The following is a 115,343-nucleotide window of genomic DNA, read 5'->3' as shown; positions in this document are numbered from 1 at the left end:
AACACTAACAAGCAGTAAATTTGCGCCAATTAACTTTGATATTAGTAAAGAAGTAAAAGAGCGCTTATTAAGTGGCTTAGATTTTATCGGTGTAACCGAAACGCTAAACCCACAAATTGATGCGTTTGAAAAACAACTAGCGACTGAGCGTTCTTGGCAGTAATTTCTTAACCTGTAATTAAGAATCACGTATTAAAAAGCACGGCAATTGCCGTGCTTTTTTATGGGTAAATATTAGATGTGGTAGCTAAAGGTTAATGCCTAAAGTCAGCCATTAACGCCGGTATGCCAGGTAACATGCCTACAATTGCCATTACGGTGGTAAGTAACACAAACATAATAAGTGGAATCACCCAGCGGCTCATTTTAGTTAATTCTGCGCTGCGCTCTTTACAACCAATTAGCCCTAAGTTATCAAGTAACATAGTAAGCGACCAACCAAAAGCCGGATTAACCAAGGTTGAAGCAAATACCACAATAGCGGCTGATTGCGTTGTTTTACCTTCGCGTGTCATTTCCATGCCAGCCTCAAGTAGCGGGATAAACACGCCCACAATAAGCGCAACACAAAGCACAGGCTGCCAAATTGCTAAATCCATAGGGTAACCCCATAAACCAGCAATAATACAAAATAATGCAGTTAAAATAGCGCCAGCAGGAATAGGGCGCTTAGCAATAGCGGCAGGCACAATATAAGTACCCCAAGACGAGGCAAAGTTAGCACCACCGGCAAGTGAGCCAAACGTTTGTCTAACCGATGCACTTAGCATGGTGTCGTCGATATTCATTTGCACTTTTTCGGTGCGTTGTGGATAGCTTATTTTTTGAAATACTTGATGGCCTAAAAAATCAGGTGACCACATAGCAACGGCGAGCACTGCAAATGGGAGTACAACAACAAAGCTTTCAAGCGTTGGTAGGCCAAGCATCCAACCTGTGTTTTCGCCCCACCAGTATGCTGGGTTCATATTTGGTAAACCCGGTGCAGTATGAAACTCAAACGGTGCACCTAAAGCAAAGGCAACCACACCACCAATAAGGCAGCTCAATGGCACCGCTAACCAGCGCTTTTTAAAGTGCTCTAAAAGTGCATACAATAAAATGGTGGCTAAAATAACAATAAATGCAATGTGTGCCATATCAATGGCTTCAGCCCAAGCAAACAGCTTTTTAACTTGCGAAATAGTGCCAATAAAGCCCAAATAAATAAGTAGTCCGCCACACACTCCTTTACTGGTTAGGCGCGCGAGCATACTTCCTCCCTTGGTTATGGCTAAAATAAAACCAAAGGCACCAATGAGTAAGCCAAACGCCATAGGATGGCCGCCAGCTGCAACTACAATAGGAATTAATGGAATAAGTGGGCCGTGAGTGCCGGCTAAGTTGGCTGTTGGTAAAATAAAGCCTGAAAACAAAATGATAAAAATAGAAACAATGAGTAATTCGTAACGCACATTTTCTAAAACAAACGCATCGCCTAAACCAAGAGGTGCCGCGAAAGTTGCTGCAATAGCACCCACCATAACCACTTTACCAATAGTACCGGCCATTGCTGGAATGGTGTCTTCAAATTCAAATCGGTAATCTCTAAACGGTAAATTAGGGCGCCAACGTTTAGGCTGCATAATTTGTAATTCATGTTCGAGATACTCGTCGCGAGTATTAAACTCTGAGCTCGGTTTATGAAGCTGCTCGTAGCTTTGAGCATCCTTGTGCGTGTTTGATGGTACATCACCGGGCGGTGTAGTTTGCATGCGTTCTCCTGCAACATTGTTGCTTAGTCAAATAAATACGGCTTTTGTTAAAGCAAATGAATATTGAACATGCAGGGTAAATCAGCTTTTAGGCTGGGATGTATAGGCAAAAGGTCGTGCATGGTTGTTTTTAATACAGTTAATTTAAAAAACTGCTTTACGTTAAAAATTATAAAACTATACAAAATAATTTAAAGTTACTATAAATCAATGGCTTGTTTTTTATTTTAAGGAGTTTGATCACTGTTTATAGCGGGGAATAGTGTTAATGCAAGGTTATTATCCTTTAGTCTTAGTGGTTGTAAAAGCAGCTTTTATAGGATTGGTTCAGGTTGAGTGATATATAGCTCTATGGGATAAAGTTTTGATCCGGTAGATATAAAATTTATTCCACGATAAAGTGCGCCTCTATAGCTGGTACATTAAATTTAATTCAAGCAATTGATTTTAATATCAATTTAAAGTTGACAGTTTGCATGTTTGTGTGTTATTTGCAACGAGTGAGTTTAATCTATATAATAGTAACTATAAACAGATAGTTTTATCTTAATCAATAGATTCCATATAACTTTATTAACAAAGGAGGTGCATACTAAAAGTAACGCAGATAAACCCATTCGATTTTGAGCTAACCACCTACAAGCACAGCTACCTTCAAACTAAAATAAATAATACACATTAAGTTTAACCTTAATGTGGGTTTAGTTGTGCTTATAACAAAATAAGGAACCAGATAATGGAAAACAACAAGAATAATACTTATATTGACTGCACTATCATCACAATTAATACCCAGCAGAGTAAGCAAAAAACTAAACAAGAGAATTCTCATTGGAGCCTAAGTATTAATAATCTACTGAAATTTTTATTAGCTTTATGTTGTTTCTTTACAAAGCTAATATTTAGTTCATGGTTCGGTACTAGCATTTACCCAAGTATAGCTAAGTTATTAGTATGTAACTTTGTAGACAGTTATTTGTCAATTATTAAGTATTTACTCTTCCTTTTTATATAGTGGGTAGGCTATTAATTAGGAGTATATAGCTTGTTTTTGCAAAACTAGTTAAGGCCTCAATAAATACTGAGGCCTGTATTTATCAATTTTTTACCAAATCATTTCTACAAATTCAGGGTGGTCGATATACGGATTACGATTACCTTGAAACTCAAATGCGGCTTGGTTACGGTCTAATTCCATTTGACTCACAGGGTCACTGTTATGCCAGTTAAGCAGCATTGCTACAACCCAGCTTTCAAATACTTTATTGCTTGAGCCATTAAGTACCGCATTACTTGAAGTTGTTTTAGTTTGCCAAGAACCAATTATATTTTCGTAGCGCGTTGCCATGTAAAAATAAGCGCGAGCAAAGTCACCTTTAAATTCGTCAATTGGCTCAAATACAGTACCTGAGTAATTTAATGAACTTGCGGCAGAACCTAATTTACTTCCGTTAGTTGATGTAAATGAAGCGCTTGCTACTTCACCAAATGGGAAGTTACTACGTTTTGAGTTTACATAACCGTCGGTTGCGTAAATATGATGCACATCTGAGTTCATTGGCTCAATAGTGCCGCCAAACCAGCTTTTAGGGAATGAATGCTCACGGTTGTAACAGCCGCCTTCTCCACTATAGTTACCACATTGATCGCTCACAGCAGCATAATTGTAGCTATCTGAGCCGTTTGGTTTTTCGCTATACATATCTAAAATGCTGTTATCGTTTTCAAAGTATGTATCACGTGCTGATGAGTCGTAAAAATTCCAAATAGCCGAGTAACCCTGTGCATTATGATCTTTAATAATATTATAAAGCTCAGTTTTTAGTGCATAACCCGATAACCCTTGAGCAGTAACATAGTAGCCAGTGGGTGTTGGGTTGGTCCCGCCGCCATCACCAGAGCCACTACCTAAAGTAAATGCTGTGCTGTCTGTATTATTAAAACTTGCACCGCTAGCAAATGTGGTAGAGCCTTGCTTAAGTGCATAACTGCCATTACCTGTTGAACAACACATGCCATCGCCGTAGCTGTCGTTAATAACAAGTGTGTAAGTTCCATCAGTTAGGCATATTTGCTCATCATACTGAGTGTTTGATGCGTAACCACTGCCGTTAGCAACAGCACTACCTTGATTGTTATTAACGGCCCAGCTAGTTTCGCTACCGTAATTATCGGTACTAAGCGTTAAGATGAGGCTATTGTCAGTACAGCTTGTTGATGCGCTGCCATCAGCGTTTGGTAAAAAGTTATCTACGTATACGGTTTCGCTGCCATCAAATCCACTTACATCGTAAAACCTAAGGCCAACACTAATTGTTTTATTACTGCTTGCTGTATAGCTATGGCTAACTGTTTGCCATTGGTTAGTTTGTGCTTGATTTGAATAGCCTTGATAACCATCTACATACAAGCGAGCTTTAATTTTACCTTCGGTGTGGTAAACATCAGCCGAAAAGTTATAGGTTTTACCTGCTTTTACAGCAACTTGTTGTAGTAAATCAGTGTTACTTTGCGATCCTGTTGTTACATTGACAGCAGCAGAGCTACTACCACTTTTAACTGTACTGGTTGAGCGAGATAAAGCAATTCCGCTATCTATCGTAGTCCATGCATCAGGTGTATTACCTGACCATTGTTCAAATCCGCCATTAGCTACATTGGCCATTACAGGTAATGAGCCAAGTAACAATGCGGTACTAAGTAGTTTATTTTTATATTTCCCGTGTAACATAGTTGTTCCTATTTTTATTTTGAATGAGGAATATACCCTACATTAGTTAGGTTACAAAATTGTTAATTTAAAGCACTGTAAAAGGCAATAATCGCCCTTTAATCTGTTTTTGAAGGTGTTTTTATAAATTAATAACTAAATGGAATATCAAAGCAGATTCTATTCTTTTTTTATCTATGCAGAGCCCGTTATCCTACATACTTAGAAAACCTCAACAGATACGCTCTGGATGAGGTAAAACTCATTTTTAACAATACACAAAGTGTGTTGTGTTTAATTTTCAGGGTTATGGGGAATCGATTCATGTTGTTAGGTCAACTAAATGCTGCGGCAAGCCCGCTATCGCAAGATCAAGTACAAAAGCTGCAAGGTTTAGTGGCTGAACTTAATCCAATTCAACAAGCGTGGGTGAGTGGTTACTTAGCTGCAAATGCTAATTCGGCTGCGTTAGGTGCACCTACGGCAGGCGTACCGGCTGCGGGTGATGCAGCAGCGCTAACTATTTTATATGGTTCGCAAACAGGTAACGCAAAAGGTGTAGCTACCAAAATGAAAGAGCAGGCTGAGTCGCGAGGCTTAGCAGTTAAGCTTGTTAGCATGTCAGATTACAAACCAACAGCCCTGAAAAAAGAAAAGTTTTTAACTATCGTTGTATCTACTTACGGCGAAGGTGAGCCACCTGAAGACGCAGAAACACTTCACGAATTTTTAGCCACTAAAAAAGCGCCAAAACTAGACGATGTAAAAATAGCGGTTATTGGCTTAGGTGATTCTAGCTATGAGTTTTTCTGCCAAACAGCAAAAGATTTTGAAGAGCGTTTAAATAAACTCGGTGCGCAAACCATATATCAACGTGCTGATTTAGATGTAGATTACGAAGATGAAGCTGCAACATGGATTGCCGGTGCAGTTGATGCATTCGAACCTGATTTAAAAGCGCAGCAAGAAGCCGCTGGTGGTCAAGTTGTATCAATGCCATTTGGCGCACCAACGACCGCTTCAAGCCAATACACAAAGCAAAATCCATTTGAAGCAGAGCTATTAACAGTTCAAAAAATTACCGGTCGCGACTCAACTAAAGATGTACGCCACGTTGAAATTTCGCTTGAAGGTTCAGACATTACTTACACACCTGGTGATTCATTAGGTGTGTACTTTTTAAATGATGATGTATTAGTTGATGAAGTACTTACACTTACTCAAATAGATGCAACAAGCATTGTAAAAGTAGGTGATGAAGAGCTAAGCGTACGTGATGCACTTATTGAAAAACTAGAGCTGACTCAGTCATACCCAGGTTTTGTAGAAAAATACGCAATAGCAACTGGTACGCCTGAATTATTAAAGCTTGTAGAAGATAAAGCTGCAATGCGTGCGTATATTGAACCTCGTCAAATATTTGATGTGATTCGCCAAAACCCTGCAAACATTGATGCGCAAACATTAGTAGATTGCCTACGTAAACTACAAGCTCGTTTGTACTCAATTGCATCTAGCCAAGCTGAGGTTGAAGACGAAGTGCATTTAACACTAGGTCTAGTGCAGTTTGATACATTTGATAGCGAGCATTTAGGTGGTTGTACGGGTTACTTAACTCGTCGTGCAGAAGAAGGTTGTAAAGTTAAAGTATTTAGCGAACACAACGACAATTTCCGCCTACCCACTAACGATGATACACCTGTGATTATGGTTGGTCCTGGTACGGGTATTGCGCCGTTCCGTGCATTTTTACAAGAACGTGATTCGCGTGAAGCGCAAGGCAAAAACTGGTTGTTTTTTGGTAACCCACATTTCACTCAAGACTTTTTATACCAAGTAGAAATACAGGGTTATTTAAAATCGGGTTTACTTAACAAAGTAGATGTTGCATTTAGCCGTGACCAAGCAGAAAAAGTATATGTGCAAGATAAGTTACGCAGTAACAGTAAAGACGTGTTTGAATGGTTAGAAGCTGGCGCTCACTTTTATATTTGTGGCGATGCAAATCGCATGGCAAAAGATGTACACAACGCCTTGCTTGATATTGTTAAAGAAAACACAGGCAAGAGCAATGAAGACGCAGAGCAATATTTAAAAGATTTGCGTAGCGCAAACCGCTATCAGAAAGACGTGTATTAATCACGTTTCTTATTTTATTTAGCAGCTAGCAGCCGTCACTGTAACAAATTTAGGATTTAAAATGAGCGAACAAGATAAAAACGTAAAACTTTCTGATAACGAACGTTTGAAAAGAGAAAGTAACTTTTTACGTGGCACCATAGAAAAAGATTTAACAGACGAAATTACCGGTGGCTTTACAGCCGATAACTTTCAGCTAATTCGTTTTCATGGCATGTATCAACAAGATGACCGCGATATACGTGGAGAGCGCGCTAAGCAAAAGCTAGAGCCGCTGCATAATGTGATGTTACGTGCACGTATGCCTGGCGGTATTATTAAGCCAGAGCAGTGGTTAGCAATCGACAAGTTTGCAGATGACAAAACAAGCTACGGCAGCATTCGTTTAACAACGCGTCAAACGTTTCAGTTTCATGGAGTGTTAAAGCCTAATATTAAAGGCATGCACCAAATGCTTGATAGCGTAGGTATAGACTCTATTGCTACAGCGGGTGACGTTAACCGTAATGTACTTTGTACCACTAATCCCGTTGAGTCTGAGTTACACCAAGAAGCTTACGACTGGGCTGCAAAAATTTCTGAACATTTATTACCAAAAACGAAAGCGTATGCCGAAATTTGGTTAAATGGCGAAAAAGCAGAAACCACAGAAGAGCCAATTTTAGGATCTAACTACTTACCGCGTAAGTTTAAAACCACGGTGACTATTCCACCTAACAACGAAGTTGATGTGCACGCTAACGATTTAAACTTTGTGGCAATTGCTGATAACGGCAAACTTGTTGGTTTTAACGTATTAGTGGGCGGTGGCCTTGCCATGACGCACGGCGATACAGCAACTTATCCGCGTAAGGCTGATGACTTTGGCTTTATTACGTTAGAAGATACCTTAAAAATTGCAGAGCATGTTGTATCTGTGCAGCGCGATTGGGGTAATCGTTCAAACCGTAAAAATGCAAAAACTAAATACACATTAGACCGTGTAGGCGTTGATGTATTTAAAGCAGAAGTTGAAAAGCGCTCAGGCGTTACGTTTGCACCAAGCCGTCCGTTTGAGTTTACTCATCGTGGCGACCGCATTGGTTGGGTTGAAGGCATTGATGGTAAGCACCACTTAACGCTATTTATTCAAAGTGGTCGTATTTTAGACTACCCAGGCAAGCCGCTTAAAACAGGTTGTCGTAAAATCGCAGAAGTTCACCAAGGTGACATGCGTATGACGGCAAACCAAAACTTAATTATTGCTGGCGTACCTGCAGATCAAAAAGCCGTGATTGAAGAGATTGCACGTAGCCATGGCCTGATTGACGACACAGATTCGCAGCAGCGTAAAAATTCTATGGCGTGTGTTTCACTGCCAACGTGCCCACTTGCAATGGCCGAAGCAGAGCGTTACTTACCAAGCCTAGTAGAAAAAACTGAAGCATTACTTGCTAAGCACGGTATACCCGATGACAGCATTATTATGCGCGTTGTAGGTTGCCCTAACGGCTGTGGCCGCGCAATGCTTGCAGAAGCTGGTTTAGTGGGTAAAGGCCCAGGTAAATACAACGTTTACTTAGGTGGTAATTTAGAAGGTACACGTATTCCTAAATTGTACCTTGAGAACGTAGGCGAAGACGTTTACCTAGACGCATTCGATAAGCTCATTGGCCAATGGGCAAGTGAGCGCAATGACGGTGAGTGTTTTGGTGACTTTGTTATACGCAAAGGCATTGTTGCTGAAGTAAAAGTATCAGTAACCGATTTTCACGCTTAATTAAATACCAGCGCTTTGGCGCTGGTGAGGTTTGGAATTTACCATGAGTGAATTTAAAAACATTTTACAGCTAGATAAACAAAGCCAAACGGCTATGTTAGCTGATGCTAATGGTTTACTAGCGAATATGAGCGCAGAACAGCGTGTTGCATGGGCGCTTGATAACTTGCCTAATACGGCTTTTTTATCATCTAGCTTTGGTATTCAAGCGGCAGTAATGCTGCATTTAATGACCTCACAACGTCCAGATATTCCCGTTGTATTAACCGATACAGGCTATTTGTTTCCTGAAACGTATCAGTTTATTGAGCAAATGAGTGAGCGTTTATCACTTAACTTAAAGGTGTATAGAGCGCCGCTTAGCCCAGCATGGCAAGAGGCTAAATTTGGTAAACTATGGGAGAAAGGCGAAGACGGCATTAAGCAATATAATCAGCTTAATAAAGTAGAGCCGATGACCCGTGCGTTAAAAGAAATAGAAGCGGGCACGTGGTTTAGTGGTTTGCGTCGCGATCAATCATCTACACGTGCTGATAAACAGTTTGTAGAAATTAGCCGTGGTACCGTTAAAGTGTACCCGATTATTGAATGGTCTAACCGCGACGTGTATCAGTATCTTACCAAGCACGATTTACCTTACCACCCATTATGGGAGCAAGGTTATGTGTCTATGGGAGACGTACATACAACACGTAAGTTAGAACCAGGAATGACAGAGGAAGAAACTCGCTTTTTTGGTTTAAACCGAGAATGCGGACTACACATGGATGGTGACGGTATTTAACGCGACTACGGTGTAGTTAAATTGCAAATAAAAACGCAGCTTCGGCTGCGTTTTTATTTTTTATTAGGGTACAAAAAATTGCCTAATTAAGTATTTTTTATTAGACTCAAGGCAATAAAGGATTAATTAAAGCAGGAACGCTATGAAATACTTTACCTACTTAGCTATATCAATCATGGCTATTGCAGTCATTTCTTTGTTTTATCTAAAAAAGCCTGACGGTCAAACATGGCTTTCTGCATCATCAATTAGCAGTGAATCTCAGCAAATTAAAGAAAAAATGGTTGCTCTTTCAAGCAATACTTTGGACCAAGCAGTGCAGGGCGTTAAGCAAGCAGGCGATAAAATTGCGAGCAGTATTTCTGATGAACCAATGCCTGAAAGTACTACCTCAAGCAGCAAAATTTTTAAGTGGCAAGACGAAACAGGCCAATGGCACTTTTCTGATACACCTAACCCGCATGTAAAAAGTATTGAAGTAAAACTCGATCCTAAAGATATTACTGTTATTGCTGCAGAAGACACGTCTATTTTAAATACCTCTCCAAGTACAAATACAATGTCGGCTGCACCAGAGGGGATCAGTATTTTGAACCCAGACTCTGTTAAAAAGCTATTTAATGATGCCGAAAATGTAAAAGACAAACTAGAAAAACGTAATAAAGAAATTAATAATTTAAGTGCACTTTAATTATTTAGAGTGCGTGCTTTTATGGTTTTTTAAATAACGTTTTTCGGCTTCCATCAATAATACGGTTAAATATATTTTAGTGGGAAGCGACAGCAGTACACCTACAGCAATGCATGCCGCGGCTATAATTATTCCTTTAATACCATGATTAACAGTGAAGTAACTCGACACAATTAAAGTGTGGCCAGTCACGATAAGGCACAACCCAAGCACTATTGATGTTTTAAGCAGCCTAATTATAATTGTTTGCGACATAGTTACCTCACTAATAGTCGCTATAGTGTAGGCACGCTTTAAATGCTTAGCATTGATTTAAGACAACAAACAGCACACATAAAAAAGCCCAGCTTAGTAGCTGGGCTTTTAAATGCACTAATTACAGCGCGTATTAATCAAGCATATTACGCAGTACATATTGTAAAATACCGCCGTGTTTGTAGTAATCCCACTCTTTAGGGGTATCAATACGTACATCAGCACTCAAGGTTACTTTTTTACCTTCGGCATTGGTTGCAATAACGGTTACTTCATCGGTTTTATCGTACAAGCCATCAATATCAAATTGTTCTTGCCCTGTTAACCCGTGTGACTCGTAGCTTTCACCTTCTTTAAATTGCAGCGGTAATACACCCATGCCAATTAAGTTAGAACGGTGAATACGCTCATAGCTTTGTGCTACAACGGCTTTTACACCAAGTAATAGTGAGCCTTTAGCCGCCCAGTCACGAGATGAACCTGTACCGTACTCTTTACCCGCTAAAATAATAAGTGGAGTATTATTTTTTTGATACTCCATAGCAGCATCGTAAATGCTTGCTAAATCGTTTTCTGGTTGCGTACGTGTTACGCCGCCTTCAGTACCTGGGGCAAGTAAGTTTTTAAGGCGAACATTGGCAAACGTTCCGCGCATCATTACTTCGTGATTACCACGGCGTGAGCCATACGAGTTAAACTGCGATTTTTCTACACCTTTCTCTTGCAAGTATAAACCTGCTGGCGCTTCTGCTTTAATAGCACCCGCTGGAGAAATATGGTCAGTGGTTACTGAATCCCCAAGCTTAGCTAAACAACGTGCACCTTCAATAGTAGGGATGCCCGGTGGTTCTACTTTCATACCATCAAAAAATGGTGCTTTTTTAATGTAGGTAGAAGCATCGTTCCAATCGTAAAGTTTGCCATCCGGTATTTTAATTTGCTGCCAGCGGCTATCGCCTTCGTAAACGTTAGCGTAGCTTTTTTCAAACATTTCTTTAGTTACTGTTTCTTTAACTAGGTCACTAACTTCTTTAACACTTGGCCAAATGTTTTTAAGGTAAATATCGTTACCGTTAGCATCTTGCGCAAGGGGTTCGTTGTATACGTCAATATCTGTTCTGCCGGCAATGGCGTAAGCAACAACAAGCGGAGGAGACGCTAAAAAGTTCATTTTAACATCTTGGTGAATACGCCCTTCAAAGTTACGGTTACCCGATAAAATAGAACTAACCACTAATTTGTGCTTTTGAATGGCATCTGATATTTCAGTTGGAAGTGGGCCTGAGTTACCAATACAAGTTGTACAACCGTAGCCAACAAGGTTAAAACCTAAGCTTTCTAGGTCATCCATCAAACCTGCTTTTTCTAGGTAATCAGTAACTACTTTAGAGCCTGGCGCAAGTGATGTTTTAACCCAAGGTTTTACATTAATGCCTAACTGTTTTGCTTTTTTAGCGACTAAGCCTGCGGCTAAAATAACACTAGGGTTAGAAGTATTAGTACAGCTGGTAATTGCAGCAATTACACATGCGCCATCGTTTAGCTCAAACTCTTGGCCTTTAAATTTAACCTTAGCGGCACCCATAAACTGCGCTTCGTCTACTGGCTCATCTGGATTTGTTGCTGGGCCTTCACTTTCAATACGAGCTTGTTCTTCATCGCTTTTATCGCGACGAGCCATACGCTCATCCTGAAAGCCTTTTAAATGATCGCCAATAACTTTGCCAGCTTCGTTTAGGGCAATTCTATCTTGTGGACGTTTAGGGCCTGCAAGGCTTGGTACAACATCGTCTAATTTAAGCTCGAGTGTATCGGTATAGTTAGCTTCGTCGCCATCGTTACGCCATAGGCCTTGATGCTTAGCATAATCTTCAATCAGTTTTAGGTGGTTTTCGTCGCGGTTTGTTAAGCGAAGGTAGTTAATGGTTTCATCATCAATCGGAAAAATACCACATGTAGCACCGTACTCTGGTGCCATATTAGCAATGGTAGCTCTGTCTGCAAGTGGTAAGTCAGCAAGGCCGTCACCATAAAACTCTACAAATTTACCCACTACGCCGTGGTTACGCAGTATTTCGGTTACTGTTAACACTAAATCGGTTGCGGTCGTACCTTCAGGCAAACGGCCGCTTAGCTTCATACCTACTACTTGTGGAATGAGTAAGCTAATTGGCTGACCAAGCATGGCTGCTTCAGCTTCAATACCGCCTACACCCCAACCAAGCACACCTAAGCCATTAATCATGGTGGTGTGAGAGTCAGTCCCTACAAGCGTATCTGGGTAAGCGAATTTTTTGCCGTCGCGCTCTTCATTAAAAACAACGCGCGCTAAGTATTCTAGGTTTACTTGGTGAACAATACCGGTTGCTGGTGGCACTACTTTTAAATTATCAAAAGCGGTTTGTCCCCAACGCAAAAATTCGTAACGCTCTTTATTTCGGTCGTATTCAAGTTTTGCATTTAAATCAAATGCACCATCATTGCCGTAACCATCTACTTGTACCGAATGGTCAATAACAAGTTCAGCAGGCGATAACGGGTTTATTTTTGCAGGATCACCACCTAGTTTTTCCATTGCGTCACGCATCGCGGCTAAATCAACAATAGCGGGTACGCCGGTAAAGTCTTGCATAACTACGCGAGCGGGGGTAAAGGCAACTTCAGATGCAGGTTTTGCTTGAGGGTCCCAATTAAGGAGGGCTTGAATGTCTTGTTCTTTAATATTTGCGCCGTCTTCGTTACGAAGAAGGTTTTCAAGTAATACTTTTAAGGAGAAGGGCAATCGTTTCGCTTTGTCGCCAAGTCCTTTTAGAGAATGAATATGATATTGCTCACCATTTATTGTGAGCTGATGTTGGGTATCGAAACTATTATTCATTATTTGCCCCTTTATGAATTAGAAAAATATTTTGAAGAGTGACCTCTGTAGTGCTTGAGTTGCAAAGTGCATACCAGTGTAAAAAATCGTGTTTAGAGAACGAATTTTATACAGTTAATATAGTAGAGATGATGCTGAAAAGTTTAATTTCAAGAGATGATTTGAAAGAGGTAGGGTCAAAAGTTATTTCGACCCTTATTAATTACTGTAACCAACCTTGTTGCTTACCTTTAATACTCAAACAAAGTAAAGCGATGGCAATAATGATTACAAAAACAGGCATAAATACAGCACTTGTACCAAGTAGCTCAATACTGTTTATGACCACAAAATTATAATATTGCTGAATTAAAATAGCGCCGAGCGATAGCGCAAAAGTAGGTGTTGCCAGCGCGTTTTTAGCAAGTAAAAACAGACAACCAAAAGTGCTTCCAAATACAGCTATAGCAAATGCAATGGTTGACCAAATAGGAACGTTAGAGTAGGCAGCTTGTTGATCTAGCGGAAGTTTACCTATCATTTCTGGTGTCATCATCATGTGCATAGCAAATGCAATAACGCCAAGTAAGTTCCATACGAGTGCCGCCCATACAACGGGCTTAAACCAATTTTTAGGTGTTTTAACAGACATTTTATAACCTTGTTTTTATTATTATTAACTAGGTTATTAAAGAGTAAAAAGGCCAACTATACAAGTTGACCTTTTTATATAAAAAGAGGGTTTTTAAATGCTTAACCAAATGAAATAGGTCGACGACCTGTTTTATCATCTACTTTTGGCTTTTTAGTTCGTTTGCGCTTAGCTTTAGCTGGCTGATTTGTTGGTTGTGGTGCAGCTTGCTTTGACTCTGTTTGAGTGTGTACCGCAGGTTTTTCTGCAGGTACAGCATCTTCACTTAACGCAAGTTGAAAAAACTCACCATCGAATTCTAGTACATCGCCACTGTATAATTTTTTCCGCTTTATTGTACAAATTTCATGGTTAACACCCACATAGCCTTCAGTAATTAGGTTTTTAGCTTGGCCGCCACCTTCAACTAAGTTTAGTACTTTTAATAATTTACAAAGCTCAATCGGCTCTTCTTCTAACTCTATTTCTATATATTCTTCGTTCATATTTGCTCTCGGTGGGGTAACGCACAGGCTTTAGTATAAAGGCTTACAGCGACTTTTGCACCAAAGCAAGTAACTTTAGATAGCGGTAATACACAATTAGTTATGAAAGTTTTTAGGTATTTTATCTGTCTTTAAAAAAACTGAAGCAATTAAAAGTTAAGCTTCGTTGCAATCTTTTTTACGTATGGCTCGCTAATTGCTAAAACTCTGGCGGATTAATCAATGTGTGATGAATACATATAAAACGGAGTAGAAAATGGGCGTAAGATTAGCAATGAAAAAAGAGCTAATGGGCTTAGATAATTCAGATATGTTGACCGCAGATGATGTTAGGTCACATCTTACTAATCAAGTAAAAGAGCAAAAGGAAAATGCTGAACGTGGTTTTTCTGTGATTTCAAAATTTAACGATCACCATAGCCGCTTAGTGAGTGGCGATATGAAAAAAAAATCGGTACTTGAATTTCAACGCCATCGCTTATTTAAAGAAGTTTTATACACTCGTAAAAGTGTTGATGCGTGGTTAAATAGCCAAACAAATTAAATTGCTATAAATAGTTACCTTTAATAGACTACGATTGTAATCAAAAGAGGGTAACTATGAAAAATGGAATTTTAATATATGTGTTGGCATTACTATTAGCTGCGTGCCAACAACCTACCGTGTATGTATTTAGTGAAAACTTGCAAGATGAACAGCGCGATCAGCTCGATGCTGCGCTAAAAGCACAATCGCTCCCTTATGAATATGTACCGCTGGCAATCCCATCAGAGTTTGGTGAGGCTACATTACTCTTATCAAGTGACAAAATTTACCCAAAAGAGACTGAGCAGTTAGCTACTATTATGCAGGGGCTAGGTTACGAGCCACAAGTTAGCTATACAACGCGTTCAAATCATTTTTATGGTGATGGCAATATAGGCTTTTATCTAAAAAATGCAGTGGCGGGTACAACCTTTGTTATGCCTAAAAAGTTACGAACAACTCAATGCAGCGAAGACAAGTACAATGATTTACTCGTCACATTTACAGATAAATATGCTGACTTTACCTTACCCAGTGGCGCTGTTGTAAGATTAGGTTGGGAGTTTTTATACGGTTACGTTGTCATTTATTACAAAAATTATTCGCAAACATACAGTCACTCGCAACCACTTGTAAATACGCCTTTTGGCGCCAAACCATCCGATACTTACAGGTTTACAGCTCATGTTAATAACCCCAGCTGGCTTGATTGCTCACTACAAATTGTTTATATGGACTGAGTGATAGAGTTAACCGTGGGTTTCTATATGCTCGCTAAGTTTTGCAATACGCAGACTCATACCTTCTATAATTCGGTCTTTAATTTTTTCACGGATAACGTTAGGTAAACGAGTGAGTGCTTCAGGGGTAATGGCAAGGACTATACTGTCGGTTTTAGCGCGTGCGCTAGTGCTACGCTCTCGGTTATTTATAAAAGCGCCTTCACCTATAAATTCACCAGGTACTATCGTTCCAAGTTCTAGCAAATGATTATGTTTAAATACTAACAACGCACCGCTAAGTACAATATATAAGCGCTTGTCGTTATCGTATTGCTTAAATAAAAACTGATGCTGGCTTACTAAATATAACAGGCCGAACGACTCCAATAAGACTTGGCGCTCGCTGAGCGTAAATTCTTTAAAAAAGTGCAGCCTGTTTATAATTTCCATTTGTTTGAATAATGGAATATGTTCGATTAGCTTCATCAATAACCAAATGTGTTAAAAACGTTTAATTAGCTAATATTGCGCTCTTTTAATTTTCGGGTCAACGTGTTGCGTCCCCAACCAATTTTTATAGCGGCATCTTGCTTATGGCCAGAGCAATTAGCGAGAGCTGTTTTTATTAAGCGGGTTTCTAGCTGAGCTTGAATGTCAGGCCAAATATTTTCTTTACCTTGTTTAAGTTCTTGATTAAGCCATTGCTGAAACGCATCTAACCAATCACCTTCTTCTTGAGCTGGTGTGGCATCAAGAATTTCAGGCGGTAAGTCTTGCTCGCTCACAAGCTCACCCGGTGCCATAACTGTCAGCCAGCGACATGTGTTTTCTAATTGGCGCACATTGCCTGGCCAATTAAATAAACGTAACTGCTCAGTTGCTTTAGGGCTCAGTACTTTGCTTTCTACCTGCAGCTCTTTAGCGCTTTTATGTAAAAAGTGTTGCGACAAGCTTTCTATATCTTCAGTACGTTCTCGAAGAGCAGGTAAACGTAGGCGCACAACATTAAGACGATGAAATAAATCATCCCTAAATTTGCCCTGCTTAACTAAATCTTCAAGGTTTTGATGCGTAGCCGCAATAATACGTACGTCTACTTTTATACTTTGATGACCACCAACGCGATAAAATTCACCATCGGCGAGTACGCGCAATAAACGTGTTTGCACATCAAGTGGCATATCACCAATTTCATCTAAAAACAGTGTGCCACCATTGGCTTGCTCAAAACGGCCTTTACGTACGCTGTCAGCACCGGTAAATGCGCCTTTTTCGTGGCCAAATAACTCTGACTCAACAAGCTCTTTTGGAATGGCTGCCATGTTAAGTGCAATAAATTGATTTTCTTTACGTGGGCTATGATTGTGCAGCGCACTGGCGACAAGTTCTTTACCTGTTCCAGATTCGCCATTTATTAATACGCTCATGCTAGAGGCCGATAGCTTACCTATCGCTCTAAATACTTCTTGCATGGCGGGTGCTTCACCAATTATATGCGCACTTTTTGGTGGAGCTTGCTTACGCTTAGTTTTTTTAGTGGAATTTGCTCTGCATGCGCTTTCGACTAGTGCTACCGCTTCGTTTAAATCAAACGGCTTAGCTAGGTATTCAAAAGCACCTTTTTGAAATGCATTAACGGCAGAGTCTAAATCTGAATGCGCGGTCATTATAATAACGGGCAATCCAGGGTTTTGCTCTGCAATAAGTTCAAGCAACGCCATACCATCCATACCTGGCATTCGTACGTCCGAAACTAAAACAGTAGGTTGGCTAAACTTCAATGCGCTTAATACATCTTGCGCGTTAGAAAAGCTTTCTGCGTTAAACCCTGCACGGGTTAGTGCTTTTTCGAGTACAAATCGAATAGAAGCATCATCATCTACAAGCCAAACTGTTTTCATGCAAACTCCAAACATTAATCTGCAAAGGGCAGATAGATATTAAATTCAGTATGTCCAGGCCAGCTATCACATTCTATATAGCCATCATGTTGATCAATCAGTGTTTGCGCTATTGAAAGGCCCAACCCAGAGCCACCTTCTTTATTGGTGATCATAGGGTAGAACAGTGTTTCGCGTACACTGGGATCAATACCTGGTCCGTTATCAGATATTTGGATCAACAAGGCTTTTTTAGGTGCTTTACCCGGGCGACGATGCTGATGATTTATGCGGGTTTTTATTGTTATTTCACCGCCATCTATAAGCGCCTGTTGGGCATTTCGAACAATGTTTAATACCACTTGCTGAATTTTGCCTTGATCAATGTATACATCAGGAATACTCGGGTCGTAATCTTTAACTAAGCTAATGTTAGAACAATTATCTAACGTACTTAGCCTTGCAACTGATTCAAGTGATTGATGTATATTGCCATACGATTTTTGAGGAAGTTGATTGGGCCCCAAAAGCCTATCTACTAGCTCGCGTAATCGGTCGGCTTGCTCAATGATGAGCTCAGCACATTGATCTCTTTCTTGTTGATCAACCTCATACTGCAATAACTGCGCCGCTCCGCGAATTCCACCTAAAGGATTTTTAATTTCGTGAGCTAACCCTCTAATTAGGTTTCGGGCAGCTTGATATTGATGCATTTGATTAGACGCTTGGTCGTGCTTAATTTCGTCATCGGTTTGGCGCCACTCAAATAAAATATAAAGCGAGCCATTAAACTTAATTTGTCGTGTACTTACGGCTACTTTTGCATGGCGAGAATCGCTAAAAACCACGTCAGCTCTATGCTGCTGGCAATCTACGCCTTCAACTAGTGAGTATTGTTCTATACGCTGTAAATCGATTGAATGGTAGTTAAAAAGGCTATCAAACGGTTGATCTAATAGGCGCTTATTACCAAGGCCAAGCAGCTCGCTGGTACTGGTATTGGCATATACAACGGTGAAGTTTTTATCAAGTAACATGATAGCGGTTGTTTGATTTTGCCAAATGGCATCGAGTAGCTCAGGGCTAAAGTTTTTATTATTAATCATAGCTGCACCATTTTAGTGCGTGGATGTTTGCAAGCAAGTTATATGGTTAAATACACTGCTGCACGTTTAGTAATGACCCAATTTAGTTACCTAGGTTTAGCCCTTTTCGGTGCATAAAAAATATGCAGGGTTCGCTTGTAGCAATAACTTGGTTTTTACTATTAAAAAGCTTTAATTGTAGTGTGTGCTGACCACGTTCTACATCTCTAATTGCAAAGGTTGAGCTGTCACTGGCTGGGCCGTGTGCTTTACCATCAATAAAAAGTTGTATAGTAAAACCAGTTTCAAAGCGTGGTTTTATTCGGCTAGTTACATAAACAGTGCCGGTATTTTCACGAATAGTCTGGTTATGATCAGGTGAGGAAATAGCAATACTAAAGGCCGCTTGTTGAGGCTGAGGTTGCTCGTCAAAAATGTCAGTATTTGTTGCAGGCATATTAAGATCTTGGCTGGTGAGCTTTACCTCTTGGGCCCCTTTATGAGGGGTGTCTGAGAACACTAATACGCCATTTTTATCTTTCCAAGCGTATATTTTTGTTTCACCGGAATAACCATAATTACTTAATCCTAAAGTAATTAATAGTAATAAAATCTTGTTATTCACTCTGCAGCCCTGCATTTTTATCGGTAACTTAACTTTAGTGGAGATTGACTAATTTTACCATTAAAAAAGCCCGCAAAGCGGGCTTGAGAACACACATATTTTTTACAGCTTAATTAACAGCTGTAGTACATTTCAAACTCAACTGGGTGAGTTGTCATGTTAAGCTTTTCAACTTCTTGAGACTTAAGTGAGATGTAAGCATCGATTAAGTCATCAGTGAAAACGCCACCTTGAGTTAAGAATTCACGGTCTGCGCTAAGTGCAGATAGTGCTTCGTCAAGTGATGCTGCAACAGTTGGAATTTCTGCTGCTTCTTCAGCTGGTAAGTCGTATAAATCTTTATCCATAGCATCGCCAGGATGGATCTTGTTTTTGATACCATCAAGGCCAGCCATAAGCATTGCTGAGAAAGCAAGGTATGGGTTAGCAGTTGGATCCGGGAAGCGTACTTCAATACGACGACCTTTTTCAGATGGAACCACTGGGATACGGATTGATGCAGAACGGTTACGTGCAGAGTATGCAAGCATAACTGGTGCTTCAAAACCTGGTACTAAACGTTTGTACGAGTTAGTAGAGGCATTTGCGAAAGCGTTAATTGCTTTAGCATGCTTGATGATGCCGCCAATGTAGTAAAGTGCATCTTCAGAAAGACCGCCGTACTTATCGCCAGCAAAAAGGTTAACACCGTCTTTAGCTAAAGACTGGTGACAATGCATACCAGAACCGTTATCACCAACAACTGGCTTAGGCATAAACGTTGCTGTTTTACCGTATAAGTGAGCCATGTTATGGATAACATATTTCATTTCTTGAATTTCATCCGCTTTTAATACCATTGTATTAAAGCGAGTAGCGATTTCGTTTTGACCTGCTGTTGCTACTTCGTGGTGATGTGCTTCTACTACTTGGCCCATTTCTTCTAGAACTAGACACGTAGCTGAACGCCAATCTTGGAAGTCATCAACTGGAGCAACTGGGAAGTAACCGCCTTTAACACCTGGACGGTGACCAGTGTTGCCATCTGCATATTCTTTATCTGAGTTCCAAGCAGCTTGCTTAGAATCAATTTTGTACATAGAACCAGACATATCTGATTTGTATTTAACATCGTCAAATACGAAAAATTCTGGCTCAGGGCCAAATAAAACAGTGTCTGCAATGCCTGTAGAACGCATGTAATCTTCAGCACGCTTAGCAACAGAACGCGGGTCGCGCTCATAGCCTTGTAGTGTAGAAGGCTCTACTACGTCACAACGTAAAATTAATGTCGCTTCTTCAGTGAAAGGGTCTAGTTTGATTGACTCAGGAACTGGCATTAATACCATGTCTGATTCGTTTATGCCTTTCCAGCCTGCAATTGAAGAACCGTCGAACATTTTACCGTCTTCGAAAAAATCTTCATCAACTTGGTGATGAGGAATCGATACATGTTGCTCTTTACCCTTAGTGTCAGTAAAGCGTAAATCAATGAACTTGACGTCATTTTCTTTAATAAAATCTAAAACCGATTGTGACATGTGTCCTCCAACTATTGGGTTTTGTTATTGCTGCATAATTGCTTTGGTATTTACTAAGCTGATTTTGTGCCATTATTGTAACTGGCTGTTTATAAATTAAAAAAATATCATTGCATCAAAATGGAATATACAAACGCACCATGTTGGTGCGTAAGTATTCCATTTTAGTGCAAAATTTACAGAGCGTAATTTGTTGTTAATTTAATCAGCTGAAATTAGCATAACCTAAATGCAAAAGAGTAACAAAAAGATCGGAAAAATAGCCAAAAAGACTGTTTTTCAAAAAAATATTGAAATTTAATTCATATAATTGTCATATATAAAACAGATACTTAGTAAAAGTATTGAGAAAGTTTTAAAATATGTATTGGATAAACTTTCATCCATGTCATTAATGAGGGATAATATGCGCCCTTTTAAATCCTATGCTGGGACATCTCGCGAAAGCGTGGATGAGTGCGTAGATCTTGCAGGATCATTGAGAATTTAATTTCTCTGAGTAAATATATGAGCATCGAAAAGTTAAGAAATATAGCGATTATCGCGCACGTTGACCACGGTAAAACAACTCTGGTTGACAAACTACTTGAGCAATCAGGTACATTAGAAACACGCGGCGGTAACGAAGAGCGCGTGATGGACTCAAACGACATTGAGAAAGAACGTGGTATTACCATTTTGGCTAAAAACACAGCCATCTCTTGGAACGACTACCATATCAATATCGTAGATACTCCGGGACACGCCGATTTCGGTGGTGAAGTTGAACGCGTACTTTCGATGGCTGACTCAGTATTATTACTTGTTGATGCTCAAGAAGGTCCAATGCCACAAACGCGTTTCGTTACGCAAAAGGCATTCGCGCAAGGCTTAAAGCCAATCGTAGTTATCAATAAAATTGATAAGCCAGGTTCACGTCCTGATTGGGTTATGGATCAAATCTTTGATTTATTCGACAACCTTGGCGCAACTGACGAACAGTTAGATTTTAAAGTAATCTACGCTTCAGCTATCAACGGCTGGGCAACACTAGATTTAGACGAGCCATCAGACAACATGGAACCTATGTTCAAGATGATCGTTGACGAAGTATCACCACCGGATGCAGATCCTGAAGGTGACTTCCAAATGCAAATTTCTCAACTAGATTACAACTCTTATGTTGGTGTAGTTGGTATTGGTCGTATTAAACGTGGTTCTGTTGCTCCTAACCAACAAGTTACTATTATCAGTGCTGATGGCACTACACGTAATGGTAAAATTGGCGCAGTACAAAGCTACCTAGGTCTTGAACGTATCGAAACTGATAGAGCTTACGCTGGTAACATCGTAACTGTAACAGGTATTGGTGAGCTTAAGATTTCTGATACAGTTTGTTTCCCAGGAAACGTTGAAGCATTACCACCTCTAAGTGTTGATGAGCCAACTGTAACAATGACATTCTCTGTAAATAACTCACCTTTCTGTGGTAAAGAAGGTAAGTTTGTAACGTCACGTAATATCCGTGAGCGTTTAGACAAAGAATTAGTACACAACGTAGCACTTCGCGTTGAAGATACTGGTAGCCCAGATAGCTTCCGTGTTTCTGGTCGTGGTGAATTACACCTAGGTATCTTAATCGAGAACATGCGTCGTGAAGGTTACGAGCTTTCAGTTTCTCGTCCAGAAGTTATCTTACGTACTGTAGATGGCGTTCTAGAAGAACCGTTTGAAACAGTAACTATTGACTGTCAAGACGAGCATCAGGGTTCTGTTATGGAACAAGTTGGCCTACGTAAAGGTGAACTTACTAACATGACTCCAGATGGCAAAGGCCGTATGCGTTTAGATTTCATGATCCCTAGCCGTGGTTTAATTGGTTTCCAAACTGATTTCATGACGCTTACTTCGGGTTCTGGTCTTATGTACCATACGTTCGATCATTACGGTCCTCACAAAGGTGGCGACATCGGTGTTCGTAAGAACGGCGTAATGATTGCAAACGCAACGGGTAAAGCACTTACTAACGCATTATTCAACTTACAAGAACGCGGCCGTTTATTCATCGGTCACGGTGTTGAAGTATACGAAGGTATGGTTATCGGTATTCATAACCGTGATAACGACCTTACAGTTAACGCCCTTAAAGGCAAGCAGTTAACTAACGTACGTGCATCTGGTACTGATGAAGCGCAAACGCTTTCTCCACACCTTAACTACTCACTTGAGCAAGCGCTTGAGTTCATCGATGATGACGAGCTAGTTGAAGTAACTCCACTAAACATTCGTATCCGTAAGCGTTACCTTACAGAAAACGAACGTAAACGTGCAGGTCGTGGACCTAAAGCATAATCTATTAATTTAGAATTGTGATTTTAAAAGCCGCTGTATTGCAAAATACAGCGGCTTTTTTGTGTTTGGTGAGTCTCCAAATACCAAAGTTAAGAGTTCCACTACTGGCGAGCAATCTCTAAGGCTATAGCATTGGTAAATTTATAATAGTAAAATTAATTTTTAGATATAGATGATAATATTGCTAGTAAAAGTAGGATACTTCAAAGCTAGAAAACTATATTCAGTTTGCTATGGGAGAGAGCGAATGGAAACGATTGAGGAAAAAGTTACTCGATTCAGAACATATAATAGGACCATGATTGCAGCTGCTTTTTCAAAACCAAATCGCCGGCATCAAGGTATTCCAGCTAAGCTATTATTATGCTCAGTCTTTGATTCTCTCTCGATTGCTGCTTTTCCAAATGAAAATAAAGTAGGTCATCGATATCGAAAAACAATATCAGAGCACTCTGGTTGGGAGCATAATAATAGAGTTAGCTTATTACAGCTCTGTAGTGTGTTAGAAAGTCACCCTCAATTACCAAGTTCATTTTTAACCCTTAATTCTTGGGCTAAATTAGAGAAAAAGAAAAGATTTTCTAATTCAAATAGCCTGCTATCAATTAGCAAAGGGTTAGAGTTAGATCCAACTTTTGAGGAACTTTTAGATAAATGGCCGAAACAAAAAAATAAGCCCCCAGAAACACTCGATAGATTATCACCAGAGAGTTTCACTCATAAGAATTTGCTCTACATGTATCGGAATAAACTTGCACACGAGTTTAGATTACTAGGCAATGGTGCTGAATCGCCTTTCAGAGTTGAATTTAAACCTTATTATCAAGAAGTATTAACTGTAACCGATTTGAGCTCTATGGGTGGATTAGTATCCACAAAGACATGGAGACTAGTCTACCCAATTGGCTTTTTTGTGAAAATGGCTAAGAATAGTCTCGAAAGCATATGCGTAGAGTACAACTCTAAAGGCATTAGCCCTTTCCTTAATTATAAAGAGAGCGATTTATGGTTAGAGTGATAGTTGCTTCAATATTCGAACCTTGTTTTCCGTTTAAGGTTATCAACTTCTTATTCAATAGGAATATATGAATATCTCTAAAAGCGTAGTGCCTCTTAACCTCTTTGTAAATCATTTACTTAAAGATCTTTTGTACAAGGAGAAGGAAATGAGAGGTAAAATAGGTGAGCTTAAAACCAGCATTATTGTATGTTTGTGTTGGTTTAAGGATGTTTAAAACAATCGATAATGCAAAGCTCCTGTGTTTGTTGGTAGGATATTTTTTCGTTGGGTTTCGCTGCGCTCAACCCAACCTACTTAATTTTTTATTGGTGGGGTGGCTTACTTTTTAGGGAGTAGGGTGATTTTGCCAAATACGTCTGCGTCTATAAATCCACGGTTTCTGTCACCATTTACTGGCTGTACTTTGTGTGAACCCATAAAGTGTTCGCGCACTTTGCTGCCATCGTTATCGCAATACGCTAACATAAAGCCAATGACTTGTTTTTCGCTCAGTGTAATTGGTGTATTTACAGCGCCTTCTTTGTAGTCGTTAGGGTAGAGCTTTATGGCTACTTCCCACGTGATGTTAAAAGGTGCAGTGGTGTTGCGCTTCCAGTTACTGACTAAGTGGTCGGTATACAAATGGGCTTTTTTATCAGGGCCGTAATCGGCGGCTTGGTTATCAAGGCCAATGTGATACGCCAAAGCAGTGTGATTAAATTGGTGGTTTCCGCCCGATGCATCGCTATCTATAAATACCTCAAGCGCATCGTCATCCCAATATTTATAGGTTGGATCGGCGTGTGTATCAATTAAAACATCATCCACAATATCGGCTTGTAGGTATAAATAGTTTTGATCCCACAGTAAACGATAACGCCCTTTAAAGTCAGCATCGTTTGATGGCAATGTGCCATCCATTAAATAAGGCATATCGTGCCAAGCGGCTTTATCCCACGCACTTTCTGATACGCCATCAATAGTAATTGGAGTTGATGTATGTTCAACATCAATAGCCATTGCAGGAGCGCTTAATAAAAAGCTTAAGGCGAGTGCTAATTTTTTCATTAATCTCTCAATTTTATTGTGTATTTATATTGGTGTAACACACATCCTAAAACAGTTGAGTAATTAGTTACAGTGAAATCCTTTCGCCTTCGTTTAAAATATACAGCGGTGTTTTAGCATCCATTTTTTTAACCATGTGTAATAAGCGCAGTAAGGCCGAGTGGCTAGTATGGTCGCCCATTTTCCAACTTGAGTTACCGTATCCCCACGGTATCATTACTTTGCAGTTAAGATCATTCGCGGCGTTTAGTGCGTCCTCTGGTGTGGTGTGAACGTAACGATAAAATTTACCACTTTCTTTACTGTAGTAAGAAGCGATTGGGATTAAGCACACATCTATATCGCCATATTTTTGCTGTATGTCTTTAAAGTGTTTTGAGTAGCCTGTATCGCCTGCAAAAAATAAGGTACTGCCGTTTTGTTCAAGCAGCCAGCCATTCCATAAGTCTTTATTATTATCTTCGTAAATAAAGGGCACTAATACGCGAGCGCTAAAATGATGAGCTGGCACGGCGTTAATAACTAAGTCGTCAATGTTGGTTGTTGAGTACCACGGCATTTCGGTAATGTTAAAACTGCCAGTAGGGAAGTTGTCGGCCATCCCGAGTGGTGTTAAATAACGAGGTTTATTGCCAATGCTTTGTATGTCGGCTTTATTAAAATGATCGTAATGAATATGCGAATACATTACCGCATCAATATTTTCCAGTTCTTGCTCACTAGGCCAAGCGCCTGCTTTACGATAAATACCACCGCCGAGTTTAAAGCCAAGTGCGACTGGAGAATCAAACTGATTTTTTACCGGATCAAACAGCACATTTTGACCATTTGGGGTGTTAATTACAAAACTAGCGTGGCCAAGCCAGCGTACGGTATAGCCGGTACTAAGTTGTGGTTTAGTTTGCTGGCCTTGGTACTGGCAGTTTTCGCTGCCGGTTTTGCATAGTAAGTCTGGGTGGGCTGGGTAGCAGTTTTTAGTACAGGTAGTGGGATATGTTTTTTCATCTGCGTATAAATTTTTATAACGACCGTTCTTATCATTAATAACAACAACTGAGTCAGAGCTGGTAATACGATTAATATTATTAGGTGCACCGCAGGCAGTTAGTATACATAAGAGTATTGTTGCGGTTAAAAAGCGTTTCATTGTAAATCCCTTTTAGCATGCCTTTAACATAAAAAAGCCTGCAATTAAGCAGGCTTGTTAAAGTAACAAATAATTAGCCAGCGCTATTCATTTGTTCAATAAATTTGTTTGAATCGGCAATCGATTTGTTCATGTCGTTCATCAACAATTGAATATCGCGCTTAAGGTTAGTGAATTCACCTTTAATAGCCGATACCGCTTGTGCATTTAAGTTATGCTTTAGGTATAAAACGTTATCATGAAGCGAGGTTAATACTGGCTCCATTTTACTCTCTGCGCTGCGCATTGAGCGTAATAGCTGATCAAATTGACGCTTAGTAGCGGCTAGCTTTTTGCTACTTTCACGCTTAAGTGATGCACTTTTATATTGCTCTAGCTCATCGGCCCATTCATCAAAAAGCGCCTCTGCTACGTCTTCTACTTTATTGATGTTAGTTGACACTTCGTTAGCGGCTTTTAAGCTCGACTCGTAGTCATCGTTTAATTGATTGTAGGTGTCTTGTAGTTCGCCACCATTAAAATCAATAAGTGTAGTTAAACGTTCAAGAGCCGATTTAAATTCTTCTTGCGACTCCTGCTGTGAATCTTTTGTTTCTTCTACGCGGTCAATAAGAATATCGCGTTTGTGAACACCCACTTTTTCCATCGCAGAATAATAAGCTGATTGGCAGCCAGTTAAAGTAAGTGTTACTACAAGCATTGAAACACTGAGTAATGTTTGTTTTTTCATTTGAATTCCTGTTTACGAGCGTTAGTGCTGTAAATTATGGCGCTGATTGTTATTATAATCAAAACTATATAAGCACAAGTCAATTGTATGAATGATAAGCTCTCACATTACAAACAGCAAGTTAAGTCCTTTATACGCCAGCAACCTGGTTGGTGGATGCAGTATTTTAATCGTTGTATAGACGATCAAATAACGGTTAATGCAGGTTACCTTGCTTACGTGACACTTCTTTCTTTAGTGCCATTAATTGCGGTGGGTGTTGCTATATTTTCAGCCTTTCCGGGCTTTGAATCTACTCGCATGGAAATTGAGAGCTTTTTGTTTACCAACTTTGTCCCTACCTCTACCGATGTTATTAGAGAGCATATTAGCTCCTTTGCGGGCAATGCCAACCAAATGACGGCGGTAGGTATTGGCTTTCTAGCTGCAATAGCCTTGCTGTTAATACGTAATGTAGATGCCACATTGAACCGAATTTGGCGCATAAAGAAAAAGCGCCCAATGATGATCTCATTTGCTGTGTACTGGATGGTTTTGAGCTTAGGGCCTATGTTGCTCGGTGCCAGTATTGGTGTTACCTCTTATATTGTATCTTTGGTGTCGTTTGCTGATCAGGGAATTCCGGGGTTTAGCGGGTTTTTGTTAAAGCTATTGCCGTATGGAATTTCGATGGTGGGCTTTATTATGCTCTACACCTTAGTGCCTAATACACGGGTGTCGTTTAGAGCGGCAATACCTGGCGCTTTTTTTGCGGCACTTTTATTTGAGCTGACCAAAAAAGGGTTTGCACTTTATATTAGTCATTTTCCGTCGTACGAAGTTATTTATGGCGCAGTAGCAACCATTCCTATTTTATTTGTATGGGTGTATTTGTCGTGGGTCGTTGTTTTGCTTGGCGCTGAATTTACTGCGTGCATTAGCCCAAATGATATTCCAGAAACACCAGAGCTTGAACTAGAAGATGATGAACCAGCAGTAAAGGACACAGTTTAAATGCAAGGTTTAATACAACGTGTAAAGCATGCCAAAGTAGAAATTAACAACCAAGTGGTAGGCGAAATTAGCCAAGGTATATTGTTGTTGCTGGGCGTTGAAAAACACGACGACAAACAAACGGCCGATAAGCTTTTACACAAGGTAAGTAATTATCGTATTTTTACTGACGAAAACGACAAAATGAACCTAAGCCTTAAAGATATTAAAGGTGAGTTACTTGTTGTTTCGCAATTTACGCTAGCGGCTGATACTAAAAAGGGTATGCGCCCTAGTTTTTCATCTGCGGCAACGCCAAGCCAAGCTAACGAGCTTTACGAATACTTTGTAGCTCAAGCTAAAGAGTTGGGGCTTACAATAGCCACAGGTGAGTTTGGTGCTGATATGCAAGTAAGCTTGTGTAACGATGGGCCCGTTACGTTTAACTTATCTGTTTAAGTTTTTGGTTACCACGACAATATGATTTACATAGCCCGTAATTTTTTGCGGGCTAACATTACAACCAAATACATCGAGTAATAGCTGCTGAAGTTGCTTTAATTGCGACTCATGCTGCGATAAAAAGTTAATAAATAGCACGCCGTTGTTATTTAAAGCCGAGTAGATTTTTTTATAAAATGCCTCTTCAAATAAAAATCGAGGCGCGTCTATTTGGCTAAATAAATCTAGAATAATCCAATCAATATTTTGCACACTTTCTAAAATCTGTTGCGCATCGGCGCACAGCAGTTGCTCATTCTTATTTGACGAAAAAAACTGGGTATAGCAATCAATAATATCGGCGTTTTTTTCAACCGATGTTATTTGTGCTTTAGGGTATTTGTGTTGTAAATAATTACGAATTGCACCGCCGCCAAGGCCGAGTTCTAACACTTTTTGTGGCGGCTTAAGAGCTTGCCAGTGCTTATCTAGGTACAATAAGTGTGGAAAAAGTAATAAATCCGGGTTATTTAAATCAATAACAGATTGAAGAGTGTCGTTAATAAGTAACCAGCGTAACTGCTCGTGCTCACGTACTTGAATGTGATCGCCACTGCATTTATGCCAATAGATTAACTGACCAATGCTGTGGCTATTTTCAATAAATTGATCGCTCAGCAAACCCGTCAGTGAATTTATATAATTGATTTTTTCAGTCATGTCCTCAGCATAAACTAGCAACGTTAAAGCGCAATGGCCTTTGTCATTATTTTTTTACGTTATTTTACAGCCATCACCAAAGTCGTATTTGCAGTTTTTTTAAGATGGAGTATGGTATTTGCCATAATAATGCCAATCAATTTAATTATTTTATTTTTTTAGCTTGGTAGATAACCAATACTATTAGTATAGCGCCGTAGCCTTTTTTTGACTTTTATTTACGGCTTATATAACAACAGGAGTATGTATGTTACAGGTAAGCACCCCACAAAGTAGCGAAGATTGGCAAGCGTATTACCAATTGCGTTGGCAGGTATTACGCGCGCCTTGGGGCGAGCCTCGTGGCTCTGAACAAGACGATATGGAACAAGACTCTGAGCACCGCTTTATAAAAAATAAAGAAGGCGAAGTACTAGGCGTAGCACGTTTGCACTTTAACAGTCATGAGCAAGCACAAGTGCGTTACATGGCCGTTGCTGAAGGGAATCGTAATCAACATATTGGTAGTCGTTTATTACATGAGCTTGAAAAAATAGCATGGACACAAAATGCTGATGAACTGGTTTTATTTGCTCGCGAACGTGCGCTTGAGTTTTATAAACGCCACGGTTACGAACTAAAAGAAAAAGCACATTTAGCGTATGGCGATGTACAGCATTTTAAAATGATAAAGCAAAAACCGTCTGAGCCAGGCTGGTTCCGTCATCCAAATTGGACGCAAGTACTACAAAATACGTGGCGTGAGTCTATTCCAATTAGTGACGCGATGGGTATTAAGGTAGAAAGCTATACCGATTGGCAATTTACAACCAGCGCCGACCTAGACGCTAACTTAAACCTACATAACACCATGTTTGCAGGCTCTATTTATAGCTTGGCCACGCTAACAGGTTGGGGCGCTACGTACTTAGCACTTAAAGAAGCTGGGCTTGAAGGTAATATTGTATTAGCCGATGCTAACATTAAGTACTTAAAACCGCTTACTACTGACCCACGTGGCTGTGTAGATTTGCAAGCCTGCAAAGGTAAGTTGAGCGATTTAGAAACCGAAGGTAAAGCAAGCTATGTTGTGCCTGTTACTATTTATGATGGTGACAATGTAGTTGCAGAGTTTGAAGGTGTGTTTGCGGTTAAAAAATAACTGTTTAATTTAATGCCGAAAAGCAAAAAGCCAAGCCGTGGAACAATCCACATAGCTTGGCTTTTTTGTGAGCTTGTTTTACAACAAGTCAGTTAATAATATACCTACACCAATACGTTCAATATCGGCGTTGTAGTCAATTAAGCTTTCGCCATAACCGTTAAAGTATTGTGCATAACCACGAACGCGACCCCATAAAGGAAATGACCAATCGAGTTGAATTGCCCCACGGTTATCTGAATTTAGATTATTACGTGTCATAAAGCTAAATTCGTGATCATGAAAACGATACGCACCGCTAAATTCAAAGTAACCCATGTATTTGTATATGTCTGGGTTGTCGTCGCCTTTGGCTTCTAAAATATCTTCTTTTTCGTCCTCGGCTATGCGGTACCAAGGTTTAAAGCTAAAAACGAACCCTTCATTTTCCCAAATAAAGTCTGCATAAATACGGTTCCACGAACGCGAATTTGGTTGGCTACGACCATTTGATTGGTGCGAAATACCCAAGGCAATGGCCATTTCGTCGCCCCATAATACATTTTCTGGGTCGAGGTAATTTATCCAAAATATTTCTGGCTCGTAATTGGTTTCACGAAACGGGGAAGAAATTTCAGAGTTATAAATCTGCCAATATGATTGCAGTGTAAAACCAAAGAATATAGCTTGGTCTTCATCAGAGAAGTCATCGTAAAGAGGCACTTTAATCGATAACTGGTATTTGGCTTCTAGGTTGTCTAGTGGTTCACCGTCGTTATCATCGGTTAGCGCATCAAAACCATCAAAAGGGCGATCGTTTGGATGTGATACGTACGAAAGTGGTAAAATATAGTTTCGCTTATGTGGCGTAATTACATTTCTATTTTTTTTACCTACTTCTTCACGAGCTTGGCGTTTATCAAGCGCGGTGAGTTGTTTGTTTTCTTCAAGGGCTGAACATTTTTTACGAAGATCGTCTAAAGTCTGTTTGCCGTCGCCGCCAATTACTTCATTTAAAATACATTGCTTTACAAGTTCAATGTCGTTGTCTTGCTCATTTGTAGTAACTTCTTCTTGTGCGAAGGTAGCTGTACTTATTAAGGCAGAAAGTGTGATCCAGTGGCGCCAGCTCATTGTAATTCCTTTGTGAGAATGGGTTGTTGTATGCGTTAATTTAATTATAACGTCTTTTTACATATGTAACGGTGAACTTTTACTGAATTTTTGTTCATAACAAAATACATACGAACATTAAGTAGATAAAGATCAGAAAAAAAGCGACCTAGGCCGCTTTTTTAATGCAAATTAACCATTTTAGTTAATTTATACCAATTTTATTAAAAACATGATCATTCTAGCGTATTAAATAACTCACTAACTACGTTAAAAATTATTTATATAGAACAACTATGTACCATAATTTTAGCCTTGTTATTAAGCTATTTTCTTATCGCTATAATAGATCACTAATTTAATGCAATTGGTATTACTCTCACGCAATGAGAAGGGTGAGCTAAAGCTCAAATATGTTAGTAAAAAACTTATAAAGTTCGGTGCCTTGGTTAACACTTGCCGACGCAAAGTGAAGAATGGCTATTGCATCACAATCGAGGGTAAGAGTTTGCAGTGGTTGCTCGCTTAAGTAGCGCTCCATTCGCAAAATATTGGCAATAGGCTCACCGGCTTTAATGTGCCCGCCAAGGGGAGCTATGTATTCAACCATGCCGCCAATAGGGGCGTAATAAGCAAAGTAGTCGTCTAAATTACATGCATAGCGAGTGATATTAGCCGGCGTATGCGGTGCGTTTTGTAATACGCCTTTGTGATTTAAGTAACTTAAAATGCTGTTTGCATCGTTTAGTGCTTCTTTTAAGTCTATTTTTTCTTGGCTACCTAGCTCTACAGTAAATGCTTCTACAGGTATTGATAATTCACGACCTTGCTCGCTAAGTGCATCACTTAAATGCCACCATGGGCAAAAGTTTGCTTCATCCATCGCACCGTCAAAATCACTAGGAATAAGCAATACATGTTCAATATTAAAGTAACGCGCGCTGTTAGTTGCATAAGTTGGGCAGTACAAGTGTTTGCTTGAAATAGGGCCTGTGTGTAAGTCGAGTACTATATCAGCCTGATGAGCGAGCTTTTGTAAGTTAAGCGCAATGCGTTTACCCGTATTAAGTAAATAAGCAGGGCCGTTAAGTTTGCTGTCTACTTCGTCAATAAGCGCCTGTTTAAAGCTACTTTTTAATGTAGCGTCGTCATACTGAGTATGATTTTGTGCAAACTGTGCCACTAAATTTTTATTGTAGTGATACATGCGATTCCAATTAGTACCCGTAATCGGATCGAATCGGCCAAGGGTAAACTCGCCAGATTTTTGATTACAACCAATTGGGTTTGCATAAGGCACTAATGTAATATCGCCATTAAGATTAAGGTGTTTTAATTGCTCAAGTAGCTGAAAAACAACTGCGTTACCTTGCACTTCAGCACCATGCATATTGGCCTGAACATAAACACTAGGCCCTGTACCATCACCTTTTAAACGATACACCGGAATTGTAAGCGGTAAGCCATTTGCAACTTCCCCTACTACAATGTTTTCTTGGCTGATGTGTGTTGTATTACTCATGCTTATTACCTTAAGTAGTGGCTGGCATTTTCGGCTTGGCGAACACAGGTAAGTTCACCGTTTTGCAATGTATACTCGCCGGCGAGCTCGTGGCATAAAAAATACGGCATACTTTCGGTAAAGCCGTAAGCACCGCATTGGCTAAACACTAGCCAGTCGTGCTCATTTAAATCGCTTGGCAGGTTATGCTCACCTAAGCAATCAAGCGCTGTACAAAGCGGGCCGTATAAAGTGACCGCTTGAGTTTTAGCACTGGATTCACGTAGTAATGCAGCAGGAAAATCTTGGCTGGTAACAGCAGGGCGTAATAAATGATTTATGCCACCGCTCAAAATAACCTGTTCTTGGTTATAGTTTTGTTTGCGCTCTACCACTGGGTTTGCGTAATGACCACATTCGCCTACGGCATAACGGCCAAGCTCCATCCATAACTCTTCTACACCCGCATCATGCTTTATTTTAGCGAGAGCAGCTATTAAGTCATCCCAATCAAGCGTTGCTTCATTTTGTGTATAAGGAATGCCTAAACCACCGCCTAAATCTAAAATTTTAAGGCTAATATTTAAATCGTTGGCAAGTTGGCTAAGGGGGGCAATCATTTGTGACCACAAGTCGCTTAGCTTTTGTGTGCTAAGCATGTTGCCCCACTGAAAAATATGCAAACCATCAAAACTAAGAGCTGAATAATCAGATATATTTAAAGCTTGCCACTCATTACAACCCAAACCAAACGGCGTAAGGCTGTCGCCGCCCAGTGGATTTTTTTCACCTTCAGGCCAGCGTAATTGCACTCGCAGTAACACTTGTAACTGCGTATTTTGCAGTTGCGCTTGTTGGTTTAACCAACGTACTTGATTGAGGCTTTCGGCTACGAATATACGTACTCCGCGCTCAATAAAGTGTTTAATTTGTTTAGGGCTTTTTGCAGGCCCTGTGTTGAGCACGCGCTGTGAGCTAATACCTTGTGCTAGCACTTGCTCAAGCTCACCTTTACTTGCTACGTCAAAATTAAAGCCAGCACTGTCTAAGCTTTGAATAATTTTAGACAGAGGATTTGCTTTTACCGCGTACCACAGTTTTACATCGGTTTGCGCAACTAAGCGTGCAAGATGCGCGTTTAGTTGATCTAGGTCGTAAACAAAAAAAGGTGTATCAAGCTGTTGTGTAATTGTATTTACAGCAGTTTTGATAGGCGTGCTCAAAAAGCTCATTATCGTAAAACCTCTTCAAGTAATAATGATGCATCGCTTTTCTCGTCGCGGTATTTAACAATTAACGCACACGACATGCTTAGGCCTTGCTCGCGCGCCCATTCGTTTGACGCAGGGCGAGAGCCTGGTATTACAATGGCATATTCAGGAATAGGCTCGCCTTTATCTAGTTGTCGCTCGTTTACGCAGTCGTATACCGGAATAGTTGCTGATAAACGCACGCCAGGGGCAAGTACTGCGCCTTTTTTAATGACTACGCCTTCAACAATAATACAGCCAGCGCCAATAAAGGCGTCGTCTTCTACAACTACTGGGCTTGCACCAATTGGCTCAAGTACACCACCAAGCTGCACTGCAGCACTTAAATGTACGTTTTTACCTACTTGTGCACACGAGCCAACTAATGCGTGGCTATCTACCATTGTGCCTTCGTCGATGTATGCACCAATGTTTACATACGCTGGTGGCATAATAATCGTGCCTTTAGCAACATAAGCACCACGGCGAACACTAGAGCCACCCGGCACCATACGTACGCCATCGTCAGTACTAAATTCTTGCGGAGCTAAGTTATGTTTATCAACAAAACCACCTGCAAACTCAGTATTAGTGCCATTTTTGAAGGCATCCAAAATGCCTTGTTTTACTTCTACGTTAGCTTGCCATTGGCCGCTTTCGTTTTGTGATGCTGCGCGTACTGCGCCCGATTCTAAATTATTTAATAGTTCTAACCAGCTCATTATAAAAACCTGTATTTAATGCCAAGATAAAATGGTGTTGTTTGCAGTTGTGATGCAATCGGTTTGAGTTAACTCAAGGTGTGTTAAAGGTGGACGAAGTTGCGGGCTGCTTAAGCGACCTTGCAAATGCATCAATACCTTTACGGGAATAGGGTTTGCAACAGCAAATAGGCTATTAATAGCGCTTGACCACTGGGCAAATAAATTAGGGTGTTGACCACTTAAGCTGCGTTTAACAAACTCGTGAGTTTGTGCGGGCCATGCATTTGCAGCTACCGACACTAAACCTTTTGCACCGGCTTGGGCAAAATATGGCATTAGCGCATCGTCGCCACTAAAAATAGCTAAATTAGGCGCTGCTTGGCGATAAGCTTCAAACTGAGCAATGCTGCCGCTCGCTTCTTTTAGTGCCCATAAATTTTTATTATTTTGTAAGTTTTGAATTGTTGCCGTTGGAATGCTAACAGCACTTCGACCCGGTACGTTATAAAGCATACACGGGTGAACACTTGCATTAAGTAGGCTTTCAAACCAATGAGTTTGACCTATAGCGCCAGGCTTTGCATAAAGCGGTGAGCCAAGTAAAAAGCTATGAATTGGGAGTGTATTACAGTAGTTAACCCACTCAATTTGTTGCTTTAAGTTACTACCGCCCACAGCAACCATGAGTGGTACTGCTGGTTTTAGTTGGCATACGTGTTCAACAATGGCTTGTTGCTCTTTTTGCGTGAGTGCTAAACCTTCGCCCGTACTGCCAAGTAGTAAAATACCGTTATGTGCCGCTTCTTGATCGCTAACCAGTTTAGTTAACGTGTTGTAGTCAACATCGCCGTGTTGATCAAATGGCGTTACGAGCGCGGTCCACAATGAGTAGTCGTTTAAATTGAAGTTGTTGATCATCTCTCACGAACTTATAATTTGTACCAACTTTATTAAAAACGTGATCATTTTAGCGATAACTAATTTAATGCAATTGGTATTATTCGAAGAGTTAAAAAGCTTTATGGAAGGAGCCGCATTAACGTCGTTCGAACTAATAATTCGAAGAGCGAATGGGCTTAAAATAATAGGGCGCACGGCCTTAATATTTAAGACCAGAAGCTCTCCACCAAACTAATAAGCTGCTTTTTATAAGCAGCTATTGGTGACAGTCGCTAGGGTTCAACCTAGTCGCCCGAAATAAACACCTCGCAAAAGTGGTTACTTCTCGGCGTTAATCCCCCTCACGTATGCTCACTGGAGTTTGCGCTCCTAACATACGCTACCTGAATAACGCACCTCTTCTAGCCCTTTACACCTGTTTGTAGAGTAAAAACTTACAAACCTGTGCAATTTAAATAGGGTAATTACGGCGATTAAAGCATTTTAGCCGTCTAGGTGTCAAGCGACTAAATGCATATTCATTCATCCATAATGGGAGTGGTTACGTATTGGGTGCTTTTCTCGTACACTAGCAATATAAGTAGTGAGGTATTTAATTAGTATGGAAAAATTTAGCGATATTTATAAGCGAGCGGTAGAGCGAAAAGGCTCCGAAAAAATGCTTAAGTTATTACTTGCAAAACCGCTATCTAAAAAACAACTAAGCACGTTAAGTGACGACGATTGGCTTGAGGAATTTACTCGAAAAGTATTTCAAAGCGGCTTTTATTGGTCAGTCATTAATAATAAGTGGCCAGGCTTTAGAGAGGTTTTTTGGGATTTTAGCGTTGATAAGTTATTAATGATGCCACCTGATATGCTGGAACAAAAAGCAACGGATGAGCGAATCGTTCGTAACTATAAAAAAGTAAAAACAATTACCGAAAATGCTTACATGATCCACGAAATAGCAGGGGAACATGGCAGTTTTAGCCAGTTTGTCGCTAATTGGCCAGCAGACGATATTATTGGTTTATGGGCGTATTTAAAAAAACATGGTTCGCGTTTAGGCGGAAATACAGGACCTTATGCGCTACGAGCACTTGGTAAAGATACCTTTTTACTATCACGCGATGTAGAGAATTACTTACGTGCTCATAAAATTATAGACGGCGGCTTACAAACTAAAAAATCACTGAGTGCTGCCCAAGCTTTTTTTAATGAAATGCAAAAGCAAAGCGGCTTAAGTATGCAAGAGTTAAGTTTAATTGTTGCTTATGGCGTTGGTGACAACCGTGTTGGTATAAGTCAGCAATAATAGGAATTACCATGAAATTAGTGCCAAGATACACAGACATTACGGAAAACTTTGCGATAGAAGATTTTCCTGCAAGTGTTGCCTCTCCTCAGTTATTGCTGTGGAACGAGAGCTTAGCAAAAGAGTTTAATATTAACGTTGCAGCTGATTTGCGTGCTAGCACTTTTAGCGGTAACGAAAAACAGGCGATTCCTGCAGTAGCACTTGGTTACTCTGGGCACCAATTTGGACATTTTTCACCACGTTTAGGCGATGGGCGAGCGCATTTGCTGGGCGCTATTAATGATGATAAAAACCAGTTGTGGGATATTCAATTAAAAGGCTCTGGTGCTACTCCTTACTCAAGAGGGGGAGATGGACGTTGTGCACTTGGTCCTGCTATTCGTGAATACGTAATGAGCGAGGCAATGCATGCACTAGGCATTAAAACCACACGCTGCTTAGCGGTTGTTGGTAGTGGCGAAACGGTTTATCGCAATCCGCCACAAGCAGGCGCTATAGTTACTCGTTTAGCAACGAGCCATATTCGTGTTGGCTCGTTTCAATATTTAGCGACGCAAGGCGATGTTGAAGGACTTAAAAATTTAGCCGATTTAGCTATAGAGCGACACTACCCAGAAATAACCGATACAGGATCGCAGCGTTATTTAGCATTTTTAGGCGCTGTGATTAAAAACCAAGTTAAGCTAGTTGTGAGCTGGATGCGTGTTGGCTTTATTCATGGAGTAATGAATACCGATAATACGCTAGTAAGTGGAGAAACCATTGATTACGGCCCGTGTGCCATGATGAATAGCTTTGACTTTGATACCGTATTTAGCTCTATCGACAAACAAGGTCGGTATGCATTTGGTAATCAACCTAATATAGCTAACTGGAACTGTGCTCGTTTAGCTGAGAGTTTAATACCACTTATTAGCGATGATGACGAGCAAGCGGTTTCATTAATGACGCCATTTATTAATAGTTTTGCTGAGCAGTTTAATACTGAATTTACGGCTATGTGGGCACAAAAACTGGGTTTAAATGAATCTTGTAATAGTAGCGGCGAGTTAATCGCAGAGTTGTTAACACTATTAAAAGATAACCAGCTCGACTACACCAATACTTTCGATGCGCTTACTGAATCCTTAAAAGAAGAAGTAGTAATACCAGAGTCGCTAATTGAATGGAGAGCTAAGTGGGTAAGCTTAACCGACGATAATAGTTATGAAGTAATGAGAGCTGCAAATCCTCGTGTAATACCGCGTAATCATGTGATCGAAGAAATAATTGCACAATATAATGCTACTGGGTCTAGTGAGTTGCTACAGCGCTTTATAAAAATAGCCAGTAACCCGTATTCTGACAGTGGAAAATTATCAGAATTTCAAGCTACGCCGATAAATGAGAATGATTACCAGACTTTTTGTGGTACTTAACTCTTAACTTTAAATATAACCACATGATTAAAAAGAGTCATTTTTTAATCAAACATGCGCATATATCTAGGGGAATGTTAATTCTGGTGGTATTATGCGCCGAATTAAAGCCAAGCAATGTTTCTTTGCATTTACATTTATAAGTGCATTTAATTTAATTGCTCTTACATTCCTTGCTAAGTACTAATTTACAAAAAACTACTATATTTATTTTTCAATAAAGTTTTAATTTCGCCTATAGTAAGTGGATGTGTGTTGTGACTGGGCATAGAAAAAAGTTATAAACTTTATTTTTCGTTAAGTATTGATTAACAAAGGCTCAGTTAGTCTATATAAAACTGATTGAGCTAGTATCGATTAGCTACAATTTAAAATTGTTCAAATGGGAAGAAAACAATGAAATTAAAATCACTTACAATTGCAATCGCGTTGGCTGCAACTAGCGCATCTACATTCGCTGCTGATAAAGAAGAAGGTTTCTACATTGGCGCATTTGGCGACTACTATGACGCATCTTGGAAAAACATGCGTGCTCAAGCTGGTCTTGACGTAAATGAATCAACTGGCTGGGGTGTTGAAGCCGGTTACCGTTTCAGTGATTACTGGAGCGCACGTCTTGAATATGCAGATATGGATTTTAATGCTTTTGATAAAGTTGCTGGCAACCGCAACAGTATTGATGGCGAGCGTTACGGTATTGATGCTCTTTACCATTTAAATGGTGGTCCTTTCTACGGTCTTTTCGGTATTAAAGAAATGGACGTAGTAGATGACAACACATTCTTAAATGCAGGTGTTGGTTACCAACATTTCATTACAGATGGCTTATTTGTAAATGCTGAAACAGCTGTATACCAAGGTCTTGACCGTGGTTACACAGATGTAGGCGCTAAAATTGGTATTAACTACTTATTTGGCCAAAATTCAGCTCCTGTAGAGCCAGTTAAACCAGCTCCAGAGCCTAAGGTAATTGAAGTAGCTGTAGCTCCTACAGATAGCGACAACGACAACATTCCTGATGCAGATGATAAGTGTGCTAACACGCCTATGACTGATGCAGTTGATGGCACTGGTTGTACTTTATATGAAGATAAAGAAGTAACTGTAAGCTTATTAGTGACTTTCCCTAACAATGCTTCAGCAGTATCTACTCAGTACTTAAACGATATTGAAAAAGTATCTGCATTCTTAAAAGAGTACCCAGATACAACAGTACTTTTAGAAGGTCACACTTCTTCTGTAGGTAAAGCAACTTACAACAAATGGTTATCTAAAAAACGTGCTGATGCAGTAGCTAAGCAATTAGTTTCTGATGGCATTGCTAAAGACCGTATTACTACAGTTGGTTTAGGTGAAGAGCGTCTTAAAAATGATGCAAACACTAAAGCTGCAAATGCAGAGAACCGTCGTGTAGAAGCGCATATCAAAACTATCAAAAACGTTAAAGTTTTACGTTAATTAAATAGTTTGTAATAAAAACCCAGCCAAGTGCTGGGTTTTTTTATGCCTGTAATAAATTAATATTGGTTAATGGTAATGATTCTTACTTAACAAGTATTCATGAAAATAGTTTTTACTACAACCACTATTCATAGTATTTATAATCGGTATAATCAGTTGCGTAACTGGATGGATTTTCATCTATCCATAAAAGCTTTATAATTACGCGTTAGAATACTATAAGTATTGGGTAACTTATTTGCGCTTGAAGCGCTACCGGATACTTTCACGTCACCAAGAGGGCAATATTGTGCTACAAGAATATCGTAAACACGTAGAAGAACGTGCCGCGTTAGGTATCGTACCAGCGCCATTAGATGCTCAGCAAACTGCTGATCTTATTGAATTAATCAAAACTCCACCTGCAGGTGAAGAAGAATTCATTTTAGATTTGTTCATTCAGCGTATACCAGCAGGTGTTGATGATGCTGCTTACATTAAAGCGGGCTTCTTAGCAGCTGTAGCTAAAGGTGAAACTAATTCTCCACTTGTTTCTAAAGAAAAAGCGGCAGAATTATTAGGTACAATGTTGGGCGGTTACAATATCGCACCAATGATTGACCTACTTGATGACGAAACACTTGCACCAATCGTAGTTAAAGGCCTTTCAAATACATTACTTATGTTTGATGCGTTCTACGATGTAGAAGAAAAAGCAAAAGCAGGTAATACATTCGCTAAGCAAATTATTGAGTCTTGGGCAAATGCAGAATGGTTTACTAATAAACCAGCTGTTGCTGAAAAGATTTCAGTTACTGTATTTAAAGTAACTGGCGAAACAAATACTGATGACTTGTCTCCTGCACCAGATGCATGGTCTCGTCCAGATATCCCACTTCATGCTTTAGCAATGCTAAAAATTGAACGCGATGGTATTACACCTGATAAAGCGGGCGAAGTAGGTCCAATTACTCAGATTGAAGAATTAAAAACTAAAGGTTTACCACTTGCTTACGTAGGTGATGTTGTTGGTACGGGTTCTTCTCGTAAGTCTGCAACTAACTCTGTACTTTGGTTTATGGGCGATGATATCCCGTTTGTACCAAACAAGCGTGTTGGCGGTGTATGTTTAGGTAATAAAATTGCTCCAATCTTCTTCAACACAATGGAAGATTCAGGCGCATTACCAATCGAATTAAATGTTGATGAACTCAACATGGGCGAGCAAATCGACATTTATCCGTACGAAGGTGTTGTTAAGCAACATGGTACTGATAAAGTGATTTCTACTTTTGAGCTTAAATCTGATGTGATTTTAGATGAAGTTCGTGCTGGTGGTCGTATTCCACTAATTATCGGTCGTGGTTTAACTGATAAAGCGCGTACATCTCTTGGCTTAGGTGCAACTGATACATTTAAAGTACCAACAGCAACAGAAGTTTCTGATAAAGGCTTCACACTAGCGCAAAAAATGGTTGGTAAAGCATGTAACGTTGCAGGTATTCGCCCAGGTCAGTACTGTGAGCCTAAAATGACAACTGTTGGTTCGCAAGATACAACAGGTCCTATGACACGTGATGAACTTAAAGATCTAGCATGTTTAGGTTTCTCTGCAGATTTAACAATGCAGTCATTCTGTCATACATCAGCTTATCCTAAGCCTATCGATGTAAGCACTCACCATACGCTTCCTGATTTCATCATGAACCGTGGCGGTGTTTCACTTCGTCCAGGTGATGGTATTATTCACTCGTGGTTAAACCGTATGTTATTACCAGATACCGTAGGTACTGGTGGTGATTCACATACACGTTTCCCATTAGGTATTTCATTCCCAGCAGGTTCGGGTGCAGTAGCATTCGCAGCAGCAACCGGTGTTATGCCACTTGATATGCCTGAATCTATTTTGGTTCGTTTTAAAGGCGAAATGCAACCAGGTATCACTCTACGTGACCTTGTTCATGCAATCCCTTACTACGGTATCAAACAAGGTTTATTAACAGTTGAGAAAAAAGGTAAAATTAACGAATTCTCTGGTCGCGTACTAGAAATTGAAGGCGTTGAGCACCTAACTGTTGAGCAAGCGTTTGAATTATCAGATGCATCTGCAGAGCGTTCGGCAGCAGGTTGTACTGTTAAGTTATCTAAAGAGTCTATCTCTGAATACCTTGAGTCAAACATTGTTATGCTTAAGTGGATGATTTCTGAAGGTTACGGCGATGTACGTACGATTGAACGTCGTATTACTGCAATGCAAGATTGGTTAGCTAACCCAGAACTAATGGAAGCTGACGCTGATGCAGAGTACAAGCATATCGTTGAAATTGATTTAGCTGAGATTAAAGAACCTGTTCTTTGTGCTCCAAATGACCCAGATGATGCGCGTCTTCTTTCTGATGTTGCTGGCGAGAAAATTGATGAAGTATTCATCGGTTCTTGTATGACTAACATTGGTCACTTCCGTGCTGCTGGTAAGTTGCTTGATGGCTTTAAAGGTCAACTTCCGACTCAGCTTTGGGTTGCTCCACCTACTAAGATGGACAAAGACCAACTTACAGAAGAAGGTTACTATGGTATTTTTGGTCGTGTTGGCGCACGTATCGAAACTCCAGGTTGTTCACTATGTATGGGTAACCAAGCACGTGTTGCAGATAAAGCAACAGTTGTGTCTACCTCTACACGTAACTTCCCTAACCGTTTAGGTAATGGCGCAAACGTATTCTTAGCATCATCTGAGCTTGCTGCAATTGCTGCAATCATAGGTAGACTACCTACAGCTGCTGAGTACCAAGAGTATGCTGCGAAGATCAATGCAACGGCGTCAGATACATACCGTTACTTGAACTTCCACCGTATGCCTGCTTACACTAAAAAAGCAGACAACGTGATTATTCAACAAGCTGTATAATTTTTAGAGTTTGTTTAAAAACCCGCTTAGGCGGGTTTTTTATTGGCTAAAATAAATATTAGATAGTTCATGCTTCTTTTTTTATATTATTGTATTAAATCTAGTCTTAAGTTGCTTTTAAAGTAAGTAATCGCGCAAAAATTCCTATCAAAATGCATTAAAATCCTCATCAATATTCTCATTATTTTAGGCGAGATTTTATGACAGCATTAAACAACCAGAATTTACTGCAACTACGTTTTGTTAACCAAGCAAATATTGATTTGGTTAAGCCTTCTTTTGATAACCTGCCTGCAAATCCTTATGCAGATGGCGCCTTTCGTAAACGTCGTTACTCAGTAGTTAAAATGCAAGATGGTGAAATAAAGCTACAGCAAGCCAAAGCATTTGTTCAAGACGATTCAATTAATACTTTTCAAGGTAATGTAGAGCGTACTTACGAAAACCTAGAGCAAAGTTTACTTGAGTCAGAGGGCATGAAAAGCATTGTAAATGAGTTTCGCCAACTTACCGGTATTGATGAGCAGCGTGATATTGAAATTCATCAGTTCCGTATGCTTGCTATTAACAGTGATACGCCAGCAGCGCCAGAAGGCGTACATCAAGATGGTTTTGATCATGTATGTATATGCGGCGTTTCTCACGAGAACTTAGAAGGCGGCGAGCTACTTGTATACGAAAACAAGCAAGCTGAGCCTTGTTTTAAAATGGAAATAAAAGACGGCATGTTTGCATTAATAAATGACCGTCAAGTGTGGCACAACGCAACACCTATGAACAAAATTGATGCTAGCAAACCAGGTTACCTGGATTGTTTTGTATTAACGTCTTAAGGAATAAGCATGAACATAACGCAATTACGTGAGCAGTTTCCTGCATTAATGCAAAACGTTGATGGTAAATCGCCCGTATTTTTAGACGGACCAGGTGGCTCGCAAGTGCCAACATCGGTGCTTAATGCGATGACAGCTTATTTAGGTCATTATAATTCGAACTTAGGTGGCGCGTTTTTTTCAAGTGATAAAACGGTTGAGTTGATGGCGAATGCGCGTCAAGCCGCCGCTGATTTACTTAATGCATCTAGCTCACAACAAATTGTGTTTGGTCCAAACATGACCAGCCTAACATTTAGCTTTAGCCGTGCAATTTCACGTGACTGGCAGGCTGGCGATGAAATAATTGTAACCAATGCCGATCACTTCTCAAACGTGTCGTCGTGGCAACAAGCAGCTGAAGATAAGGGCGTTAAAGTTAACACTGCACTTATTAACGAAGCTGATTGTAGCTTAGATATGGCGCAATTTGAGAGCTTATTAAACAGCAATACTAAGCTTGTAGCGGTAACTTACGCGTCAAATACCACAGGTTCAATTAACAATATCAAACGTATTGTAGAGCTTGCTCATGCTGTAGGCGCACTTGTTTATGTTGATGCCGTACATTACGCACCGCATGAACTTGTTGACGTGCAAGCGCTTGATTGCGACTTTTTAGCCTGCTCTGCATATAAGTTTTTTGGCCCGCATTTAGGCATGGTTTACGGTAAAAAAGAACATTTAGACGGGTTTACGCCTTATAAAGTAGAACCCGCTAAAGACGTAGCACCAGGTCGTTGGGAAACCGGCACACAAAGCTTTGAAGCTATGGCGGGCTTTATTGCTGCTGTTGATTACATTGCAGCAATTAGCGAACTTGACGATAGCCATTCACGCCGCGAAAAGTTAAGCATAGCTTTTGCTAAAACTAAACAACACGAAATGGCGCTTAGTGAGCACTTTTTAACGCGCTTGGTAAACTACCCACGCATTAAGTTGTTTGGTATTGATGACTTTGATCGCTTAAATGAGCGTACACCTACTTTTGCTTTAATTTTTGAAGGGCTTGAGCCACGCGCCGTTTCAGAATTTTTAGGTAAGCAGCATATTTGTGTGTGGGATGGTAATTTTTACGCGCAAGGTTTGTGCAAGCAATTAGATGTGCTTGATAAAGGCGGTGTAGTGCGCATTGGTTGTATGCACTACAACACGATTGAAGAGCTAGATCAGTTGTTTAATTTATTTGATGAACTGCTCGGTTAAATAATACTGATTTTGGTGCGCTAACTCTTTGGCGCACCATATATTTGTTCTGCACGATTAAACAACACCCACGATGTTAAAATATACTTATCGTTTGATACTGGCTTATTACCCCTGTGGGTATGTGTAAAGTAGCCAGGAGCTATTACCATAGTGCCTTTTTTAGGTGCTATTTTACGATTTTGATAGTAAAACTCCGTTTCACCGCCTTCATCAACATCGTTTAAATAAAACATAAATAACAACACGCGATGCAAAGCTTCATTGTGCTGTAGCTGCGGGTAAACTTCACTGTGCCAGTAAGGGTAGCCACCTTTGTTTACTTCATATTTTTGCGCTTGAATATTACCAAGTCTAAAAATTTGCTGAACTAGCAAAGGTAATTGCGGTTTACCCACTTCTTCAAAATTTTCTTGGGTTAAATCGACAACGTCGCCTGTTTTTGGGTGATAGACCTTTAAGCTAAATGCCCCAATCATCATAAAAATATGATCCTCAACATACTTAAAAACATGCTGTGCAGTCGTTTGTTGTATATGTTTTAATTGTTGTGCATATTCGGGGTGATTATTTAAGTGTAGGTCGTGACTGTCTTTTTTCTTTAAGTCGATACCGCCCGATGTTACCCCTTGTTTTACATGCGGGCTTTGCGCAAATATGGTAATAAATTGATCGCAAAATTCATCGCTTAATGCGTTATCAACAACGCGTATAAAGTCCGTCATGGTTTACCTTTATATAATTATTATTGGATTTTTATGTTTATTGAAAAAGTGATGCCGCGCTTTAGCGAAACAGATGCACTCGGACACATTAACAATACCGTACTCCCAGTATGGTTTGAAGTCGCACGTGGACCTATTTTTAAGTTTTTTACGCCAGATTTAAATCCACACGATTGGAAATTGATTATCGCCAAAGTTGAAGTGTCGTTTGTAGGCGAATTATTTTATGGCCATGAGGTAACAGTTAAAACGTCTGTAGAGCATATAGGCACTAGCTCTTTTACGCTGAGACAAGAAGCGTGGCAACACGATAAATGCTGCGCAATAGGTAAGGCCATTATGGTGAGGTACGACTTTATTGCTAAATCAAAGCAAGCACTTAGCATCGACGAAAAAGCAGCGCTTAACGAGCATATATGCCAAAGCAGTTAACCTTACGAGGCTTATATTTTACATAAGCCCATACTGAGCTGGATTATTGTAAATATATGATGGCAGCTGTGATTTTTGTCGAGAAATTTTAACGTATTTAGATTGAGTTACAGGCTTCAGTTATATACTATTTATATTATATATTGTTGCGCCGTTATAACAGGAAATGTTAATTCGGTAATTTGATTGGAGAATACGTGTGACATCTATTGCCAATAACCAACCTTTACAAGTTATTCAGCTCAGTGATGGTCAAAACTTAACAGCTGAAATTTTGCCATTTGGCGCAATCATAAAAAGCATTAAATTTAAAAAACAAGAAATGACGCTTAGCGTCGATGACCCTCAATACTATCTTGAAAACCCATTTTACTTAGGTGCAACAGTAGGTCGATACGCTAATCGCATTGCAGGGGGGCGTTTTAACTTATCTGGTATGCTGTATCAATTAGAAGCAAATAATGGCCCTAATAGCCTGCACGGCGGTGTTAAAGGCTTTAATAAAGTACTTTGGCAAGTAACTAAACAAAGTGAAAGTGAAGTGGAGCTTTATTATTGCTCACCCGATGGCGAACAAGGGTTCCCCGGTGAGTTGCAGGTTTGGCAAACGATTAGTGCTAAAAACGGCGAGCTTACTCTGAGCTTTAAAGCGATAACTAACAAAGAAACACTCGTTAATTTTACTAACCATTGTTATTTTAACCTTGATGGCAGCGAATCAATTAATGAACATTGTGTACAAATTAACACTAATCACTATCTTCCTATCGATAAAACCAGTATTCCACTCAATGAAGCCGCATTAGCTACAGGTACCTGCTTTGACTTTACTAAATCAGCTCAAATTGGTGAGGCATTAAGCGCCGCACATTCTCAGCTAGAAGCTGGCAATGGTTTTGATCACTGCTATATTTTTAATGATGACAGCAGTTTAAAAACGATGGCTACGTTAACTTCGCCACACACGAAGGTTAATTTAACACTTAAAAGTACGCAGCCAGGTATGCAGCTTTATACCGCTAACTTTGTAGGCGCGCCATTTAAAGCACGTCAAGCTTTGTGTTTTGAAGCGCAAAATTGGCCTGATGCGCCAAATAGAGAAAATTACCCTAAAGCTAATTTATTACCGGGAGAGGATTACGAACAGGTTATTATTTACTCTTTTTCTGAGTGAATACAGCATTGCAATGTTAATTTAAAGAAAATTAAAAGCAAAAATACAGTGATTAAATGATGCTCATAATTAAGGAAAAGGTTGCACTTTTTATCGGTTTAAAGTATTTATAATATAAATAGTATTTGAAACTATATACACTACCACAACGACACAACGACTACACACAATCAGGAGTTTTTAAAAAATGATAATTAACAATAAGTTATCGTTCAACAAGAAAACCGCGATCAGTATTGCTATTACTGGCATATTGGCAAGCGGAAACGTTGCAGCTCAAGGCGCTGAAGGCAATACGCCTACAGTAGTAAATGAAGATGTTGAAGTTATCGCAGTAACGGGTATCCGCAGCAGTTTACGTTCATCAATGTTAGATAAAAAAGCATCTAATGTTGTTACAGACGGGATTAAAGCAGAAGATCTTGGTAAATTTCCTGATTTAAACGTAGCAGAATCTCTGCAACGTATTACAGGTGTAGCAATTGACCGTAGTGGTGGTGAAGGCCAAGCGGTAACTATTCGTGGCTTTGGTCCACAATTTAATACTGTACTTGTTAATGGTCGTCAAATTGCGACAGACAGTGCAGGTCGTGAATTTAATTTTGATGTATTAGCAGCAGACCAAATCACCGGTGCTGATATTTATAAAAGTAATACAGCAACACTTCAAGAAGGCGGCATTGGTGGTACGGTTAACGTAACTACAGCACGTCCTTTTGACTTTGGTGGTTTACATATTTTAGGTTCAGTTAAAGGTATGTACGAAAGCCTTTCTGAAGAAGTATCTCCATCAACATCATTCTTAATAAGTAATACGTTTAACGATGATAAGTTAGGTGTGCTTTTTGCCATCACTAATCAACAACGTAAACTTCAAAATAACCAAATTTTAACGGCAGGTTGGCGCGGCGGCCAAACAATCTCTAATCCAACAGATGGTGTATTGTTTGAAAATGCCTACATTCCGCGTAACTGGGATCAAGTTGTTGATGAGCAAGACCGTGAACGTACAAACGCAAGTTTAGTATTGCAATACGCACCATCTGACGATGTTACGATTACTGTTGATGGTATGATTTCAAAATTTGAAGTTGATTCAACAGTACGCGATTTAGCCTCTTGGTTTGAACCAGACCGCGTAGGTAGCGCAACGATTGATCCAGAAACAGGCACTCTTTTAACTTTCTCTCAAGACGTTGGTTTGGGTGCGCCAAGTGGCGACCCTGCTAGTGACTTTGTATCACATACACGTAACTCACGTGATGTAACTAATAAAGCATTTGGTATTAACGTTGATTGGCAAGTAAATGATTCATTAAAAGCAAAATTTGATGTATCTCGTTCAACAGCCGAAAACGACCGTGCAGGTACTGACCGCTTTAACGTTGTCGGTATTATTAATAGTTATACTTTTGACGGTACAGGCAGTATTCCTACTGTACAGCATGATGGCTTTGAAAATGGTTCATTGCCAGATCCAAGCCTTGCCCGCCTTCACTATAACGAAGTGGGTCTACAGTTTACTGATGAAGATGAAATTACTGAAGTAAAAGCTGATTTTGAATACGTGCCAGATAAAGGCCCAGTAGATCGCATTAACTTTGGTGCTTATCGTCAAGAGCGTGAAAAATCAAGCTTCCAAGTTTATGGTACCCAATGTCAGTTCTGTGGTTACGGTACTGAAGCACCACTTGATGCAATTGATTTTGAAGCTTACCAAGCAAGCAACTACTTCCCAGGCTTAATCGATACATTCTACACCTACGACGGTGATAAAATGCTTGATTACCTAGCCGATCAAGGTTTCCCAGTAGAGCCAACACTACAAAATAACCGTTACACAATTAACGAAGATATCACTAGCTTATACATGGACTTTACGCTTGGTTTTGACCTAGCTGATATGCCAGTAACTGTTAATTTAGGTGCACGTTACTCAGAAACTGATATTGAAGTAGCGGCAGTACAAAGCTTTATTAGCGATGTAGTGCCAACAACTGATGCAACATTATTTGCTAACGTATTTGGCCCAGCAACGAACATTGAACAGGGCACTAGCTACTCAAACTTACTACCATCTTTGAATGTTAAGTTAGAGCTGCAAGACAATATGATTTTACGTTTTGCAACGTACGACAGTATTACTCGTCCAACGATGTCTCAATTATCTCCTGCTACTACATTTAACGAGCCACGCCGTCAAAACTTAACAGCAAATGGTGGTAACCCTGCACTTAAGCCATTCCAGTCAGAAAACTGGGATATTTCTTACGAGTGGTACTACAACGACGCTAACTTATTTAGCTTTGCAGTATTTAGTAAAGAAGTCGATGACTTTATTGTTACGCTAACAGGTGAAGAAACATTTGAAATGGCTGACCGCTCAGGTCCTGGTTTTGCGTGTACCACTTGTACAGGTCAAGCAGATGATGAGCTTAATGGTAGCTCAGAAATATACACAGTAACTCGCCCTCAAAATGGTGAGTCAGCTAAAGTAACTGGCTACGAAGTAGGTGTGACGCACATATTTGAAAATGGCTTTGGTATTATAGCCAATGCGACTGTCGTAGATAGTGACATTAGCGTAGGTGCAGACACCACACAAACATTTGCACTTGAAGGTTTAGGCGATTCACAAAACTTAATATTATTTTATGAGCAAGATAACTGGCAAGCACGTGTTGCATTTAACAACCGTGAAGGTTTTTTACGCTTAGTTGATAATGGTTTTAACGGTGAACCAGTGAACGTAGAAACTTACGGTCAGTGGGATATTAGTGCAAGCTACGATATTAACGAAAACTTCACTATTTTTGCTGAAGGCATCAACATCACTGAAGAAGAGTTAGTACAAACGGGTCGTTTTGCTAACCAAATCTATTCGGTTGAAGATAATGGCTCACGTTACGCGTTTGGTATTCGCGGATCGTTTTAATTAATGCTTGAGGCGAATTTCTCGCCTCTTGTTTCATTGCAGCACTTTGGTGCTAATACCAATTAGGTTGATTTAGCAGTAATGTATGTTAGTTAACCTAATTGGCTAAAATGAAACTACATTAAATCAAAATGCCCTAACGGGCATTTGTTGTATAAAACGTTATCAAAAATACTCAAAGAGTAGTCCATTATGAATAAAGCAATAAAAACAGTAGCGGTAGTTGGCGGTGGTACAGCAGGATGGCTGAGCGCTGCAATTATAGCTTCGTATCACCAAGGTCAAAATGGTGACGGCTTAAAAGTGATATTGGTTGAATCGTCAGACATTCCAACAATTGGCGTAGGTGAAGGTACCTGGCCCACGATGAAAAACACGCTTCAGCAAATTGGTTTACGTGAAGTTGACGTGTTTAAAGCCTGTAATGCCACTTTTAAACAAGGTGGAAAGTTTGTAAATTGGACTCATGGCAATAATGACTTTTACTACCATCCATTTACTGTACCGCTAGGCTACGGCCGTATAGATTTAGCCCCTTATTTAGATAATGTTGAAGACTTTGCACAGCAAACAAATTTTCAACATGATATTTGCGAAGCAAGCTTAGCCCCAAGAGGTATATCGCAAGGTGAATATCAAGGTAATTGTAATTACGCTTATCACTTAGATGCCGGCGCTTTTGCCGAAATGCTTAAACAGCATTGTAAAAGTAAGCTTGGTGTAGATCATATTATTGGTACTGTTGATCAGGTAAAGCTTGATGACGATGGTGCAATAAATGAGCTTACTCTAAAAGATCAAACCCGCACCATAAATGCCGACTTATACATAGACTGTACTGGCTTTTCATCATTGTTATTAGGCCAAGCGCTTAACGTACCGTTTAAAAAAATGGACCACGTGCTATTTAACGACAGCGCATTGGCTATGCAAGTTCCTTACGATGAAAACGATGAGTCTTTGGCGAGCCACACCATAGCAACAGCGCAAAACGCTGGATGGATTTGGGATATTGGTTTAACGCACCGCCGAGGTGTAGGGCATGTTTATTCAAGCAAATTTTTATCAGACGATGAAGCAGAGCAAAACCTAAGAGATTATTTAGGCGATGCAGCAAACGGTTTAACAGCCCGTAAAATTAGCTTTGAATCAGGATACCGTGAGAAGTTTTGGCATAAAAACTGTGTAGCAGTAGGGATGTCGGCAGGGTTTGTAGAGCCGCTTGAAGCTACCGCCATTATGCTTGTTGAAATTTCAGCACGCTTTGTAGCAGAGCACATGCCAGCAGATACCCAAGTAATGCCTATTGTAGCTAAGCGCTTTAATGAGCAGATGGATTATCGTTGGCAGCGTATTATCGACTTTTTAAAACTGCATTACATGCTAACCAAGCGCCCAGAACCTTACTGGCAAGCGCATATACAGCCTGATACTATTCCAGAAACCTTGCAAGAAGACTTACTTCTTTGGGGAAGCCGTGGCCCGCTTATTCAAGATTTTTATGGCGCATTAGAGTTATTTCCAGCCGCCAGCTATCAGTATGTTTTGTACGGTATGGGCTTTAAGCCTGACTTTACTAAACAAGCGTATTTGTATTCACAAGACGCGCAAGCTAAACAAATAATAGAACGTAACAGCCAGCTTACACAGCAGATGTTGCAAACTTTACCACCGCACCGTGCTTTTATAGAGCAGTGGTTAGCAGCTAACCCAGTTTAAGGATGTGTAACTATGGATATTAGTGAACTAGTAAACACCAAACACCAAACATTAAAAATTAACCCCAATGCCGCTGTTGAATACGCAAAAACACAGCATTTAGTTAATTTAAGAGCAAATGAAATAGCAAAAGCGGCCTGCGACTTACCTATTTTTTTAGCACGTAACGCACAAAATGGCAGCTACACAGTATCAGCGTTAACAAGCTTTAGTGCTGGGCAAAGTCTATTGGTAAATAACAACCAATGGCAGGCACTTTACACTCCGGTATGCATGCAAACCCAGCCGCTTTACTTAATGACTCGAGAAGCAAATAGTAGCGATTATTTTATTGCGATTGATGAGCAAAGCTCAGCAGTAAATACCGAGCAGGGTGAGTCACTATTTGATGCTAAAGGTAACCCAAGTTTATTTTTAAGTGCACAGCAAAAGTTGTTAGAAAGCGATTTAAAAAATGACTATCAAACGTATCAATTTACCCAAGAAGTTGCGCGTTTAGGGCTCATTAAAAACATAGATATTGTTTTGCAGTTTGAACAAGGCGAAACCCAAACCATCCAAGGTTTGAGCACCGTTGATGAAGACAAACTGCAAACATTAGATAGCAATACCATTGTAGAACTACAAAAACAGGGTTACTTAAGTGTGCTTAACAGCATGCTCATTTCACTGTTTCAGTTAAATGCATTGGTAAAGCTTCACAACCAACGTCCCGAACTTATGCCTTTAAAGCAGATTAAGTTAGAACTAAGTCGAGATGCGCACGCGCTGTAGCGTGCATTTTTTATTACCCAGACATTGCGCATAACGCGCAGGAGACACACACATGTCAGATAACATTTTACAGCTGGTGGTTTTTGTTTTTGTCACAGCTTTAATTGGTGGCCTTACTTATTGGAAATGCCGAGGCCAAAATCGTAATAACGGACAAAGCCAAACCAAAGAGTATTTTTTAGCGGGCGGTGGCCTTACTTGGATGTTTGTTGCAGGTTCAATCACATTAACTAATTTAAGTACTGACCAACTTGTTGGAATGAATGGTAACCAAATGGCTTTGCTTGTTTGGTGGGAGCTTGCAGCAATTATAGGGCTGATTATTTTAGCCAAAGTGTTCATTCCTGTTTATTACAAATACAACTGTACAACCACCACCGAGCTTTTAGAAAAGCGCTATAACAACAAGCATATTCGCGCTGTTATTGGTGGGTTGTTCTTTTTAGGCAATGCACTTATTTACATGCCTGCGGTAATCTACTCTGGTGCGCTGTTTATGCAAACCATGTTCAAAGTTGATATTCCGCTTATGTATATTGCGACAGCCTTTGCTATTATTGGTGCTGTTTATGCCTTCTTTGGTGGCCTGCGTGCAGTTGCTGTATCGGATACTTACAACGGTATACTTGTACTCGGTATGGCTGTTTTAGTGGTGTTTTTAGCACTTAATGCAATTGATTATGACTTTACGGGTATTCCAGAAGAACGTTTAACATTAATTGGTGATGCTGATTCACCTATTCCGTGGCCAACACTTTTAACCGGCATGATCTTCATTCAAATGTATTACTGGGGTACTAACCAAACAATTACGCAGCGAGCAATGGCAGCGCCTAATGTTAAAGAAGCGCAAAAAGGTATATTTGCAGCGGCGGGCATTCGCTTTTTAATCGTCCCTGCAATCGTGGTATTACCGGGTATTATTTCGTTTAAGCTTTATGGTGATATTGGCGACGCCGCTTATGGTCGAATTGTGGGTGATGTAATGCCAGCATGGTTAACCGGTGTATTTGCAGCAGCAATGGCTGCAGCAGTACTATCTACTTACAACAGCTTATTAAACTCAGCAACCGCATTGTATGTATGTGACATTCACGAAGCATATTTTAATAAAGAGCCAAGTGTTGTAAAGCTAAGTGGTTACGTAACATTGCTACTAACAAGCTTAACACTGGTACTTGTACCAATTTATCAGCAAGCAGATAGCATTATTAACTTACTACAGCAATTAAATGGCTTATTAAGTATGCCTATATTCTCTATTTTTGTAGTGGGCTTATTATTTAAAAATGTTGATGCACGAGCGGGTATTGCAGCAGTAATTTTAGGTGTAGTTATGTACGGCATGCTTACGTTTGCAAGCTCACCACTACATACTGATATTCATTACATTCACTTAATGCCAATTACACTGATTGTATGTGTAGCTTTTGCATTAATAGTAAATAAAGTGGTGTTTGGTTTGAATGCACAATGGGCAGGTAAAACATCTGAACTTGATGATGCAGGACAAGCACAAGCACAAGTACAAAAATAACGTATAAATAATTTAAGCTGACAAAATCGGTCATGGGGCAACTCTGGCCGATTTTTTTATATGTATAAGAAATTAGTAACAGCACTTTAAAGTTAAGGTTGGTTTATAGCTTTTTGCTACAGTGGTACTTCCAGTGAGTTTATCTAACTATTTGCGATGTAAAGACTATCAAAATCCAATTTATATGATATATACTATTATTATTGAATGTCACCATCTGATAGATTGTGCCTCAAAGAACGAGAGACACATTAATACTTAGTATCACTAAGTTACTTTCGTTATATTTATAACTCACACAATGAACAAGAGGATAGGAAAATCATGGCCGACACTAAATCATTTTATCGATTAGACAGTGTAAACAGCACCGTTATTTTCGACTGCCAGAGCAAAACACCGGCGTTACTGTACTTTGGTAAACGCCTATCTGAGCAAACAACAGAAACAATGCTAACTCAGCTTGCTACCCGCCAAGAAGTAAAATGTGCCGTGGTTGAAGAAGCGCCTATTTCTCTATCTCCGTTATTAGGCGAGGGCTTTACTGGTGCGCCAGGGCTTGAACTTGTAAACGACTCTATTGCTTGGTCTGTAGGGCCAAAGCTAAAAGAGGTTCGTCAGCCATCATCAGCAACGCTTGAGTTTGTAAGCGTAGATAAACTTCGTGGTATTGAAGTAGTGCACAGCATCACGCTTGATAAAAACACTGACGTATTGAGCGCGCATACCGTATTAACTAATTTAGGCGATTCGCCATTAAGTGTTAACTTTTGCGCGGCGCCAACATTCCAGCTGCCAGATAGCGTAAGCAAAATAGTGAGCTTTGAAGGTCGTTGGTCAAATGAATTTCAACGTCAATCGGTTGATTTAGTCTTAGGCAGTTTTGTTCGTGAAAACCGTAAAGGCAAAACATCACACGATGTATTCCCTGGTTTATTAGTGCATAACGAAAATGCAGGCGAGCAGCACGGCGAATGTTACGGCTTTCATTTAGGTTGGAGCGGCAACAATAAACTACGCGCAGAGCTTTTAGCTGAAGGTCGTCGTTATGTACAAATGGGTGAGCTATTACTTCCTGGTGAGCTTACGCTTGCTAAAGGTCAAACGTATCAAAGCCCGAGCATTTATGGCTCGTTTTCGAGTGAAGGTTTTAGTGCGCTTTCTCGTAATTTTCATCGTTTTGTTAAAGCTAATTTACTTAGCCAAGCGCAACGTGAAAAAACGCGCCCTGTGCATTACAACACATGGGAAGGCATTTACTTTGATCACGACGTAGATACGCTTAAGCAACTAGCCGACAAAGTGGCCCCGCTAGGTATTGAACGTTTTGTACTTGATGATGGCTGGTTTAAAGGCCGCCGTGGCGACAACGCAGGCTTAGGTGATTGGACAGTAGATTATAAAATCTACCCAGATGGCTTATCGCCAGTAATTGATCATGTAAACAGCTTAGGTATGGAGTTTGGTATTTGGTTTGAGCCAGAAATGGTAAACCCAGATAGCGATTTATACCGTGCTCACCCTGATTGGGTTTTAGGCTCAGAAAATAACGAGCAGTTAAGCTTTAGAAATCAGCTAGTACTTGATTTAACACGCTCTGAGGTTGTTGAGTACCTGTACAAAGCCATCGACGATATTTTAGTTGAATACCCAACTATTAAATACATTAAGTGGGATATGAACCGCGATATTAATCATGCGGGTAATTTTGATGGTAAGCCAGCAGTACACCAGCAAACATTAGCACTTTATCGTCTAATTGACCGTATTAAAGCGGCGCATCCTGGTCTTGAAATAGAAAGCTGTTCGTCAGGTGGTGCACGTGTAGATTACGGCGTACTTGCACACACAGACCGTGTATGGACGTCAGATTCAAACGATGCGCTTGATCGCCTTGAAATACAGCGTGGATGTTCGTTCTTCTTTCCATCGTCGGTTATGGGTGCACATGTAGGCCCGCGTGATTGTCATATTACAGGGCGTAATGTAAGTATTGAAATGCGTGCTGCGGTATCAATGTTTGGCCACATGGGCATTGAAATGGACCCACGTGAGCTGACCGATCACGAATACAATGCACTTAAAGCGGCAATAGCACTTCACAAAGAGCATCGGGAGTTTATTCATGCTGCCGATTTATACCGCCTAGATAGCGACGATTTATCAATTAACTTTGGTTTAATCGATGAGCAAAAAACAAAAGCGTTATTTGCCTATAACAGCGTTCGCGAAACACCGCGTACAGCGCCTAATAAGCTTCGTTTTGTTGGCCTAGATGCCGATGCGCAGTACACACTTAATTTAGTGTGGCCGGTAAAATTTGAAGAGTATCGCCCATCTTCTATTGCTGCGGTAAATGGTCAAACATTTACAGGTGAAGCGCTAATGCAGTTTGGTTTACAAATGCCAATATCATTCCCGCAAACATCGCTTATATTTGAGCTTAACAAAGCTTAAATTTAACTAAGAGCAGTAAAAGGCGCGAATCGCTTTTATACTGCTTAGCTTAGCTTAGCTCAGTTTAGATATCAGTAGTCAGCTCTATATTGTTTAGAGCTGGCTTTTTTATATCCTTAGTAAGCTAATTTAGTAAATTAACTTAGTAAACTCAAAAGTATCGAAAATAGAGTGGTTACGCTTGCGCGTAATTTTGCTTGTTACCCAACCAACGTTGAATTAGTGGGTCAACAACCTCTGGGTGTTGCTTAAGCATTTGCTGTGCAATCGGTCTTACTTGATTAAGTATGTGCTTATCGCGGGTAAGATCTGCAATTTTAAACTCGGCTAACCCTGTTTGTTTTGTACCGAGTACTTCACCAGGGCCACGAATTTCTAAATCGCGCTCTGCTATCACAAAACCATCGTTACTATCGCGTAGTACACCTAATCGCTTTTGAGCAGTATGAGACAGTGGTGCGTGGTATAAAAGCACGCAATGCGATGCAGTAGCGCCACGGCCAACTCGCCCACGTAACTGATGCAGCTGTGCTAAGCCTAAGCGCTCAGGGTTTTCTATAATGATTAAGCTCGCATTAGGGACATCTACACCAACTTCAATAACCGTAGTGGCAACTAAAACATGTATATTGCCTGCTTTAAACTCGCTCATAATGGCTTGTTTTTCAGCTGATTTCATTCGCCCATGTACTAAACCTACGTTTAGCTCTGGTAATGCTTCTTTTAACTGTAGTGCACTGTCTTCGGCTGCTTGGCATTGCAGTACTTCAGATTCATCAATAAGAGTACACACCCAGTAAACTTGGCGGCCTTGCTCGTTACACGCTAATTTAACGCGGGCAATAATATCGTCTCTGCGAGTATCTGGAAGTGCTACTGTTGTGATGGGCGTACGCCCAGGTGGTAGCTCATCAATGACCGAGGTTTCTAAGTCGGCATAGGCTGTCATCGCGAGCGTACGTGGAATAGGTGTTGCGGTCATAACGAGTTGATGAGGGTAACAATCACCAAATTTACCTTTTTCACGCAGTGATAAACGCTGGTGGACACCAAAGCGATGTTGTTCATCAATAACAATAAGCACTAAGTTATTAAACTTTACTTCATCTTGAAATAAAGCGTGAGTACCTACAATCATTTGCGCCTCACCAGAGGCTATTTTTTCAAGTGTTGCTACGCGCTCTTTACCCTTTGTTTTACCGCCAAGCCAAGCAACTGTTATACCTAGTTGATTAAACCACGTTGTAAAATTAACACCATGTTGCTCTGATAAAATCTCTGTTGGCGCCATTAAAGCTACTTGAAAGCCCTGCGCAATAGCGGTTAGTGCACTCAGTGCTGCTACTAGGGTTTTACCTGAACCTACATCGCCTTGTACTAAACGCATCATGGGATATGCGTGTTGCATATCACCTTTAATTTCAGCAACTACGCGGCTTTGTGCATTTGTGGGTGCAAAAGGAAGTTGTTCTAAAAATTGGCTTTCTAATGTGTTTACCGGATTTAATGCTACGGCTTTAACTTGTTGTCCTTGCTCTCGCACTTTTAATAAGCTGAGGTTTTGAGCAAGTAGCTCCTCAAATACCAGGCGCTGTTGAGCAGGGTGAGTTCCTAGCTCTAATGCAGTTACATCAACATCATTAGGTGGGCGGTGCAGTAATAATAAGGCGTCACTTAGTGGCATATTTGATGGCTGCCACTGTGAAGGCAGTAGTTCTTCTACTGAGTATTTATGTAGTAAATCAATAGCCTGTTCGCTTAAAGCTCTAATCGATAGTTGCTTTAAACCTTCGGTTGTTGAATACACGGGCGTAAGCGTTGTAGCTACTGGTTGTTCGTTAGAAGTATCGCTGATGCTGTATTCAGGATGGCTCATTTCAAAGCCAACGCGGCTACGGCGTATTTCACCAAAACAACGTATTATTTTACCGGCACTAAATGCATTTTTTTGTGCAGCGGTAAAATTAAAAAATCGTAGTGTTAGCCTGCCCGTGCCATCGTTAATCTGGCAAACAAGCATGCGCCTTTTACCAAACGTTATTTGGCTTGTTTCAATAGTTGCTTCAACACTTACGTGGCTATGAAGTGCCAGCTCATTGATGGCATATAAGCGAGTGCGATCTTCATAGCGAAGTGGCAAATGAAAAAGCATATCTTGTACAGTTAAAATACCTAGCTTTAACAAACGTTCAGCCATTTTTGGGCCGACCCCTTTGAGCTCTGTAATTGGGTATTGATTTAAGCTAGGTTTAGACAAATTGTACCAATCTTATTATTTGTGAGTAGGCTAAGTGTACTTACAGAGCTTTAGTCCATCAAGTATGTTTTAAAGCTTGCCAAAATTTCTCATCAGCGACTATTTCGCCGTTTTCATCAAGTGCAGGATAAGGTAATTTTTTTTGTTTACATTGCCTTGCGATAATAGGGTGGCAGCCTTCAAAGTAAAGTGGATGTTTAACTTCGGCGCTCAGCATATCTCTATTATATAAACCAGCCAGCTCGCGTTGGCGCTGTGCTTCAAACAATATTAGCGCAGCAGCAACCGAAACATTTAGTGATTGCACCATGCCTTGCATTGGAATAATAATATTTTGATCGGCATATTCTAGGGCTTTTTCTGATATCCCTGTTTTTTCTTGTCCAACAATAATAGCCGTTGGCTTGGTGTAATCTACTTCTCTAAAATCAACGGCATCTTCTGATAGATGAGTCGCTAATATTTGTATTTCTGGATTGCGTTCACGCATTGCAGTAACGGCATCATCAATATTTCTATGTAAGTGCGTCTCTAGCCAGTTTTTACTGCCACCTGAGGTATTATTTGTTAGCCATTTTTGCTTTTCAGGCCATACAGCATGTACGTGATGGCAACCAACCGCATCAGCACTTCGTACTATTGCAGATAAGTTATGGTGTTTGTGCACGTCTTCTAAACACACTGTTAGGTCTGTTTGACGGCGCGAAAGTACGTCTTCGATTCTTTGATAGCGAGTTTGCTGCATGGTTATCCTCTTTTTTCGGCAATTATACGAGATTTTTGCAGTTAAGGCATTACCGTACGGCTAATTGGATTTTGTAGAGAAATAAGTGTTTCTGTTGATTGTATGGCTTCTATTGCCTGTATTTTATTAATCAGCACATCTTGTAAGTGATCAATGGACTTTGTCATTACCTTTATAAATATACTGTAGTTACCTGTTGTGTAATAAGCCTCTACCACTTCCTCCAATGCTTCTAGCTTTATAAGTGTTTGTGGGTAATCACGTGCGTTATTTAAATTAATACCTATAAAGCAACACACATCGTAGCCTAGCTGTTTAGTATTAATCGTTAATTGGGTGCCTGTAATGATCCCAGCTTGCTTCATTTTTTCAATTCTTACGTGAATTGTCCCAGCGCTTACATTAAATCTTTTTGCTAATTCGGCGTACGCAGTACGGGCATTTGCCATTAACGCATGAAGTATCTGTTTATCGAGATTATCGATTAAATAATTTTCCATTATATATTTGTCATAAAATTATCGAATATATGGTTTTTATACCACTTAATTAATGATTTTTATATATTAAAGCTATTTTTGTTATGGGATATTGAATTAATCCTTTAAATCGTTACATTAACTTCATTAATGGCGCTAGTTAGAGCGCTTTTTATCAATTAAGCAAGTAACAATAACTGGGAATGAGGCCAATTATTATGAGTTCACACTATGTGCAGCAACAGCAGCAAATAAGTAAAGTTAAGCAATTTTTTTCACAACAACTAGAAACCCAACTTGGGCTGGTTGAGGTTCAAGCCCCAATTTTGGCTAAGGTTGGCGACGGCACGCAAGATAACTTAAGCGGCCATGAAAACGCAGTTGCTGTAAATGTGAAAGCGATTACAGATAGCCGCTACGAAGTGGTGCATTCACTGGCTAAGTGGAAACGTAAAACACTGGCTACTTATGGCTTTGGTGTTGGTGAGGGTATTTACACTCAAATGAAAGCTTTGCGCCCAGACGAAGATTCATTAAGCCCTATTCATTCTGTATATGTTGATCAGTGGGATTGGGAAAAAGTAATTAGCGAAACGACAGAGCGTTCGCTGGCAACACTAAAGCAAACTGTTCAATGTATTTATAAAGGGATAAAAGAGACGGAAGCTTTTGTAAGCGAGTCTTATGGTTTAACGCCATTTTTACCGGACGATATTAAGTTTGTGCACAGTGAGGAGCTACGTAAAATGTATCCTGATTTTAGTGCTAAGCAACGCGAAAAAGCCATTGCACAAGAATATGGTGCTGTATTTTTAATTGGTATTGGTGGCGTGCTTGGAGACGGCAAAATTCATGATGTAAGAGCCCCAGATTACGATGATTGGTCTACGCCAACATGCGATCAATATATGGGTTTAAATGGTGACATTTTAGTATGGAACCCAGTACTTGAAGATGCATTTGAAATATCATCAATGGGTATACGTGTAAGTCCTGAGGTTTTAAAAGCGCAGTTAAGTACAACTGGAGATGAAGACCGCTTAGAGTTTGATTGGCATAAAGCGCTACTACAAAGTAAATTTCCGCAAACGATTGGCGGTGGAATAGGGCAGTCGCGCTTGGCTATGCTATTGCTACAAAAGCAGCATATTGGCCAAGTACAAGTGGGTGTATGGCCAAGTCAAACTTATGATACGGTAAGTGGCTTACTTTAAATTGTAAAAAAGTGAGTTAATTTGAGTGCTCAATAGAGCACTCAATTTTTTAGTGTGTTTTAAACTCTATTTCAATTTTATTATTTAAAAGTTTAACGTTGCACGGAGGGTAATTGCGGATTGTTTTAAGTACTTTATCAAAAATATGAATCTCTACGCCTGAATGCAAAACAGAATTCACCGTTAAATTAGCGTCGCTAAGTAAATCGTGTAAGTCATGATCTAAGTTTGAAAGACGTTTTTCTAATAGTTCTGCTTGCTCACAGTAATGTTTCTGAGTAGCTCCAATTTTAGTAATTAATATTTTCTTCTTTTCGGCATCCTTCACTAAATCAGTTTTTTCTAGCGCTGCTTGCAGCGTATCTAATTGTGCATCTGTTTTAGCTAAGTCTTTAAAGCAATTATCAGTATCCGCTGTTATTTCAGCGCCAGAAGTCGCTAGGTTAATAATCATTTTAGCGCCTGATTCATTCCCTATTTCGCCAGCAATGAGAGTTGTTGCATCAAGTATTTCACCACCAAATATTTTACCCTTAGGTAAGTCGGATTGGCCTACTTGCAGTAAGCGCTTAGCTTTTATTACACAATGGCTTGTTTGGCGATCAATAAAAATATTATTTGCATCGAGGTAGCAATACTGCGAGTGAGATACATGAATATCACCTAGCGCAATTAGCTTGCAAGAAAGTGACTTACTATCCATTTTTTGATGGCCAATAATGCCTTGTTTAACCGTGATGTTTCCTCCTGCAGTAAGCTCGCCAGATTCAACCGTGCCAAATATAGTAATATCGCCTTTGGCAGTTACTTTCATCCCTGGGTCTATATTGCGAGTAACAATAACACTGCCTTGAAAATCAATATGGCCGCTTTTTACATTTACATCTGAAATGGTAAAAATATCGTCGACACGCATACCATTATTAATTTCAACCGGAACACCAGCAATAGTAGAGACTAACTCAAGCGGATTCATTTTTGATATTTCAGTCCCTTCGCCGGCGACTAATTGTTTATTTTCTCCGGGTTTTGCGGGCAGTATGTCACCTATTACGGTAAAGCCTTCTTTACCGGGAGTTGCAGGTTGCTGGCGAATAAGCACAGAGCCAGGTTCTACGCTTGCAAGCTTGCCAAAGTCGCGCATATCCACACTGCCATCTTCTTTGAGCTTGGGCGCTTTTAAACGGTCTTTTAAAGTCTCTACGGTTGTTATTAGTTTAGTGGCTAAACCATCGCTTGGGAGCCTACCTTTAGCTAATATCCCCTTAACGACAGATCCTGCAGAGTGTTCAGATTGTTTTTGTAGCAGCTGTTCTAAAAAAGCTTGTTTATACCCACGCACAATACCTGCTTTAACGAGTTGTTTTTTTGCATCTTCTAAGCTTAATAACTTTCCACCTTGGGCAAGCGCTAGCTCGCCAATGGCCAGCATTTTATCGTCGCTAATTGTTACATTTAAAGTGGCATTGTGTTTTGTTGCTACAACGAGAGTTTGTTGTGTGTTTTCGTTTTTAAAAAAATCATTAATAGCGTCATGATCTATTTTACAGTCGCAAAAAGCTGACTTTTCGAGAGCCTCTAAAATAAATGCAGCGCTGGGAGGAATATGTTCTTTTACATCAAGTAAAACATTTCCATTGTTGGCAAGCTTAAACACGAGTTAATCCTTTTTTACTACTTAAGTTAAGTTTGTTTTTTAAAACACAACTACAGATTGCTAGAAATTTACATTTGAGTCAAGAAGTCAGATAAAACGAAGTGTGGAGCGAAAAATAAAGGCTATAGAGAAGCTCTATAGCCTGTAATACTTAATTGGTAGAAGGTAATTCCATTATTCCGTCTATTTCAACTTGTGCACCTTTTGGTAGTGCACGAACACCTAATGCAGCTCTAGCTGGGTAAGGTTGTTTAAAGTATTGGCTCATCACTTCATTTACAGTGGCGAAGTTAGATAGATCAGTTAGGTAAATATTGATTTTAACTAAATCGTGAATTTTTCCGCCTGCTTCTTCACATACCGCAGCAATATTTTTAAATACTTGATGCGTTTGCTCGCTAAAATCTTCTGAAATCATTTCCATCGTTTCTGGAACTAATGGAATTTGACCAGATAAATAAACAGCGGTACCTACTTTAACTGCTTGGCTATAAGTGCCAATAGCTGCAGGTGCTTTGTCGGTAGAGATAAATGCTTTATTCATGTGTTTCCTATTTTATTTTTTACGATAGACTTTTTGTACATCAGGCATAACGCGAATGCGGCGCATAATGTTAGCAACGTGGATACGGTTTTTAACGGTAACCCCTAAATCTATCACGTATAAATTACTTTCTTTTTCATCGGTGGCAATTTCGACAATATTGGCTTGGGTTGTAGCGACAACATTGGTTAGCTTAGCTAACGCGCCTTGATGGTTAATAATTTCAACTCTCAGAGCTGCAATATATTCTTTTTCTGGGTTATCGTCCCATTTTACAACTAAGTATTTAGAGCGCTCATTTTCCCAACCACGAATATTTTTACATTCTTGGCGGTGAACGGTCAGGCCCTTACCTTGGCTTATATGAGCCGTAATGGCATCGCCTGGTACAGGTCGGCAACACTTAGAGTAATTCACTAACATGCCTTCAGTACCAATAATGGTCGCTTTAGCTTGGCTTGTTATATCAGTTAAATCGTCATTGTCATTTTGCAATAAGCGCTTGGCAATTAACATACTCATTAAGTTACCAGAGCCAATTTCTACAAGTAATTCAAGAAGCGTAGTTAGTTCGTGCTCTTCAAGTACTCTCGCTATATTTTCATCAGCAATGCTATCTAGTTTGTTTTCGCCTAATGCCGAATCAAGTAAACGACGCCCTAAAAGCATAGCCTCTTCATGATGCTGGCTTCTAAGGTAATTACGAACACCCAAGCGTGCTTTACCAGTAACAATAAAGTTTAGCCATGTTGCATTAGGGTGGGCACCTGAGCTTGTTATTATCTCTATGGTTTGCCCTGTATCTAATGGCCGACTTAAAGGATGTGGCTTGCGATTAACGCGAGCGCCTACACAAGTGTTGCCTACATCAGTATGAACCGCATACGCAAAATCGACTGCGGTAGCGCCCATTGGTAGCTCAACAATACGACCATCAGGTGTAAATACGTAAATTTCTTCTGGGAATAGCTCAGTTTTTACGTTTTCAATAAATTCAAACGATGAACCCGCACTTTGCTGAAGTTCTAATAAGCTTTGCATCCATTGGCGAGCACGTTGCTGCGAAGTATTACCTGCACCATCACCTGATTTTTTATACATCCAGTGCGCCGCTACACCTTTGTCGGCCATCTGATCCATATCGTGAGTACGAATCTGAATCTCAACAGGTATTCCGTGTGGGCCAACTAATGAAGTATGAAGCGATTGGTAACCATTAGTTTTTGGTACAGCAATATAATCTTTAAAGCGTGTTTCTATAGGCTTATAAAGACTATGAGCCACACCTAATACGCGATAACACGTATCCATAGAATCAACTGCAATTCTAAACGCGTAAATATCCATAACTTCGTTAAATAGCAGTTCTTTATTAAGCATTTTTTTATAAATACTATATAAATGTTTCTCACGGCCTGACACAGTCGCTTTAATGCCTGACTCTTCAAGACGTGCTTCTATTTCATGTTGGATATTAGTGATAACTTCTTTGCGATTACCACGTGCTTTAGCTACTTCAGATTTAAGTGCGCGATGACGCATAGGATATAAAGCTTGAAAACCTAAGTCTTCAAGCTCATTTTTAATATCGTGAATACCTAAGCGGTTTGCTATTGGCGCGTAAATCTCAAGCGTTTCACGTGCTATTCTGCGGCGCTTATCTGGGCGCAGTGCCCCTAAAGTACGCATATTGTGCGTTCTATCAGCAAGCTTGATTAAAATAACTCGAATATCCTGAGTCATTGCCATAATCATTTTGCGGTAGTTTTCAGCTTGGAATTCTTTTTTATCTTTAAAGCTGAGCTTATCGAGCTTACTTACACCTTCAACGAGTTCTGCCACAGTTTCGCCAAAAATTTCGGCTAAATCTTGTTGGCTAAAATCAGTATCTTCAATTACATCATGCATTAGCGCGGCCATGAGCGTTTCATGGTCAAGATGCATGCCTGCAAGAATTTGGGTTACTTCTACTGGATGAGTTATGTAAGGTTCGCCACTTGAGCGAGTTTGTCCTTCATGGGCCTCTCGGGCTACCACGTAAGATTTTTGAACCAGCTCTACATCAGCAGCGGGCAAGTATTCTGAAATTTTCTTTTTAAGACCTTCAAAAAGATACATTCACACTCCAATGTTCTAGGGCCTGTTGACCTTTCAGGATTGAAATTTGTTCAATCTAGGGGCGATTTAATCGCGGCGCGAGGTTTTTAGCCTAGCGGGCTAAGTAAAAATCGAGCAACAAAGAGTAAATTGCCCCTAGGCAGAACCCTTTGGGCAGCGCATGTTTTGCATTTATGCTGCGTTATCGCCTACTTATGGGAAATAACCACACTACATAGGCTCTGCCTTGCCTAAATACCAAGCATACTGCTGCAAATTTAACCTCGAAAGATAAAAAGGCCCTAGTGAAGCAAATTAGGTAAGCTACGAATATACGATGAAATGAAAGGATTGCCAACGGCTATAGTAGAAATACTGCGCCGTTGGCTAAATCAGACCGGGAGGTCGATTATTGGTTGCCACCAACAATGGCAGCAACAGCAGCTAATTCTGCTGCTTCTTGGTGTTGTTGTTCTTCACGGTCAATTAAGTCCATTGAAGCGCTATCAACTAAACCTAATTCAATTTCACGTAAAGCAACTACCGTTGGCTTATCGTTTTCAGGGTCTACTAGTGGAGTCTTACCACCAACAGCAATTTGGCGGGCACGACGAGCCGCAACTAAAATTAAGTCAAAACGATTACCAACTGCATCTACTGCATCTTCAACTGTTACGCGGGCCATCACAGCACTCCAAAAATAATTTAAAAGCAAAGACGTAGTTTACTCCAAGGAGCCACTTTCGCCAATAGCCAGTGTTCAATTTTTATCAGTTTTACTTGCCTAAGCCTAATTTAAGTAGGCTTAAATTATTTAAGCAGACTATTTAGTAAAACTTGATGACGATCTTCTTGCGCTTTTAGTGTTAAGCGCTGAGCCATTACAATCATTTCTATGTCGGCAAGTGCGTCCTCAAAGTCATCATTAACAATTACAAAGTCGTATTCGTTATAATGTGATGTTTCAGATTGTGCTTTTGCCATACGAGAGGCAATAACCTCAGCCGAATCTTGGCCACGGTTATTTAAGCGTTGTTCTAATTCTTCTTTTGAAGGCGGTAGAATAAAAATAGTTTGTACGCTTGGCATAATTTTGCGCACTTGCTGAGCGCCTTGCCAATCAATATCTAAAAACACATCAATACCGGCATCAAGTTGCGACTCAATAGCCTGCTTTGATGTGCCGTAGTAATTATCGAATACTTGAGCCCATTCAAAAAAGTCATCTTTGGCAATAAGCGCTTTAAATTCGTCTGTAGATACAAAGTGATAATGCACGTCATTTTCTTCACCTGGGCGAGGGGCGCGAGTTGTATGTGATACAGATACTTTCATGTCAGCGTGTTTTTTTAATAACGCATTGATTAAGCTTGATTTACCAGCACCAGAAGGGGCTGACAAAATAAATAAGTTACCGCGAGTTTGTGCCATGTTTTTCTCTACCTAAAAATAAACAGGCTTGGGTTACAAGTAAGCCAAGCCTTTAATTAACTGTATTGTACTTTAATTAGCTCACCTTGCTCAAGTTAGTCGTGCTCATGTTGGTCATGTCCAAATTGGCTTGGGAGTATTTTGCTAAGTTAGATTTTAAATAAAATTGCAGTTTAAAATTATCAATGGAACTAGCCGTTAGATATAAGTATTTGATAAGGTGAAGTATCACCTAGTAAAGGAGCTTTTATGCTCAATAAAACTTTATTTACCGCACAACAAGTAAGAGACAATGAAGCTTTAGCGGCTAAAAATAGTCATTGTGATTTATTTACCCTAATGCAGCGTGCAGGCGAGGCTGTATATAAGCAATGGCAGTTATTTGATGCACAGCATACATTAGTTATTGTTGGCCATGGTAACAACGCTGGAGACGGTTACATTGTAGCTAGGCTTATTATGCAATCAGGTAAAGAGGTAACAGTATGCGCAGCTGAGCCTAATAAAGTATTAACCGGTGATGCAGCAAAAGCGCAGCAGTTATGGATTGAAGCGGGTGGGGTGGTTTCTCATTTTACAAAAGACACTCTTAATAGGTGCGATATCGTTATTGATGCGCTCCTTGGTACTGGCCTTAAAAACGCAGTGCGCGATAATTTTGCGAATATAATAAAAGCTGTAAATAACAGTGATAAGCCCGTAATAAGCATTGATATACCGTCAGGTATTGAGGCGAATACAGGGCAGCCTTTAGGATGTGCAGTACAAGCGACTTCAACCGTTACTTTTGTGGGCATTAAGCAAGGGCTCGCAACGACGGCAGGTAAACAATATAGCGGTAAGTTAGTATTTGATGATTTAGCAATTGGCGATGCGTTTACTTGTATCGCTCAATCTTCAGGAACCCTTGTTAATATCAATAGCTTTAAAGGAATAGCCACGCGGGCAATCAATAGTCACAAAGGAAGCCACGGTAAACTTTTATGTGTTGGTGGCAATCAAGGTACTGCAGGTGCAATTAGGTTAAGTAGTGAAGCAGCTCTTAGAACGGGTGCTGGCATGGTAAGAGTGTATACACACGAAAGCTCAATAACGCCTATTAGTATTGGCAGACCAGAACTTATGGTAAGCAGTAATAACTTACATCAAGCGCTAGAGTGGGCAAGCTGCGTTGTTATTGGCCCAGGGCTTGGGCAAGACGAGTGGGCACAACAAACATTCGATGAAGTAATGCAATATTGCCAAAACAATAAAATGCCATTGGTTATAGATGCAGATGCCCTTAATTTACTGGCTAAGAAAGCTTCATCATACACGTTAGAGCAATGCGTACTTACTCCACATCCCGGCGAAGCTTCGCGACTGCTAAGTGTTAGCACCAGCGACATAGAATCAGACCGCTTTAATTATGCCCGCCTTTGCGCTAAACGCTATAACGCGACTTGTGTATTAAAAGGCGCAGGAACATTAATAGATAATGCCCAGCACACGTGGGTATGTGAAGATGGCAACCCGGCATTGGCCGTTGGCGGCAGTGGCGATGTACTTACTGGTATTATTGGTGCATTGCTTGCCCAAGGTTTAACTATTGATGAAGCAGCACGTTATGGTGTAACACTGCATGCTAAAGCCGGTGATATTGCAAGTGAGCGAGACGGGCAAAGGGGAATGCTACCCAGTGATTTATTCGCAATTGTAAGAGAGTTAGTTAATAAAGTGACGTGAGTTTAAGCGTCACTCAACTATCAGTGTTCGGCTTTAAATTGTGGAACGTTATTGCACCCACTAAAAAGCATACACCTACATAAAGCCAAACACTGCTCGCTATAATATTCCACGTATCGGCTCGTATTAATGCAGGGATAATTATTAAGCTTCGTATGATACACAAGGTTGCAATAGCAATTAAAGCGGTTCTAGTAAGTACTATGTTACGCACTAAGCCAATTGCTGATAAGGCAAATGCAGTACAGGCAAACATGAGTCCAGCTATTGCAATACTACCTAAAGGCGCAAGGAATGTACCTTGCTGTGATGATTCTATTATTTGTATTGGGGCGCGAGCAAATATAAACCAACTAGTGCCACCCCATATACAAAGTAAATGCCATACAGCCGCTGCAGATGCAATAACTCCTGCGCTTAATAAAAATTTTGCTTTTATATTTAACAGCATTTTATCTCACTGATTATTAAGCTGTAATAAATCCCATTTTGTACCATACAAGTCTTCAAAAACCGCTACGGTGCCATAGGGTTCTACTCTAGGCTCTCCGTTAAATATAACGCCTTTAAAAAGCATTAAATTATAATCTCGCCAAAAGTCATCAGTATACAAAAATAAAAACACGCGACCACCCGTTTGATTACCAATAGCGCTAATCTGTTCAGGTGTTGTGGCTTTAGCAAGCAGTAGATTAGTCCTGCTCGAATTAGTCCCATTTGAACAAGTTCCGTTTGAACTAGCCCCGTTTGAATTTGGAGGTGAAATTAACACCCAGCGTTTACCCTCTCCTAAATCAGTATCCTCGACTAATTCAAAATTTAGCTTTTGAGTATAAAACTCAATGGCATCGTCGTAGTCCTTAACAACTAATGCAATGCTGCCGATATGCTGTTGAACGTTAGTCATGTTTAGCTCACTCCGTACTATTAAATAATGTGCTTTTTATCATATTAGTAAATGATTACGCAGGGTATATGCCCCCAATATGTAACTTAGTTATAGGTATAAATTAAACAGTATCAATCTGCTTTATAATAAAAAGCAAAACCCAGCTGAGGCTGGGTTTACTTTAAATCGATTTTTTAGTACTAAGTGCATAAAGTGTTTATCTGTGTAATTCACCAGCACGTTCTGGTTGATAGGTTACTTCTTTTATTTTTACCTTTATTAAGCCGCCACTCGGTTTAGGCCACTCAATTTCGTCGCCTTGGTTTAGCCCAAGTAATGCGCTACCAACGGGTGATAATATCGATATTTTATCGCCGCTAGAGTCACTGTTCTTTGGGTACACCAAGGTTAACGTAAATTCTTCTTTAGAAGACTCAACAATAAAGTTTACAGTTGAGTTCATCGTTACAACTGACGATGGCATATCTTTAGGTTCGACTATTGTTGCTCGTGCCAGTTCAGCTTCCAATTCTTCTTTGTTAGCAAAGCTACCTGCAGGCAATGATTCCATTAAGTCATACAATCTATCTGCATCGAGTGATGAGATGATTAGTTCAGGTTTTTTATTCATCTTAATATCCTTAATAATTTTTAATAAATAAAATTAACTCTGAGTATGGCTTGGCATGCATTTAAGAAGCAAAGGGATACGCGAAGTCATTTTATTAATTAGCCACACCTGTGGCTTTTACTTTATTTGTGCCCAATAGCTAAAAACCCAGCCGAAGCTGGGTTTTTATTTGAGCTAGGTGTTTAGGGGATGATTACATCATGCCGCCCATGCCACCCATTCCGCCCATGCCACCCATATCAGCGCCACCAGCTTCATCTTTTGGGATTTCAGCTACCATTGCTTCAGTAGTGATCATTAGACCCGCAATAGACCCTGCAAACTGTAATGCAGAGCGTGTTACTTTAGTTGGATCTAGGATACCCATTTCAATCATGTCGTTGTATTCGCCAGTTGCTGCGTTGTAACCAAAGTTACCTTCGCCGCCTTTAACTGCGTTAATTACAACTGATGCTTCTTCGCCAGCGTTAGTTACGATTTGACGAAGTGGTGCTTCCATTGCACGAAGTGCAACTTTAATACCGTGGTTTTGATCTTCGTTGTCGCCAACTAAATCTACCAGCTTGCTAGCTGCACGTACAAGTGCAACGCCGCCGCCAGGTACTACGCCTTCTTCAACCGCTGCACGAGTTGCATTTAATGCATCTTCAACGCGGTCTTTTTTCTCTTTCATTTCCATTTCAGTAGCAGCACCTACTTTGATTACTGCAACACCGCCAGCTAATTTAGCCATGCGCTCTTGTAGTTTCTCTTTATCGTAGTCTGATGTTGCTTCTTCGATTTGTGCTTTAATTTGTGAAACACGACCGCTAATACCCGCTTCTTCACCAGCACCATCAATGATTGTTGTATCATCTTTAGTGATAATTACGCGCTTAGCTGTACCTAGGTCTTCAACTGTTGCTTTTTCAAGCTCTAAGCCGATTTCTTCAGAAATAACAGTACCGCCAGTTAATACAGCGATATCTTGTAACATTGCTTTACGACGGTCGCCAAAACCAGGTGCTTTAACTGCTGATACTTTAACAATACCGCGCATGTTATTAACTACTAATGTAGCTAGTGCTTCGCCTTCAAGGTCTTCTGCGATGATTAGTAGTGGTTTGCTTGCTTTAGCAACCGCTTCTAATGTTGGTAATAATTCGCGGATGTTAGATATTTTTTTATCTACAAGTAGAATAAATGGGTTATCTAGTTCAACAGTGCCTTTTTCTGGGCTGTTGATGAAGTAAGGAGATAAGTAACCACGGTCAAACTGCATGCCTTCAACAACATCTAGTTCGTTTTCAAGTGATTGACCTTCTTCTACAGTAATAACACCACTGTTACGGCCTACTTTTTCCATTGCTTGTGCAATGATGTCGCCAATCTCTTTATCAGAGTTAGCTGAAATAGTACCTACTTGTGCAATTGCTTTAGTATCAGAACAAGGAACAGATAACGCTTTAAGCTCTGCAACAGCAGCAATAACTGCTTTGTCGATGCCGCGCTTAAGATCCATTGGGTTCATGCCCGCTGCAACAGCTTTAAGGCCTTCATTAACAATAGACTGTGCAAGTACTGTAGCGGTAGTTGTACCATCGCCGGCTGCATCATTTGCTTTAGATGCAACTTCTTTAACCATTTGTGCGCCCATGTTCTCAAACTTGTCTTCAAGTTCGATTTCTTTTGCTACAGATACACCATCTTTAGTGATAACTGGTGAGCCAAATGATTTATCTAGTACAACGTTACGGCCTTTAGGACCTAATGTAACTTTTACTGCGTTTGCCAGGATGTTTACGCCAGTTAGCATTTTAGCGCGTGCGTCACCTGCAAAAAGTACTTCTTTTGCTGCCATGTTTTAAATTCCTCTAAATTCTTAAATGTTTATAAACGAAAAGTAGGTTTAGCCTACAATGCCTAAAATATTATCTTCACGCATGATCAGGTACTCTTGACCTTCGATCTTTTCAACTTTTTCAACATATGAGCCAAATAACACAGTGTCACCGGCTTTAACTTCTAACGCTCTCACGTCACCGTTTTCTAAAACGCGACCATTACCTACGGCTACAACTTCTCCGCGAGTTGATTTTTCAGCTGCAGAGCCAGTTAATACAATACCGCCAGCAGATTTTGTTTCTTCTTCTAGACGTTTAACGATTACGCGATCTTGTAAAGGACGAATGTTCATGTTTTTTAGTTCTCCTAACAGTTTCTGAACAGTACAGAAAAAAGCTTTTCTAATTTGCATTCATTAATGGGGGTAGAGTGAAAAATTCCAAGAGAAAAAACGATAAATTTTTAATCTTTTCGCTCATATTCACCATCAATAGTGGTTGGTCGTTCCATTTGCCCTTGCTCTCGTTCAGCATGTTGCTGCCCAGCAAACGGCGATGGCCCTTGTTGCATGCCTGCGCTCATTCTAACAGTTGCTTGGCTAGCAAGGCCTGCAGCCAATTTGTTACGAATTGCAGGGGTTAATAATAGTAGCCCAAATACGTCAGTCATAATGCCAGGAGTAAGGAGTAATACACCTGCAATTACAACGCATATTCCGGTAAATAATTCTTTGGCTGGCATTTGCCCTTGCGCCATTTGCGCTTGTACGTTTTGCAGCGCCCCCATACCTTGTGTTTTAACCATTTTGGCACCTAAAATCGCCGTAATAACAACAAGTGCAATTGTTGCAAATCCGCCAATCACGTCGCTTACTTGAATCAGCAAAGCGATTTCGACAATAGGGATGATAATAAACAACACAAATAAAAATCTAAACATAGCGCTCTCTAAATAATGACACTCAAAAGAGTTGATGAAATATAAATGAGGGTGACGAGGTCTCTTTTCAAGGTTAGGGCATAGGTATCGTCATTTTACTGATATTTTAGCGTCTACACATTGTATCGGCTATCAGATACTATGATGATAGACACTGTCCAATAAGTATAGGTTCATAATGACTACGCATTTTAAAATGATTTTTACGACCTGCAAAGACGAAGCAGAAGCACGCACACTTGCAAGGGCGTTGGTAGAAAAAAAACTAGCTGCTTGTGTAAATATTTTACCTAACATGGGCTCTATTTATATGTGGGAAGGCGAAGTTGCAGAAGCAACTGAAGCTAAGCTACTTATAAAAACGAAATCAGATAAAATGAACGATGTGTTTCTAACAATAAAAGAGTTACATAGCTACGAAGTGCCAGAGATTCAGGTTTTAGAAGTTTCTACGGGAAATTTGGCGTATTTTAATTGGATGGACGAGGTACTGAATTAATGCGTTTTTTCTTTTTATTGTTGGTTACATTATTAACCGTACCTGTAAAGGCTGCGACTAATAATGTGCTTGGTGATCTACTTGGGCCTCCTCAACACACTTTTTTACCTGTAGACCAAGCGTTTGTATTTGACTTTGATCAGCAAGGCAGCACCTTGTTTGTAGGTTGGGATATAGCGCCAGACTATTATTTATATAAAAAGAAAATAGAAATCATTGCCAAGGGCGCAAACATTCAAGTAGGTGACTCGGGTAGTGGCGAAATTATTGAAGATGAATTTTTTGGTAAAACAGAAGTCTTTTTTAATACCGCGAGCGTTGTTAGTAAGTTAAGTAATATCACTGAGGGAGCGGTTGTTAAAGTTCGCTATCAGGGCTGTGCAAAAGCGGGGCTTTGTTATCCACCAGAAGTGATTAGCATTCCACTTAGTGTAATTAGTGGCGCACAGATTAAAAATGTAGATCAAAATAGCGCTACAGATGAAGCGGCAACAGCGCAAAGTACATTTGCAGCACTCAACGATCCAACTACTGAACCTACAACAAACTCAGGTGACACCGAAAAAGAACTGACTTTTACTGAGCAATTAGCCAGTCAGAGCTTAATAACTAATTTACTCATATTTTTTGCTGTTGGTGTAGGCCTTGCTTTTACGCCATGCGTATTCCCAATGTTTCCAATTTTGTCGAGCTTAATTGCGGGTCAGCAAAACCTTTCAACTAAAAAAGCGTTTGCGTTGTCGTTTGTATATATACAAGGCATGGCAGTTACCTATGCAGCACTAGGCTTAGTTGTTGCGGCGCTTGGTGGGCAAGTGCAGGGGTATTTACAGCATCCATTTGTGTTAATCAGTTTTAGTTTATTGTTTGTATTATTGGCTATGTCGATGTTTGGTTGGTACGAAATTAAACTGCCAAGCAGTATGATGAGCAAGCTAACCCAAGTAAGTAACAACCAAAAAGGCGGCAACTACGTTGGCGTATTTTTAATGGGTGTACTTTCGGGATTGATTGCATCACCTTGCACTACGGCACCACTGTCGGCGGCACTGTTATTTGTAGCGCAAAGTGGTGATTACTTAGTAGGTGGTTTAACACTGTACGTGCTCAGTTTAGGTATGGGATTACCATTGTTATTACTCGGTACATCTGGCGGTAAATTGCTTCCTAAAGCGGGTGGTTGGATGGAGCAAGTTAAAACCTTGTTTGGTTTTGTGATGCTCGTTGTGCCGCTTATATTACTTGAGCGACTAATCAGCGCCGACATTATATTATTAATGGCAGGTGTGCTTGCACTAGCAACAGCACTGTACTTACATCATTGGCAAAGTAGCCAAACACAAAGCAAGTTAAAAACTGCATTATGGTTTGCTGCAACTCTATTAGTTATTACAGGCTTTACGTTAACTAAAAACTACTTTTGGCCAGTTCAAGTACAAACAGTACAGGTAAGCTCGCAAAATAATGAGTTTAAACAGGTTGCTGATTTAGCAGAACTAAAAGAAGCAGTTGCACAAGCAAACGACGAAGGTCGAATGGTTATGGTCGATTTGTATGCCGACTGGTGTGTGGCGTGTAAAGAGTTTGAACATTACACCTTTCCTGATGCCAAAGTGCAAAGTGAGTTTAGCCACTATCAGCTTATTCAAATTGATTTAACTGAGAGTGATAATAAAACAATTGAGCTAATGGAAGAGTACACGGTGTTTGGTTTACCTAGTATTTTGTTTTTTAATACTCAAGGACAAGAGCTTAGTACGCAGCGCGTAACGGGCTTTTTAAATGCTGAGGACTTTGCTAAACACCTAGCAGTTGTGCGCGCCAGCGCACAATAATAGTGCAATAGTGCCACTTGAATTGACTAAGTGGCACCTTCTTAATTCTTCTTATATTTGTACCCACGACACTGATAAGACCAGTATTTTGCTGCTATTTACGTCGAAATCACTATAATAGTTGGTTAACGTGAGAAATTGTTGCTACATTGCTTTTTCTGCTTACTTAAAAGTGAAAAACTAGTTAGTAACCGCTTAACTCATTACTTATAGGATATATCGCGTATTATGGCTGCAAAATTTAACCTTTTAGTTATAAATGGTCCAAATTTAAACATGCTTGGTAAACGTGAACCGGATAAATACGGTTTTCAGACGCTGAGTGAGATTATGGAGGAGCTAACCAGTGCTGCTAATAGTCTAGATGTTGAGTTAACGCATTTTCAAAGTAATAGTGAGCAAGCACTCATCGAACGAATTCACGATGCTTGGCAAGCGGTTGATTACATAATTATCAACCCAGCTGCATTTACGCATACTAGCGTCGCATTACGTGATGCACTGTTGAGTGTTGATATTCCGTTTTTTGAGGTGCACTTAAGTAATGTGCACGCACGTGAAGCCTTTCGTCATCATTCGTATTTTTCTGATGTGGCACAAGGCGTGATATGTGGATTAGGTGCAATGGGTTATCACGCAGCATTGAATGCCGCTGTGAGCCGGTTGCAAAGCGCAATTTAATTTAAATTAACACACAAACTAACAGGCGGGTCGTGTAATGGATATTCGCAAGATAAAGAAGCTTATCGAATTAGTAGAAGAATCAGGTATTGCTGAGCTAGAAATCACTGAAGGTGAAGAATCAGTACGTATTAACCGCAACAACATGAGCGCTGGCCCAGGTTACCCGCAATTTGCTCCACAGCAATATGCACCAGCGCCAGCAGCACCAGTTGCAGCGGCTCCTGTAGCTGTTGAAGCAGCAGCACCAGCTGAGCCTACGGGTCATCAAGTTAAATCACCAATGGTTGGTTCTTTTTACTCAGCTGCGTCTCCTGAAGCTCCAGCATATGTAGAAGTTGGTCAGCAAGTTAAAGTTGGCGATACACTTTGTATTATCGAAGCTATGAAAATGATGAACCAAATTGAATCAGATAAAGCCGGTACAGTAAGAGCTATCTTAGCTGAAAATGGCGAGCCAATAGAATTTGATCAACCTCTATTCATCATTGAATAATAGCGTAACCTAAAAGGCCAACTCTAATGTTAGATAAAGTAGTCATTGCAAACCGAGGTGAAATTGCACTTCGTATATTGCGCGCCTGCAAAGAGCTTGGGATCAAAACGGTTGCTGTGCATTCAACGGCAGATCGCGATCTTAAGCATGTATTGCTTGCAGATGAAACCATCTGTATTGGTAGACCATCAGCAACTGAAAGTTATTTAGATATTCCGCGCATTATTGCTGCGGCTGAAATAACTGACGCTGTAGCGATTCATCCTGGTTACGGTTTCCTTGCAGAAAATGCTGATTTTGCCGACCAAGTTGAGCAAAGTGGTTTTGTATTTATCGGTCCTCGTGGCGACACTATTCGCCTTATGGGTGATAAAGTGTCTGCTATTGCAGCAATGCGTAAAGCCGGCGTTCCATGTGTTCCTGGCTCTGACGGCCCGGTATCAGATGATAAAGAACGCAACATGCAAATCGCTAAGCGTATCGGTTACCCGGTAATCATCAAAGCCGCTGGTGGCGGTGGTGGTCGTGGTATGCGTGTTGTTCGCAGCGAATCTGAACTTATTGATTCAATTGCATTAACACAGCAAGAAGCTAAGCAATTCTTTGGTAATAGCATGGTTTACATGGAAAAATTCCTTGAAAACCCACGCCACATCGAAGTTCAAGTATTAGCAGACGGCCAAGGTAATGCAGTACATTTAGGTGAACGTGATTGTTCTATGCAACGTCGTCACCAAAAAGTAGTTGAAGAAGCTCCTGCACCAGGAATTACTGCTGAAACGCGTAAATTCATTGGCGAGCGCTGTACACGTGCATGTATCGAAATTGGATACCGCGGTGCGGGTACGTTTGAGTTTTTATACGAAAACGGCGAGTTTTACTTCATCGAAATGAATACACGTATTCAGGTTGAACACCCTGTAACTGAAATGGTTACTGGTATCGATTTAGTAAAAGAGCAATTAAAAATTGCAGCGGGTCAGCCTTTATCATTCACTCAAGACGACGTTGTTATTCGTGGTCATGCTATTGAGTGTCGTATTAATGCTGAGGATCCTGAAACGTTTATTCCTTCACCGGGTAAAATTACACGTTTCCATCCTGCTGGTGGTTTAGGTATTCGTTGGGACAGCCATATTTACGCTGACTACACGGTTCCACCACATTACGATTCAATGATTGGTAAGTTAATTACTTACGGTGAAAACCGTGACGTAGCTATTGCTCGCGCGCGCAATGCACTTAACGAGCTGGTAATTGACGGAATTAAAACTAATACTCCTTTGCATAAGAGAATTCTTGCAGATGAAAACTTCAAAAATGGTGGTACTAACATCCACTATCTTGAGAAGAAATTAGGATTATAATTCGAGCCTAAAAAGGTGTTTTATCTCAGTTAATAACCAGAGTTATTAATCTGATTTAAATAATTAAAAATCCGATATCAGGTGACTGATATCGGATTTTTTAATGCCTGAAATACCAATCCGCAATAATACTTAATCATTTTTAGGGGCTAAACGTGTCGCTACCTGCGTTAAAAAATTCTCATTTAGAACAACTGAATAGCGAATTTTTTGCCTAGCTATCAACACGTTTTTTCATCCTCAAAATAGATCACTTAATTAAGCGAATTGGTATAATTTAAGCCTTATAGGTAATAAAAAAGTCCATCGAATGTACTGCAAAGAGTAAACTTGATGGACTTAATATTTATAAAATATGCTTAGCTAAAGTTGCATTAAACTAATTTAGATTCAATTAACTGTAGTGCTTCTTCTAAAATTGTTTCTACTGCTTTTTTTGCGCGTTCAGGGTCGCGTGACTTTATGGTTTCTAAAATATCAGCATGTTTAGCCACGTCTGCGCCCGGTACACCTTTAATGTGGTTTGTGTAGCGAATACTTACTCTAAGCGCAGTACTAATAAACTCAGTTAACTGTACAAAAAAGCGATTATTACTGGCCACTAATATGCTGGTATGAAAAGCAATGTCAGCTTCTAGTGGGTCGTCTAAGCCTTCGTCAGCTTCAGCCATACGAGCTAAGGCGTTATCAATTTCAGCTAGCTGTTCAGCAGTGGCATTTACTGCTGCAAGCGCGGCTGCTTGTGGCTCAAGCGCGACACGTACTTGAGTAAACTCTTTTAATAATGATAAAGATGGCTTACTACTTAAAATCCAACGCAGTACGTCGGTGTCAAACATATTCCAGCTACTTTCTGGTAGTACGCGAATACCTTGCTTAGGACGAGATGAAATAAGTCCTTTAGCAGAGAGCATTTTTACCGCTTCGCGAGTAGCACTGCGACTCACATCGTACTTTATACATAAATCGGCTTCAGAAGGCAGGCCTTCGCTTACAGGGTAAACACCACGCACAATAGCAAAGCCCAAATCGTGGGTTAATTGTTGTGTTAAATTTTGACGAGGTTGGCTTTTCATTGCGCAGGATTCCGAGTTGATATATTGCTTTATTATATATCATATATCATATTAATGTACTTAAGGATATGATATAAAGTTTTAATTGGCTAATTATTTTAGCACAGCGTTTTGGTTCTTTATAACGTCTATTGGCGTTTTTAATAAGCAAAACACTATTGTAAGTTGTTGTTTGGAGAGTTTAATTTGGACACCCTAGCTCAATATCATAGTATTTCTGGCAAAGTTGTTTTTATTACCGGTGGTGCATCAGGCATTGGCAGAGCAATGGTTAAATCCTTTGTAAACCAAAATGCAAAAGTAGCGTTTATTGATATTGATGATAAGGCTGCACAGTCGCTTATTAGCGAATTACCCGATGCCAAATTATGGTACAGACAAGTGGACGTTACTGACTCGCATGCACTTCAGCAATCACTTGTAGATGCATGCGCCGCTTTTGGTGCAATAAATATATTAATTAATAATGTAGCGAACGACCGCCGGCAAGCAAGCGAAGACGTTACAGTGCAAGACTGGGATCAGTGCTTACAAATAAACTTAAATCCTGCTTTTTTTGCTTCTCAAGTTGCTATGTCTTTTATGAAAGATGATAAGGCGGGCAGTATCATTAACTTTAGCTCTATTAACGCGATTATGGGCCAGCCACAAATGGCCGGTTATGTAACAGCAAAAGCAGGGTTGATTGGTATGACTAAGGCATTGGCTCGCGATTATGGAGAGTTTGGTATTCGCGTTAACGCTATTTTACCAGGGTGGGTTGCCACCGACCGTCAACTAGCAAGTTGGTTTACCGAAGAAGAGCAAGTTAAGTGGATGGAAGCCATGGCGCTTAAAAAATTAGTAACACCTGAAGATGTTGCTAATTTGGCACTCTTTTTAGCCGCCGATGAAAGCAGTATGATCACCGGGCAGAGTATTAAAATCGACGGTGGGAGGCTTTAAAGCTTGGCTAATTCATCTCTTTTTATTGCTGTTGACTGGGGCACGAGCCATTTACGTGCTTATTTGTGCGAAGTACAAGCGCAATCAACACTTAAATTATTAGCACAACGTGATGGCCCTGGCGTTGTTAAGGCGAATCAAAATTTTGAGCAAACCCTAATCGACACCATTGCAGTGTGGAAGCAAGAATATGGCAGTTTACCTATATATATTGCAGGGCAAATTACCTCAAGCATCGGCTGGCACGAAACGCCATATTTAGAATGCCCAATTAATCCCGAAGGGCTACTTAATGCTGCGGTTAGCTTTGATTGCGATAGGCATACAATTAGAGCGCTACCAGGCACAAAGTGTACGCTGCAGAATAGCTTATTTGATGTAATGCGCGGCGAAGAGCTGCAAATTTTAGGGTTTTTAAAACAAAATCCACAGTATCAACAAGGTAAAATATTATTATGTTTGCCTGGTACACATACTAAATGGGTACTTATAAACAACGGCGAAATTATTTGCTTTAAAACAGCCATGACCGGCGAGTTATATGATTTGTTATGTCACCAAAGTGTTTTAATTCCTAACGACTGTGCAGAAGGTGAGTTTGACTTTAAAGCATTTGAGCAAGGCTGTGAGCTAACTTTAGGTAGTGATAGCGGTAACTTGGCACATGGTATTTTTAGTGTGCGTACACGCCAGCTTTCAAAGGAGTTAACGCCAGTACAAGCTAAAGCCTATTTGTCGGGTGTATTAATTGGCAGTGATGTACGAGCAGCTCGCCATGCAAGCGAGTGGCAATTATTAAGTGATACACAAGTTGTGGTGATTGGCACAAAGCAGCTTAATAAGTGTTTTACCACAGCGCTTAAACAAATTGGTGTTAAGTGTGTTGAGTTTGATATTAAAACAGCCACGCTTAGCGGTTTTAATTATTTATTTAATTTAGAGTCAAAAAAATAAACCCCTCTATAACGGTTAAATTATAAAGGGGTTACGGGAAATCATTATAGCTGCAGTTAAAAGCAGCTATATAATTTAGTTAAGCGCTTTTAGCTGCTTGGTTATGCTCAATGTAATCATTGAGCGCAGCAACTTGTGCTTCATTAAAACGTAGTCCTAATTTGCTGCGGCGCCATAAAATATTGTATGCGTTTTCTGCCCACTCTTCATTTAGCAAGTAATCTACTTCTGCTGCAAATAAACCATGGCCAAAATCTTGGCCTAAATCACTCAACCCAGTTGCATTACCTAATATATTTTTAGCACGAGTACCATAAGTGCGTACAAAGCGTTTAAGTGTTATTTCAGGTAGCCATTCGTATTTTGCTTTTAGCTCTGATTTAAGTGCTTCTACAGAGCTAAAATCACCACCAGGGAGCGAGCTATGCTTGGTCCACGCTTTGCTCATTTGTGGGTAAAAGTCTTCAAGCTTATTAACCGCAGCTTCGGCAAGTTTGCGATAAGTTGTAATTTTTCCACCAAACACACTCAGTAGAGGTGTTTGCTTAGCATCACTCGAAAGCTCTAATTTATAATCGCGAGTAACGGCTTGTGCATTAACTGATTCGTCATCAAGTAATGGGCGTACGCCTGAAAAGGTATGTACTATGTCTTCGCGTTTAATCGGTTGTTTAAAGTAGGTATTAGTAATATCAATTAAGTAATCAATTTCTTCATCACTAATTTTAACGTCTTGTGCTTCACCTTTGTGTTCTACATCGGTTGTGCCAATAAGTGAGAAGTCATCTTCAAACGGAATAACAAACACAATACGCTGATCTTTATTTTGTAAAATATAAGCTTGTTTCTCATCGTGAATGCGAGGCACTACAATGTGGCTACCTTTTACAAGGCGAATATTTTGTGGTGATTTTTCTGTTAGGGCTTCATCAAATAATTTAGCTACCCAAGGACCCGCAGCATTAACAATGCCTTTGGCAGAAATGGTGTATTTAGCTTTGCTCTTTTGCTGCTCAAGCGTTACCTGCCATTTACCTTGCTCACGTTTAGCATTTACACACTTAGTTTGTGTGGTAATAACGGCGCCTTTTTCCTGCGCTGCAAGGGCGTTTAAAACGACTAAGCGAGAATCGTCAACCCAGCCATCAGAGTATTCAAAACCTTTAGTAATTGAAGGCTCTAAAACGCTGTTTTCACCAAATTTAATACCTCGAGATCCCGCAAGTGTTTCGCGTTTTGCTAGGTTGTCATACATAAACAAACCAATGCGGATCATCCATGCAGGGCGTAAATGCTTTTGATGCGGTAATCTAAAAGTAAGTGGCCACATAATATGTGGTGCATTTTTAAGTAGTACTTCACGCTCAGCTAAGGCTTCTTTTACTAATCTAAATTCGTAATGCTCAAGGTAGCGCAGACCACCGTGGATCAGCTTAGAACTGTTTGAAGATGTTGCACAGGCAAGGTCTGATTGTTCGCACAAGAGTACTTTTAATCCTCTGCCTGCTGCATCAGCTGCTATTCCAGTGCCGTTTACACCGCCACCGATGACTAGTAAGTCATATTCGTTATCTGCTAATTCCACCGAGCTAACCTTTTTATTTGTAATATAAATAAGACATAAACATCATAAAGCTGCTGTTTTCATTTGACAATAGAAAACCCAGATTTTTATTCGTTAATTTTGACGCCAATCCATTTTCAATTTAAAGCAGTAAAGCATGCTTTTTAAATCTAGCATTTAGCTAAGTTAAAAAAGCAAAGTGGTTAAAGTATTAGCCTTAACCACTTAGTATTTACTATGGGCAGTTTTTATTCGTTAAGCATACTTGAGCTACGCAGTGCTGCCATTTTGCGTATAGGTCGTTACGCTCGTCGGCACTCATGGTTGGCTCAAAACGACGGTCGCATGTCCACATTTTAGATAACTGCTCAGTCGACTCGTACACACCTGTTTGTAAGCCAGCTAAATATGCTACGCCTAAAGAAGTGGTTTCGGTCACAGTTGGGCGCTCAACTGTTGCGCCTAAAATGTTTGATAAAAAGGTCATAACCCAATTATTTTTTACCATACCGCCATCTACACGAAGCACACTTGGGCGAAGACCATCACGCTCCATCGCTTTTTGTAAATCTTTGGTTTGATAACCCACCGATTGCAAAGCAGCGGCAACAATAGTGCTAATACCGGAGTCGCGTGTTAGCCCTAAAATAGCGCCACGTGCATTAGGGTCCCAATAAGGAGCACCTAACCCCGTAAACGAAGGCACTAAAAATACACCATGATCGAGCGGTATATCTTTAACCATCGATTCACTTTCGCCAGCATGGCTAAGTAGTTTTAAGCCTTCAACAATCCACTGCATAGTTGCGCCAGCCATAAATATACTGCCTTCAATGGCGTAAGTTGGCTTGCCGTTTAATCTATAAGCAACAGTGGTCAATAAGCGGTTTTCTGAGGTCAGTGCTTTTTCGCCAGTGTTAAGCATTAAAAAACAGCCAGTACCATATGTACTTTTAGCCATGCCTTGTTCAAAACATGCGTGTCCTACAAGCGCAGCTTGTTGATCGCCTGCAATACCACATACGCGAATTGGCGCGCCAAAAATATCAGCGCTGGTTGAACCAAACTCGTCAGCTGAATCCATTACTTCTGGCAGCATAGATTCTGGAATATCGAATAACTCTAGAAGCTCTTGATCCCACTGCTGGGTGTGAATATTAAATAACATGGTGCGCGATGCATTGGTTGCATCGGTGCGGTGCTCTTTGCCGCCTGTTAGCTGCCAAAGTAGGTAAGTGTCAACCGTACCGAAGGCGAGCTCACCTGCAAGGGCTTGTTCGCGTGCGCCTTCAACGTTATCTAAAATCCAACGAATTTTAGTGGCCGAAAAATAAGGGTCGAGCAATAAGCCTGTTTTTTCGCTTATCGTTTGGCAAAGCTCATCAGTTGTTAAGCTTTCGCAATAGTCACTTGTGCGACGGTCTTGCCATACAATAGCGTTATAAATTGTTTTGCCTGTTTTTTTGTTCCACACTAAAGTGGTTTCGCGTTGGTTGGTGATGCCAATGGCAATAATTTCTTCAGGCTTTACATCGTTTTTAGTTAACACTTCGCGACTAGTGCTAAGCACTGTTTGCCAAATATCGTTAGGATCGTGTTCTACCCAACCATTTTGTGGAAAATGCTGCGAAAATTCTTGTTGTGCTGTACCAAAAACGTCTGCATCTTTTGTAAACAAGATGGCCCGAGAGCTTGTGGTTCCTTGATCAATTGAGAGTATGTATTTGGACATGATATTTGTGTTATTTATCTTATCTTATATATGACTAGATTGCCTTTAACCGAAGTTAATGGCAATGGTTTTTTCTTAAAATAGCAGATTAAAAAATAAACACGCTAATATTTTCTGGTAACTCTTTTATATAAAAGGCGTTTTATTTTTGCATTATTTTAAGGGCGTACGCGGCTATTGATTAAAACAGCCGCTTAAAGCTTATTATTACTTGGTGTGAGGTTTAGCTTGTTGCCAATCCATACCGGTAGAAAAGCGATTATCAAACCCGCGCCACTGTGGCAGCGGTTTACCATCAACAACAGCTTGGTCGCCGTTTTGTGGTAAATCTAAGTATTTACACTCGCTGGCTATGCCTTTTACGTGGCAATCCATCATGGCAAGTACAAAGTGTTTGTTGATTTCGTTTAGTGTGCGCATAGACCACGAAGGCTCGTAGTAATGGCCTATATCTAGCTCACTGCTACTTTGTGCAATAGCAGGGGCTGGGTGTGGTGCAATATTATGGCGTGCATTTTTGTAAGTAAGCATGTACTTATCTTTGCTGCCTGTTTGTTCATAAAGACTTTTAATGCCTTTGTAGCCTGAAATGTCATCTAAGTTACCGGCTACATAAAGCGAAGGTACTTTAATATTTTCCATTGCTTTGGCATCAAATATAGCGTGCTGTCCGCCCCATGGTGCAAAGGCCACCATCGCTTTTATACGTGGGTCTACTTTTGGGTTTTGGTATTGCCCACCAGCGCAGCTGTTTAGTAATTGCTGTACTTGTTTAATTTGAGCTGGGTCTTTCATACCCGTAAACATAGCTGTAGTTTGCTCATTAAAAGCGTAACAACCACCTATCGTATTTACCGCGCCATAACCACCCATTGAGTAACCAATTACGCCTGCACTTTTGTTGTCTACTTGCTTGCTTGCAAAGTTGTTTTGCTCATTAAAGTAATTAATAACAAACTGCTGATCGCGTGAGCGATTTATAAGCGTGCTAAAAAAGCCAGAGAATGGCGCGTTTTTAAAATCAACATCGGCATTGGTCGAGTCAGTATGATCAATAGCTACCACAATGTAACCGTGCGACGCTAAATGCTCGCCAAGGTAGTACATAATTGTACGGTAACCGGTATAACCGTGCGAAAGCACTATCACAGGGTAGTGCTCTTTATTATTAATGGCGACATCACGCATTGCATCGGCTTGCAGAGTAAACTCTTTACCTGAGCGAGTTTGATCGGTGTAGCTGGTAAGTGGCGCTTTTGCTGTATTTGCAGCCGGATACCACACTTCTACTTTTAAAGGACGATCTTTTTGACCTTGTGTAGCGGGGTCAAATTGCGCAGGGTTAACTAAATCAAGTGTTTGCACACCTACATTGTAGCTACCTTTAGCTGCAAGTTCTGGCAGTACTTCGCTAGTGATTGGCGGGTATAGCTGCTCTGGTTTATTAGATTCAGCAACAGCTACACTGGCAGATAAACTGCACGTAGCAAGTAATATAGCTTTTGAAAGCGCCTTGAGTGTGTGTGTCATTGTGTGTCCTTGTTGTGTATTTTTATTTTTTAATTTGTCAGTTCAGCCGACTCGACGGCATTGCTATATTGCAACTGCCATTGTGCTCGTAAGGTATCCATTATGTTCATAACTCGTAAGCTAGTACCCAGTGGTAATACGCTGCTTTGGGTTTGTTTTTGTAATATACACTGCGTGACATGTGCAATTTCAAACTTAAAGTTTTCATCGTCACTAAAGTCGTATTCAAAGTGTTGCGGATCTTGGCCATTTATATGCAGTTCTATAGATTGCGCGCCTACAAATTCAGGAATGCAAATATAGCCAAGCTCACCATTAATACATGCTTCGGTTGGGCCGTTTTGCTGAAGTGCGCTGGTAAGTGATGCAAATTGCCCGTTACCGTAATCAACTATAGCAGTGCTTCGCTCATCAACACCGGTTGTGCTTTTGTGTACAAAGGATTTGATGTGTTCTGGGGCTTTATTAAATACCACATCGGCAATCGAAATAGGATAAATACCTAAATCGAGCAGGGCGCCACCTGCTGTTGCAGGGTTCATTAAGCGGTGAGTATCTGCAAAGCTGCCAGGTAAACTAAAGTTGGCATTAACACTGTGCACATTACCAATAACACCTTCACTTAGGAGCTGTTGTAATTTTACTATGGCTGGTAAAAAACGCATCCAAACGCCTTCCATTAAAAAGCAGTTTTGTTGCTTGGCAAGCTCATTGAGGTTTTGCAACTGCTGAGCATTAACGGTAATTGGTTTTTCGCTTAGCACGTGCTTATTGTGTGTTAAGCATTGCGCTATGGCTTTAAAATGTTGCTCGTGGGTATTAGCTATATAAATGGCATCAATATTTGGGCATTGCATAAGAGCTTGATAGCTCTCATAACCTTTAATTGAATAGTGTGTGGCAAACTCTTTTGCACGCTGCTCGCTAGTCGATGCAGCGCCAATAAGTTGAGCATCAGCGCAATGCGCAATACTCTTAGCAAAGGTGTGAGCAATATTGCCACACCCAATAATTCCCCAATTAACCTTTGCCATGCTTATTCCTTAACTTTATTTAAAAAGACGTAATTTGTAACCCTGAACCCGCTGAACATACGTAAATATCGGCATTTAAGTTAAAGCGTTCAAAGTAATGCTGCTCAACCGCTGCTTTAATTAGTGGCACTTCTGCATCACGACATAAACATACAATAGCACCACCAAAGCCGCCACCCGTCATACGAACTGCACCGCGATCGCCCATCGCTTCTTTACAAATTTCTACTAGGCCATCGGTTGCAGGTACGGTTACTTCAAAGTCGTGTTTAAGTGATTGGTGCGATGCAGCCATTAGCGTGCGAAGTGCATCCATATCATTATTTTGTAGTGCAGTAGTTGCTGCAATTACACGGTCGTTTTCGCTAATTACGTGGTGTGCACGTTTATATTCGTTTTCGCTTAATGTTGCTTTTACTGCTTGCAGGCCAGTCATGGTTGCTTGGCGAAGTGTTTTTACACCCATTTTTACAGCTGCTTGTTCGCAATCAATACGGCGCTGGTTGTATTCGCTATCTACCAATTTACGTGGGTAGTTAGAGTTAACAATAACAATATTTAAATCATCCGGTACTTTTACTGATTTAGTCGCGAGGTTTTCACAGTCGATTAATAGCGCATGACCGTTTTCACCTTTAGCTGAAATAAGCTGATCCATAATGCCGCATTGGCAATGCATAAAGTCGTTTTCGGCTTCTTGGCCTAGCAATGCAATTTTTTCTTCGCTTAAACCAAGCTGTGCAATATGGTTAAACATACCGCCAACAGCAACTTCTAGTGCTGCCGATGACGACAAGCCACTGCCTTGCGGTAAGTTGCTGTCAATAAGTAGGTCGGCGCCGCGCAGTGTGTAGCCCGCTCTTTTAAGAACGTAAGTAACAGCACGAATGTAGTTACCCCATTGCGATTGGCCTTCAGTGATTTCTTCATCAACGCTAAAGCTGTCTTTTTCGCCTGGGTAATTTAAAGAATGCACAGTGATAATATTGTCGTCGCGCTCTTTAAACATTACTTGGGTACGAAACTCTAACGAACACGGTAAAACAAAACCGTCGTTGTAGTCGGTAAATTCGCCAATGAGGTTTACACGCCCCGGTGCTGCTGCAATACCTTGAGCAGGCGCGCCATACAGTGACAAAAATTGTTGTTGGAATTCGTTAAGCTTCATCTGTGTGTCCTGCTGTATCTTTATAGTGTGTTGTACTGGCTGCTTTTAAAATAGAAGCAGCGGTTTCTGCGCTTAAATCGCGTTGGCTTTCGCCTAGCATTTCGTAGCCTACCATGTGTTTTTTAACAGTAGCAGAGCGAAGTAGCGGCGGATAAAAGTGTGCATGCAAACGCCAATGTTGCTCATCAGAGCTTCTATTAGCAGGTGCATTGTGCCATCCCATTGAGTATGGGAAGCTGCAATTAAATACGTTGTCGTACTTAGTGGTTAATACTTTAAGTGCCTGAGCCAAAGAGTTGGTTTGCGCATCGTTTAGCTGGCTAAAGTTTTGAATGTTATCTTTAGTTACTAGCATTGTTTCAAACGGCCACGCTGCCCAAAATGGCACAACAACAAGCCAATGTTCGTTTTCAAATACAACACGTGTTTGATCTGCTTGCTCTTTTTGCGCGTAATCGGCAAGCATGGCTGTGCCATGCTTTTTATAATAGGCAAGCTGCTGGTTATCTTCGGCTTCTATTTCGGTTGATAAATGCGAGTGAGCCCATACTTGGCCGTGAGGATGAGGTTGCGAACAACCCATGATCTCGCCTTTATTTTCAAAAACTTGTACGCATTCGTACTGCTGTGCAAGCTCTGTGTAATTTTGTTTCCAGGTTTTTACTACTTCGTGCAATGCGTTTTGGCTAAGCTCTGGTAGTGTTTTATTATGCTCTGGAGAAAAACAAATTACGCGGCATTCGCCACTGGCTTCGTCGGCAATAAATAAATCGCTGTCTGACTCTAAGCTTTGTAATTGCTCGCTGGCATTAGGCGTTAATGCGCCAAAGTCATTTCTAAATACGTGTGTGTATTTGTAATCAGGGTTACTGTCGCCATTTGCACGGGTATTACTTGGGCAAAGTGGGCAGCTGTCATCATGTTTTGGTAATACGTTTTCGTTAACGGCTTCTGTTGCGCCTAACCATGGGCGGTTATTACGATGTGGTGACACTAATACCCAACGACCCGTTAGCGGATTTTTACGTCTGTGAGTACTTTCTAATAAAGCCATATTAACTCTCCAACCCACTTGGGTAATTAGTTTGCCAGCGCCATGTGTCATTTGTCATGTCGCTAAGTGTTAGTTCTGCGTGCCAGTTAAGTGTGTTTTGCGCTTTTGTGGCATCGGCGTAGTTACAGGCAATATCACCTGCTCGGCGCGGTGCAATTTGATAAGGAATATCTTTATTGGCTGATGCGCTAAATGCTTTGATCATATCAAGCACAGAATAACCTTGCCCTGTGCCTAGGTTGTAAGCATGGAAGGCGGTATCTGTTTTATGCTGCATAAATGCCGCAACATGACCTTTCGCTAAATCTAAAACATGAATATAGTCGCGCACGCCTGTGCCATCTTCGGTGTCGTAGTCGTCACCAAAAATATTAACCACGTCGCGTTTGCCTACTGCAGTTTGAGCAATAAATGGCATTAAGTTATTAGGAATACCATTAGGGCTTTCACCTAATAAACCACTTGGGTGTGCACCTACTGGGTTAAAGTAACGAAGCGCAATACCCATAAATTGACTGTTGGCATTACATACATCTTGCATGGTTTGTTCAACCATAACTTTAGTCCAACCATAAGGGTTAGTTGCGCGTATAGGATGCTTTTCGTCAATAGGGAGGTAGTCTGGCTCGCCGTACACAGTAGCCGATGAGCTAAATATAATATGGTTAACGCCTTCATCTTGCATGCTCTGTAACATGCTTAATGTGCCCGACACATTATTTTGATAATAACGCAGTGGTTGCTCAGTTGATTCGCCAACGGCTTTTAAAGCCGCAAAGTGAAAAACAGCTTCGGCTTTAGTATGTTTTAGGGCGAGTTTAAATTGTTGCTCGTCTTGTATGTCGCCCAAAATAAACTCAAACCGAGTACCCGTAATCTTTTCGAGTTGGTCAAGTACCCGCGCACTTGCATTAGACAAGTTATCATAAATAACAGGCGTAATACCTGCTTCATGCAATGCAATACATGTGTGGCTACCTATGTAACCCATGCCGCCAGTAACTAAAACTTTCATGTTATTTCTCGAAAAGTGTATTTATATGATAAATACTACTATTAAGGTGGTTTAAAAACAATAGTTATGATTGCTGAGTAATTCAAATAAAAGCATAAAAAATATTCAGCTTAAACACTCATCTGCCTTTTAAAGGAATGCTTTTATATTAACTAACATAGGCTTAGCTTTATCAATTAATTCTATAAACTGATTCAACTATTGGCCTAATTATCAGCAGTAAGTCGGGATGCTAATATAGCGAAAATAAAGTAAGGAGAGATCAACATGAACAAAACAATTTTACTTACCGGTGCTACCGATGGCATTGGGCTAGAAACTGCAAAGATGTTATTAGCACAAGGTCACACCGTATTATTACATGGCCGCAGCCAAGCAAAGCTAAATGCGCTACAAGTAGCTTTAACCGAGCAATACCCAAATGCAAGTACACATACTTATATTGCTGATTTAAGCGATATGAGCCAAGTTCAAACTTTGGCACAAACTGTATTAACCGACTTGGCCGAAAATAATAACCAGCTCGACGTGCTAATTAATAATGCAGGCGTTTATCAATTAGTTGATGCTACAACAATTGACGGCCTTGATGCTCGCTTTGTTGTAAACACGATTGCGCCATATCTTCTTACAAAACTATTGTTACCTGTTCTTGGTCGTAATTCGCGAGTGGTTAATGTGTCATCAGCTGCGCAATCAAGCGTTAACTTAAATGCACTTATGGGTAACACTTAACTTTCTGATAGTGCGGCTTATGCACAAAGTAAATTGGCTATTACTATGTGGTCGCGTCATTTAGGGCTGGAGCTTAAAGATACTGGGCCATTAGTTGTATCGGTAAACCCTAAATCGTTACTAGGAAGTAAAATGGTAAAAGACGCTTACGGTATAGATGGCGGCGATTTAAAAATTGGCGCAGATATTTTTTGTCGCGCAGCGCTTAGGGATGAATTTAAAGATGCCGCAGGTCTGTATTTTGATAACGATACAGGACGCTTTGCGCTTCCTCATGTTGATGCACTTAATAATGTTAAAAACCAACAGCTAGTAGACACGTTAAACAGTATTTTAACGCAACTTAAATTAGGTAAAGCATAATGAAAAATCACGTTACGTGGACTGTACAAGGCCAAATTAAAGAAGGTAAATATGACGAGTTTTTACTGGTAATGGCACAACTAATTGCTTCGGCTAAAAGTGAAGCTGGGACTTTAATATATGAGTGGACAGTAAGTGAAGATAAACGCAGTGTGCACATTTACGAGCGCTACCAAGATGAAGACGCAGCTAAAACACATCTTGCTGGTTGGGCCAAAAGTGGGCCATTATTTTTAAGCGTAGTTGATATGGATAAAGTAACGGTATTTAGTCAATTATCAGAAGAGTTTGCGCAAGCCTTTGCAGGCCCAAGCACTGTATTTATGAAACCAGTAGGTGGCTTTGTAAAGTTTTAGAAAAAATATCCATTGTTGATCTAAAGAGCTCACCTCATCAGTGAGCTCTTTTTTGTTTATTGTGTTGCTTGTTGTAAGTGCTCATACAGCCAATCTTTTAACTCTGATCGGTCGTGTTTTAATAGATGCATTTGCTCGTCGCTAATTGGCGCATCTTTAAGTTCTAACATTCTAATTTCTTTGTCTAGCTTATCGTACTTATCTGCTTTTTTTGCAAACTCAGTATCGCTTTCATTTAGCTTGGCAATGGTATTTAAATACTCTGGAAAGTCATTAGTTAATGAGTGGTCTTCGCCTAACATATTCGCTCCTTAATAGGATATAAATGAGCTCACAAGTAAGTGAGTTGTATGAGTGAATTACTGCCTTTCATATAATACACTGGGGCTTATATAGATATAATTCAACCATTGAGCCGCTAATTTGATGCAGCTCAAACAATCTGTTTATTTTGCTCAGTAAGATATTTCACCAAAGTATTTAATAGAGCGATCAATATACGCACGTACTTTAGAGGTCAATAATTTATTGTTGGGGTATACAGCCTAAATAGGAGTATTAACTACTCGTAAAAAGCTTAGGGTTCGATATTATTGCTCAAGCTGCAAGGAATCTCTGGCTAGAGAAAATAAATTTAAATATCACCATGATTCAATACGTTAATAAATCTCTTAACCAGAGTTCAGGTTAAGTAAACCAATACCTGCTAAAGGCTTTTAAGCATTTTAGCTAAAATAGTTAATTTTTAACGCTTTTTGCTAATTTATGTTGGTTAATTAATAGTGGTAGAATGCAGCGCTTAGTACCACTTGTGTGAAGTAAGTGGTCAATAATTTATAAGGTTTGTTGTGTAATGCTGTTGATGATCGACAACTACGACTCGTTTACTTACAACTTAGTGCAATATTTTCAGCGTTTAGATCAAGACGTTTTAGTGAAACGTAATGACGAGCTAAGCATTGCACAAATAAAGCAGTTGAACCCGAAACACATCGTGTTATCGCCAGGGCCATGCACCCCTAACGAAGCGGGTATTTCACTAAATGTTGTTGAGCAACTAAAAGGGCAATATCCTATTTTAGGGATTTGCTTGGGGCATCAAACTATCGCGCAAGCTTTAGGAGGAGATGTAGTTCGTGCTAAAAAAGTAATGCACGGTAAAACATCACCCATAGTTCATACAAATAAAGGGGTGTTTAAAGGCTTAGCTAATCCGTTAACGGTATGTCGTTATCATTCTTTAGTGGTTAAAGCGCAAACTTTGCCTAAAGAGCTTGAAGTAACCGCATGGACTCAAACTGAGCAAGGCGAGTTTGACGAAATTATGGGGTTACTTCATAAAGAACTAGCAATCGAAGGTGTGCAGTTTCACCCCGAGGCTATTCTAACCGATCAAGGCTTAGAACTGCTTGATAACTTTTTAACTCGCTTCTAATGTTATAATACACAGAGCATTTAATACTTTATTAATGGATGTCATGACTGAACTTGTAGCGCAACAGCGCACTGCCAAAATACTAAGCCAACGGGCTCATGACTTATTGCTTGGGCACAGCTTTGCGCATCAGCAAATTGGTTTCATCCATACATTAGATATAGATTACGGCGAACCCATGAAGCAGCGCACCTTGCTTCAGGTTGAAGTGGCCGCGCAAAATAAACGCCAGCAAAGCAGTACTGCACATCATAAGTACCGCGCTCAAGCGAGTGAGCAACTGCACAAAACAATTGAAACAGCTATATATAAGCAGCTCGAAGATATAGATGGCGTAATTCACAGCACTATAGGTATTGAAGATGGCATTGCCAATATACTCGACATATTAGCTGTAAAGTCAGCGTCGGTAGGGCGTTTAGAGCCACTGGTTAATGATATAAGCTGGTTGGGTAGAGAGTTAGTAACGCTTGTTAATTTACCTTACTACCGTAATCAACGTAGTAAAAACACGTCTGTAAAAGTAGATAAACCATCGCTTGCCCTTCGTTATATTGGCCTTGATAACTTACAGCTTGTTATTCCTACATTTGCTGCCCGTCATTGGATGCCACATAGCACCGAACCATTTTCATTATTAAAACGCCGGCTACGCGACAGCGCGATGGCAAACGCGATTGCTGCGCAAAAAATTGCACAAATTAATAATGTGAATGACGTACATGCATTTACCCTTGGAATGCTTTTAGATGTAGGACGAATTGCATTAGTGCGCTTGTACTTAAAAACGTTTGAGAAAGTATGGCAACGCAAAGTGCAGTTAGCCCGAAATGAAAACCAAAAAGATTTACACACCGCATTATTAGAGCTACAACCCGATCCGCTATTTTTAACTACTCTACTTAGCAATAAGTCGATAGAAGTAAGCGCGAAGGTAATAGACAAAATGGCTTTTAAATATTTACCGTTTAAAGGTGTCATGCAGCAGCTAGTAAATGGGGTAGATAAAGGCGATACATTACTGCCATTAACAGAAGTAATGCTAAAGGCACGTTGCTACTCTCAATATCTTAATTTAAAAGAGCATCAACTTATTGAGCCCGATGAAACTCTAAGCTGGTTTTCGTACTTTAAGTTCACTAAAACGGAACTAAAAACCCTCCAATCGAGTAATTTTACCAATTTAGCTATTCAAATTGACTAAAAATCTGAATTTTTTGTTAATTTTTTTGCGACTAACCATTCATTCTCACTCTATTGTTATATTGCATATTTGCCGATTAAAGCATGCGCGCCTTGGTGCTCATGCGGTTAGTTGTTTAAAAATAAGCATAAATAGCTATGCAAATAGTTATTCACTATCTATGAAATAATATCTTTAGCCCTTTATTTTCAAGGGATACATGAAAGTTTTTAACGAGACAGATATAAGTAATTCTGAAATAATGTGCGTCTGAAAATTGAACCACAAAGCAATTTTGCGCAATTATCAGGTTACTGATCTTGCCTATAAAGTTGGTTACAAATATTAACCAAACACCTATTTTGATGTTTTGTGTTGCTCACAATTAAGAGGAAATAAAATGACAGTCAATCGCGAATTATTTGATCACGTAATGGTTCCTAACTACGCACCTTCAAGCGTAATTCCTGTTCGAGGCGAAGGTTCTCGCGTCTGGGATCAACAAGGTCGAGAGTTTATCGACTTTGCTGGTGGTATTGCAGTTAACTGTCTTGGCCATTGCCACCCTGCATTAGTAGGCGCATTAAAAGAGCAAGGCGAAAAAATCTGGCATCTATCAAATGTAATGACCAATGAGCCGGCACTTCGCCTAGCTAAAAAAATGGTTGATGCTACATTTGCTGAAAAAGTTTACTTTGCCAACTCAGGCGCAGAAGCAAACGAAGCAGCGCTTAAATTAGCGCGTCGTTTTGCACTTGATAAGTTTGGCGCAGAAAAATCACAGATCATCGCGTTTAACAAAGGTTTCCACGGTCGTACATTCTTTACCGTAACTGTTGGTGGCCAAGCTGCATATTCAGATGGTTTTGGTCCTAAGCCTGGCGACATTGTACATTGTGATTACAACGACCTAGCTGCTTTTGAAGCGCTTATCAGCGATAAAACATGTGCCGTAATGATGGAACCTCTTCAAGGTGAAGGCGGTATTGTTTCACCAACTGACGAGTTTGCTCAAGGCGTTCGCGATTTATGTACTAAACATAACGCACTGCTTATTTTTGATGAAGTTCAAACAGGTGTTGGCCGTACTGGCGATTTATACGCATACCAAGGCTTAAACATAGTACCTGATATTTTAACTTCAGCTAAAGCACTTGGCGGCGGTTTCCCTATTGGCGCTATGATCACAACAACTGAAATTGCACAGCATCTTAAAGTAGGTACTCATGGTTCTACTTATGGCGGCAACCCGCTTGCGTGTGCTGTTGCAGAAGCTGCATTTGATACAGTAAATACCCCAGAAGTACTTGCTGGCGTAAAAGCTAAAGCAGCATTATTTAATGAACTACTTACTGCGGTTAACGACAAATACAACGTATTTAGCGAAATCCGTGGCCAAGGTTTATTAATTGGTGCAGTAGTGAACGAGCAATACAAAGGTCGTGCAAAAGAGTTTTTAGTGGCAGGGACTGAGCAAGGCCTTATGTCATTAGTTGCTGGTGCAGACGTAATACGTTTCACTCCATCTTTAGTAATTCCTGAAGCGGACATTCGCGAAGGTATGGCACGCTTTGAAAAAGCAGTAGCTAGCGTAGTAAACGCATAAGCGACTTAAGCCAACCAATTAAGGGCAAGCACTGCTTGCCCTGCAATTCCTATTTACCGTTATTTATAAGGGAGCAAGCGGACTCATGATGATCCTTCGCCCAATCCAGCAAAATGATTATTCAGCATTACTGAAAATTGCCCACGAATCAGGGCATGGTTTTACGTCTTTGCCATTAAACGAAGAACTATTGCAAAAAAAGATCGACCATTCAGTAAGCTCTTTTGCTAAACAAACGTCACAACCTGGTGACGAAGGCTACCTGTTTGTTCTTGAAGATAGCGAAACCGGTGACGTTGTAGGAACATCTGCAATTGAAGCTGCGGTAGGGCTTGATGATGCATTTTATCATTATCACTTAAGTAAAGTGATTCACTCTTCGCGCACATTAGACGTATACAAAGCGGTTGATATTCTAACGCTATGTAACGACTACACAGGTGCTACAGAGCTTTGCACATTGTTTTTAAAAGATGGTTATCGTAAAAATTGTAACGGTAAGCTACTTTCAAAAGCGCGCTTTATGTTTATAAAACAGCATCAAGAGCGTTTTGCGCAAACAGTAATCGCAGAAATGCGCGGTGTGTCTGACGAAAACGGCAGCAGCCCTTTTTGGCAGTGGCTTGAAGAGCACTTCTTCTCAATGGATTTTCCAACAGCTGATTACCTAACAGGTATTGGCCAAAAGGTTTTCATTGCTGAATTAATGCCTAAATACCCAATTTACGTAAACTTGCTAAGTAAAGATGCGCAAGCCGTAATAGGTAAAGTACACGACAACACTCGCCCAGCAATCGAGTTATTAAAAAGCGAAGGCTTTACGTTTAATGGCTACGTAGATATTTTTGACGGCGGCCCAACGGTTGAAGCAAAAGTAGATAACATTGCGACTATTCGTAATGCAAATCACTTTAACGTTGAAATTGGCGAAATGACTGGCGACACCATGGTGTTGCTAGCAAACGAAAAGCTTGAAGATTTCAGAGCAACCGTTACACCAATGACATTCGACGAGCGCGCAAAAAGCCTTATTTTATCGCAAGAAATAGCAGATGCACTGCATTTGCAAACTGGCGATATTGTTAGTGCAACCACGATTTAATTTAGGAGAAAGTATATGACTCATCCTGCACAATTTATAAATGGTCAATGGTCACAAGGCCAAGGCACAGAATTTAATTCAGTAAACCCTGCAAATAACGACGTTATTTGGCAGGCTTCATCGGCAACTGCGGCGCAAGTAGACACCGCAGTAAATGCAGCGCGCGAAGCGTTTTATGCATGGGCTGATAAAAGCTTTACTGAGCGCTTGGAAATAATTCAAGCATTTGCAGCGCAATTAAAAGAAAACAGCGAAGAGCTCGCTATTACTATTGCACAAGAAACAGGTAAGCCATTGTGGGAAACTCGCACAGAAGCCGGTGCTATGGTTGGTAAAATTGCCATTTCTGAAAAAGCATTTTTAGAGCGCACTGGCGACGTAGAAAACGCAATGCCACTTGGCCGTGCGATGATTCGTCATAAGCCACATGGTGTTGTAGCCGTATTTGGTCCGTATAACTTTCCGGGTCACTTACCTAATGGCCACATTGTGCCAGCGCTTTTAGCAGGTAACACGGTTGTGTTTAAACCGTCTGAACTTACTCCTAAAGTAGCTGAGCTTACGCTTAAACTGTGGGAAAAAGCAGGCTTACCAGCAGGTGTCATTAACCTTGTACAAGGTGAAGTAGAAACGGGTAAAGCCCTTGCTGCTCACAAAGGTATTGATGGCTTGTTCTTTACGGGTTCTTCGCGTACTGGTCATATTTTACATGAACAGTTTGCGGGTCAACCTGGCAAAATTTTAGCGCTAGAAATGGGTGGTAATAACCCACTTATTATTACTGACGTTGAAGACACTAAAGCGGTTGTTCACGATATTATTCAATCAGCGTTTATCTCAAGTGGCCAGCGTTGTACGTGTGCACGTAAACTATTTTTACCAACTGGTAGCAAAGGCGATGTGATACTTGAGCGTTTAATCACAGCAACTAAAGCGATTAAAGTAGGTAGTTATGACGATGCAGACCAGCCATTTATGGGCTCTATGATCTCATCAGCTGCAGCTGCAGGCATGGTTAAAGCGCAAAACGAGCTTGTTGAGCTTGGTGGTGAAGTATTAGTAGAACTTGAGCATACAGCTAATACTGGCTTTGTAACACCAGGTATTATTGAGTGTACAAATATTAGTGACTTCCCAGATGAAGAGCATTTTGGACCACTTTTAAAAGTATTCCGCTTTGACGACTTTGACCAAGCCATTGATAAAGCAAACGATACAACCTTTGGTTTATCGGCTGGTTTATTAAGTGACAGTGCAGCAGATTACGACCACTTTTTACGTCGTATTCGTGCCGGTATTGTTAACTGGAACCGCCCAATTACTGGCGCATCAAGCGCAGCACCATTTGGTGGTATTGGCGCATCGGGCAATCACAGAGCAAGCGCGTATTACGCAGCCGATTACTGTGCATACCCTGTAGCTTCAGTAGAGCTTGAAAAAGTTGCTATGCCAGCAACACTAAGCCCAGGCTTAAAAATAGATTAAGTAGTAATACTACTTAATTATTATAAAAGCAGCTTCGGCTGCTTTTTTTGTATTGCTAACGCGCAAAGCTAGCAATCAACAGCGCTTTCTGCTTAAATCAAAAATAATTAATTATACAAAGGTGGTACAAAAATGGTTTTAGATAGGCAAGGGTACGATGATTTGATCATGTATCTAACTCAAAATTTAGCATTGTTTGAGAAGCCAGGCGAAATAAAACCAGGTGCCCCAACAGTAATGGAATTAATCGAAGACGTTATTGCACAAAATGTGATGCTTATTTGCGAGCAGCACACAAACCTCAACACAGAGCAGCGTAGTCAAATTGTACGTGAAGTTGATGGCATAGTTTACGATTTAGAAGAAGTCCTCAGCAGCATCACCTCACAGCCTGTCACGGTTGAACAGCATGCCTTTATAGATGAATTTGCAGGTTTAGTAAAAAACCTCTTTGATAGCGCTTTAACACAACAATCTTAGCCATTTTATAGCCCTGCGTTGCATTTTCATTTGCAACTACGGCTAACTTGCTTACAATCAAGAAAATATTTTTTTGAGATATAACAATGCAAGCAAATGTAAAATGGGTTGAAGGCGATACGTTTATTGGTCGTTCTAATTCTAACCACAGTGTTGTGTTTGATGGCGGCAGCGATAGTGCAGCACCAAGCCCAATGGAAATGGTTTTAATGTCAGTTGGCTGTTGTTCATCAGTTGATGTGGTTAGTATTTTAAAAAAAGCTAAACAAGATTTTTCTGATGTGCAGGTGCAACTAAGTGCAGAGCGCGCCGAAACAGCCCCGCGCGTGTTTACCAAAATTAACTTACACTTTGTTGTTAAAGGCAATAATGTGTCTGAAAAACACCTTGCACGTGCAGTTTCACTCTCTGCTGAAAAGTATTGCTCGGTTGCATTAATGCTTGATAAAACAGTAGAAATTACGCATAGCCACGAAGTTGTGCAAGATCAAGCAAAATAACGCTTTTTCCACGAGGAAAATTCGTATAAAATCCGCGAACTTTTCATTCTGCAGGTGCAGAACCCACTAATTTATAGGTTGGTTTATTATGAACAAACCCTTCGATAAACTTAAACTTCATGGCTTTAACAATTTAACCAAAAGTTTAAGCTTTAGTATTTATGATATTTGTTACGCAAAGACCGAGCAACAACGTAAAGAATATATTGAATATATCGATGAGCAGTACAGTGCAGATAGACTAACCGACATTTTAGGTGAAGTTGTTGATATTATTGGTGCTAACATTTTAAATGTAGCGCGCCAAGATTATGAACCGCAAGGCGCAAGTGTAACTATTTTGGTTTCAGAAGAACCAGTAGAAGAGCAGCAAAATTACGATGCTGACGAAGCACCAGGCCCATTACCTGATTCAGTTGTTGCGCACCTAGATAAAAGTCACATTTGTGTACACACATACCCAGAAGCTCACCCTGATGATGGTATTTGTACATTCCGTGCTGATATTGAAGTGTCTACTTGTGGCATTATTTCGCCACTTAAAGCGTTAAACTTCTTAATTCATAGCCTTGAGTCAGATGTAGTAACTATTGATTACCGCGTTCGTGGTTTTACCCGCGACATAAACGGTGTTAAACACTACATTGATCACGCGATTAGCTCGATTCAAAACTTCATGACAGAAGATACAAAAGAAGCGTACCAAATGATGGACGTGAACGTGTATCAAGAAAACCTGTTTCACACCAAAATGATGTTAAAAGAAACCGATTTAAACACGTACTTATTCGGTATTTCGACAGCAGACTTATCAGAGGGCGAAGAAGAACAAATTCGCTCAAAACTGACTCGCGAAATGCAAGAAATATTCTATGGCCGTAACCTGCCAGATACAGAATAATAGCAACGAATTAAACTAAAAATGGCGCTCAGTGAGCGCCATTTTTTTATGTCTAAAAAAGCCCAACTAATTAGCTTAGCTGGGCTTTTAAATTATTAATAAAAGGTTACTTAAGCATGCTGTATAAAAGTGCAAATACAGCAAGTGAGCCAACCGCTAATATAAATAGCGTGCTAAAGCGATTTCGGTATTTATTAAGTGCAGGTACTTTATAAACCGCAATCATTGGCATAATAAATAAAATCATCGCAATGATAGGGCCCGATAACTGATCCATCATATCTAAAATACTTGGGTTTTTAACAGCACAAAACCAAATAGCTAAAAACATGATTAACACACCAATTTTATCGGTAGCTTTTGCGCTTAAGCTTGTTTGCTTAGTTACTAAACCTGTAAAGCTTTCGCGTGCACCTAAAAAGTGACCCAAAAACGACGACGTAATAGCAATAAAAGCAACAAGCGGCCCAAGTGTGGCAATAAATGAGTTGTCAGTAATATTAGCAAGGTAGGATAAAACCGACACGTTAGCTGCTTTAGCCGCCGCCATTTGCTCGCCTGTAAGCGACAGCACGCAAGAGAACACAAATAACAGTACAAAGGTAATAAGTAGCAAGCTAGTACGCTTTAAAATCGCCTCAGACTTACGTGTAGCTTGTTCGCCATAATGACCACGTTGCACGTTTACAAAGCTAGAAATAGCCGCTGCGTGACTAAACGAAAACACAATTATAGGAATCGACAACCACAGCGTTTTACCAAAGCTGCCCATTTCAGGCACTGTCATATCTGGCATCTGCCAGCTAGGGATTAAATAAAGCGATAAAAACAACAATATGCCCACAAGCGGATACACTAAAATAGCAAAGGCACGTAGCATCAAGCGCTCGCCGCCCATCATTAAGCTAATCATACCTGCAACTAATACACCTGAAAGTAGCACGCGAGAAGGTGATTCCATCCCCATTTGATTAACCATAAAACTATCAACAGTATTGGTTAAGCCCACACCGTAAATAAGCAAAATTGGGAATATAGATAAAAAGTACAACAAGGAAATTAATCGACCCGCAGTCACACCAAAGTGTTCTTCAACTACGTCGGTAAAATCGGCATCTTTATTTTTTGACGACAGTACAAATCGTGCTAGTCCACGGTGAGCAAAAAAGGTCATTGGGAACGCTAAACACGCCATAATAATTAACGGCCAAAAACCGCCAATACCAATGTTAATAGGCAAAAATAAAATACCCGCGCCAACGGCGGTACCAAATAAACTTAATGTCCACTGCGTATCGTGCAGGTTCCATTTAGTTTTTGTGTTTGAATTTTTGCTTGAATTAGTGTGTGTGTTTGTTGATGCATTTGAAAGCGTTGCATCTTGAGATGTTGTCATGTGTGTGTGTTCATCCATTATTTAAATAATAACTGCGCCGAAGGGTATAGTTTTTAGTTAAAAATTTCATGTTTTGAGGGTGTTTGTAGACTAATTAATTAGACCCAATTGCAGGACAAGTGTCATGAATACTAAACAGCGGTGTAAAAGTGAGCAAACCCCTTAAATGGCAACACCACATTACAATTTACTGTAGGTTGAGTAGTTGGAGCAAAACCCAACACGCCATAGCGCCATGCCAGCAGCAAAGCCAAGATAGGCGATTTCCATAACGTAAAAATAAGGGCTGGTCATTTTTATTGGTTTTCATTTAAAAATCAAAATCTGCTCCCAAAAGCTGCTAAGTAGAAGCCATTGCTCGGAACTTCATAAGAGATTTTTATTAAACTCCGTTATACTTCCTACAATTGAATATGCCAAACGAAGTAAATAGGCCGCTAACTGCAATGAGCAAAGAAATTCTTTTCCATACTACTTTTGCGCACGAAACCAGTAAAACATGGGTTGTATTTGTCCATGGAGCAGGTGGTAGTTCGGCAATTTGGTTTCGTCAGCTTAAAGCTTATAAAAAAGAATATAATGTGTTGCTGCTAGATCTTCGTGGTCACGGTAAATCGAATAACTTAGTACAAAACTTTGTTGATAATAATTATTCATTTAATAATGTCTCTAAAGACATTATCGATGTGTTAGATCATAACAATATCACCAGCGCACACTTTGTTGGCATTTCATTGGGCACAATTATTATTCGAAATATTGCTGAAATTGCGCCGCAATATGTTTCTAGCATGGTGCTAGGTGGAGCGGTTACTCGTTTTAATACGCGCAGTAATACATTGGTTTATTTAGGTAATACTTTTAAACACTTCTTGCCTTATATGTGGCTGTATCGCTTATTTGCTTTTATTATGATGCCGAAAAAGCGTCATAAAGAATCTCGACTTTTGTTTGTTCGTGAAGCAAAACGCTTGTGCCAAAAAGAGTTTATAAAATGGTTTAAATTAGCCATGGACGTAAATCCTTTAATGCAGTACTTCAAAGAAAAAGACATTGATATACCCATTCTGTATATTATGGGCAAAGAAGATCATATGTTCCTTGGCCCTGTTAAAGAAATGGTTAAGCGTCATAAAAACAGCGTACTGCAAACTATTCACCATTGCGGCCATGTCTGTAATGTAGAACGCCCCGACTTATTCAATCAACACTCGCTTGCTTTTATCGCCCAGCAAAGTCGTTAAGGGTTGTAGAAGAAGTAGGGGTAGCTCTTTCTTTTTGATTTTCGCCCTAAGCTCAAAACAAGACCTGCCCCTGAAGAAATAAAACTCAACTTATGAAGCGTAAACGCTGAGCTTGCTCGCGTGAAAAGCGTGAGCTTTTAGTTACAGCTTGTGAGTATTACCTTACGGGCTTTGCCCGTCACGCAAGCAAGCTTCGCGTCTACAAGATAAACGCAAACTTAAACCTTGGCTGTAGGCGTAGAGCTTGCTCACGCGAAAAGCGCAGCTTTTAATCACTGCTTGTGAGCAATCACTTCATGGGCTTTGCCCATCACGCAAGCAGGCTTCGCATCTACAAGATAAACGCAAATTTAAACCTTGGCTGTAGGCGTAGAGCTTGCTCACGCGAAAAGCGCAGCTTTTAATCACTGCTTGTGACCAATCACTTCATGGGCTTTGCCCATCACGCAAGCAAGCTTCGCGTCTACAAGATAAGCGCAAATTTAAACTTTGGCGGTAGACGCCGAGGCAAGCTTACTGACTTCGATGTGATAAATGATAGCTAATCATTTATCAATGAAAGATACAAGGCTGGGTAGAGCGAAGCGAAACCCAACATGTCTAGCGCCATCCGAGTGTGAAGCCAATAGAGGCGGTTTTATTTATTAAACTTGCTTATTCAATAATGTTCAATTGATATACACTGGCAAGGTAACGTATTGATAAGGATATTAAGTTGTCGCAAGTTAAAACACTCCCCATTACAGCCACCCGTTGGCTTTCCCTTTTATTGTGCGCGATTACTGCTGCAACAATTACTGTGTTTTTAAGCAAAGTCGGTTTTGTACAAAAGACATATTCGAGTTTGGGCGCTATTTTAAATGCCAATCCGGTTTTGCATTACAGCAGCGCATTTTTAGCAGGTATTGGCATCAAGCTGCTGCTTGATAAGTTTTATATATCGCACCCCAAACGCAGTATTGGGTTTAACTGGCGATATCCGCCAGTGACAATTGCTGTATTAGCGTCACTCTTTCTGACTGTTTTTTACATGCTAAGCACAGCACCAAAATTTGATGAAGCTGCGTTATACGCACAAAGTTTTATGAGCTTAAAATACCTAGCACTTACGTTTATTGGCATGCTCATAACTGTCATTTATCAGACAAAGCTCTATACCCAAAAGCCAATTTTTACGGCTGTATTAGTTGCCCTTAGTTTAATTTACATAGTTTTTGCCGTCAGCCTAGCTGATATAACACCTGCCTTTAATGTCTTTATGTACCTAGCTGCTAGTTATTTTATATTGGCGGCTTACTTATTATTTGATGAGTATAGGCAGAGCAAACAGCCAAGCATCACTACTGAAAATGAAGATGTAACCATTCAGATAAATCCAGAGCTGAATAGCTTAGAAGATTTTCGAAAATGGTTTAAAGACGATTCGACTATTAAAAGCACAGAGGAATTAGAACCCGATTTACAGGTTTACGCCACGCGCATTACCGAGCGGCTAAAAAATGGCGGTGATAAAGGTGATAAAGGTGATAAAGGTGAAAAGGATTTAGCGCAGCACATAGCTTTATGTGGGCCTTATGGTTGCGGAAAAAGCAGTATCGTCGAAAGTATTGTGAATGATTTAGCAAAAAACTCTGAAAAAGAGAGTGTCTGGATACATAGCGATATATCAACATGGGGCGCTGCAAGCGGCAGTGTTGCCCATGTTGTACTGAGCAATATTATTGATGATATAAGCCAGTATATTGATATGTGCGCCTTTCGTGCGCTACCTAAGCATTATACCGAAGCCCTCAAATCGGGCGGTAGTGCATTTCAGTTTGCATCTACGTTACTCGCAGGCCCTGTTGATATTGAGGGAAGTTTTCAAAAACTTAATAATGTACTAAAAACAACAAATCATAAATTGCTAATTACTTTGCAAGATGTAGATCGCGGGACCGGCGATGAAAACGAAAAACGCTTAAATGATATAGCTGCACTTTTGGATAGGTTAAAAAATCGGGATTTAAATCATATTAATTTCATTATTGTAATGGGTAATGAGAAGCCAGAGCATGCTGTGGTTTTAGGTAAAGTTGTTGATCACATAGAGACAATAATATCCCAGGACTTTAAAAAAATACTATGTGGTTGGGTAAAGCTATGTACTAAAGAAATATTTGATAAACACCTTGTGCTAACACATTCAGCGGAGAATGACATTGACGAATATACTAAGAACAATCCACTTCCTCTAAGGCAAGGTTTTTATCAACCAGCAATTATTTCTAATAATCTTATAGACTCAATTCGAATGTTGAAACGAGTAATGCGACGCATAAGTAAATGCTGGACAGAAGAAAAATTGTTGGGAGAAGTCGATTTTGGATCTTTGTTATTAATTACGACATTACGTGAAGACAACCCAGCGCTATTTAATGCTTTTGTTAATTCATACGTTAGCTTGGTTTATGGGAAATTACTAACCGTGGCAAAAACTGAAGATGGCAAGCAAAAAACAATAAATGAAACCCTCTCAAACTTGATAGCTGATTTTACAAATAGTGAAGCTACGCATGTTTACAATGCTTTATTTAAGGAATTACTAAACCTTAAAGAAGATATAACTGATAAAAGCGGAAATAGTTTAAAAAGTAATAAAAATAGTGGCGAGCAACATTTAGGTGTAAAACCAGGCTCTATTGATTATTTAAAGCGGGTATTGCTGGAAACTGTTCCTGAAAGTGAGTTGAGAGATCAGGTGGTTATTGACTCCATAAAATCTTCATCCACACAGGAGTTGGCAAAACACGTCTGCAGTGATTATCGTTGGCAAGAGGCATTTGACCGTTTTGGTCGGAAACTTCTTTTAGATGATAAAAATCAAGATAGGGTAAAGCAAATAACGTTTGATGTTTTAGAGCATATTGGAAAAGATCCAAATGGCTTTTTAACTGAGGGTGTTTTTGAAGAGTATACAAAGCAAACTATCGATAGTGGTAATTTGGAAAGTGTTTTAATCAAGTTGGTCAATTTAGAAAGTGGAGAAAAGTTGCTTGAGCACCAATTGGACAAATTGCAGCGAACTCTTGATTTCAAAATTAACATGGGAAATAAGACTGAAGGTTATGGAAATATAAAAGGTGAAACTGAGAGAATGGAAGCTGCTAATTATAGTAATGAGCTTTTTCAAAGTATTAATATTAGTAATTTATTAAATTCAAATGGCCACAAGTTATCCAAACGATCTTTTTTCATATGTCTAAAATTTAAAGCTTTTGCGCAGTTAGCCGATGATAAATTGAATTTTTTAAATAAGTTAATCAAAAATCTATTTAAAGTTGTAATCAACAATAAAAATACTCGAGTTGTTGATTATTTAATAAATGCTACAACGTCAGGTGATATACAAATAGGGCATGTGAAAGAAGAATTCGTAAAGCTTTCACCTGAGGAGAGGGAAGATATTTTACAAACACTCGTAGAGCTTAGGGATAATCAAGAAAATAATTCAGATATTGATATAGCAATAAAAAACCTAAGTTTTTCTGAGGGTTGTAATCGCTCTGTGTAACGAAGCGCCTCGGTGTTCTTGGTGGTGAAATTATTTACGGTATAGGTTTTGCGGTTTAAAGCCATCCCCTACAGGGGGATGGGGCTAACGACTAGCGCTTAAATATTAAGCATGTTGGGTTTCGTTCCTCTCAACCCAACCTACGGTGTTTAGGTTTACATCGAGCTGCTAGTAGCTAAAACTCGCAGCTCTAGGCTCTTACTCTTCTATCGCACTCACTACAAAATACGGGTTCAAGTATTCATCTTTGGTGTTATAAATAAGCGGGCTGCCATCAAGCTTAGTGACTCTAGCACCGGCTATTTCGGCGATTGCATGGCCTGCTCCGGTATCCCATTCGCAGGTTGGACCTAAGCGCGGGTAAATATCGGCGCTGCCTTCGGCCACTAAACACAGCTTTAGTGAGCTGCCTTTAGACACCATTTCAACCTCGTCAAAGCGTTTCACAAACTCGGCTAAATCGGGTGATGGGTGCGAGCGGCTACCTACAACACGTATTAATCCTTTGTTAGGTTTGGTGGTAACTTTAAGCTCAATTCGCTCATCGCCTTTATCTTTAAATGCGCCAATGGCCTCTGCGGCTAAGTACGATACGCCAAGGGCGGGTGCATCGACTACGGCCAAAATAGGAATGCCGTTTTTAATTAGGGCGATATTTACGGTAAATTCACCGTTCTTTTTAATAAATTCTTTAGTGCCGTCAATTGGGTCAACTAACCAGTAGCTTTTCCATGTTTGGCGTACATCCCAGCTTATGTCGGCGTTTTCTTCACTGAGTATTGGAATGTCGGGTGTGAGCTGTTGAAGCCCTGCCACAATCAGTTTATGAGCTGCTAAATCGGCTTCGGTTACGGGGCTTTCGTCGGCTTTGTACTCAACGTTAAAGTCCTTTTCGTAAATTCCCATTATCGCTTGGCCTGCTTTGCGGGCAAGGATGAGGGTTTCTTCTAGCAGTTCGGTTTGATTCATGGGGTTAACCTATATTATGTGCTTTTGTTTTAGATACGTTATCAGTTGTGTAACCGATTGGTCTAGGGTGTTTTTACTTGTATCTAAAATTATTTCTGGATTGTTTGGCACTTCGTAGTTTGAATCGATACCCGTGAAGTGTTTTATCTCCCCTGCGCGGGCTTTTTTGTATAACCCTTTTGGATCGCGGCTTTCGCATACATCCAGTGGGGTATCGATAAATACTTCGATAAATTCGCCGTCGTCTACTAGGCTGCGCACCATGTCGCGCTCCGCTCTAAAGGGCGATATAAACGCAGTAAGTACTAACAAGCCAGCATCGGTCATTAGTTTTGCGGTTTCGCCTACGCGGCGTATATTTTCAATGCGGTCTTCGTCGCTAAAGCCTAGGTCTTTGCATAAACCGTGGCGTACGTTGTCGCCATCGAGCAGGTAAGTGTGCGTACCTTGCTGATTAAGCGCCGCTTCTAGTGCGTTTGCTACGGTGCTTTTGCCAGAGCCTGAAAAGCCGGTAAACCATAAAATAGCGGGCTTATGTTTTTTTTGCTCACTACGCTGTGCTTTTGTAGTTGCGTAGTTATGCCAAACTATATTTTCATCCATAGTGAGAGTCTCTTATGCTGTGAGCGCAGGTATTAAAACGGAAATACCAGCGGGATCAAGGTTAATACCGTGATTGAATAAATAATAGAAAGGGGTAAGCCCATCACTATGTAATCTTTTAAGCGATAGTTACCCGCGCTATAAACCATTAGGTTAGTTTGATACCCAAATGGCGATATAAAGCTGGCTGATGCGCCAAAGGCAACGGCCATAATAAACGGTAGCGGGTCTACATTAAAACCAACCGCGAGTGAGTAAGCAACAGGGAACGACAAGGCAGCAGCGGCGTTGTTAGTTATAAGCTCGGTAAATAATACGGTCATTAAAAATATAGCTATAAATGCGCCGTACGGGCCAAAGTCGCCAAGTACCATAAATAGGGCACTGGATATTTGCCCGGCAAGTCCGGTGCCTATCATTAACTTGGCAAGGCCAATGGCACTACCTACGACTACTAATAACTCGATAGGAAAACGGCGTTTTACTTCGTTAAGTTTTATGGTGCCACTGAGCATTAAGCCAATCAGTAATACTAATAAGCCTTTAACCAGCGGCACTATGCCAACAATGCTTAAACCCAGTACTGCGGCAAAGCTTAGTAGCACAATGTTTGATTGTTTAGGTGCAAGATGGGCTTGTAAGTCAAACCCTGAAATATACACAAATTCGCGCTTTAAATTAGGCAAGGTGTAAAAGTTTTTGCCTGGGGCGAGTATTAGTGAGTCGCCAGCTTGTAATTGCACTTGCCCAAGGCCGCCTTGTAAGCGGTCGTGCCCACGGCGAATGGCAATAACGGCTGCATGAAATTGCTCTCTAAAACGGGCTTCTTTTACGGTTTTACCAATAAATTTTGAAGACTGACTTACGACTACTTCTACTAAGTGTTCTATATCTTTTTGATGATTCTCGTGCACTACTTTTAAGCCGTCGAAACGGGTAAGTAATGGCACCGATTTTATGTCACCTACAAACAGCAGCACGTCATCTTTTTGAATGATTTGCTGCGGGGTGACTGCGCAAATGCGGCTGCCATCGCGAATGATTTCAGCAAGGAATAAGTCTTTTAAATCACGGAGGCCGTTTTCTTCAACGGTACGCCCTATTAATTTTGAGTTTGCTTGTACTTTGCCTTCTAGGTAAAAAGGCACGACTTCTTGGTCGCTTTTACCGTTGTCGGGTAAGTATTTAAGCATTACTAAAATGGTAATTAGGCCTACGCTTAACGCGCCTAAACCCACTAAGGTAAAGTCAAAAAAGCCCAGCGGTTCCATGCCCGCATCAACTGCAAAGCCATTAACTATTAAGTTAGTTGATGTACCAATAAGCGTAATGGTGCCGCCCAAAATAGCAGTATACGACAGCGGTAATAATAACTTTGAAGGGGAGTGATTAGGGTTGTCTTTTATCGCGGTAATAAGCGATGCAACCACGGCGGTATTGTTAGTAAACGACGATAAAAAGGCGGTTGATAACCCTAATTTTGTTACCGATTTTACTAAACTACCTTTAGATAGCGATTGCGCTAACTTTTGAATTAGAGTGGTTTTTTCTATTGCGGTCGACACTAACACCAATAGTACTAGAGTGATAAGCGACGGGTTAGCGTAATTAACTAACATACTTTCAAGATCGATTAGCCCAGCTAAGTAGCTGGTGCCAATGGCGCTTACAAATAACCATGCTGGATTAATACGGGTGCCAAAAAGGCACCCGACTAAGGTAAGCATAATGCCTGTTAAAACGAGCTGTTCTACCATGCTTTTAAATTCCTAACAGGCTAAAGTTAACTTATAACTTAGATATATCAAGCGCTTGCCAATGCGGAAAGTGCTTGCGTACTAAGGTGTTAAATTCAACTTCAAATTCGCTAAAGTTACTTTGCTGCGCTTGGCTTTGTAGTACTTGTTCAATCATGCCTGCAGCAACCGTTAGGTTTGATAAGCGATCGATTAGGATAAACGAACCTGTTTCGTGATTGCTGTGATACTCGTCTGCCAAAATAGTTTCGGTTAGTTCAAGCGTTACAATCGCAATTTCATTTAACTGCAGTGAGTCGCTAGTGCCGTGCTCAAGCGTGTTTACATCAATTGTGTGATCAATCTTTGTAACAATAGCAGAGGTGTTTTTGCTACCTAGTTTTAGGTTATAGCTTTTACCTAATACTAATGGCGATTCGTGCATCCATACAATTTTAGCTTGCAGCTGGTTAGTAACAACGGCCGTTGAATTTGCAGGGACTATTACGTCGCCTCGGCTAATATCAATTTCGTTATTTAGGGTAACGGTAATTGCTTGGCCTGCTTCAGCACTATCTAAATTGCCATCAAAGGTAACAATTTCTTTAATGCTTGATGTTTTACCCGACGGTAATACTTTTATTGCATCGCCTACGTGTATCTTGCCCGACGTAAGTGTGCCCTGAAAACCACGGAAGTTTAAATTAGGACGCACTACATATTGCACTGGTAGGCGCGCTTCAAAGCCTGTATCTGTTTCGGCTGCTGGCGAATCTTCTAGTAATTCTAGTAGCGGCTTGTCGGTGTAATACGGTGTATGAGCAGAGCGAGTTACTACGTTGTCGCCTTTAAGCGCCGACATAGGCACAAACTTAATGTTTGATACGTTAAGTTGCTCAGCAAATTTAAGGTAATCGGCCTTAATTTTTTCATACACGGTTTCGTCAAAATCAACGATATCCATTTTATTAACGGCAACAACAAACTGCTTAATGCCAAGCGAGTCACAAATAAAGCTGTGGCGCTTGGTTTGTACTTGCACGCCGTAACGCGCATCAACCAAAATAATGGCGACATCACTTGTTGATGCACCTGTTACCATGTTGCGCGTGTATTGCTCGTGCCCAGGCGTGTCGGCAATAATAAATTTACGCTTAGCCGTTGAAAAGTAACGGTACGCTACGTCAATGGTAATACCTTGCTCACGCTCAGCTTGTAGGCCATCAACTAATAATGCAAGGTCAAGATCTTCACCTGCATTACCTACTTTTTCGTTATCTTTATGAAGGGCTGCTAGCTGATCTTCATAAATTTGGTGGCTGTCGTGCAGTAGGCGGCCAATCAATGTTGATTTACCGTCATCTACGCTGCCACACGTAAGCATACGCAATAAGCTTTTGTCTTGTTGGCGTGCAAGGTAGGCGTCTATGCCTATTTCTTTTACTTCGTTGTATGTATCGTTATTTTGGCTAGACATTAAAAATACCCCTCACGTTTTTTCTTCTCCATTGAGCCGGCTGAATCATGGTCAATAACGCGACCTTCACGTTCAGATGACGTAGATAGCAGCATTTCTTCAATAATTTCAGTTAGGTTACTTGCTGTTGACTCAACTGCACCGGTAAGTGGGTAGCAGCCTAATGTACGAAAACGTACCGACTTCATCATTGGTACTTCACCTTCGTTAAGTGGCATACGCTCATCGTCAACCATAATTAGGGTGCCGTCACGGTCAACAACAGGGCGCTCTTTTGCTAGGTAAAGCGGCACCATGTCGATGTTTTCTTGGTAAATGTATTGCCAAATATCAAGCTCAGTCCAGTTAGATAACGGGAAAACACGAATGCTTTCGCCCGGATTAACTTGGCTGTTATAAGTGTTCCAAAGCTCAGGGCGCTGGTTTTTAGGATCCCAACGATGGTGTTTATCGCGGAACGAGTAAACACGTTCTTTTGCGCGTGACTTTTCTTCGTCGCGGCGTGCGCCACCAAATGCAGCATCAAAACCATATTTGTTAAGTGCTTGCTTTAAGCCTTGGGTTTTCATTATGTCGGTATGTTTACCCGAGCCATGCGTAAACGGGCCTACACCCATTTCAATGCCTTCTGGATTTTTATGTACCAGTAGGTCAAAACCGTATTCTTTAGCTATACGGTCGCGAAACTCAATCATTTCACGAAACTTCCAATTGGTGTCTACGTGCAATAACGGAAACGGAATTTTTGCAGGGTAAAATGCTTTACGCGCTAAGTGCAAAAGTACCGACGAATCTTTACCAATAGAGTAAAGCATTACTGGGTTCTCAAACTCAGCGGCGACTTCGCGCATGATTTTGATACTTTCAGCTTCAAGTTGCTGAAGGTTAGTTAAAGCCATTGTTAGTCGTCCTACTAAAATGATTAAAAGTTACAAATTTAAAATTCGGTTATGTATTTGATACATCTGTTAGCGGCTGTGCAAAGCTGCTTGTTTGTTCGTTTTTCCCAAACCACGCTAATTGCGAGTGTAGGGCGGCTACTTCACCAATAATAAGTAGCGCAGGCGATATAATGCTGTTGCGCTGGATTAAGTCGGCAAGTTCGCCTAGTTGGCCTGTTACTACACGCTGATTTTTACGTGTACCGTTTTCGATAATAGCGACTGGAGTGCCGGCTTTGCGGCCATGTTTTAAAAGCTCGCTTTGTATGTGCGGCGATTTAATTACGCCCATGTAAATAGCAAGTGTTTGATTTGGTTTAGCCAGCGATTGCCAATCAAGTTCTTGGCCGTCTTTTTTACAGTGGCCAGTTACAAACTGGATAGCTTGTGCATGGTCACGATGTGTAAGCGGAATACCCGCATAAGCGCTACAACCTGCAGCGGCTGTAATACCCGGTACAATTTGATAATTTACGTTGTTAGCAGCCAGTACTTGTACTTCTTCGCCACCACGACCATAAATAAACGGGTCACCACCTTTAATGCGACATACTTTTTTGCCTTGTTTAGCAAGGTCAACCAGCATTTGATTGGTGTCGTCTTGAACAACGCTATGATCGCCTAAACGTTTGCCTACACAAATAAGGTCAGCATCGCGGCGCACTAATTCCATAATTTCGTCAGACACTAAAAAGTCGTATACAACCACATCGGCTTGTTGCATAAGTTGCAGTGCTTTAAGTGTTAAAAGCTCTGGATCGCCTGGGCCTGCACCTACTACATATACTTCGCCTTCAGGTTCTGCTTTTGCATCTAGCATTTGCTCTAATTGCTGCTGTGCGGCTTGAGTGTCACCGGTTTGCACTTTACTCACGACGGATGAGTCGAACACACCTTCCCAAAATTGGCGGCGGTCTGAAAAATGTTTAAAGCGTTTTTTTACTTTGTCTCTAAAGCCACCGACAAGCGTTGCAAGTGGGCCTATGTGATGCGGAATAAGGGTTTCGAGTTTTTCGCGTAAGCGACGTGCAAGCACTGGCGCTGTACCAGCGCTTGATATAGCAATAGTAATTGGGTCGCGATCAACAATAGATGGAAATATAAACGTACATTTAGGTTGGTCATCAACTACGTTTACAAACACATTACGAGCATTGGCAAGTTCAAATACGTTGTTGTTTACTTCATCGCGGTCGGTTGCTGCAATAACAAGCATTTTTCCATCGAGATGCGACTCATCAAAATAAGCATCAATAAGCGTTACCTCATTATTATGCGCATGCTCTTTTAGTTCGTCGCAAAACCAAGGCGCTACTAAAGTAACGCTTGCTCTCGCTTTTAAAAACGCGCGACATTTGCGTAATGCGACCTCTCCACCGCCAACAACCAATACTGGTTTGTTGTCGAGTTTGGTAAAGATAGGTAAATACTGCACGTTAATAAGACCCCTAAACAAATTCAAATATAAGAAAACGCTTTATTCTGATAAGCAGAATATAGCGGCTATCAATAAGTAAAAAATAATTAAAACCAAGTTGATATAACCAAAAGTTATAATAGGTGGGCTTTTTAGGCCTAAGAGTTAGTTAACAAGGGATTGCGCCGAGTTACAAGTAAAATAAACAGCTTATAGTGTTTGGTTATGAGCTATAGCGAGTTTGGTTTAATTTGTTAATATGGAGGCATATCAAATTTTGTACTTATACCAATTGCATTAAATTAGTGATCTATAATAGCGACGAGAAAATAGCTCAATAACAAGGCTAAAATTATGATACATAGTTGTTCTATATAAATAATTTTTAACGTAGTTAGTGAGTTATTTAATACGCTAAAATGATTATGTTTTTAATAAAATTGGTATTACATAAGCAACGGAGCTCTAATGACACAACACCAAAAAGATGCCGCATTAGCAGTCGCACTGATGGATTTAACAAGCTTAAACACCAGCGATACAACCAAAAACATTCAAGCGCTTGTTGATAGTATAAACCCGACGCTGGGCACACCTGCTGCAGTATGTGTTTATAGCGACTTTGTTGATGATGCAAAAATAGCACTCGCAGCACGTGAGCTTAACTACGTAAAAGTTGCAACGGTCACTAATTTTCCAACAGGTGATGCGCCACTGAGTGATGTAATTAACGAAACACTTATTGCAATAGAGCGCGGCGCTGACGAAATTGATTTGGTTATTCCTTACAAAAAACTCATAGCGGGCGATGTTCAAACAGTACTTAGCTATGTAAGCGAAAGTAAAAAAGCGTGTGGGTCGCACGCTCAATTAAAAGTAATAATAGAAAGTGGAGAGCTAAAAACTGAAGCACTCATAACTCAGGCCACGGAGCTTGCAATTAAAGGCGGTGCTGATTTTGTAAAAACCAGTACAGGTAAGGTCGCTGTAAATGCCACACTTGAATCAACAAAAATTATGCTAACAGCTATTAAAAACTCAGATAAACGTGTGGGCTTTAAAGCTGCCGGTGGTGTTAAAACTGTTGCCGATGCCAGTGATTATTTAGCGCTAGCACGCGCGATAATGGGAGATGATTATCTGCAAGCAAATACATTTAGGTTTGGTGCCTCGAGCCTGTTAAGCGATGTTTATACAATATTAAAAAGTAATTAAAGGATAAATAATGAGAGCAAGAAACTCCGGGACACAAACATTGTTTAATAACCTATTTAAAGGTGCATTGGTTGTAGGAGTCGTTGGTTTTGGATTAACTGCATGTACTAACCCAAGCACACCCGCAGGTGAAGAAGGCTACGTATTCGAAAAGCCGCGTGTATTTGGTGAAGGTGGTTATCAAGGAACAATGAAGGGCCCATCTAATTACGGTATGTCATTACTGCGAAATGAAGTGGTAAACATCGATATGCGACCTAATACATATACCGAGACATTTAGAATCTTAGCGAATGATGATTTAAATATTAAATTTGATTTTCATGCTGTTATTGCTATTGAGAGTGGCTCTGTTAAAACTGTGGTAGAGCAGTACGGCGCCGAAAATTGGTATAAACGCTTTGTACGTGAAACTTTTAGAACGTATGTGCGCGATACAGTACAAAAATACGATAGTGGCGAGCTTAAAACAAATCGTGAGAAAATTGCGAAGGAAGTGACTCTGCGCCTGCAAAGTTATTTGTCGACAACGCCGTTTAAACTTGCAAACGTTGTAGTAGGCAATATTAATTACCCCGATATTGTTGCTAATGCAGTTGAGAAAAAATTGGCAGCTCAGCAGCTATTATCGGAAAAAGAAACACAAAAAGAGATTGCCAAAAAAGACGCTGAAATTAGGGTTGAAGAAGCCAAAGGGATTGCTCAAGCTCAGAAGATCATTAACGCAACACTAACAGCTAATTACATTCAACATGAAGCTATTAATGCACAAATAAAAATGGCTGAGTCACCTAATCATACAACTGTTTATATTCCGGTAGGCAATAACGGAGTACCACTTGTTAAAGGGAGGGCGTTCAGAATTCTGTGTCAGCCTAAATTGCTAAATATCTAGCACACCATCTAACCTACCTTCGAAGTGGATG

The 115,343-nt window shown here is 40.3% G+C and carries 98 protein-coding genes, 1 pseudogene and 1 riboswitch (1 of these 100 running past the window's edge); of the genes and pseudogenes, 48 read left to right on the top strand and 51 right to left on the bottom strand.

The genetic code is table 11. The annotated features are described in order from the left end of the window. Positions 1-163, top strand: the end of a protein-coding gene (gene leuD / locus I6F50_RS12455) for a 3-isopropylmalate dehydratase small subunit (RefSeq protein ID WP_197141312.1). 437 nt of this gene lie to the left of the window's left edge; the window shows 163 of its 600 coding nt (coding positions 438-600); the start codon falls outside the window, past its left edge; it ends in the stop codon at positions 161-163. A 91-nt stretch (positions 164-254) separates the two neighbouring features. Here leuD and I6F50_RS12450 read toward each other — a convergent pair whose 3' ends face one another. Both I6F50_RS12450 and I6F50_RS12445 read right to left on the bottom strand, forming a co-directional pair. Next, the gene (locus I6F50_RS12450; RefSeq protein ID WP_197141310.1) at positions 255-1,754 is read right to left on the bottom strand and encodes a DUF3360 family protein; all 1,500 of its coding nucleotides are present in this window, start codon (positions 1,752-1,754) and stop codon (positions 255-257) included. A 1,105-nt stretch (positions 1,755-2,859) separates the two neighbouring features. Next, positions 2,860-4,485, bottom strand: a complete 1,626-nt coding sequence (locus I6F50_RS12445) for an endonuclease (protein ID WP_197141308.1) — start codon at positions 4,483-4,485, stop codon at positions 2,860-2,862. 303 nt (positions 4,486-4,788) lie between these two features. Here I6F50_RS12445 and I6F50_RS12440 point away from each other — a divergent pair, with 303 nt between their 5' ends. From I6F50_RS12440 to I6F50_RS12425, 4 genes are all read left to right on the top strand, one after another. Further along, positions 4,789-6,603, top strand: coding sequence for an assimilatory sulfite reductase (NADPH) flavoprotein subunit (locus I6F50_RS12440; protein ID WP_197141306.1), 1,815 nt, complete (start codon positions 4,789-4,791; stop codon positions 6,601-6,603). Between the two features lie 61 nt (positions 6,604-6,664). Next, positions 6,665-8,362, top strand: a complete 1,698-nt coding sequence (cysI, locus tag I6F50_RS12435; protein ID WP_165735714.1) for an assimilatory sulfite reductase (NADPH) hemoprotein subunit — start codon at positions 6,665-6,667, stop codon at positions 8,360-8,362. 43 nt (positions 8,363-8,405) lie between these two features. After that, positions 8,406-9,146 (top strand): phosphoadenylyl-sulfate reductase, encoded by a 741-nt coding sequence (locus I6F50_RS12430; protein ID WP_007582191.1) that lies wholly within the window; start codon positions 8,406-8,408, stop codon positions 9,144-9,146. 142 nt (positions 9,147-9,288) lie between these two features. Then, positions 9,289-9,837, top strand: a complete 549-nt coding sequence (locus tag I6F50_RS12425) for a DUF4124 domain-containing protein (RefSeq protein ID WP_008166491.1) — start codon at positions 9,289-9,291, stop codon at positions 9,835-9,837. On the opposite strand, the gene I6F50_RS12420 is transcribed toward I6F50_RS12425, so the two are convergent. The 4 genes from I6F50_RS12420 to I6F50_RS12405 all read right to left on the bottom strand — a co-directional run bounded on the left by I6F50_RS12420 (position 9,838) and on the right by I6F50_RS12405 (position 14,086). Beyond that, positions 9,838-10,092, bottom strand: coding sequence for a hypothetical protein (locus tag I6F50_RS12420; protein WP_165728338.1), 255 nt, complete (start codon positions 10,090-10,092; stop codon positions 9,838-9,840). Positions 10,093-10,225: 133 nt separating this feature from the next. Next, positions 10,226-12,970 carry an aconitate hydratase AcnA gene (acnA, locus tag I6F50_RS12415; RefSeq protein ID WP_197176387.1) on the bottom strand — a complete coding sequence of 915 codons (2,745 nt, stop codon included), beginning with the start codon at positions 12,968-12,970 and terminating at the stop codon, positions 10,226-10,228. 202 nt (positions 12,971-13,172) lie between these two features. Beyond that, entirely contained in the window at positions 13,173-13,601 is a 429-nt protein-coding gene (locus tag I6F50_RS12410; RefSeq protein ID WP_197176378.1) for a hypothetical protein, read from the bottom strand. 101 nt (positions 13,602-13,702) lie between these two features. Further along, positions 13,703-14,086, bottom strand: coding sequence for an RNA-binding S4 domain-containing protein (locus I6F50_RS12405; RefSeq protein WP_165728335.1), 384 nt, complete (start codon positions 14,084-14,086; stop codon positions 13,703-13,705). Positions 14,087-14,342: 256 nt separating this feature from the next. Between I6F50_RS12405 and I6F50_RS12400 the strand changes: the two genes are divergently transcribed. Both I6F50_RS12400 and I6F50_RS12395 read left to right on the top strand, forming a co-directional pair. Continuing rightward, positions 14,343-14,630: a hypothetical protein gene (locus I6F50_RS12400; RefSeq protein WP_165739228.1), complete on the top strand. Its 288-nt coding sequence runs from the start codon at positions 14,343-14,345 to the stop codon at positions 14,628-14,630. A 56-nt stretch (positions 14,631-14,686) separates the two neighbouring features. Beyond that, positions 14,687-15,352, top strand: coding sequence for a hypothetical protein (locus I6F50_RS12395; protein ID WP_197176376.1), 666 nt, complete (start codon positions 14,687-14,689; stop codon positions 15,350-15,352). Between the two features lie 9 nt (positions 15,353-15,361). On the opposite strand, the gene I6F50_RS12390 is transcribed toward I6F50_RS12395, so the two are convergent. From I6F50_RS12390 to glnA, 5 genes are all read right to left on the bottom strand, one after another. Next, on the bottom strand, positions 15,362-15,820 hold the full coding sequence (locus I6F50_RS12390; RefSeq protein ID WP_166421825.1) for a cyclic nucleotide-binding domain-containing protein: 459 nt from the start codon (positions 15,818-15,820) through the stop codon (positions 15,362-15,364). A 29-nt stretch (positions 15,821-15,849) separates the two neighbouring features. Next, the gene (gene ntrC, locus I6F50_RS12385) at positions 15,850-17,235 is read right to left on the bottom strand and encodes a nitrogen regulation protein NR(I) (RefSeq protein ID WP_165728331.1); all 1,386 of its coding nucleotides are present in this window, start codon (positions 17,233-17,235) and stop codon (positions 15,850-15,852) included. Between the two features lie 14 nt (positions 17,236-17,249). Beyond that, positions 17,250-18,320, bottom strand: coding sequence for a nitrogen regulation protein NR(II) (glnL, locus tag I6F50_RS12380; RefSeq protein ID WP_197176374.1), 1,071 nt, complete (start codon positions 18,318-18,320; stop codon positions 17,250-17,252). Between the two features lie 82 nt (positions 18,321-18,402). Next, entirely contained in the window at positions 18,403-18,924 is a 522-nt protein-coding gene (locus I6F50_RS12375) for a DUF4124 domain-containing protein (RefSeq protein ID WP_197176372.1), read from the bottom strand. 113 nt (positions 18,925-19,037) lie between these two features. Then, positions 19,038-20,444, bottom strand: coding sequence for a glutamate--ammonia ligase (glnA, locus tag I6F50_RS12370; protein WP_024594310.1), 1,407 nt, complete (start codon positions 20,442-20,444; stop codon positions 19,038-19,040). 507 nt (positions 20,445-20,951) lie between these two features. Between glnA and typA the strand changes: the two genes are divergently transcribed. Both typA and I6F50_RS12360 read left to right on the top strand, forming a co-directional pair. Continuing rightward, positions 20,952-22,775, top strand: a complete 1,824-nt coding sequence (gene typA / locus I6F50_RS12365) for a translational GTPase TypA (RefSeq protein WP_024589533.1) — start codon at positions 20,952-20,954, stop codon at positions 22,773-22,775. 247 nt (positions 22,776-23,022) lie between these two features. Next, positions 23,023-23,793 carry a hypothetical protein gene (locus I6F50_RS12360; protein WP_024613032.1) on the top strand — a complete coding sequence of 257 codons (771 nt, stop codon included), beginning with the start codon at positions 23,023-23,025 and terminating at the stop codon, positions 23,791-23,793. 321 nt (positions 23,794-24,114) lie between these two features. Here I6F50_RS12360 and I6F50_RS12355 read toward each other — a convergent pair whose 3' ends face one another. The 3 genes from I6F50_RS12355 to I6F50_RS12345 form a co-directional block, all read right to left on the bottom strand. Then, positions 24,115-24,843: a CBM9 family sugar-binding protein gene (locus tag I6F50_RS12355; RefSeq protein WP_197176371.1), complete on the bottom strand. Its 729-nt coding sequence runs from the start codon at positions 24,841-24,843 to the stop codon at positions 24,115-24,117. A 67-nt stretch (positions 24,844-24,910) separates the two neighbouring features. Beyond that, positions 24,911-25,990 (bottom strand): MBL fold metallo-hydrolase, encoded by a 1,080-nt coding sequence (locus tag I6F50_RS12350; protein WP_197176369.1) that lies wholly within the window; start codon positions 25,988-25,990, stop codon positions 24,911-24,913. A gap of 73 nt (positions 25,991-26,063) precedes the next feature. After that, a complete protein-coding gene (locus tag I6F50_RS12345) occupies positions 26,064-26,720 on the bottom strand; it encodes a DUF2959 domain-containing protein (protein ID WP_165741556.1) in 657 nt (218 codons plus the stop codon). A gap of 87 nt (positions 26,721-26,807) precedes the next feature. Here I6F50_RS12345 and I6F50_RS12340 point away from each other — a divergent pair, with 87 nt between their 5' ends. Both I6F50_RS12340 and dtd read left to right on the top strand, forming a co-directional pair. Then, positions 26,808-27,713 carry a virulence factor BrkB family protein gene (locus tag I6F50_RS12340; RefSeq protein ID WP_007582159.1) on the top strand — a complete coding sequence of 302 codons (906 nt, stop codon included), beginning with the start codon at positions 26,808-26,810 and terminating at the stop codon, positions 27,711-27,713. Beyond that, the gene (gene dtd / locus I6F50_RS12335) at positions 27,714-28,151 is read left to right on the top strand and encodes a D-aminoacyl-tRNA deacylase (RefSeq protein WP_024589537.1); all 438 of its coding nucleotides are present in this window, start codon (positions 27,714-27,716) and stop codon (positions 28,149-28,151) included. It abuts the gene before it with no gap. On the opposite strand, the gene I6F50_RS12330 is transcribed toward dtd, so the two are convergent. Continuing rightward, positions 28,140-28,853 carry a spermidine synthase gene (locus tag I6F50_RS12330; RefSeq protein ID WP_007582154.1) on the bottom strand — a complete coding sequence of 238 codons (714 nt, stop codon included), beginning with the start codon at positions 28,851-28,853 and terminating at the stop codon, positions 28,140-28,142. The genes dtd and I6F50_RS12330 overlap by 12 nt on opposite strands. A 247-nt stretch (positions 28,854-29,100) precedes the next feature. Between I6F50_RS12330 and I6F50_RS12325 the strand changes: the two genes are divergently transcribed. Beyond that, positions 29,101-29,994: a bifunctional GNAT family N-acetyltransferase/hotdog fold thioesterase gene (locus tag I6F50_RS12325; protein ID WP_197176367.1), complete on the top strand. Its 894-nt coding sequence runs from the start codon at positions 29,101-29,103 to the stop codon at positions 29,992-29,994. A gap of 78 nt (positions 29,995-30,072) precedes the next feature. Here I6F50_RS12325 and I6F50_RS12320 read toward each other — a convergent pair whose 3' ends face one another. The 5 genes from I6F50_RS12320 to dapA form a co-directional block, all read right to left on the bottom strand. Next, positions 30,073-31,107 carry a phospholipase A gene (locus I6F50_RS12320; protein WP_197176365.1) on the bottom strand — a complete coding sequence of 345 codons (1,035 nt, stop codon included), beginning with the start codon at positions 31,105-31,107 and terminating at the stop codon, positions 30,073-30,075. A 379-nt stretch (positions 31,108-31,486) separates the two neighbouring features. Continuing rightward, positions 31,487-32,608: a succinylglutamate desuccinylase/aspartoacylase family protein gene (locus tag I6F50_RS12315; RefSeq protein ID WP_197176362.1), complete on the bottom strand. Its 1,122-nt coding sequence runs from the start codon at positions 32,606-32,608 to the stop codon at positions 31,487-31,489. Positions 32,609-32,613: 5 nt separating this feature from the next. Then, on the bottom strand, positions 32,614-33,819 hold the full coding sequence (locus I6F50_RS12310; RefSeq protein ID WP_197176361.1) for a PLP-dependent decarboxylase: 1,206 nt from the start codon (positions 33,817-33,819) through the stop codon (positions 32,614-32,616). Next, on the bottom strand, positions 33,819-34,559 hold the full coding sequence (locus I6F50_RS12305) for a 2,3,4,5-tetrahydropyridine-2,6-dicarboxylate N-succinyltransferase (RefSeq protein WP_007376223.1): 741 nt from the start codon (positions 34,557-34,559) through the stop codon (positions 33,819-33,821). The genes I6F50_RS12310 and I6F50_RS12305 overlap by 1 nt, the downstream gene beginning before the upstream one ends. A 15-nt stretch (positions 34,560-34,574) precedes the next feature. Beyond that, the gene (dapA, locus tag I6F50_RS12300; protein ID WP_197176359.1) at positions 34,575-35,459 is read right to left on the bottom strand and encodes a 4-hydroxy-tetrahydrodipicolinate synthase; all 885 of its coding nucleotides are present in this window, start codon (positions 35,457-35,459) and stop codon (positions 34,575-34,577) included. A gap of 190 nt (positions 35,460-35,649) precedes the next feature. Then, positions 35,650-35,850: riboswitch (Lysine riboswitch) on the bottom strand. A gap of 192 nt (positions 35,851-36,042) precedes the next feature. On the opposite strand from dapA, the gene I6F50_RS12295 reads away from it, so the two are divergent. From I6F50_RS12295 to I6F50_RS12270, 6 genes are all read left to right on the top strand, one after another. Beyond that, positions 36,043-36,738, top strand: a complete 696-nt coding sequence (locus I6F50_RS12295) for a DNA-3-methyladenine glycosylase I (protein ID WP_024589543.1) — start codon at positions 36,043-36,045, stop codon at positions 36,736-36,738. Between the two features lie 11 nt (positions 36,739-36,749). Further along, the gene (locus I6F50_RS12290) at positions 36,750-38,159 is read left to right on the top strand and encodes a YdiU family protein (protein WP_197176357.1); all 1,410 of its coding nucleotides are present in this window, start codon (positions 36,750-36,752) and stop codon (positions 38,157-38,159) included. Between the two features lie 396 nt (positions 38,160-38,555). After that, positions 38,556-39,617, top strand: a complete 1,062-nt coding sequence (locus I6F50_RS12285; RefSeq protein ID WP_007579984.1) for an OmpA family protein — start codon at positions 38,556-38,558, stop codon at positions 39,615-39,617. Between the two features lie 292 nt (positions 39,618-39,909). Next, entirely contained in the window at positions 39,910-42,507 is a 2,598-nt protein-coding gene (acnB, locus tag I6F50_RS12280) for a bifunctional aconitate hydratase 2/2-methylisocitrate dehydratase (protein ID WP_197176355.1), read from the top strand. A 200-nt stretch (positions 42,508-42,707) separates the two neighbouring features. Then, the gene (locus tag I6F50_RS12275) at positions 42,708-43,340 is read left to right on the top strand and encodes a 2OG-Fe dioxygenase family protein (protein WP_008167256.1); all 633 of its coding nucleotides are present in this window, start codon (positions 42,708-42,710) and stop codon (positions 43,338-43,340) included. Between the two features lie 9 nt (positions 43,341-43,349). Continuing rightward, entirely contained in the window at positions 43,350-44,585 is a 1,236-nt protein-coding gene (locus I6F50_RS12270; protein WP_197176353.1) for a cysteine desulfurase-like protein, read from the top strand. A gap of 20 nt (positions 44,586-44,605) precedes the next feature. Here the strand turns inward: I6F50_RS12270 and I6F50_RS12265 are convergent, their stop codons facing one another. Continuing rightward, a complete protein-coding gene (locus I6F50_RS12265; RefSeq protein ID WP_197141279.1) occupies positions 44,606-45,310 on the bottom strand; it encodes a 2OG-Fe(II) oxygenase in 705 nt (234 codons plus the stop codon). Positions 45,311-45,343: 33 nt separating this feature from the next. Here I6F50_RS12265 and I6F50_RS12260 point away from each other — a divergent pair, with 33 nt between their 5' ends. From I6F50_RS12260 to I6F50_RS12230, 7 genes are all read left to right on the top strand, one after another. Next, on the top strand, positions 45,344-45,742 hold the full coding sequence (locus tag I6F50_RS12260; RefSeq protein WP_197119394.1) for a thioesterase family protein: 399 nt from the start codon (positions 45,344-45,346) through the stop codon (positions 45,740-45,742). Positions 45,743-45,941: 199 nt separating this feature from the next. Next, positions 45,942-46,916, top strand: a complete 975-nt coding sequence (locus tag I6F50_RS12255) for an aldose epimerase family protein (protein ID WP_197160720.1) — start codon at positions 45,942-45,944, stop codon at positions 46,914-46,916. Between the two features lie 187 nt (positions 46,917-47,103). Continuing rightward, positions 47,104-49,851, top strand: coding sequence for a TonB-dependent receptor (locus I6F50_RS12250; RefSeq protein WP_165728314.1), 2,748 nt, complete (start codon positions 47,104-47,106; stop codon positions 49,849-49,851). Between the two features lie 192 nt (positions 49,852-50,043). Next, complete coding sequence (locus tag I6F50_RS12245; protein ID WP_197176352.1) at positions 50,044-51,570, top strand: tryptophan halogenase family protein; 1,527 nt, start codon at positions 50,044-50,046, stop codon at positions 51,568-51,570. A 12-nt stretch (positions 51,571-51,582) separates the two neighbouring features. Further along, positions 51,583-52,344: a SapC family protein gene (locus tag I6F50_RS12240; RefSeq protein WP_197176349.1), complete on the top strand. Its 762-nt coding sequence runs from the start codon at positions 51,583-51,585 to the stop codon at positions 52,342-52,344. Positions 52,345-52,396: 52 nt separating this feature from the next. Then, a complete protein-coding gene (locus tag I6F50_RS12235) occupies positions 52,397-53,881 on the top strand; it encodes an SLC5 family protein (RefSeq protein ID WP_197176347.1) in 1,485 nt (494 codons plus the stop codon). Positions 53,882-54,205: 324 nt separating this feature from the next. Next, on the top strand, positions 54,206-56,338 hold the full coding sequence (locus tag I6F50_RS12230) for an alpha-galactosidase (RefSeq protein WP_197176345.1): 2,133 nt from the start codon (positions 54,206-54,208) through the stop codon (positions 56,336-56,338). Between the two features lie 175 nt (positions 56,339-56,513). On the opposite strand, the gene recG is transcribed toward I6F50_RS12230, so the two are convergent. Genes recG through asnC form a run of 3 tightly spaced genes read right to left on the bottom strand, consistent with a single transcriptional unit; the run spans position 56,514 to position 59,840 of the window. Continuing rightward, positions 56,514-58,595: an ATP-dependent DNA helicase RecG gene (recG, locus tag I6F50_RS12225; RefSeq protein ID WP_197176343.1), complete on the bottom strand. Its 2,082-nt coding sequence runs from the start codon at positions 58,593-58,595 to the stop codon at positions 56,514-56,516. 58 nt (positions 58,596-58,653) lie between these two features. After that, positions 58,654-59,340, bottom strand: coding sequence for a tRNA (guanosine(18)-2'-O)-methyltransferase TrmH (trmH, locus tag I6F50_RS12220; protein ID WP_197176341.1), 687 nt, complete (start codon positions 59,338-59,340; stop codon positions 58,654-58,656). A gap of 41 nt (positions 59,341-59,381) precedes the next feature. Further along, positions 59,382-59,840, bottom strand: a complete 459-nt coding sequence (gene asnC, locus I6F50_RS12215) for a transcriptional regulator AsnC (protein ID WP_002958822.1) — start codon at positions 59,838-59,840, stop codon at positions 59,382-59,384. 197 nt (positions 59,841-60,037) lie between these two features. On the opposite strand from asnC, the gene asnA reads away from it, so the two are divergent. After that, positions 60,038-61,033 (top strand): aspartate--ammonia ligase, encoded by a 996-nt coding sequence (gene asnA, locus I6F50_RS12210; protein WP_024593433.1) that lies wholly within the window; start codon positions 60,038-60,040, stop codon positions 61,031-61,033. A 49-nt stretch (positions 61,034-61,082) separates the two neighbouring features. Here the strand turns inward: asnA and I6F50_RS12205 are convergent, their stop codons facing one another. From I6F50_RS12205 to gmk, 5 genes are all read right to left on the bottom strand, one after another. Next, complete coding sequence (locus tag I6F50_RS12205; protein WP_165739429.1) at positions 61,083-62,690, bottom strand: DUF342 domain-containing protein; 1,608 nt, start codon at positions 62,688-62,690, stop codon at positions 61,083-61,085. Positions 62,691-62,841: 151 nt separating this feature from the next. Beyond that, positions 62,842-63,234, bottom strand: coding sequence for a RidA family protein (locus I6F50_RS12200; RefSeq protein WP_007580015.1), 393 nt, complete (start codon positions 63,232-63,234; stop codon positions 62,842-62,844). Positions 63,235-63,246: 12 nt separating this feature from the next. Continuing rightward, the gene (gene spoT / locus I6F50_RS12195) at positions 63,247-65,352 is read right to left on the bottom strand and encodes a bifunctional GTP diphosphokinase/guanosine-3',5'-bis pyrophosphate 3'-pyrophosphohydrolase (protein ID WP_007580016.1); all 2,106 of its coding nucleotides are present in this window, start codon (positions 65,350-65,352) and stop codon (positions 63,247-63,249) included. Between the two features lie 388 nt (positions 65,353-65,740). Continuing rightward, positions 65,741-66,016: a DNA-directed RNA polymerase subunit omega gene (gene rpoZ, locus I6F50_RS12190; protein WP_007378835.1), complete on the bottom strand. Its 276-nt coding sequence runs from the start codon at positions 66,014-66,016 to the stop codon at positions 65,741-65,743. Between the two features lie 125 nt (positions 66,017-66,141). Next, a complete protein-coding gene (gmk, locus tag I6F50_RS12185) occupies positions 66,142-66,762 on the bottom strand; it encodes a guanylate kinase (RefSeq protein WP_197160727.1) in 621 nt (206 codons plus the stop codon). Between the two features lie 249 nt (positions 66,763-67,011). Between gmk and I6F50_RS12180 the strand changes: the two genes are divergently transcribed. Further along, positions 67,012-68,487, top strand: a complete 1,476-nt coding sequence (locus I6F50_RS12180; RefSeq protein WP_197119388.1) for an NAD(P)H-hydrate dehydratase — start codon at positions 67,012-67,014, stop codon at positions 68,485-68,487. A 13-nt stretch (positions 68,488-68,500) separates the two neighbouring features. Here I6F50_RS12180 and I6F50_RS12175 read toward each other — a convergent pair whose 3' ends face one another. The 6 genes from I6F50_RS12175 to I6F50_RS12150 all read right to left on the bottom strand — a co-directional run bounded on the left by I6F50_RS12175 (position 68,501) and on the right by I6F50_RS12150 (position 72,770). Next, on the bottom strand, positions 68,501-68,938 hold the full coding sequence (locus I6F50_RS12175; protein ID WP_007580023.1) for a hypothetical protein: 438 nt from the start codon (positions 68,936-68,938) through the stop codon (positions 68,501-68,503). 6 nt (positions 68,939-68,944) lie between these two features. Further along, the gene (locus tag I6F50_RS12170) at positions 68,945-69,394 is read right to left on the bottom strand and encodes a VOC family protein (protein ID WP_197119387.1); all 450 of its coding nucleotides are present in this window, start codon (positions 69,392-69,394) and stop codon (positions 68,945-68,947) included. Positions 69,395-69,593: 199 nt separating this feature from the next. Beyond that, positions 69,594-70,007 carry a nucleoside diphosphate kinase regulator gene (gene rnk / locus I6F50_RS12165; protein ID WP_010555031.1) on the bottom strand — a complete coding sequence of 138 codons (414 nt, stop codon included), beginning with the start codon at positions 70,005-70,007 and terminating at the stop codon, positions 69,594-69,596. 193 nt (positions 70,008-70,200) lie between these two features. After that, complete coding sequence (gene groL, locus I6F50_RS12160; RefSeq protein ID WP_165728306.1) at positions 70,201-71,847, bottom strand: chaperonin GroEL; 1,647 nt, start codon at positions 71,845-71,847, stop codon at positions 70,201-70,203. Positions 71,848-71,895: 48 nt separating this feature from the next. Continuing rightward, a complete protein-coding gene (locus I6F50_RS12155) occupies positions 71,896-72,183 on the bottom strand; it encodes a co-chaperone GroES (RefSeq protein WP_007580032.1) in 288 nt (95 codons plus the stop codon). 110 nt (positions 72,184-72,293) lie between these two features. Continuing rightward, positions 72,294-72,770 (bottom strand): FxsA family protein, encoded by a 477-nt coding sequence (locus tag I6F50_RS12150; protein ID WP_165740712.1) that lies wholly within the window; start codon positions 72,768-72,770, stop codon positions 72,294-72,296. A gap of 178 nt (positions 72,771-72,948) precedes the next feature. Here I6F50_RS12150 and cutA point away from each other — a divergent pair, with 178 nt between their 5' ends. The 5 genes from cutA to accC all read left to right on the top strand — a co-directional run bounded on the left by cutA (position 72,949) and on the right by accC (position 77,648). After that, a complete protein-coding gene (gene cutA / locus I6F50_RS12145; protein ID WP_007580036.1) occupies positions 72,949-73,269 on the top strand; it encodes a divalent-cation tolerance protein CutA in 321 nt (106 codons plus the stop codon). Beyond that, positions 73,269-75,104 (top strand): protein-disulfide reductase DsbD, encoded by a 1,836-nt coding sequence (locus tag I6F50_RS12140; RefSeq protein ID WP_165740711.1) that lies wholly within the window; start codon positions 73,269-73,271, stop codon positions 75,102-75,104. The genes cutA and I6F50_RS12140 overlap by 1 nt, the downstream gene beginning before the upstream one ends. A 228-nt stretch (positions 75,105-75,332) precedes the next feature. After that, complete coding sequence (aroQ, locus tag I6F50_RS12135) at positions 75,333-75,785, top strand: type II 3-dehydroquinate dehydratase (RefSeq protein WP_007580040.1); 453 nt, start codon at positions 75,333-75,335, stop codon at positions 75,783-75,785. 37 nt (positions 75,786-75,822) lie between these two features. Beyond that, positions 75,823-76,281, top strand: coding sequence for an acetyl-CoA carboxylase biotin carboxyl carrier protein (gene accB, locus I6F50_RS12130; RefSeq protein WP_007580042.1), 459 nt, complete (start codon positions 75,823-75,825; stop codon positions 76,279-76,281). A 26-nt stretch (positions 76,282-76,307) separates the two neighbouring features. Continuing rightward, entirely contained in the window at positions 76,308-77,648 is a 1,341-nt protein-coding gene (gene accC, locus I6F50_RS12125; protein WP_165728302.1) for an acetyl-CoA carboxylase biotin carboxylase subunit, read from the top strand. A gap of 374 nt (positions 77,649-78,022) precedes the next feature. Here the strand turns inward: accC and I6F50_RS12120 are convergent, their stop codons facing one another. Further along, positions 78,023-78,724, bottom strand: coding sequence for a FadR/GntR family transcriptional regulator (locus tag I6F50_RS12120; protein WP_165728301.1), 702 nt, complete (start codon positions 78,722-78,724; stop codon positions 78,023-78,025). 186 nt (positions 78,725-78,910) lie between these two features. Here I6F50_RS12120 and I6F50_RS12115 point away from each other — a divergent pair, with 186 nt between their 5' ends. Next, positions 78,911-79,669 carry an SDR family NAD(P)-dependent oxidoreductase gene (locus tag I6F50_RS12115; protein ID WP_165728300.1) on the top strand — a complete coding sequence of 253 codons (759 nt, stop codon included), beginning with the start codon at positions 78,911-78,913 and terminating at the stop codon, positions 79,667-79,669. A gap of 3 nt (positions 79,670-79,672) precedes the next feature. Continuing rightward, positions 79,673-80,623 carry a 2-dehydro-3-deoxygalactonokinase gene (locus tag I6F50_RS12110; protein WP_197176339.1) on the top strand — a complete coding sequence of 317 codons (951 nt, stop codon included), beginning with the start codon at positions 79,673-79,675 and terminating at the stop codon, positions 80,621-80,623. 79 nt (positions 80,624-80,702) lie between these two features. On the opposite strand, the gene glpD is transcribed toward I6F50_RS12110, so the two are convergent. The 7 genes from glpD to galE all read right to left on the bottom strand — a co-directional run bounded on the left by glpD (position 80,703) and on the right by galE (position 89,720). Then, on the bottom strand, positions 80,703-82,208 hold the full coding sequence (gene glpD, locus I6F50_RS12105; RefSeq protein ID WP_197176337.1) for a glycerol-3-phosphate dehydrogenase: 1,506 nt from the start codon (positions 82,206-82,208) through the stop codon (positions 80,703-80,705). A gap of 214 nt (positions 82,209-82,422) precedes the next feature. Continuing rightward, a complete protein-coding gene (gene glpK, locus I6F50_RS12100) occupies positions 82,423-83,919 on the bottom strand; it encodes a glycerol kinase GlpK (protein WP_197176335.1) in 1,497 nt (498 codons plus the stop codon). A gap of 207 nt (positions 83,920-84,126) precedes the next feature. Continuing rightward, a complete protein-coding gene (locus tag I6F50_RS12095; protein WP_197176333.1) occupies positions 84,127-85,449 on the bottom strand; it encodes a dienelactone hydrolase family protein in 1,323 nt (440 codons plus the stop codon). Positions 85,450-85,478: 29 nt separating this feature from the next. Then, positions 85,479-86,483, bottom strand: a complete 1,005-nt coding sequence (locus tag I6F50_RS12090; RefSeq protein WP_197176331.1) for a Gfo/Idh/MocA family protein — start codon at positions 86,481-86,483, stop codon at positions 85,479-85,481. A gap of 19 nt (positions 86,484-86,502) precedes the next feature. Then, positions 86,503-87,651: a galactokinase gene (gene galK / locus I6F50_RS12085; RefSeq protein WP_197176329.1), complete on the bottom strand. Its 1,149-nt coding sequence runs from the start codon at positions 87,649-87,651 to the stop codon at positions 86,503-86,505. Beyond that, on the bottom strand, positions 87,641-88,705 hold the full coding sequence (locus I6F50_RS12080; RefSeq protein ID WP_197176327.1) for a UDP-glucose--hexose-1-phosphate uridylyltransferase: 1,065 nt from the start codon (positions 88,703-88,705) through the stop codon (positions 87,641-87,643). Before I6F50_RS12080 ends, galK begins: the two co-directional genes overlap by 11 nt. 1 nt (position 88,706) lies before the next feature. Continuing rightward, positions 88,707-89,720 carry a UDP-glucose 4-epimerase GalE gene (galE, locus tag I6F50_RS12075; RefSeq protein ID WP_197176325.1) on the bottom strand — a complete coding sequence of 338 codons (1,014 nt, stop codon included), beginning with the start codon at positions 89,718-89,720 and terminating at the stop codon, positions 88,707-88,709. A gap of 267 nt (positions 89,721-89,987) precedes the next feature. Between galE and I6F50_RS12070 the strand changes: the two are divergent. Together I6F50_RS12070 and I6F50_RS12065 are read left to right on the top strand one after the other, a co-directional pair. Then, positions 89,988-90,818: pseudogene (locus tag I6F50_RS12070) on the top strand (SDR family NAD(P)-dependent oxidoreductase). Next, a complete protein-coding gene (locus I6F50_RS12065) occupies positions 90,818-91,174 on the top strand; it encodes a putative quinol monooxygenase (RefSeq protein ID WP_197176323.1) in 357 nt (118 codons plus the stop codon). Before I6F50_RS12070 ends, I6F50_RS12065 begins: the two are co-directional and overlap by 1 nt. A gap of 56 nt (positions 91,175-91,230) precedes the next feature. Here I6F50_RS12065 and I6F50_RS12060 read toward each other — a convergent pair whose 3' ends face one another. Continuing rightward, entirely contained in the window at positions 91,231-91,476 is a 246-nt protein-coding gene (locus I6F50_RS12060) for a YdcH family protein (protein WP_166420091.1), read from the bottom strand. Between the two features lie 551 nt (positions 91,477-92,027). On the opposite strand from I6F50_RS12060, the gene I6F50_RS12055 reads away from it, so the two are divergent. The 8 genes from I6F50_RS12055 (at position 92,028) to speD (ending at position 99,866) form a co-directional block, all read left to right on the top strand. Beyond that, positions 92,028-92,609 (top strand): aminodeoxychorismate/anthranilate synthase component II, encoded by a 582-nt coding sequence (locus tag I6F50_RS12055; protein WP_165742110.1) that lies wholly within the window; start codon positions 92,028-92,030, stop codon positions 92,607-92,609. A gap of 43 nt (positions 92,610-92,652) precedes the next feature. Continuing rightward, positions 92,653-93,813, top strand: coding sequence for an HDOD domain-containing protein (locus tag I6F50_RS12050; protein ID WP_024593401.1), 1,161 nt, complete (start codon positions 92,653-92,655; stop codon positions 93,811-93,813). A gap of 379 nt (positions 93,814-94,192) precedes the next feature. Continuing rightward, a complete protein-coding gene (locus I6F50_RS12045) occupies positions 94,193-95,398 on the top strand; it encodes an aspartate aminotransferase family protein (protein ID WP_165728288.1) in 1,206 nt (401 codons plus the stop codon). Between the two features lie 85 nt (positions 95,399-95,483). Further along, positions 95,484-96,500, top strand: a complete 1,017-nt coding sequence (astA, locus tag I6F50_RS12040; RefSeq protein ID WP_197119367.1) for an arginine N-succinyltransferase — start codon at positions 95,484-95,486, stop codon at positions 96,498-96,500. Positions 96,501-96,515: 15 nt separating this feature from the next. Continuing rightward, positions 96,516-97,985: a succinylglutamate-semialdehyde dehydrogenase gene (astD, locus tag I6F50_RS12035; protein WP_197176321.1), complete on the top strand. Its 1,470-nt coding sequence runs from the start codon at positions 96,516-96,518 to the stop codon at positions 97,983-97,985. A 132-nt stretch (positions 97,986-98,117) separates the two neighbouring features. Then, complete coding sequence (locus tag I6F50_RS12030) at positions 98,118-98,465, top strand: DUF3802 family protein (protein WP_007580087.1); 348 nt, start codon at positions 98,118-98,120, stop codon at positions 98,463-98,465. Between the two features lie 86 nt (positions 98,466-98,551). Next, the gene (locus I6F50_RS12025) at positions 98,552-98,965 is read left to right on the top strand and encodes an OsmC family protein (protein ID WP_197176319.1); all 414 of its coding nucleotides are present in this window, start codon (positions 98,552-98,554) and stop codon (positions 98,963-98,965) included. A gap of 88 nt (positions 98,966-99,053) precedes the next feature. Continuing rightward, a complete protein-coding gene (speD, locus tag I6F50_RS12020) occupies positions 99,054-99,866 on the top strand; it encodes an adenosylmethionine decarboxylase (protein ID WP_024593800.1) in 813 nt (270 codons plus the stop codon). Positions 99,867-99,972: 106 nt separating this feature from the next. Here the strand turns inward: speD and I6F50_RS12015 are convergent, their stop codons facing one another. After that, positions 99,973-101,262: an aromatic amino acid transport family protein gene (locus I6F50_RS12015; protein ID WP_197176318.1), complete on the bottom strand. Its 1,290-nt coding sequence runs from the start codon at positions 101,260-101,262 to the stop codon at positions 99,973-99,975. Between the two features lie 446 nt (positions 101,263-101,708). Here I6F50_RS12015 and I6F50_RS12010 point away from each other — a divergent pair, with 446 nt between their 5' ends. Beyond that, positions 101,709-102,506, top strand: a complete 798-nt coding sequence (locus tag I6F50_RS12010) for an alpha/beta fold hydrolase (RefSeq protein WP_165728286.1) — start codon at positions 101,709-101,711, stop codon at positions 102,504-102,506. 715 nt (positions 102,507-103,221) lie between these two features. After that, positions 103,222-106,059 carry a P-loop NTPase fold protein gene (locus I6F50_RS12005; protein ID WP_197176317.1) on the top strand — a complete coding sequence of 946 codons (2,838 nt, stop codon included), beginning with the start codon at positions 103,222-103,224 and terminating at the stop codon, positions 106,057-106,059. A gap of 198 nt (positions 106,060-106,257) precedes the next feature. Here the strand turns inward: I6F50_RS12005 and cysQ are convergent, their stop codons facing one another. From cysQ to cysG, 6 genes are read right to left on the bottom strand one after another with little or no spacing between them, the layout of a single operon-like run. After that, positions 106,258-107,028, bottom strand: a complete 771-nt coding sequence (gene cysQ, locus I6F50_RS12000) for a 3'(2'),5'-bisphosphate nucleotidase CysQ (protein WP_197176314.1) — start codon at positions 107,026-107,028, stop codon at positions 106,258-106,260. A gap of 9 nt (positions 107,029-107,037) precedes the next feature. Continuing rightward, positions 107,038-107,631, bottom strand: a complete 594-nt coding sequence (gene cysC / locus I6F50_RS11995) for an adenylyl-sulfate kinase (RefSeq protein WP_033029155.1) — start codon at positions 107,629-107,631, stop codon at positions 107,038-107,040. 32 nt (positions 107,632-107,663) lie between these two features. Further along, the gene (locus tag I6F50_RS11990) at positions 107,664-109,388 is read right to left on the bottom strand and encodes an SLC13 family permease (protein ID WP_197176312.1); all 1,725 of its coding nucleotides are present in this window, start codon (positions 109,386-109,388) and stop codon (positions 107,664-107,666) included. Positions 109,389-109,419: 31 nt separating this feature from the next. Further along, complete coding sequence (cysN, locus tag I6F50_RS11985; RefSeq protein ID WP_197176310.1) at positions 109,420-110,844, bottom strand: sulfate adenylyltransferase subunit CysN; 1,425 nt, start codon at positions 110,842-110,844, stop codon at positions 109,420-109,422. Continuing rightward, the gene (cysD, locus tag I6F50_RS11980; protein ID WP_197176308.1) at positions 110,844-111,743 is read right to left on the bottom strand and encodes a sulfate adenylyltransferase subunit CysD; all 900 of its coding nucleotides are present in this window, start codon (positions 111,741-111,743) and stop codon (positions 110,844-110,846) included. The genes cysN and cysD overlap by 1 nt, the downstream gene beginning before the upstream one ends. Positions 111,744-111,792: 49 nt before the next feature. Beyond that, entirely contained in the window at positions 111,793-113,220 is a 1,428-nt protein-coding gene (gene cysG, locus I6F50_RS11975; protein WP_197176306.1) for a siroheme synthase CysG, read from the bottom strand. 450 nt (positions 113,221-113,670) lie between these two features. On the opposite strand from cysG, the gene deoC reads away from it, so the two are divergent. Both deoC and I6F50_RS11965 read left to right on the top strand, forming a co-directional pair. Beyond that, on the top strand, positions 113,671-114,417 hold the full coding sequence (deoC, locus tag I6F50_RS11970; protein ID WP_197176304.1) for a deoxyribose-phosphate aldolase: 747 nt from the start codon (positions 113,671-113,673) through the stop codon (positions 114,415-114,417). A 10-nt stretch (positions 114,418-114,427) separates the two neighbouring features. Continuing rightward, positions 114,428-115,312, top strand: coding sequence for an SPFH domain-containing protein (locus tag I6F50_RS11965; protein ID WP_197176302.1), 885 nt, complete (start codon positions 114,428-114,430; stop codon positions 115,310-115,312). Positions 115,313-115,343: the final 31 nt, after the last annotated feature.

Origin of the sequence: Pseudoalteromonas sp. NZS127_1 (assembly GCF_015864295.1) — a bacterium.
In the GTDB taxonomy this organism is placed as follows: domain Bacteria; phylum Pseudomonadota; class Gammaproteobacteria; order Enterobacterales; family Alteromonadaceae; genus Pseudoalteromonas; species Pseudoalteromonas arctica.
The sequence above is the reverse complement of the archived record's forward strand: the minus strand, read 5'-3'. Positions and strand labels throughout refer to the sequence as shown.

What these genes read in the sequence shown, in the direction of transcription:
- I6F50_RS12450 (WP_197141310.1), bottom strand. Translation starts at nt 1,754, where the DNA reads ATGCAAACTACACCGCCCGGTGATGTACCATCAAACACGCACAAGGAT.
- I6F50_RS12445 (WP_197141308.1), bottom strand. Translation starts at nt 4,485, where the DNA reads ATGTTACACGGGAAATATAAAAATAAACTACTTAGTACCGCATTGTTA.
- I6F50_RS12440 (WP_197141306.1), top strand. Translation starts at nt 4,789, where the DNA reads ATGTTGTTAGGTCAACTAAATGCTGCGGCAAGCCCGCTATCGCAAGAT.
- cysI (WP_165735714.1), top strand. Translation starts at nt 6,665, where the DNA reads ATGAGCGAACAAGATAAAAACGTAAAACTTTCTGATAACGAACGTTTG.
- I6F50_RS12430 (WP_007582191.1), top strand. Translation starts at nt 8,406, where the DNA reads ATGAGTGAATTTAAAAACATTTTACAGCTAGATAAACAAAGCCAAACG.
- I6F50_RS12425 (WP_008166491.1), top strand. Translation starts at nt 9,289, where the DNA reads ATGAAATACTTTACCTACTTAGCTATATCAATCATGGCTATTGCAGTC.
- I6F50_RS12420 (WP_165728338.1), bottom strand. Translation starts at nt 10,092, where the DNA reads ATGTCGCAAACAATTATAATTAGGCTGCTTAAAACATCAATAGTGCTT.
- acnA (WP_197176387.1), bottom strand. Translation starts at nt 12,970, where the DNA reads ATGAATAATAGTTTCGATACCCAACATCAGCTCACAATAAATGGTGAG.
- I6F50_RS12410 (WP_197176378.1), bottom strand. Translation starts at nt 13,601, where the DNA reads ATGTCTGTTAAAACACCTAAAAATTGGTTTAAGCCCGTTGTATGGGCG.
- I6F50_RS12405 (WP_165728335.1), bottom strand. Translation starts at nt 14,086, where the DNA reads ATGAACGAAGAATATATAGAAATAGAGTTAGAAGAAGAGCCGATTGAG.
- I6F50_RS12400 (WP_165739228.1), top strand. Translation starts at nt 14,343, where the DNA reads ATGGGCGTAAGATTAGCAATGAAAAAAGAGCTAATGGGCTTAGATAAT.
- I6F50_RS12395 (WP_197176376.1), top strand. Translation starts at nt 14,687, where the DNA reads ATGAAAAATGGAATTTTAATATATGTGTTGGCATTACTATTAGCTGCG.
- I6F50_RS12390 (WP_166421825.1), bottom strand. Translation starts at nt 15,820, where the DNA reads ATGAAGCTAATCGAACATATTCCATTATTCAAACAAATGGAAATTATA.
- ntrC (WP_165728331.1), bottom strand. Translation starts at nt 17,235, where the DNA reads ATGAAAACAGTTTGGCTTGTAGATGATGATGCTTCTATTCGATTTGTA.
- glnL (WP_197176374.1), bottom strand. Translation starts at nt 18,320, where the DNA reads ATGATTAATAATAAAAACTTTAGCCCTGAGCTACTCGATGCCATTTGG.
- glnA (WP_024594310.1), bottom strand. Translation starts at nt 20,444, where the DNA reads ATGTCACAATCGGTTTTAGATTTTATTAAAGAAAATGACGTCAAGTTC.
- typA (WP_024589533.1), top strand. Translation starts at nt 20,952, where the DNA reads ATGAGCATCGAAAAGTTAAGAAATATAGCGATTATCGCGCACGTTGAC.
- I6F50_RS12360 (WP_024613032.1), top strand. Translation starts at nt 23,023, where the DNA reads ATGGAAACGATTGAGGAAAAAGTTACTCGATTCAGAACATATAATAGG.
- I6F50_RS12355 (WP_197176371.1), bottom strand. Translation starts at nt 24,843, where the DNA reads ATGAAAAAATTAGCACTCGCCTTAAGCTTTTTATTAAGCGCTCCTGCA.
- I6F50_RS12350 (WP_197176369.1), bottom strand. Translation starts at nt 25,990, where the DNA reads ATGAAACGCTTTTTAACCGCAACAATACTCTTATGTATACTAACTGCC.
- I6F50_RS12345 (WP_165741556.1), bottom strand. Translation starts at nt 26,720, where the DNA reads ATGAAAAAACAAACATTACTCAGTGTTTCAATGCTTGTAGTAACACTT.
- I6F50_RS12340 (WP_007582159.1), top strand. Translation starts at nt 26,808, where the DNA reads ATGAATGATAAGCTCTCACATTACAAACAGCAAGTTAAGTCCTTTATA.
- dtd (WP_024589537.1), top strand. Translation starts at nt 27,714, where the DNA reads ATGCAAGGTTTAATACAACGTGTAAAGCATGCCAAAGTAGAAATTAAC.
- I6F50_RS12330 (WP_007582154.1), bottom strand. Translation starts at nt 28,853, where the DNA reads ATGACTGAAAAAATCAATTATATAAATTCACTGACGGGTTTGCTGAGC.
- I6F50_RS12325 (WP_197176367.1), top strand. Translation starts at nt 29,101, where the DNA reads ATGTTACAGGTAAGCACCCCACAAAGTAGCGAAGATTGGCAAGCGTAT.
- I6F50_RS12320 (WP_197176365.1), bottom strand. Translation starts at nt 31,107, where the DNA reads ATGAGCTGGCGCCACTGGATCACACTTTCTGCCTTAATAAGTACAGCT.
- I6F50_RS12315 (WP_197176362.1), bottom strand. Translation starts at nt 32,608, where the DNA reads ATGAGTAATACAACACACATCAGCCAAGAAAACATTGTAGTAGGGGAA.
- I6F50_RS12310 (WP_197176361.1), bottom strand. Translation starts at nt 33,819, where the DNA reads ATGAGCTTTTTGAGCACGCCTATCAAAACTGCTGTAAATACAATTACA.
- I6F50_RS12305 (WP_007376223.1), bottom strand. Translation starts at nt 34,559, where the DNA reads ATGAGCTGGTTAGAACTATTAAATAATTTAGAATCGGGCGCAGTACGC.
- dapA (WP_197176359.1), bottom strand. Translation starts at nt 35,459, where the DNA reads ATGATCAACAACTTCAATTTAAACGACTACTCATTGTGGACCGCGCTC.
- I6F50_RS12295 (WP_024589543.1), top strand. Translation starts at nt 36,043, where the DNA reads ATGGAAAAATTTAGCGATATTTATAAGCGAGCGGTAGAGCGAAAAGGC.
- I6F50_RS12290 (WP_197176357.1), top strand. Translation starts at nt 36,750, where the DNA reads ATGAAATTAGTGCCAAGATACACAGACATTACGGAAAACTTTGCGATA.
- I6F50_RS12285 (WP_007579984.1), top strand. Translation starts at nt 38,556, where the DNA reads ATGAAATTAAAATCACTTACAATTGCAATCGCGTTGGCTGCAACTAGC.
- I6F50_RS12275 (WP_008167256.1), top strand. Translation starts at nt 42,708, where the DNA reads ATGACAGCATTAAACAACCAGAATTTACTGCAACTACGTTTTGTTAAC.
- I6F50_RS12270 (WP_197176353.1), top strand. Translation starts at nt 43,350, where the DNA reads ATGAACATAACGCAATTACGTGAGCAGTTTCCTGCATTAATGCAAAAC.
- I6F50_RS12265 (WP_197141279.1), bottom strand. Translation starts at nt 45,310, where the DNA reads ATGACGGACTTTATACGCGTTGTTGATAACGCATTAAGCGATGAATTT.
- I6F50_RS12260 (WP_197119394.1), top strand. Translation starts at nt 45,344, where the DNA reads ATGTTTATTGAAAAAGTGATGCCGCGCTTTAGCGAAACAGATGCACTC.
- I6F50_RS12250 (WP_165728314.1), top strand. Translation starts at nt 47,104, where the DNA reads ATGATAATTAACAATAAGTTATCGTTCAACAAGAAAACCGCGATCAGT.
- I6F50_RS12245 (WP_197176352.1), top strand. Translation starts at nt 50,044, where the DNA reads ATGAATAAAGCAATAAAAACAGTAGCGGTAGTTGGCGGTGGTACAGCA.
- I6F50_RS12240 (WP_197176349.1), top strand. Translation starts at nt 51,583, where the DNA reads ATGGATATTAGTGAACTAGTAAACACCAAACACCAAACATTAAAAATT.
- I6F50_RS12235 (WP_197176347.1), top strand. Translation starts at nt 52,397, where the DNA reads ATGTCAGATAACATTTTACAGCTGGTGGTTTTTGTTTTTGTCACAGCT.
- I6F50_RS12230 (WP_197176345.1), top strand. Translation starts at nt 54,206, where the DNA reads ATGGCCGACACTAAATCATTTTATCGATTAGACAGTGTAAACAGCACC.
- trmH (WP_197176341.1), bottom strand. Translation starts at nt 59,340, where the DNA reads ATGCAGCAAACTCGCTATCAAAGAATCGAAGACGTACTTTCGCGCCGT.
- asnC (WP_002958822.1), bottom strand. Translation starts at nt 59,840, where the DNA reads ATGGAAAATTATTTAATCGATAATCTCGATAAACAGATACTTCATGCG.
- asnA (WP_024593433.1), top strand. Translation starts at nt 60,038, where the DNA reads ATGAGTTCACACTATGTGCAGCAACAGCAGCAAATAAGTAAAGTTAAG.
- I6F50_RS12200 (WP_007580015.1), bottom strand. Translation starts at nt 63,234, where the DNA reads ATGAATAAAGCATTTATCTCTACCGACAAAGCACCTGCAGCTATTGGC.
- spoT (WP_007580016.1), bottom strand. Translation starts at nt 65,352, where the DNA reads ATGTATCTTTTTGAAGGTCTTAAAAAGAAAATTTCAGAATACTTGCCC.
- rpoZ (WP_007378835.1), bottom strand. Translation starts at nt 66,016, where the DNA reads ATGGCCCGCGTAACAGTTGAAGATGCAGTAGATGCAGTTGGTAATCGT.
- gmk (WP_197160727.1), bottom strand. Translation starts at nt 66,762, where the DNA reads ATGGCACAAACTCGCGGTAACTTATTTATTTTGTCAGCCCCTTCTGGT.
- I6F50_RS12180 (WP_197119388.1), top strand. Translation starts at nt 67,012, where the DNA reads ATGCTCAATAAAACTTTATTTACCGCACAACAAGTAAGAGACAATGAA.
- I6F50_RS12175 (WP_007580023.1), bottom strand. Translation starts at nt 68,938, where the DNA reads ATGCTGTTAAATATAAAAGCAAAATTTTTATTAAGCGCAGGAGTTATT.
- I6F50_RS12170 (WP_197119387.1), bottom strand. Translation starts at nt 69,394, where the DNA reads ATGACTAACGTTCAACAGCATATCGGCAGCATTGCATTAGTTGTTAAG.
- rnk (WP_010555031.1), bottom strand. Translation starts at nt 70,007, where the DNA reads ATGAATAAAAAACCTGAACTAATCATCTCATCACTCGATGCAGATAGA.
- groL (WP_165728306.1), bottom strand. Translation starts at nt 71,847, where the DNA reads ATGGCAGCAAAAGAAGTACTTTTTGCAGGTGACGCACGCGCTAAAATG.
- I6F50_RS12155 (WP_007580032.1), bottom strand. Translation starts at nt 72,183, where the DNA reads ATGAACATTCGTCCTTTACAAGATCGCGTAATCGTTAAACGTCTAGAA.
- I6F50_RS12150 (WP_165740712.1), bottom strand. Translation starts at nt 72,770, where the DNA reads ATGTTTAGATTTTTATTTGTGTTGTTTATTATCATCCCTATTGTCGAA.
- cutA (WP_007580036.1), top strand. Translation starts at nt 72,949, where the DNA reads ATGACTACGCATTTTAAAATGATTTTTACGACCTGCAAAGACGAAGCA.
- I6F50_RS12140 (WP_165740711.1), top strand. Translation starts at nt 73,269, where the DNA reads ATGCGTTTTTTCTTTTTATTGTTGGTTACATTATTAACCGTACCTGTA.
- aroQ (WP_007580040.1), top strand. Translation starts at nt 75,333, where the DNA reads ATGGCTGCAAAATTTAACCTTTTAGTTATAAATGGTCCAAATTTAAAC.
- accB (WP_007580042.1), top strand. Translation starts at nt 75,823, where the DNA reads ATGGATATTCGCAAGATAAAGAAGCTTATCGAATTAGTAGAAGAATCA.
- accC (WP_165728302.1), top strand. Translation starts at nt 76,308, where the DNA reads ATGTTAGATAAAGTAGTCATTGCAAACCGAGGTGAAATTGCACTTCGT.
- I6F50_RS12120 (WP_165728301.1), bottom strand. Translation starts at nt 78,724, where the DNA reads ATGAAAAGCCAACCTCGTCAAAATTTAACACAACAATTAACCCACGAT.
- glpK (WP_197176335.1), bottom strand. Translation starts at nt 83,919, where the DNA reads ATGTCCAAATACATACTCTCAATTGATCAAGGAACCACAAGCTCTCGG.
- I6F50_RS12095 (WP_197176333.1), bottom strand. Translation starts at nt 85,449, where the DNA reads ATGACACACACACTCAAGGCGCTTTCAAAAGCTATATTACTTGCTACG.
- I6F50_RS12090 (WP_197176331.1), bottom strand. Translation starts at nt 86,483, where the DNA reads ATGGCAAAGGTTAATTGGGGAATTATTGGGTGTGGCAATATTGCTCAC.
- galK (WP_197176329.1), bottom strand. Translation starts at nt 87,651, where the DNA reads ATGAAGCTTAACGAATTCCAACAACAATTTTTGTCACTGTATGGCGCG.
- I6F50_RS12080 (WP_197176327.1), bottom strand. Translation starts at nt 88,705, where the DNA reads ATGGCTTTATTAGAAAGTACTCACAGACGTAAAAATCCGCTAACGGGT.
- galE (WP_197176325.1), bottom strand. Translation starts at nt 89,720, where the DNA reads ATGAAAGTTTTAGTTACTGGCGGCATGGGTTACATAGGTAGCCACACA.
- I6F50_RS12065 (WP_197176323.1), top strand. Translation starts at nt 90,818, where the DNA reads ATGAAAAATCACGTTACGTGGACTGTACAAGGCCAAATTAAAGAAGGT.
- I6F50_RS12060 (WP_166420091.1), bottom strand. Translation starts at nt 91,476, where the DNA reads ATGTTAGGCGAAGACCACTCATTAACTAATGACTTTCCAGAGTATTTA.
- I6F50_RS12055 (WP_165742110.1), top strand. Translation starts at nt 92,028, where the DNA reads ATGCTGTTGATGATCGACAACTACGACTCGTTTACTTACAACTTAGTG.
- I6F50_RS12050 (WP_024593401.1), top strand. Translation starts at nt 92,653, where the DNA reads ATGACTGAACTTGTAGCGCAACAGCGCACTGCCAAAATACTAAGCCAA.
- I6F50_RS12045 (WP_165728288.1), top strand. Translation starts at nt 94,193, where the DNA reads ATGACAGTCAATCGCGAATTATTTGATCACGTAATGGTTCCTAACTAC.
- astA (WP_197119367.1), top strand. Translation starts at nt 95,484, where the DNA reads ATGATGATCCTTCGCCCAATCCAGCAAAATGATTATTCAGCATTACTG.
- astD (WP_197176321.1), top strand. Translation starts at nt 96,516, where the DNA reads ATGACTCATCCTGCACAATTTATAAATGGTCAATGGTCACAAGGCCAA.
- I6F50_RS12030 (WP_007580087.1), top strand. Translation starts at nt 98,118, where the DNA reads ATGGTTTTAGATAGGCAAGGGTACGATGATTTGATCATGTATCTAACT.
- I6F50_RS12025 (WP_197176319.1), top strand. Translation starts at nt 98,552, where the DNA reads ATGCAAGCAAATGTAAAATGGGTTGAAGGCGATACGTTTATTGGTCGT.
- speD (WP_024593800.1), top strand. Translation starts at nt 99,054, where the DNA reads ATGAACAAACCCTTCGATAAACTTAAACTTCATGGCTTTAACAATTTA.
- I6F50_RS12015 (WP_197176318.1), bottom strand. Translation starts at nt 101,262, where the DNA reads ATGACAACATCTCAAGATGCAACGCTTTCAAATGCATCAACAAACACA.
- I6F50_RS12010 (WP_165728286.1), top strand. Translation starts at nt 101,709, where the DNA reads ATGAGCAAAGAAATTCTTTTCCATACTACTTTTGCGCACGAAACCAGT.
- cysQ (WP_197176314.1), bottom strand. Translation starts at nt 107,028, where the DNA reads ATGAATCAAACCGAACTGCTAGAAGAAACCCTCATCCTTGCCCGCAAA.
- cysC (WP_033029155.1), bottom strand. Translation starts at nt 107,631, where the DNA reads ATGGATGAAAATATAGTTTGGCATAACTACGCAACTACAAAAGCACAG.
- I6F50_RS11990 (WP_197176312.1), bottom strand. Translation starts at nt 109,388, where the DNA reads ATGGTAGAACAGCTCGTTTTAACAGGCATTATGCTTACCTTAGTCGGG.
- cysN (WP_197176310.1), bottom strand. Translation starts at nt 110,844, where the DNA reads ATGTCTAGCCAAAATAACGATACATACAACGAAGTAAAAGAAATAGGC.
- cysD (WP_197176308.1), bottom strand. Translation starts at nt 111,743, where the DNA reads ATGGCTTTAACTAACCTTCAGCAACTTGAAGCTGAAAGTATCAAAATC.
- deoC (WP_197176304.1), top strand. Translation starts at nt 113,671, where the DNA reads ATGACACAACACCAAAAAGATGCCGCATTAGCAGTCGCACTGATGGAT.
- I6F50_RS11965 (WP_197176302.1), top strand. Translation starts at nt 114,428, where the DNA reads ATGAGAGCAAGAAACTCCGGGACACAAACATTGTTTAATAACCTATTT.